The organism is Rhodanobacter sp. FW106-HT46G03, assembly GCF_058789895.1.
Map to the genome: position 1 here is coordinate 2,286,951 of NZ_JBYTCC010000001.1, position 113,314 is coordinate 2,400,264.

At 65.9% G+C, this 113,314-nt stretch carries 105 protein-coding genes, 5 tRNA genes and 3 pseudogenes (2 of these 113 only partly in view); 39 read left to right on the top strand and 74 right to left on the bottom strand.

The genetic code is table 11. From position 1 onward, the window contains the following. Positions 1-621: the start of an AsmA family protein gene (locus AC3WP6_RS09985; RefSeq protein ID WP_492627566.1), read on the bottom strand. It extends 1,401 nt beyond the left edge of the window; only the first 621 of its 2,022 coding nucleotides appear in the window; it begins with the start codon at positions 619-621; its stop codon lies off the left edge, out of view. Between the two features lie 45 nt (positions 622-666). Between AC3WP6_RS09985 and AC3WP6_RS09990 the strand changes: the two genes are divergently transcribed. Beyond that, a complete protein-coding gene (locus tag AC3WP6_RS09990; protein WP_492627567.1) occupies positions 667-1,401 on the top strand; it encodes a response regulator in 735 nt (244 codons plus the stop codon). A gap of 8 nt (positions 1,402-1,409) precedes the next feature. Here AC3WP6_RS09990 and recO read toward each other — a convergent pair whose 3' ends face one another. The 11 genes from recO to AC3WP6_RS10045 form a co-directional block, all read right to left on the bottom strand. Continuing rightward, complete coding sequence (gene recO, locus AC3WP6_RS09995; protein WP_492627568.1) at positions 1,410-2,135, bottom strand: DNA repair protein RecO; 726 nt, start codon at positions 2,133-2,135, stop codon at positions 1,410-1,412. 87 nt (positions 2,136-2,222) lie between these two features. After that, positions 2,223-3,158, bottom strand: a complete 936-nt coding sequence (gene era, locus AC3WP6_RS10000) for a GTPase Era (protein WP_492627569.1) — start codon at positions 3,156-3,158, stop codon at positions 2,223-2,225. A gap of 234 nt (positions 3,159-3,392) precedes the next feature. Further along, complete coding sequence (gene rnc, locus AC3WP6_RS10005; protein ID WP_492627570.1) at positions 3,393-4,046, bottom strand: ribonuclease III; 654 nt, start codon at positions 4,044-4,046, stop codon at positions 3,393-3,395. Positions 4,047-4,056: 10 nt separating this feature from the next. Continuing rightward, complete coding sequence (locus tag AC3WP6_RS10010) at positions 4,057-4,440, bottom strand: DUF4845 domain-containing protein (protein ID WP_492627571.1); 384 nt, start codon at positions 4,438-4,440, stop codon at positions 4,057-4,059. 89 nt (positions 4,441-4,529) lie between these two features. Further along, positions 4,530-5,444: a signal peptidase I gene (lepB, locus tag AC3WP6_RS10015; protein ID WP_492627572.1), complete on the bottom strand. Its 915-nt coding sequence runs from the start codon at positions 5,442-5,444 to the stop codon at positions 4,530-4,532. Positions 5,445-5,549: 105 nt separating this feature from the next. After that, positions 5,550-7,340 carry a translation elongation factor 4 gene (gene lepA / locus AC3WP6_RS10020; RefSeq protein ID WP_492627573.1) on the bottom strand — a complete coding sequence of 597 codons (1,791 nt, stop codon included), beginning with the start codon at positions 7,338-7,340 and terminating at the stop codon, positions 5,550-5,552. 140 nt (positions 7,341-7,480) lie between these two features. Beyond that, entirely contained in the window at positions 7,481-8,971 is a 1,491-nt protein-coding gene (locus tag AC3WP6_RS10025; protein ID WP_492627574.1) for a DegQ family serine endoprotease, read from the bottom strand. Between the two features lie 127 nt (positions 8,972-9,098). Then, positions 9,099-9,776 (bottom strand): sigma-E factor negative regulatory protein, encoded by a 678-nt coding sequence (locus tag AC3WP6_RS10030; RefSeq protein ID WP_492627575.1) that lies wholly within the window; start codon positions 9,774-9,776, stop codon positions 9,099-9,101. Continuing rightward, on the bottom strand, positions 9,773-10,387 hold the full coding sequence (rpoE, locus tag AC3WP6_RS10035; RefSeq protein WP_492627576.1) for an RNA polymerase sigma factor RpoE: 615 nt from the start codon (positions 10,385-10,387) through the stop codon (positions 9,773-9,775). The genes AC3WP6_RS10030 and rpoE overlap by 4 nt, the downstream gene beginning before the upstream one ends. A 232-nt stretch (positions 10,388-10,619) precedes the next feature. Continuing rightward, positions 10,620-12,896 (bottom strand): putative bifunctional diguanylate cyclase/phosphodiesterase, encoded by a 2,277-nt coding sequence (locus tag AC3WP6_RS10040; protein ID WP_492627577.1) that lies wholly within the window; start codon positions 12,894-12,896, stop codon positions 10,620-10,622. After that, positions 12,893-13,390, bottom strand: coding sequence for a hypothetical protein (locus AC3WP6_RS10045; RefSeq protein ID WP_492627578.1), 498 nt, complete (start codon positions 13,388-13,390; stop codon positions 12,893-12,895). The genes AC3WP6_RS10040 and AC3WP6_RS10045 overlap by 4 nt, the downstream gene beginning before the upstream one ends. A gap of 240 nt (positions 13,391-13,630) precedes the next feature. Between AC3WP6_RS10045 and AC3WP6_RS10050 the strand changes: the two genes are divergently transcribed. Continuing rightward, positions 13,631-15,682, top strand: a complete 2,052-nt coding sequence (locus AC3WP6_RS10050; protein ID WP_492627579.1) for a 3-hydroxyacyl-CoA dehydrogenase NAD-binding domain-containing protein — start codon at positions 13,631-13,633, stop codon at positions 15,680-15,682. A 51-nt stretch (positions 15,683-15,733) separates the two neighbouring features. Here AC3WP6_RS10050 and AC3WP6_RS10055 read toward each other — a convergent pair whose 3' ends face one another. The 5 genes from AC3WP6_RS10055 to AC3WP6_RS10075 form a co-directional block, all read right to left on the bottom strand. Beyond that, the gene (locus AC3WP6_RS10055; protein WP_492627580.1) at positions 15,734-16,270 is read right to left on the bottom strand and encodes a DUF2058 domain-containing protein; all 537 of its coding nucleotides are present in this window, start codon (positions 16,268-16,270) and stop codon (positions 15,734-15,736) included. A gap of 13 nt (positions 16,271-16,283) precedes the next feature. Further along, on the bottom strand, positions 16,284-16,496 hold the full coding sequence (locus AC3WP6_RS10060; protein WP_492627581.1) for a SlyX family protein: 213 nt from the start codon (positions 16,494-16,496) through the stop codon (positions 16,284-16,286). Beyond that, entirely contained in the window at positions 16,496-17,839 is a 1,344-nt protein-coding gene (locus AC3WP6_RS10065; protein WP_492627582.1) for a UDP-glucose dehydrogenase family protein, read from the bottom strand. Before AC3WP6_RS10065 ends, AC3WP6_RS10060 begins: the two co-directional genes overlap by 1 nt. A 120-nt stretch (positions 17,840-17,959) precedes the next feature. Further along, complete coding sequence (locus AC3WP6_RS10070; protein ID WP_492627583.1) at positions 17,960-18,715, bottom strand: FKBP-type peptidyl-prolyl cis-trans isomerase; 756 nt, start codon at positions 18,713-18,715, stop codon at positions 17,960-17,962. A 134-nt stretch (positions 18,716-18,849) separates the two neighbouring features. After that, a complete protein-coding gene (locus AC3WP6_RS10075; protein WP_492627584.1) occupies positions 18,850-20,622 on the bottom strand; it encodes a cation:proton antiporter in 1,773 nt (590 codons plus the stop codon). A gap of 143 nt (positions 20,623-20,765) precedes the next feature. On the opposite strand from AC3WP6_RS10075, the gene AC3WP6_RS10080 reads away from it, so the two are divergent. The 3 genes from AC3WP6_RS10080 (at position 20,766) to AC3WP6_RS10090 (ending at position 21,033) form a co-directional block, all read left to right on the top strand. Continuing rightward, positions 20,766-20,841, top strand: a tRNA-Ala gene (locus tag AC3WP6_RS10080). A 9-nt stretch (positions 20,842-20,850) separates the two neighbouring features. Beyond that, a tRNA-Glu gene (locus AC3WP6_RS10085) sits at positions 20,851-20,926 on the top strand. A 30-nt stretch (positions 20,927-20,956) separates the two neighbouring features. After that, positions 20,957-21,033 (top strand) — tRNA-Asp (locus tag AC3WP6_RS10090). Between the two features lie 54 nt (positions 21,034-21,087). Here AC3WP6_RS10090 and AC3WP6_RS10095 read toward each other — a convergent pair. Together AC3WP6_RS10095 and ppsR are read right to left on the bottom strand one after the other, a co-directional pair. Further along, positions 21,088-21,555, bottom strand: a complete 468-nt coding sequence (locus AC3WP6_RS10095) for a DUF1249 domain-containing protein (protein WP_492627585.1) — start codon at positions 21,553-21,555, stop codon at positions 21,088-21,090. A 9-nt stretch (positions 21,556-21,564) separates the two neighbouring features. Further along, positions 21,565-22,380, bottom strand: a complete 816-nt coding sequence (gene ppsR, locus AC3WP6_RS10100; RefSeq protein ID WP_492627586.1) for a posphoenolpyruvate synthetase regulatory kinase/phosphorylase PpsR — start codon at positions 22,378-22,380, stop codon at positions 21,565-21,567. Between the two features lie 246 nt (positions 22,381-22,626). Between ppsR and ppsA the strand changes: the two genes are divergently transcribed. Both ppsA and AC3WP6_RS10110 read left to right on the top strand, forming a co-directional pair. Beyond that, positions 22,627-25,002, top strand: a complete 2,376-nt coding sequence (gene ppsA, locus AC3WP6_RS10105; RefSeq protein WP_492627587.1) for a phosphoenolpyruvate synthase — start codon at positions 22,627-22,629, stop codon at positions 25,000-25,002. A gap of 75 nt (positions 25,003-25,077) precedes the next feature. After that, positions 25,078-25,167 (top strand) — tRNA-Ser (locus AC3WP6_RS10110). A 181-nt stretch (positions 25,168-25,348) separates the two neighbouring features. Here the strand turns inward: AC3WP6_RS10110 and AC3WP6_RS10115 are convergent. Genes AC3WP6_RS10115 through AC3WP6_RS10125 form a run of 3 tightly spaced genes read right to left on the bottom strand, consistent with a single transcriptional unit; the run spans position 25,349 to position 28,307 of the window. Further along, positions 25,349-26,173 carry an amidohydrolase gene (locus AC3WP6_RS10115; RefSeq protein ID WP_492627588.1) on the bottom strand — a complete coding sequence of 275 codons (825 nt, stop codon included), beginning with the start codon at positions 26,171-26,173 and terminating at the stop codon, positions 25,349-25,351. Continuing rightward, the gene (locus AC3WP6_RS10120) at positions 26,161-27,306 is read right to left on the bottom strand and encodes a pyridoxal phosphate-dependent aminotransferase (RefSeq protein WP_492627589.1); all 1,146 of its coding nucleotides are present in this window, start codon (positions 27,304-27,306) and stop codon (positions 26,161-26,163) included. Before AC3WP6_RS10120 ends, AC3WP6_RS10115 begins: the two co-directional genes overlap by 13 nt. Before the next feature lie 41 nt (positions 27,307-27,347). Then, a complete protein-coding gene (locus AC3WP6_RS10125) occupies positions 27,348-28,307 on the bottom strand; it encodes a LysR substrate-binding domain-containing protein (protein WP_492627590.1) in 960 nt (319 codons plus the stop codon). A 140-nt stretch (positions 28,308-28,447) separates the two neighbouring features. Between AC3WP6_RS10125 and wrbA the strand changes: the two genes are divergently transcribed. The 6 genes from wrbA (at position 28,448) to AC3WP6_RS10155 (ending at position 32,490) form a co-directional block, all read left to right on the top strand. Continuing rightward, the gene (wrbA, locus tag AC3WP6_RS10130; protein ID WP_492627591.1) at positions 28,448-29,041 is read left to right on the top strand and encodes an NAD(P)H:quinone oxidoreductase; all 594 of its coding nucleotides are present in this window, start codon (positions 28,448-28,450) and stop codon (positions 29,039-29,041) included. Between the two features lie 178 nt (positions 29,042-29,219). Further along, positions 29,220-29,582, top strand: coding sequence for a hypothetical protein (locus AC3WP6_RS10135; protein ID WP_492627592.1), 363 nt, complete (start codon positions 29,220-29,222; stop codon positions 29,580-29,582). 3 nt (positions 29,583-29,585) lie between these two features. Then, entirely contained in the window at positions 29,586-29,960 is a 375-nt protein-coding gene (locus AC3WP6_RS10140; protein WP_492627593.1) for a GntR family transcriptional regulator, read from the top strand. Then, positions 29,957-30,814, top strand: coding sequence for an ABC transporter ATP-binding protein (locus AC3WP6_RS10145; protein ID WP_492627594.1), 858 nt, complete (start codon positions 29,957-29,959; stop codon positions 30,812-30,814). Before AC3WP6_RS10140 ends, AC3WP6_RS10145 begins: the two co-directional genes overlap by 4 nt. Then, entirely contained in the window at positions 30,811-31,776 is a 966-nt protein-coding gene (locus AC3WP6_RS10150; RefSeq protein WP_492627595.1) for a hypothetical protein, read from the top strand. Before AC3WP6_RS10145 ends, AC3WP6_RS10150 begins: the two co-directional genes overlap by 4 nt. A 36-nt stretch (positions 31,777-31,812) precedes the next feature. After that, positions 31,813-32,490 carry a YggN family protein gene (locus AC3WP6_RS10155; protein ID WP_492627596.1) on the top strand — a complete coding sequence of 226 codons (678 nt, stop codon included), beginning with the start codon at positions 31,813-31,815 and terminating at the stop codon, positions 32,488-32,490. 69 nt (positions 32,491-32,559) lie between these two features. Here AC3WP6_RS10155 and AC3WP6_RS10160 read toward each other — a convergent pair whose 3' ends face one another. Beyond that, positions 32,560-33,942: a class II fumarate hydratase gene (locus tag AC3WP6_RS10160; protein WP_492627597.1), complete on the bottom strand. Its 1,383-nt coding sequence runs from the start codon at positions 33,940-33,942 to the stop codon at positions 32,560-32,562. Positions 33,943-34,049: 107 nt separating this feature from the next. Here AC3WP6_RS10160 and purB point away from each other — a divergent pair, with 107 nt between their 5' ends. Beyond that, positions 34,050-35,417 carry an adenylosuccinate lyase gene (gene purB / locus AC3WP6_RS10165; RefSeq protein WP_492627598.1) on the top strand — a complete coding sequence of 456 codons (1,368 nt, stop codon included), beginning with the start codon at positions 34,050-34,052 and terminating at the stop codon, positions 35,415-35,417. Positions 35,418-35,441: 24 nt separating this feature from the next. Here the strand turns inward: purB and cysK are convergent, their stop codons facing one another. Together cysK and cysG are read right to left on the bottom strand one after the other, a co-directional pair. Continuing rightward, a complete protein-coding gene (gene cysK, locus AC3WP6_RS10170) occupies positions 35,442-36,383 on the bottom strand; it encodes a cysteine synthase A (protein WP_492627599.1) in 942 nt (313 codons plus the stop codon). A 64-nt stretch (positions 36,384-36,447) separates the two neighbouring features. Further along, positions 36,448-37,905: a siroheme synthase CysG gene (cysG, locus tag AC3WP6_RS10175; RefSeq protein WP_492627600.1), complete on the bottom strand. Its 1,458-nt coding sequence runs from the start codon at positions 37,903-37,905 to the stop codon at positions 36,448-36,450. Between the two features lie 310 nt (positions 37,906-38,215). On the opposite strand from cysG, the gene AC3WP6_RS10180 reads away from it, so the two are divergent. The 10 genes from AC3WP6_RS10180 to pilH all read left to right on the top strand — a co-directional run bounded on the left by AC3WP6_RS10180 (position 38,216) and on the right by pilH (position 50,119). After that, entirely contained in the window at positions 38,216-39,262 is a 1,047-nt protein-coding gene (locus AC3WP6_RS10180; protein WP_492627601.1) for a LysR substrate-binding domain-containing protein, read from the top strand. A gap of 174 nt (positions 39,263-39,436) precedes the next feature. Next, a complete protein-coding gene (locus AC3WP6_RS10185; protein ID WP_492627602.1) occupies positions 39,437-40,186 on the top strand; it encodes a sulfite exporter TauE/SafE family protein in 750 nt (249 codons plus the stop codon). A 38-nt stretch (positions 40,187-40,224) separates the two neighbouring features. Continuing rightward, the gene (locus AC3WP6_RS10190; RefSeq protein WP_492628680.1) at positions 40,225-41,436 is read left to right on the top strand and encodes a JmjC domain-containing protein; all 1,212 of its coding nucleotides are present in this window, start codon (positions 40,225-40,227) and stop codon (positions 41,434-41,436) included. After that, positions 41,433-41,936, top strand: coding sequence for a DUF7931 domain-containing protein (locus AC3WP6_RS10195; RefSeq protein WP_492627603.1), 504 nt, complete (start codon positions 41,433-41,435; stop codon positions 41,934-41,936). The genes AC3WP6_RS10190 and AC3WP6_RS10195 overlap by 4 nt, the downstream gene beginning before the upstream one ends. Positions 41,937-42,176: 240 nt before the next feature. Beyond that, entirely contained in the window at positions 42,177-45,011 is a 2,835-nt protein-coding gene (locus AC3WP6_RS10200) for a 2-oxoglutarate dehydrogenase E1 component (protein ID WP_492627604.1), read from the top strand. An 83-nt stretch (positions 45,012-45,094) separates the two neighbouring features. Next, positions 45,095-46,300, top strand: coding sequence for a 2-oxoglutarate dehydrogenase complex dihydrolipoyllysine-residue succinyltransferase (odhB, locus tag AC3WP6_RS10205; protein WP_492627605.1), 1,206 nt, complete (start codon positions 45,095-45,097; stop codon positions 46,298-46,300). Between the two features lie 182 nt (positions 46,301-46,482). Continuing rightward, positions 46,483-47,907, top strand: a complete 1,425-nt coding sequence (gene lpdA / locus AC3WP6_RS10210; RefSeq protein WP_492627606.1) for a dihydrolipoyl dehydrogenase — start codon at positions 46,483-46,485, stop codon at positions 47,905-47,907. Between the two features lie 156 nt (positions 47,908-48,063). Then, a complete protein-coding gene (locus AC3WP6_RS10215; RefSeq protein ID WP_492627607.1) occupies positions 48,064-48,660 on the top strand; it encodes an LOG family protein in 597 nt (198 codons plus the stop codon). 27 nt (positions 48,661-48,687) lie between these two features. Beyond that, positions 48,688-49,686 carry a YhdH/YhfP family quinone oxidoreductase gene (locus AC3WP6_RS10220; protein ID WP_492627608.1) on the top strand — a complete coding sequence of 333 codons (999 nt, stop codon included), beginning with the start codon at positions 48,688-48,690 and terminating at the stop codon, positions 49,684-49,686. Between the two features lie 67 nt (positions 49,687-49,753). Beyond that, positions 49,754-50,119 (top strand): twitching motility response regulator PilH, encoded by a 366-nt coding sequence (pilH, locus tag AC3WP6_RS10225; protein ID WP_492627609.1) that lies wholly within the window; start codon positions 49,754-49,756, stop codon positions 50,117-50,119. A gap of 70 nt (positions 50,120-50,189) precedes the next feature. On the opposite strand, the gene AC3WP6_RS10230 is transcribed toward pilH, so the two are convergent. Beyond that, a complete protein-coding gene (locus tag AC3WP6_RS10230; protein WP_492627610.1) occupies positions 50,190-51,086 on the bottom strand; it encodes a DnaJ C-terminal domain-containing protein in 897 nt (298 codons plus the stop codon). Positions 51,087-51,241: 155 nt separating this feature from the next. Next, positions 51,242-51,685, bottom strand: a complete 444-nt coding sequence (locus AC3WP6_RS10235) for an Hsp20/alpha crystallin family protein (RefSeq protein WP_492627611.1) — start codon at positions 51,683-51,685, stop codon at positions 51,242-51,244. Between the two features lie 120 nt (positions 51,686-51,805). Between AC3WP6_RS10235 and AC3WP6_RS10240 the strand changes: the two genes are divergently transcribed. Further along, entirely contained in the window at positions 51,806-52,294 is a 489-nt protein-coding gene (locus tag AC3WP6_RS10240; RefSeq protein WP_492627612.1) for a peroxiredoxin, read from the top strand. Positions 52,295-52,596: 302 nt separating this feature from the next. Here AC3WP6_RS10240 and AC3WP6_RS10245 read toward each other — a convergent pair. The 17 genes and pseudogenes from AC3WP6_RS10245 to AC3WP6_RS10325 all read right to left on the bottom strand — a co-directional run. After that, positions 52,597-52,887: pseudogene (locus AC3WP6_RS10245) on the bottom strand (arsenate reductase ArsC); the annotation flags it as partial. After that, positions 52,884-53,357, bottom strand: a complete 474-nt coding sequence (locus AC3WP6_RS10250; protein ID WP_492627613.1) for an ArsI/CadI family heavy metal resistance metalloenzyme — start codon at positions 53,355-53,357, stop codon at positions 52,884-52,886. The pseudogene AC3WP6_RS10245 and the gene AC3WP6_RS10250, both read right to left, overlap by 4 nt. After that, entirely contained in the window at positions 53,354-53,695 is a 342-nt protein-coding gene (locus tag AC3WP6_RS10255) for an ArsR/SmtB family transcription factor (protein ID WP_492627614.1), read from the bottom strand. The genes AC3WP6_RS10250 and AC3WP6_RS10255 overlap by 4 nt, the downstream gene beginning before the upstream one ends. Positions 53,696-53,997: 302 nt before the next feature. Continuing rightward, positions 53,998-56,628 carry a DNA gyrase subunit A gene (gene gyrA / locus AC3WP6_RS10260; RefSeq protein WP_492627615.1) on the bottom strand — a complete coding sequence of 877 codons (2,631 nt, stop codon included), beginning with the start codon at positions 56,626-56,628 and terminating at the stop codon, positions 53,998-54,000. A gap of 222 nt (positions 56,629-56,850) precedes the next feature. Further along, positions 56,851-57,864, bottom strand: coding sequence for an S-methyl-5-thioribose-1-phosphate isomerase (gene mtnA, locus AC3WP6_RS10265; protein ID WP_492627616.1), 1,014 nt, complete (start codon positions 57,862-57,864; stop codon positions 56,851-56,853). An 18-nt stretch (positions 57,865-57,882) separates the two neighbouring features. Then, positions 57,883-58,068 carry a PspC domain-containing protein gene (locus AC3WP6_RS10270; protein WP_492627617.1) on the bottom strand — a complete coding sequence of 62 codons (186 nt, stop codon included), beginning with the start codon at positions 58,066-58,068 and terminating at the stop codon, positions 57,883-57,885. 18 nt (positions 58,069-58,086) lie between these two features. After that, complete coding sequence (locus tag AC3WP6_RS10275) at positions 58,087-59,154, bottom strand: class III poly(R)-hydroxyalkanoic acid synthase subunit PhaC (protein ID WP_492627618.1); 1,068 nt, start codon at positions 59,152-59,154, stop codon at positions 58,087-58,089. Positions 59,155-59,166: 12 nt separating this feature from the next. Next, the gene (locus tag AC3WP6_RS10280) at positions 59,167-60,153 is read right to left on the bottom strand and encodes a poly(R)-hydroxyalkanoic acid synthase subunit PhaE (protein ID WP_492627619.1); all 987 of its coding nucleotides are present in this window, start codon (positions 60,151-60,153) and stop codon (positions 59,167-59,169) included. Between the two features lie 112 nt (positions 60,154-60,265). Continuing rightward, positions 60,266-62,371, bottom strand: coding sequence for a polyribonucleotide nucleotidyltransferase (gene pnp / locus AC3WP6_RS10285; RefSeq protein WP_492627620.1), 2,106 nt, complete (start codon positions 62,369-62,371; stop codon positions 60,266-60,268). A 124-nt stretch (positions 62,372-62,495) separates the two neighbouring features. After that, complete coding sequence (rpsO, locus tag AC3WP6_RS10290) at positions 62,496-62,765, bottom strand: 30S ribosomal protein S15 (protein WP_492627621.1); 270 nt, start codon at positions 62,763-62,765, stop codon at positions 62,496-62,498. A gap of 161 nt (positions 62,766-62,926) precedes the next feature. Then, positions 62,927-63,856, bottom strand: a complete 930-nt coding sequence (truB, locus tag AC3WP6_RS10295; protein ID WP_492627622.1) for a tRNA pseudouridine(55) synthase TruB — start codon at positions 63,854-63,856, stop codon at positions 62,927-62,929. An 8-nt stretch (positions 63,857-63,864) separates the two neighbouring features. Further along, entirely contained in the window at positions 63,865-64,230 is a 366-nt protein-coding gene (rbfA, locus tag AC3WP6_RS10300) for a 30S ribosome-binding factor RbfA (protein ID WP_492628681.1), read from the bottom strand. Positions 64,231-64,429: 199 nt separating this feature from the next. Further along, positions 64,430-66,511, bottom strand: a pseudogene (gene infB / locus AC3WP6_RS10305) (translation initiation factor IF-2); the annotation flags it as partial. A 528-nt stretch (positions 66,512-67,039) separates the two neighbouring features. Continuing rightward, positions 67,040-67,369: pseudogene (locus AC3WP6_RS10310) on the bottom strand (translation initiation factor IF-2 associated domain-containing protein); the annotation flags it as partial. A 124-nt stretch (positions 67,370-67,493) separates the two neighbouring features. Further along, the gene (gene nusA, locus AC3WP6_RS10315; RefSeq protein WP_492627623.1) at positions 67,494-68,999 is read right to left on the bottom strand and encodes a transcription termination factor NusA; all 1,506 of its coding nucleotides are present in this window, start codon (positions 68,997-68,999) and stop codon (positions 67,494-67,496) included. A 113-nt stretch (positions 69,000-69,112) separates the two neighbouring features. After that, positions 69,113-69,652, bottom strand: a complete 540-nt coding sequence (gene rimP, locus AC3WP6_RS10320) for a ribosome maturation factor RimP (RefSeq protein ID WP_492627624.1) — start codon at positions 69,650-69,652, stop codon at positions 69,113-69,115. Positions 69,653-69,859: 207 nt separating this feature from the next. Continuing rightward, positions 69,860-69,936: transfer RNA gene (locus tag AC3WP6_RS10325), tRNA-Met, on the bottom strand. A gap of 272 nt (positions 69,937-70,208) precedes the next feature. On the opposite strand from AC3WP6_RS10325, the gene AC3WP6_RS10330 reads away from it, so the two are divergent. The 3 genes from AC3WP6_RS10330 to AC3WP6_RS10340 all read left to right on the top strand — a co-directional run bounded on the left by AC3WP6_RS10330 (position 70,209) and on the right by AC3WP6_RS10340 (position 75,160). Further along, the gene (locus tag AC3WP6_RS10330) at positions 70,209-72,320 is read left to right on the top strand and encodes an FUSC family protein (RefSeq protein WP_492627625.1); all 2,112 of its coding nucleotides are present in this window, start codon (positions 70,209-70,211) and stop codon (positions 72,318-72,320) included. Between the two features lie 286 nt (positions 72,321-72,606). Further along, positions 72,607-74,007, top strand: a complete 1,401-nt coding sequence (locus tag AC3WP6_RS10335; protein ID WP_492627626.1) for a sugar porter family MFS transporter — start codon at positions 72,607-72,609, stop codon at positions 74,005-74,007. A 151-nt stretch (positions 74,008-74,158) separates the two neighbouring features. Then, positions 74,159-75,160, top strand: coding sequence for a beta-propeller fold lactonase family protein (locus tag AC3WP6_RS10340; RefSeq protein ID WP_492627627.1), 1,002 nt, complete (start codon positions 74,159-74,161; stop codon positions 75,158-75,160). 27 nt (positions 75,161-75,187) lie between these two features. Here AC3WP6_RS10340 and nuoN read toward each other — a convergent pair whose 3' ends face one another. From nuoN to AC3WP6_RS10480, 28 genes are all read right to left on the bottom strand, one after another. After that, on the bottom strand, positions 75,188-76,630 hold the full coding sequence (gene nuoN / locus AC3WP6_RS10345) for an NADH-quinone oxidoreductase subunit NuoN (RefSeq protein ID WP_492627628.1): 1,443 nt from the start codon (positions 76,628-76,630) through the stop codon (positions 75,188-75,190). 12 nt (positions 76,631-76,642) lie between these two features. After that, positions 76,643-78,151, bottom strand: coding sequence for a complex I subunit 4 family protein (locus AC3WP6_RS10350; protein WP_492627629.1), 1,509 nt, complete (start codon positions 78,149-78,151; stop codon positions 76,643-76,645). Positions 78,152-78,166: 15 nt separating this feature from the next. Next, a complete protein-coding gene (gene nuoL / locus AC3WP6_RS10355) occupies positions 78,167-80,203 on the bottom strand; it encodes an NADH-quinone oxidoreductase subunit L (RefSeq protein WP_492627630.1) in 2,037 nt (678 codons plus the stop codon). Positions 80,204-80,207: 4 nt separating this feature from the next. Then, positions 80,208-80,513 carry an NADH-quinone oxidoreductase subunit NuoK gene (gene nuoK, locus AC3WP6_RS10360; protein ID WP_492627631.1) on the bottom strand — a complete coding sequence of 102 codons (306 nt, stop codon included), beginning with the start codon at positions 80,511-80,513 and terminating at the stop codon, positions 80,208-80,210. Next, a complete protein-coding gene (locus AC3WP6_RS10365) occupies positions 80,510-81,166 on the bottom strand; it encodes an NADH-quinone oxidoreductase subunit J (protein ID WP_492627632.1) in 657 nt (218 codons plus the stop codon). The genes nuoK and AC3WP6_RS10365 overlap by 4 nt, the downstream gene beginning before the upstream one ends. A gap of 9 nt (positions 81,167-81,175) precedes the next feature. Beyond that, the gene (nuoI, locus tag AC3WP6_RS10370) at positions 81,176-81,667 is read right to left on the bottom strand and encodes an NADH-quinone oxidoreductase subunit NuoI (RefSeq protein ID WP_492627633.1); all 492 of its coding nucleotides are present in this window, start codon (positions 81,665-81,667) and stop codon (positions 81,176-81,178) included. Positions 81,668-81,673: 6 nt separating this feature from the next. Further along, entirely contained in the window at positions 81,674-82,690 is a 1,017-nt protein-coding gene (nuoH, locus tag AC3WP6_RS10375; protein WP_492627634.1) for an NADH-quinone oxidoreductase subunit NuoH, read from the bottom strand. A 3-nt stretch (positions 82,691-82,693) separates the two neighbouring features. Beyond that, complete coding sequence (gene nuoG, locus AC3WP6_RS10380) at positions 82,694-85,018, bottom strand: NADH-quinone oxidoreductase subunit NuoG (protein ID WP_492627635.1); 2,325 nt, start codon at positions 85,016-85,018, stop codon at positions 82,694-82,696. After that, a complete protein-coding gene (nuoF, locus tag AC3WP6_RS10385) occupies positions 85,015-86,325 on the bottom strand; it encodes an NADH-quinone oxidoreductase subunit NuoF (RefSeq protein WP_492627636.1) in 1,311 nt (436 codons plus the stop codon). Before nuoF ends, nuoG begins: the two co-directional genes overlap by 4 nt. Positions 86,326-86,329: 4 nt before the next feature. After that, on the bottom strand, positions 86,330-86,857 hold the full coding sequence (gene nuoE, locus AC3WP6_RS10390) for an NADH-quinone oxidoreductase subunit NuoE (RefSeq protein WP_492627637.1): 528 nt from the start codon (positions 86,855-86,857) through the stop codon (positions 86,330-86,332). Between the two features lie 112 nt (positions 86,858-86,969). Beyond that, positions 86,970-88,226, bottom strand: coding sequence for an NADH-quinone oxidoreductase subunit D (locus AC3WP6_RS10395; protein WP_492627638.1), 1,257 nt, complete (start codon positions 88,224-88,226; stop codon positions 86,970-86,972). A 1-nt stretch (position 88,227) separates the two neighbouring features. Further along, a complete protein-coding gene (locus AC3WP6_RS10400) occupies positions 88,228-88,959 on the bottom strand; it encodes an NADH-quinone oxidoreductase subunit C (protein ID WP_492627639.1) in 732 nt (243 codons plus the stop codon). 9 nt (positions 88,960-88,968) lie between these two features. After that, a complete protein-coding gene (locus AC3WP6_RS10405) occupies positions 88,969-89,532 on the bottom strand; it encodes a NuoB/complex I 20 kDa subunit family protein (protein WP_492627640.1) in 564 nt (187 codons plus the stop codon). Then, positions 89,523-89,879: an NADH-quinone oxidoreductase subunit A gene (locus tag AC3WP6_RS10410; RefSeq protein WP_492628682.1), complete on the bottom strand. Its 357-nt coding sequence runs from the start codon at positions 89,877-89,879 to the stop codon at positions 89,523-89,525. Before AC3WP6_RS10410 ends, AC3WP6_RS10405 begins: the two co-directional genes overlap by 10 nt. A gap of 249 nt (positions 89,880-90,128) precedes the next feature. After that, a complete protein-coding gene (locus tag AC3WP6_RS10415) occupies positions 90,129-90,482 on the bottom strand; it encodes a PilZ domain-containing protein (RefSeq protein WP_492627641.1) in 354 nt (117 codons plus the stop codon). A gap of 144 nt (positions 90,483-90,626) precedes the next feature. Continuing rightward, a complete protein-coding gene (locus AC3WP6_RS10420) occupies positions 90,627-91,610 on the bottom strand; it encodes a PIG-L deacetylase family protein (protein WP_492627642.1) in 984 nt (327 codons plus the stop codon). Further along, entirely contained in the window at positions 91,601-92,533 is a 933-nt protein-coding gene (holB, locus tag AC3WP6_RS10425; protein ID WP_492627643.1) for a DNA polymerase III subunit delta', read from the bottom strand. The genes AC3WP6_RS10420 and holB overlap by 10 nt, the downstream gene beginning before the upstream one ends. Continuing rightward, positions 92,530-93,165, bottom strand: a complete 636-nt coding sequence (tmk, locus tag AC3WP6_RS10430; RefSeq protein WP_492627644.1) for a dTMP kinase — start codon at positions 93,163-93,165, stop codon at positions 92,530-92,532. The genes holB and tmk overlap by 4 nt, the downstream gene beginning before the upstream one ends. Further along, positions 93,158-94,198: an endolytic transglycosylase MltG gene (gene mltG / locus AC3WP6_RS10435; RefSeq protein WP_492628683.1), complete on the bottom strand. Its 1,041-nt coding sequence runs from the start codon at positions 94,196-94,198 to the stop codon at positions 93,158-93,160. The genes tmk and mltG overlap by 8 nt, the downstream gene beginning before the upstream one ends. Beyond that, on the bottom strand, positions 94,198-95,013 hold the full coding sequence (pabC, locus tag AC3WP6_RS10440; RefSeq protein ID WP_492627645.1) for an aminodeoxychorismate lyase: 816 nt from the start codon (positions 95,011-95,013) through the stop codon (positions 94,198-94,200). The genes mltG and pabC overlap by 1 nt, the downstream gene beginning before the upstream one ends. Further along, positions 95,013-96,365, bottom strand: a complete 1,353-nt coding sequence (locus AC3WP6_RS10445) for an aminodeoxychorismate synthase component I (RefSeq protein ID WP_492627646.1) — start codon at positions 96,363-96,365, stop codon at positions 95,013-95,015. Before AC3WP6_RS10445 ends, pabC begins: the two co-directional genes overlap by 1 nt. A 1-nt stretch (position 96,366) precedes the next feature. Next, complete coding sequence (gene fabF, locus AC3WP6_RS10450; RefSeq protein ID WP_492627647.1) at positions 96,367-97,608, bottom strand: beta-ketoacyl-ACP synthase II; 1,242 nt, start codon at positions 97,606-97,608, stop codon at positions 96,367-96,369. Between the two features lie 181 nt (positions 97,609-97,789). After that, positions 97,790-98,029, bottom strand: a complete 240-nt coding sequence (acpP, locus tag AC3WP6_RS10455; RefSeq protein ID WP_077483687.1) for an acyl carrier protein — start codon at positions 98,027-98,029, stop codon at positions 97,790-97,792. 229 nt (positions 98,030-98,258) lie between these two features. Beyond that, complete coding sequence (fabG, locus tag AC3WP6_RS10460) at positions 98,259-99,002, bottom strand: 3-oxoacyl-ACP reductase FabG (protein ID WP_492627648.1); 744 nt, start codon at positions 99,000-99,002, stop codon at positions 98,259-98,261. 37 nt (positions 99,003-99,039) lie between these two features. Next, positions 99,040-99,987: an ACP S-malonyltransferase gene (gene fabD, locus AC3WP6_RS10465; RefSeq protein WP_492627649.1), complete on the bottom strand. Its 948-nt coding sequence runs from the start codon at positions 99,985-99,987 to the stop codon at positions 99,040-99,042. A gap of 124 nt (positions 99,988-100,111) precedes the next feature. Next, positions 100,112-101,086 (bottom strand): beta-ketoacyl-ACP synthase III, encoded by a 975-nt coding sequence (locus tag AC3WP6_RS10470; protein ID WP_492627650.1) that lies wholly within the window; start codon positions 101,084-101,086, stop codon positions 100,112-100,114. Between the two features lie 168 nt (positions 101,087-101,254). Continuing rightward, positions 101,255-101,449: a 50S ribosomal protein L32 gene (gene rpmF, locus AC3WP6_RS10475; RefSeq protein WP_492627651.1), complete on the bottom strand. Its 195-nt coding sequence runs from the start codon at positions 101,447-101,449 to the stop codon at positions 101,255-101,257. A 65-nt stretch (positions 101,450-101,514) separates the two neighbouring features. Next, positions 101,515-102,030, bottom strand: coding sequence for a YceD family protein (locus tag AC3WP6_RS10480; protein WP_492627652.1), 516 nt, complete (start codon positions 102,028-102,030; stop codon positions 101,515-101,517). A gap of 146 nt (positions 102,031-102,176) precedes the next feature. On the opposite strand from AC3WP6_RS10480, the gene AC3WP6_RS10485 reads away from it, so the two are divergent. From AC3WP6_RS10485 to AC3WP6_RS10510, 6 genes are all read left to right on the top strand, one after another. Beyond that, positions 102,177-102,626 (top strand): hypothetical protein, encoded by a 450-nt coding sequence (locus AC3WP6_RS10485; protein WP_492627653.1) that lies wholly within the window; start codon positions 102,177-102,179, stop codon positions 102,624-102,626. Further along, on the top strand, positions 102,623-103,216 hold the full coding sequence (locus AC3WP6_RS10490) for a Maf family protein (RefSeq protein ID WP_492627654.1): 594 nt from the start codon (positions 102,623-102,625) through the stop codon (positions 103,214-103,216). Before AC3WP6_RS10485 ends, AC3WP6_RS10490 begins: the two co-directional genes overlap by 4 nt. 94 nt (positions 103,217-103,310) lie before the next feature. Beyond that, positions 103,311-104,258, top strand: coding sequence for an AAA family ATPase (locus AC3WP6_RS10495; protein WP_492627655.1), 948 nt, complete (start codon positions 103,311-103,313; stop codon positions 104,256-104,258). Continuing rightward, positions 104,258-105,205 carry a DUF58 domain-containing protein gene (locus AC3WP6_RS10500; RefSeq protein WP_492627656.1) on the top strand — a complete coding sequence of 316 codons (948 nt, stop codon included), beginning with the start codon at positions 104,258-104,260 and terminating at the stop codon, positions 105,203-105,205. The genes AC3WP6_RS10495 and AC3WP6_RS10500 overlap by 1 nt, the downstream gene beginning before the upstream one ends. Next, positions 105,202-107,154: a transglutaminase TgpA family protein gene (locus AC3WP6_RS10505; RefSeq protein ID WP_492627657.1), complete on the top strand. Its 1,953-nt coding sequence runs from the start codon at positions 105,202-105,204 to the stop codon at positions 107,152-107,154. Before AC3WP6_RS10500 ends, AC3WP6_RS10505 begins: the two co-directional genes overlap by 4 nt. Before the next feature lie 52 nt (positions 107,155-107,206). Next, positions 107,207-107,815, top strand: a complete 609-nt coding sequence (locus tag AC3WP6_RS10510) for a Slp family lipoprotein (protein ID WP_492627658.1) — start codon at positions 107,207-107,209, stop codon at positions 107,813-107,815. A gap of 67 nt (positions 107,816-107,882) precedes the next feature. Here AC3WP6_RS10510 and AC3WP6_RS10515 read toward each other — a convergent pair whose 3' ends face one another. Both AC3WP6_RS10515 and recR read right to left on the bottom strand, forming a co-directional pair. Further along, entirely contained in the window at positions 107,883-108,227 is a 345-nt protein-coding gene (locus tag AC3WP6_RS10515; RefSeq protein ID WP_492627659.1) for a histidine triad nucleotide-binding protein, read from the bottom strand. Between the two features lie 12 nt (positions 108,228-108,239). Continuing rightward, complete coding sequence (gene recR, locus AC3WP6_RS10520) at positions 108,240-108,836, bottom strand: recombination mediator RecR (protein ID WP_492627660.1); 597 nt, start codon at positions 108,834-108,836, stop codon at positions 108,240-108,242. A 699-nt stretch (positions 108,837-109,535) separates the two neighbouring features. Between recR and AC3WP6_RS10525 the strand changes: the two genes are divergently transcribed. The 5 genes from AC3WP6_RS10525 to AC3WP6_RS10545 form a co-directional block, all read left to right on the top strand. After that, the gene (locus AC3WP6_RS10525; RefSeq protein ID WP_492627661.1) at positions 109,536-110,744 is read left to right on the top strand and encodes a tyrosine-type recombinase/integrase; all 1,209 of its coding nucleotides are present in this window, start codon (positions 109,536-109,538) and stop codon (positions 110,742-110,744) included. Beyond that, a complete protein-coding gene (locus AC3WP6_RS10530; RefSeq protein ID WP_492627662.1) occupies positions 110,741-111,235 on the top strand; it encodes a hypothetical protein in 495 nt (164 codons plus the stop codon). Before AC3WP6_RS10525 ends, AC3WP6_RS10530 begins: the two co-directional genes overlap by 4 nt. A 20-nt stretch (positions 111,236-111,255) precedes the next feature. Then, positions 111,256-111,789 carry a hypothetical protein gene (locus AC3WP6_RS10535; RefSeq protein WP_492627663.1) on the top strand — a complete coding sequence of 178 codons (534 nt, stop codon included), beginning with the start codon at positions 111,256-111,258 and terminating at the stop codon, positions 111,787-111,789. Between the two features lie 137 nt (positions 111,790-111,926). Next, entirely contained in the window at positions 111,927-112,133 is a 207-nt protein-coding gene (locus AC3WP6_RS10540) for a helix-turn-helix domain-containing protein (RefSeq protein ID WP_492627664.1), read from the top strand. Further along, positions 112,130-113,314, top strand: partial view of a phage/plasmid primase, P4 family gene (locus tag AC3WP6_RS10545; RefSeq protein ID WP_492627665.1) — the 5' portion only. The gene runs 345 nt beyond the window's last position; 1,185 of the gene's 1,530 nt are visible here — the first part of the coding sequence; it begins with the start codon at positions 112,130-112,132; the stop codon falls past the right edge of the window. The genes AC3WP6_RS10540 and AC3WP6_RS10545 overlap by 4 nt, the downstream gene beginning before the upstream one ends.

A 113,314-nucleotide genomic window follows, 5' to 3' on the forward strand; every position in this document is an offset into this window, starting at 1 on the left:
GCCGTTCGGGGTGTCAAAACCGACCCCATCCAGCGCAAACTGGCCGGAGGATTGCACCCGCTTGTCACGCACGTCGATTGCAAGATCGGCGGTAACCTGCCCTGCACCCAGCCGCCCGCCCCACACCTTGGCCACCAGCCCTTGCAACCATGCCACCGGCCAGTGGCGCAGGCTGATCTGTGCGTGGCTCGGCTGGTCGAGCGGCAGCCAGGCACTGCCGCTGGCCTTGCCCTGTTGCAACGTCACCTGCACGGTGTCCGCGCTGGCACTGACCAGCCCGTTCACCTGCGCGTCGGTGAGTGCACCGCCGGGAGCGTCGGCCAACCGTGCGCGGCCGTCAAACACCCAGCGCGCCCGGGCATCGCGATACAGGCGACCATCGAGTCGCACCCCCACGCGCTGCCAGCCAAGCGCCGCCACCTCGGCCTGCGCCGCCTGCAACTGCACCAGCACACCGCCGTCCGGCGCCGCACTCAACCGGGCCGCCACCGTCTGCAGGCGCACCCCCGGCGCGCTGAACTGACGCATCGCCACGGTCACGTCGGCATGCCCCGGCATGGCCCAGCCCAAACCGAGCAGCAACAGAAGGCCAAGCAGCAGGTGGCTTGATGTACGGCGCATGAGCGGCCATTCTGCCAAAGCCAGCTGAACGACAAGGACCCGGCCATGGCCGTCGACATCGTCACGCCACCGTCCACGGCACCGTGGCAACCCGCTTTGCGCGTATTGATTGCCGACGACGATGCTGCCAGTTGCCGTTTTCTCGGCGATGCCATGGCCGCGCTCGGGGCAGCCGTCACGACCTGCGCCGACGGTGCCGGCGCCGTGCACTGGGCGCAAACCGAACGTTTTGACCTGTTGCTGCTCGACTGCCGCATGCCCGTGGCCGGCGCACTGGACGTTTTGGCGAGGTTGCAGGCCGACCCGCACGCGCGTTCCGGCCACGCGGTGGCAGTTGCCAGCACCGCCGAGCCCGAAGCCGCCACCCGCACCCGCCTGCTGGCAGCCGGATTTCACGCGGTGCTGCCCAAGCCATGCGGCATGGCGCAATTGCGCAACCTGATGCTGCTGGTGCCCGGCGCGTCTCCGCTGCTGGACAATGCCGCCGCCGTACGCGCAACCGGCAATGCCGCCACCATGCAGGCGCTGCGCACGTTGTTGCGCCATGAGCTGCAGGCGCTGCAACGCGACCTCGCCGCTCTCGCCACGCAACGCAATGCGTTTGGCGAACGGCTGCACCGGCTGCGCTCCTCGTGCGGGTTCTGCGGCACGCCAGCGCTGGCCGCCGCCGTTGCGCGCCTGCAGCAACGCGTGCAGGCATCGGCCACGATCAACCCGGCAACGCTGGATGCTTTCGACGCCGCGGTGACCGCCACGCTGGACGCGCTGCAGCCCGAATGATTCGCTGGTCAGGGCGTGCGCGCAGGCGGTCCGCCACGCAGCGGTGCCAGCACCCGCCACGCACGCAGCTCGCTGCCCCCCAGGTGGTAGCGGATGACTTCGCGCATCAATCGCCGCAAGGCCGCCAGCCCCGCGGCATCGGGCGGAGTGTCGGTCGCCAGTGCCAGCAAATCCGCACCACGCACCGCTTGTGGTGTCAAGGCCGGCACCCGGCTTGCACCTTGGCCAACGTCGTAGCGATACCACTGGGCAGGCTGCAGCGGCGTCTCGCCATCGGTTTCGGTTTGCAGTGGCAAGGCATAGCCGATGAGGGTCAGCAGATCGCGCTCGAACCGGCGCAAGGTCCACGCCGTGGCCGCGCCGGACGCCAGCCGCACCAGGGTTGCCGCGTAGGCGTCGAACAACGCAGGCTGTGCGTCCTGCCGCGCGGTGAGGCGCACCACCAACTCGTTGAGATACAGCCCTGCCAGGCTGCTGTTCCCGCTCAGGACCGGCCCGGTATCGACCACCTCGCTGCCCGCCAGCGTTGCCAGCTCGCCGCGCTGCGTAAAATCGACCGCCAGCCGCTGGAACGGTTCCAGCTGCGCCCGACGACGCCGCCCGCGCTCCCCACGCACCCCACGCGCCACCATCCCCAACCGCCCGTAATCGCGCGTCAGACACTCCAGCAGCAGCGAGGTCTCACGGTACGGCCGCGCGTGGAGAATGTAGGCGGGTTGTTGGGTTATACGCATGGGATTCGGGATCGGGGGATTCGGGATTCGTCAAAGCCGGGGCACGCGATGCTCTTGCCAATCTCGAATCCCCCATCCCGAATCTCGTTAATCGGTATACCCGAATTTCTTGAGCATCGCCTCGTCGTCCACCCAGCCTTCGCGCACCTTGACCCACAGGCGCAGGTAGACCTTGCGGTCGAACAGTTGCTCCATGCGGCGGCGGGCGGCAGTGCCGATGGCCTTGAGCTGGGCACCGCCCTGGCCGATCACGATCGCCTTTTGGCCATCGCGCTCGACCCACACCACGGCATGCACCTCGGTGATGCCATCCGTGCGGTCACGGAATTCCTCGATCTCGACGGTGGTGGCGTAGGGCAGTTCCTGGTCGAGCCGCAGCATGAGTTGCTCGCGCACCATCTCGGCAGCCAGGAAACGTTCGCTGCGGTCGGTGACTTCCTCCGTGCCATAGATCGGCGCGCGCACCGGCAAGCGGGCGCGAATGGCCTGCTCCAGCTCGGCCAGCCCCTGCTTTTTCAGCGCGCTGACGTAGTGGATTTCGGCAAACGCGTGCTGCTCGCCGAGGCCGGCAACAAACGGCAGCAAGGCGGATTTGTCCTTGTTCAGATCCACCTTGTTGATGACCAGCATGCGTGGCGCCGTGTGCTCGACCAGCGTCGCGTACAGCGCCTCGTCCTCGTCGGTCCAGCGTCCGGCCTCGATCACCTGCACCACCAGGTCGACGTCGCTCATCGCCGCGCGCGCGGCCCGGTTCAAGCTGCGGTTCATCGCCCGCTTCGCGCCGCGATGCAGCCCCGGCGTATCGACGTACAGCACTTGTCCCGCGTCGCTGTTGGCGATGCCGAGAATGCGGTGCCGCGTGGTTTGCGGACGCGGGCTGACGATCGACAGCCGAAAGCCGATCAAGGCATTGAGCAGGGTCGATTTGCCGACGTTGGGGCGGCCGGTGAGCGCCACCAGGCCGCAGCGGAAATCGGCATGCGGCAGTGCCGCGTCGGCGCCGGGGTCGGACGGATGGGACATGGCAGAAGAAACCGTTCGGGAGATATGTGGATATTAGGCGCTTGCGTGGCCAACGCGGCGCGGCCGGCCGGTGGCCAGAATTTGGAGCTGGTGAAAAACGTCACCCTGCGTGTGCGGCAACACGCGTCACGGGAAAACACAGGGCTTGGAACCCAATGACCGCCGTTTTCGCGTGGCACCCCGCCAGAGGCATCGCGGTGGAGCGCCCCGAACCGGCGGCCTTCCCACCGGCCCTCAGTGGGCCAGCGCGACGAGCTGCGCCAACACCTGCTCGGCGGCATCCTGCTCGGCATGCCGCCGGCTCGGCGCGCTCGCCTCGGCACTGGCAGCGGCCGGCTCGGTCACCGTGCAGCGCACGTCGAAGGTCTTGGCGTGATCTTCGCCATGCGTGGCAACCAACTCGTAGTGCGGCAAGCCACACCCCTTGCCCTGCAGCCACTCCTGCAGCCGCGTCTTGGCATCCTTGGACGACCGGTGCAACGTGGCGATGCGCTCCGCGAACAGCTCGCGCACCACCTTGCGGCAAGCATCAAGCCCGCCGTCGAGAAACACCGCGGCAAGCGTCGCCTCGAACGCATCGGCAAGGATGGAATCACGGCGAAAACCGCCGCTCTTGAGTTCGCCGGGGCCGAGTTTCAGGCCATCGCCAAGCTCCAGCTCGCGCGCAATCACCGCCAGCGCATCGCCATTGACGAGCTGCGCACGCAGCCGCGAGAGCTCGCCCTCGCTGGCCTTTGGATGCGCCGCATACAGCATTTCGGCCACAAACGCGCCGAGCAGCGCATCGCCGAGAAACTCCAGGCGCTCGTTGTTCGGCTTGCCCACGCTGCGGTGGGTCAGCGCCAGCGCTGCCAACGCGTCATCTTTAAAACGGTACGGAAAACTCAAGGTATTCGACTCACTGCGCCACGTTGCCCTGTAGCGGCACGCTCTTCTCGAAGCTCAGGAGAAAGTCGACGTTGTACAGGAAGGGAATGTCTTTTTGGTAGCTCACCTTGAGCGTGCTGGCGCCGCCGCTGCTGCGGTCGATGGTGATGTCGGTCGGCTTCACCGTAGCGTCGTCGACGTACTGGAAGTCCATTCGGCGCAGCAGGTCGCGCCGGATCTCGTCGAGCGAGCGGCCGGAGGTGCCGGAGCTGGCAACGCCGTTCATCGCCTTCACCACCCCCATGTACTCGGTGTAGGCCGGAATCAGTTTCATGCCCATGTAGCCGAAAAAGCCCACGACCATGATGATGATCAGCATGCCGATCAGGGTCACGCCCGACTGTCTGGTTTTCATCGTCCCCTCGCTTGGTGTGAGTGCCGGCCACCGGCAACTGCTGGGCGCCGATTATGCCAGCGCCACCACAGCCCCAACCGCGTCAACCATCAATGAATGAGCGTGCCGATCCGGTGGAAATCGATGCCGCCGGTGCCCCAGCCCTTCCAGCTCATCCAGATCATGAATGCCTTGCCGGCAAGATCGCGCTCCGGCAGGCAGCCCCACCAGCGGCTGTCGGTGCTGTTGTTGCGGTTGTCGCCCATCACGAGGTAGCAATTGGGCGGCACCCTGGAAGGCACGTTCGCGTTCGGGATCGGGTACGGCGTGGTGTACGCCGGCATGCGCGCAATCAAATGGTTGACCACCTGCCCGTCCGGCCGTGACAGGTGCTCGTTCCACACCGTGGCGCCCATGTCGAGCATCAGGCGCTCTTCGCTGCGCAAGGGATTGCCCACGTACGGTCCGATCTCATCGGCGGCAACCGGTTTGCCGTTGATCAGGAGATCGCTGCCGTGCACCTGGATGCTGTCGCCCGGCAGGCCGATCACGCGCTTGATCCAGTTCTGGCTGGGCACCGGCGCATGCGGGTCGGCGCAACTGATGTCGCCGCTGCGCACCAGCTTGCCGTCGGCATCGCGGCACAGGAAACCGGGAAAGCGGAACACCACCACATCGCCGCGCTGGGGCTCGCCCAGCGACACGAACTTGTCGTTGAACGCCGGCATGCGCAGCCCGTAGGCAAACTTGTTGACCAGGATGAAATCGCCGACGTCGAGCGTCGGCATCATCGACCCCGACGGGATGCGGAACGGCTCGGCCACGAACGAGCGCAGCACCAGCACCACCAACACCACCGGAAACAGCGAGCGCGACCAATCCACCGGCGCCGGATCGCGGTACTCGCTGCCAGCCGCGTCGAGCCGCGCCTTGCGCTTCTTGTAGAGCAACAGCCGATCCAGCCCCCACACCACGCCAAACAGCACGGTGAGGGCCAGCAACGCCGCAGAAAAATCGAATTCCATGGGGGCTCCTTCGGAGCCGGGATGGGAGATTGGGGATTGGGGATTCGGCAGAGCTGCAAGCTCGTTGCTTTTTCGAATCCCCAAGCTCCAATCCCGAATCCCGGCCTATTTGTCAGTCCGCAACACGGCCAGAAACGCTTCCTGCGGGATCTCCACCCGGCCGACCTGTTTCATGCGTTTCTTGCCTTCTTTTTGTTTCTCCAGCAGCTTGCGCTTGCGGCTGACGTCGCCGCCATAGCACTTGGCGAGCACGTTCTTGCGCAAGGCCTTGACCGTGGAGCGCGCAATGATCTGCGCGCCGACCGCGGCCTGGATCGCCACGTCGAACTGCTGGCGCGGAATCAGATCCTTCATGCGTTCCACCAATTCGCGGCCGCGGCGATCGGCGTGCATGCGGTGCACGATGAGGCTCAAGGCATCCACGCGGTCGCCGTTGATCAGCACGTCCACGCGCACGAACGGGCCGGCCTCGAAGCGGTCGAAGTGGTAATCCATCGACGCATAGCCGCGGCTCACCGATTTCAGGCGGTCGAAAAAGTCGAGCACCACCTCGGCCAGCGGCAACTCGTAGGTGATCTGCACCTGCGTCGCCAGATACTGGATAGAGCGCTGCACGCCGCGCTTTTCCTCGCACAGCGTGATGATGTTGCCGATGTAGTCGGGCGGCGTGAGGATGCTGGCCACGATCACCGGCTCGCGCACTTCGGCGATCTGCGGCACCGGCGGCAGTTTCGCCGGATTGTCCAGATCGAGCACGCTGCCGTCGGTTTTCAGCACCTCGTACACCACGGTTGGCGCGGTGGTGATGAGGTTCAGGTCGTACTCGCGTTCGAGCCGCTCCTGCACGATCTCCATGTGCAGCATGCCGAGAAAGCCACAACGGAACCCGAAGCCCATCGCCTCGGAGGACTCCGGCTCGAAAAACAGCGCCGCGTCGTTCAAACGCAGCTTGTCGAGCGCTTCGCGCATCGCCGGAAAATCCTCGGCGGCCACCGGAAACAACCCGGCAAACACGCGCGGCTGCATGGTCTGGAAACCGGGCAGCGCGTGCTCGGCCGGACGCGCGGCCGAGGTCAGGGTGTCGCCCACCGGCGCGCCGTGCACGTTCTTGATCGAGGCGTTGATCCAGCCCACTTCGCCGGCTTCGAGCTGGTCGAGCTTCTTGCGTTTGGGCGTAAAGACGCCGACCTCGTCCACCTCGTGCGTGCGCCCGGTGGACATCACCAAAAGCTTGTCGCCGGGCCGGATCTCGCCCTGCATCACGCGCACCAGCGACACCACGCCGAGGTAGTTGTCGAACCACGAGTCGATGATGAGCGCCTGCAGCCGGTCGGTGTCGCGCGGCTTCGGCGGCGGGATGCGCGCGACGATGGCTTCGAGCACCTCGACCACGTTCTGCCCGGTCTTGGCGCTGATCGGTACGGCGTCGGTGGCGTCGATGCCGATCACCGCCTCGATCTCGCCTTTCACCTTGTCGATGTCGGCGGTGGGCAGGTCGATCTTGTTCAGCACCGGCACCACTTCCAAGCACATTTCCACCGCGGTGTAGCAGTTGGCCACCGACTGCGCCTCGACGCCCTGTGCGGCGTCGACCACCAGCAGCGCGCCTTCACAGGCAGCCAGCGAACGGCTCACCTCGTAGCTGAAATCCACGTGGCCGGGGGTGTCGATGAAGTTGAGCTGGTAGGTCTTGCCGTCGCGTGCGGTGTACGGCAGCGAGACCGAGCGCGCCTTGATGGTGATGCCGCGCTCGCGCTCGATCGGGTTGTCGTCGAGCACCTGCGCTTCCATCTCGCGCTGGGCGAGGCCGCCGCAGATTTCGATGATGCGGTCGGCCAGCGTCGATTTGCCGTGGTCGATATGGGCAATGATGGAAAAATTGCGGATGAGTTCCATGGAGCGCGGTTCGGCACCGATACGTTTGGGCCCACCACGAAAAGCGCAGCGGGAACCCCGTATTGTCGCATGGAACCGCGACCCATCGCGTCGCCTTGGTGCCGGTACCGCGGCAGCGCGTGCCGCGGTACCGGTCATCGTCAGCCCTTCGGCACGGTGAGGCCGAAGAAGCGGTTCTGCTCGCCGCGGCGCACCAGCAGCAGCACGGTGGTCCCGGCCTTGACGCCCTTCGTGGCATGCTCGAACGCGGCCACGCTGCCAACCGGTTGCTGGTTCACCATCAGCACCACATCGCCGGGCTGCAGCCCGGCCTGTGCCGCGACCTCACCGGTGACATCGCCGATCGCCACGCCCTGCCCGGCCTTGAGCCCCATCTGCTTGCGCGTGGCCTCGTCGAGCGGACGCACGGTGAGGCCCAGCGCGGTGCCGCCAGTACTGGCACTCGGTGCGGCCGGCCCTCCATTGCTTACCGCGTTCTCGTCGCGCGGCATCGCACCCACGGTCACCTGCAGCGTCTGTTTCTTGCCGTTGCGCAAAATCTCCACCGGCACCCGCGTGCCCGGTTTGGTCAGACCGACCAAGGGCGGCAGATCGGATGCCGTGCGGATCGCCTGCCCGTCGTAAGCCATGATGATGTCGCCCGGTTGGATACCGGCCTTCTCCGCACCGCTGCCTGGCGATACCTGTGCCACGAGACCGCCTTCGCTGTCTTCCAGATGCAGCGCCTTCACCGCGCTGTCTTCAACCGGCCCCACCACCACCCCAAGCTGCCCGCGCGTGACATAGCCCTTGGTTTTGAGCTGTTCCACCGCATTCATCGCCACGTCGATCGGGATCGAGAACGCCACGCCCTGGTAGCCGCCGGTGCCGGAATAGATCTGCGAATTGATGCCGACCACCTGGCCCTGCAGGTTAAACAGCGGCCCGCCGGAGTTGCCCTTGTTGATCGGCACATCGGTCTGGATGAATGAGGTATAGGGCTGATCCTGGCTGCCGAGGTTGCGGCCCACCGCGCTGACGATGCCCTGCGTCACGGTGTAGTCGAAGCCGAACGGCGAGCCGATCGCCAGCACCCACTGGCCTGGCCTGAGCGTGCGCGAATCGCCAATGCTCACCGTGGGCAAGTTGCCGCCGGCGCTGACCTTGAGCAGCGCGATGTCGTAGGTGGGATCGGTGCCGACCACCTTGGCGTCGAGAATGCGCCGATCCTGCATGCGCACGGTGACCTTGTCGGCATCGGCCACCACGTGGTTGTTGGTGAGGATGTAGCCGTCGGCGGAAATGATGAAGCCCGAGCCCAGCGAGGTGTGCGCCTGCTCCGCCGGCGACGGCATCATCGGCATGCCAAAAAAGCGCCGGAACAACTCGGCCTGGGGATCATTCGGCATGTTGCCCCGTGCCGAACGCCCCCGTGCTGCCGGCCGGCGGTTGCCGTCGTATTTGGCCTCCACCTGCACCACCGCCGGGGCGTTCTTCTGCACGATGCCGGTGAAATCCGGCAACGCCGACTGCACGGGCGCCGCCTCGGCCGCAGCGGCGGAAACCGGCAGCGCAAACGCGGCACCGGCGGCAAGCAGACAACTGGCGAGCAGGCGCACATGCGGCTTGCTGCGCTGGACGGACGGGGTCATGAGGTCTCCTTGGGTTTGCTGCAAAAAACGCGGGACATACGTTACCCGCCGCTGCATGCCGGTGGGCAACGGACAGAACAACATGGAGGGAAAGGGCCGGAGCGCAGCGCGTACGCGCAGCAACGCGTCACTGGGCGCTTGCCGCCTGGCGTTGCGCACCCGGCGCAGGCTGCTGGGCCGGATCGAGCAGGATCAGGTAACTGCCGTCATGGTTGTCCAGCGCGCGATAACCGCGCGCCGAAATCGGCGAGTTGACTGCCGCGTGGCCAGACAGGTTGCCGTCGAAGGACACGTCCAGCGGCGCGCCAAGCGTGGCGGACGCGCGCTGGCTGAGCAGCCCCGGCGCCTTGCCGCTGAGCCAGGTCGGCACCACGGCAACCTCGGAGGAGGCCGCCGACGGCAAGTCGGGCACCGCCATGCCGGGCTCGACTGCCGCCGTTGCCGGTGCCTGGGCACCGGCAAAATCGCCGCCGGAAGGCTGCGCAATCATCAATGCGGCCACCGCGACGCCAGCGGCAATAGCGCCGCCGGCCGACCAACGCAACCAGCGATGGCGCGGTGCCACGGCGGCCGTTTCGGCATCCAGTGCGCCCATCACGCGCTGTGCAAAACCGTCGCCAGCCAGCAGCGGCAACTGCCGATGCAGGCTGGCACGCACCACGTGGTAGCGCATGAAGGTCGCGCGCAGCTCATCGTCGTGATCGAGTCGGCGCAGCAGGAAGCGCAGCTCTTCGCGCGACAACTCGCCGTCGATGCCGGCCGAGAGGTGTTCGCGCACGTGCTGAGGTTGATCTGGCTGATTCATGGGTGTTCCTCACGATCCGACAACAAGGGCCGCAACTTCTCGTCGATGGCCTCGCGCGCACGGAAAATGCGCGAACGCACGGTTCCGATCGGGCAAGCCATTTTTTCGGCGATCTCCTCGTAGCTCAGACCGTCCATCTCGCGCAGCGTGATGGCCACCCTGAGCTCCTCGGGCAGCGCTTGGACAGTGGAAAACACCGATTGTTCAATTTCCTGGCGCATCAGCTCGTGTTCCGGCGTCGCCATGTCCTGCAGGCGCTCGGAGCCGGTGAGGAACACCGCGTCGTCGGCGTCGATGTCGTCGGTCGGCGGTCGCCGGCCCATCGCCACCAGATGATTCTTCGCGGTATTCACCGCGATCTTGTACAGCCAGGTGTAAAACGCGCTTTCGCCGCGAAACGAGCCGATCGCACGCCAGGCACGAATGAACGACTCCTGCGCCACGTCCTCGCACTCGGCGTAACTCTTGAGGTAGCGCGAAACCAGGCCGATGACCTTGTGCTGGTACTTGCGCACGAGCAGGTCGAACGCGCGCTTGTCGCCGCGCTGCACGCGTTCCACCAGGGCCCGGTCGAGTTCGTTGTCGCCCGTCCGGGCCGTTTCCGTCGTCAATCGTTTGCTTCCACTACGGGGCCGCTGTCGGGGAGCGCGGGCGGTCGCAATGCAAGTCGCTGCGGTTTCACCGCAGCCTGCTTGGTTGCCGCCGCCATCGTTCCCAGTCGAACGCGCAGCTCAGACCGAGCCGCAGCGCGCAAGTTCAACACGGGGTGCCAGTGTATCGACCGTCAGGTTCGCCGCAACGTGACGGAGCCAGTGCAAACGATGGGGCTTGCGCCGGCATGACTCAAGCGCTTGCCCCCATGGTCGAGTCCTTGACCGCTCCGGCGTGGGCCATGACTGCCGCTGGCTGCGCGCGTGGCCGCTGCTCGCCAAGGGCCTGCTGGCGCTCGGCGAGCAGTCGCTCAAACGCGGCCACCGCCAGCGGTCGGCTGAACAAATACCCCTGCAACTCATCGCAGCCCTGTTCGCGCAGAAACGCCAGATGCTGCTCGGTCTCCACGCCCTCGGCCACGACCGCACGATTGAGGCGATGCGCCATCTCGATCGTGGCGCGCACGATGGCCTCGTCGTCCGGATCGACGCCGATGTTGCGCACGAAGCTCTGGTCGACCTTGATGCGGTCGGCCGGCAATTTGCGCAGATAGTCGAGCGAAGCGGCACCGGTGCCGAAATCGTCGATCGCGATCCGGCACCCCAGCCGGTGCAGTGCCTGCAGGTTTTCCACCAGGTTGGGCGCGGCCTTGATGCTGATGCTCTCGGTCACCTCCAGCTCCAGCAAGGTGGGGTCGAGGCCGGTTTCCTGCAGTGCGCGAAACACGGTCGCCGGGAGCTTCGGCTCCATCAGCTGCACCGCCGACAGGTTCACGCCGATGCGCAAGCGCAGCGCGTAGCGCGCTTCCCACTCCTGCGCCTGCCGGCATGCGGTGCGCAGCACCCATTCGCCGATCGGCACGATGAGGCCGGTTTCCTCGGCCAATGGCACGAACACCGCCGGACTGATCAGGCCGAGCTCCGGGTGCTCCCAGCGCACCAGCGCCTCCATGCCCATGATGTCTTCGCTCTGGGTCTCCACCTGCGGCTGGTACACCACGCGCAACTCGCCGTTGCCCAGCGCGTGGCGCAACCGCGAGCGCAGCGCCATGCCATGCTCGCGCGCATATTCGGGGCTGACCTCATACACGCGAAACGTGTTGCGCCCCTGATGCTTGGCCGCATACATCGCCTCGTCGGCATGCTTGATCAGGGTATCGGCATCCGGCGCATCGTCGGGGAAGAAGCTCACGCCGATCGACACTCCGGTCGCCACCCGCACGCCGCTGTCGAGCTGCAACGGCTCGCCAACCGCCTGCAGGATCTTCTCCACGACCCGCTGCACGTCGTCGTTCTTGACGATGTGGCGCAGCACGACGGTGAACTCGTCGCCGGCATAACGGGCAACCGTGTCGGAGGCGCGCACGCTGCCGCGCAGGCGGCGGGTCACTTCCTGCAGCACCTGGTCGCCGGCAGCGTGGCCGTGGTTGTCGTTGACCGCCTTGAAGTGGTCGAGATCGACGAACAGCACGGCAAAACACTCGCCGTTGCGCACCGCCTCGCGCAGGATGGTTTCCAGCCGGTCGGCAAACAGCAGGCGGTTGGGCAGGCCGGTCAGGGCATCGAGCAGGCCCTCGGCGCGCCCCTGCTCGCGTGTGCGTGCCAGCTCCAGGCCATGCGCAAAACGCAAGGCCGCGCAACGCAAGAGCGGCTCGGCAATGGCCATGTCGTCAAACCCGCGACGCGCGCCGGCAAGCACGGCGCCAAGCACCTCACGCCGCTCGTCGAGCAACGGCAAACCAACCAAACCGGCAAGCTCCAATTGCGGCAGCAGCGGGTCATCCGGCGCCCGCTGCCGGGCCTGGTTGCGCCACAGGATGGTTTCGCCCGCGAGCACGCGGTGCAACAGCACGAAGTCGTCGACCGCCGGCCACGCCGGTTCCACGCCGTTCCACAGCCGCAGGAGCGGCGTCTGGAAATCCACGCCGTCGCCGCGCTTGGGCCACACGGCAAGGTAATCCAGCCCCATTTCATCGAACACGCGGCGCGCGGTCACGTCGCGGGTGGCATCGCTGCCGTGACTGTTCACGATATGCAGCAAAGTGCGCAGCGCCTTGTCGGCGGCGCCGGGGCTCGGTGCCGGGGCCGCCGGCATCGACGCCGGCAGGCGGCGCCAGCGGTCGAGCAAGTCGCTTTCGATGTGCTGCGCCGGCAACCATGCATCCACCCCGTCGGGCAATTGCGAAACGTCGAGTGGCGTCTCGTCGTCGACGATCACGATCAACGGTACGCCGGCGCCTGCAGGCAAGGCACGCAACTTCGCGCAGCATTCGCGGGCCGCATCCGGGTCGGCATCGAGCAGCGCCACGATCAACTTCAGCGGCGGCCGCCCCTCGAGCAGGATCGCCGCGTGCTGGGTGTCGCGCGCACTGTGGATCGGTCGGCATGCGGCACTATCCAGTACGTCGAACACGCGCCGGCGCACTTCGCGCCGGCTGGCCAGCACCAGAATGCCTTCGGGCGCGCTCATGTGGTCAACCAACGGCCGTTGCGCAAGCGCAAACGTGGCGGCGACTCAGGTTCCCCGTCAATGGTAACGATGGCGTCGCTCAGCTGCTCGATCAACGCCGCCGGCGCGTTCAGCAACACCACGCGCCGCAGGTGCGGGGTAGGCGTGCGCGCCAGGCGTCGCAACAAGGTCAAGTCGGCGACCGCCATGGGCAACTCAAGTTGTTGCACCACGTAAACCCCGAAATGCATGCTTTGCAGCATGTAGCGCAAGGCTTGGCCGAGTCGTTGCGCATCGGGCACCCGGGCATGCGCATCACGCAGACTCGACAGGCCGATGTCCGGCTGCCACTGGTAAACCGCCTGCCCGGTATGCCGGGCAATATCGCGGAAATGCTCGACAAAGGCTGCGGCATCCGCGCTGTGCACGGCGACCACGCCTACGGCCGCGGCCAGGACCCGGTCGAATGTGTCGTGCCCCGCCATCGGCACCGGCATGTCCACCATTGATGTCATCGCATCTCCCCGAGTTGCGCCGTGCCGGTACGACCGCACGGAAAGCCCGTGATCGACAACGCCCAAGCGCCCAACACTGCGAACACCGACGCATCGTACCCCCGGACGCTTGCGCCGCGCTTTGTCTCGGAGCATGCCACAAGCACGCGCGCCTGCATGAACCTTTGCGCAAGGACGTCTCGCATTTGGCCATCCCTGACGGTATGGTTTGCCGATCCATCGCTACCGCCGCGGCCGCCCATGTTTGCAGGATTGCGCTTCGATCACTGGAAAACCGCCGTGGACGAGCACGGCGTCGTCACCTTGACGCTCGACCGCGCCGGCAGCAGCGTGAATGCGCTGAGCCGGGCCGTGGTGGATGAGCTGGGCCAGATCGTCGAGCGCCTCACGATCGAGCACCCCGCCGGCGTGATCGTGCACTCGGCCAAACCATCGGGTTTTGCGGTCGGTGCCGACGTCAAGGAATTCGTGGAATTCGCCAAACACGGCAGTGTGCTGGACAGCATCGAGAACGCCCAGCGCGTGTACGAAGCGCTCGCGCAACTGCCCTGCCCGACGGTGGCGGCCATCCACGGCGCCTGCCTCGGCGGCGGTACCGAGCTGGCGCTGGCCTGCCGGCAGCGCATCGCGGCAGACGACGACAAGACCCGCATCGGGTTGCCCGAAGTCATGCTTGGCATCCACCCGGGCTGGGGCGGCACGGCGCGGCTGCCGCGCCTGATCGGTGCGCCTGATGCGCTGCCCATGATCCTGACCGGCAAAGCGCTTTCCGCACGCCGCGCGTTGGCGCTGGGCGTGGTCGACCGCGTCGCCCCCGCCAGCGAATTGCTGGCCGAAGCGCGCGTCTTGCTGCGCCATCCGCATGCGCGTCCGTTTGCACGGCGGGCCAAGGCATGGCTCACCAACACTTGGCTGGCGCGCCAGATCCTGGCGCCCACCGTGCGCAAGCAGACCGCCGCCAAGGTGCGCAAGGAACATTACCCGGCGCCGTTTGCACTGATCGACGTATGGCAGCGCGGCGGCAGCGACATCCGCCAACGGCTCCGGCTCGAGGCGCAATCGGTGGCACGGCTGGCCGATACGCCGACTGCACGCAACCTCATCCGCGTGTTTTTCCTGCAGGAGCGATTGAAGGCGCAAGGCAGCGGCAGCCAGCACGGCATTCGCCACGTGCACGTGGTGGGCGCCGGCGTCATGGGCGGCGACATCGCGGCGTGGGCCGCACTCAAGGGCTTCGAGGTGACGCTGCAGGATCGCGAGCTGAAATTCGTGCAGCCGGCGCTGGACCGTGCGCATGCGCTGTTCGACAAGAAGCTCAAGCAACCGGCGCAGCGCGCCGAAGCTACCCACCGCTTGCGTGCCGACATCGACGGTGCCGGCGTGTCCGACGCCCAGCTCGCGATCGAGGCCATCTACGAGAACGCGCCCGCCAAAGAAGCGCTGTACGCCACGCTTGAAGCCGCCCTGCCGCCGGATGGACTGCTTGCCAGCAACACCTCGAGCATTCCACTCGACGAATTGCGCAAGGGCCTGCAGGCACCGCAGCGTTTTCTCGGGTTGCATTTTTTCAACCCCGTTGCGCAAATGCCGTTGGTGGAAGTGGTGTGCCACGACGCACTCGACGCCGCCATCCAGCAGCGCGCCTTGGCGTTCTGCAAGGCACTGGGCAAGCTGCCCGTAGCGGTCAAGGGCACCCCGGGATTTCTCGTCAACCGCATCCTCATGCCGTACTTGCTCGAAGCGCTGCGGCTACATGCGGAGGGCGTGCCTGATCCCATCATCGACCGCGCCGCCAAACATTTCGGCATGCCGATGGGGCCGATCGAACTGGCCGACACGGTCGGCCTCGACGTGTGCGCCTCGGTCGGCGACGAGCTTGCGCCGTTCCTTGGCCTCGAACTGCCGCCGGGGCTGGCGGAAACGTTGGCCGCCGGCAAGCGTGGCAAGAAGGATGGCCAGGGCATCTACACTTGGCGGGACGGCAAGCCGGTGAAGCCGGAGGTCGACCCCGACTACACGGCGGCGCCCGACCTCGCCGACCGCATGATCCTGGCGCTGGTGAATGAAGCCGTGGCCTGCCTTGCCGATGGCGTGGTGGGCGATGCCGACCTGCTCGACGCCGGCGTGATCTTCGGCACTGGTTTCGCCCCGTTCCGCGGCGGTCCGATCCAGTACGTACGCAGCGAAGGCGCGGCAGCAGTGAAGGTGCGGCTGGAGCAGCTCGCCGAACGCCACGGCGCGCGCTTCACGCCCAAGAATGGCTGGGACAACCCGGCACTGGCGCCCGCCTGACCCTCGGCGCGCGCGGGAGAAAGTCGGGCTTTCCCCGTCGTTCTCCCCGGGTCACCACACCAGATCGTCCGGCACGCCGTCATCGGCGTCGCCGGCGGCATCCGGATCGACCAGCAGCGCGAGTTGGTGCGCGTCGATCGCGCGGACCTGCTCCGCTACTTCGCGGGCGACCAGCAGATAGCGGCCGGCAAACTGCACGATGCCCAGCTCGCCTGCGTTCAACGCCGCGAGTTGCGCGGCGTCCACGTGCATGCGGCGGATCTTGCCGCCGTACTCGAAGTTGCGCACCAGCTCGGTATCCGGCCGGTTGAGCGCCTTGCCGTCGAGCAGCGTGCCCAGCTTCTGCTTGCGCTCGCGGCGCAGCCGCGCCAGCTCCTCGGCCTCACGCTGCGCCGCCTTGCGCTCGCGCGCCTCGGTCTGTGCACGCAGCGCATAGGCCTTGGCCAGATCCATCTCGGACATCGGCTTGGTCGATGCCAGCGGCGGTGCCGGCTTTGCCCCACCGTGCCGACCGTGCGGGCACGGCTTCGCAGTCGCCGGTTTGGCGAGCCCGCTTTTCAGCAACTGGTCGCGCAAGGATTCACTCATGGCGAGGTCGGCATCAGTAGTGCGGCGGCGGCGGTTCGAGGTGCGGATCGGGGGCTTCGTTGGTGCGCACGGCCTGCAACTCCTGGCGCAGCTGATGCACCAGACGTTCGAGTTCGACCATGCGCAACGCTTGCTCGGCATCGGCTGAGGACAGCGCCTGCACCGTATTGTCGATGAACGTCAACCGCACTTCGAGATCGGCGATCCGTTCGTCGATGCCGGCCATCAGCGCGCCACCTGCAGGCTGCGCCCGCGCCCGATGCCGTAGTACGCGAGCCCCGCCTCTTCAACCAGCACCGGGTCGTACAAATTGCGCCCGTCGAAGATCGCCGGAACCCTCAACGCCGTGCGGATGCGCGCAAAATCGGGACTGCGGAACGCCTTCCACTCGGTGACAATGGCCAGCACGTCGGCGCCTTCCAGCGCCTGGTACGCGTGCTCGCACAACACCAGATCGGGGCGCTCACCGTAGAGGCGCCGTGCCTCGTTGCGTGCCTCGGGGTCATACGCGCGCACCCGTGCGCCGGCCTGCCACAAGGCTTCCATCAGGCGCCGACTGGGCGCCTCGCGCATGTCGTCGGTATTGGGCTTGAACGCCAGCCCCCACAGCGCGATCGTCTTGCCGCCCAGCGCGCCGCCGAAGTGCCGCTGCATCAACTCGAACAGCTTGAGCTTCTGGTCGTGGTTGACCGCCTCGACCGCGCCCAGCAAGCGCGCGTCGTAGCCGACGTCCCCGGCCGTGCGCGCCAGCGCCTGCACGTCCTTGGGAAAACACGAGCCGCCGTAACCGGTGCCGGGATAGATGAAGTGGTAGCCGATGCGCGGGTCGGCGCCGATGCCCTGGCGCACCAGCTCCACGTCCGCGCCGACACGCTCGGCGATATTGGCGATCTCGTTCATGAAACTGATTTTCGTCGCCAGCATCGCATTGGCGGCGTACTTGGTCAGCTCGGCCGAGCGCTCGTCCATCACCACGCTGCGATCGTGATTGCGGTTGAACGGCGCGTACAACTTGCGCAGTACCTCGACCGCATGCGGGCTGGAGCTGCCGATGATGATCCGATCCGGACGCAGGCAATCCTCGACCGCATCGCCTTCCTTGAGGAATTCCGGATTCGACGCAACCTGGAACTCGAGCTGCGCGCCGCGCGCTGCCAGCTCGGCGGCAATCGTCGCCCGTACCCGGTCGGCGGTGCCGACCGGCACGGTGGATTTGTTCACCACCACGGCATCGTGATCGAGCAGGCGGCCAATCGTGCGCGCGACTTCGAGCACGTAGCGCAGATCCGCGCTGCCGTCCTCATCGGGCGGCGTGCCGACCGCAATGAAGATCACCTCGGCCGGCGCAATCGCGCTCGCCGCGTCGGTGGTGAAATCCAGCTTGCCCTCGGCGTGGTTGCGCGTCACCAGCGGCGTCAGGCCGGGCTCGAAGATTGGTACCTCGCCGCGCTTCAGGCGCTCGACCTTGGCCGTGTCGATGTCGACACACGCCACGTGGTTGCCCATCTCGGCCAGGCAGGTGCCGGTAACCAGTCCCACGTACCCTGTGCCAAAAATGGCGACTTTCATGCGCTTGCCGATCACTTGCGAATCCAGTTGCGCATTCTAACCGGTGCCCGGCGGATACCGAACAACGCGAAGGGGCGCGAATCGCTTCGCGCCCCTTCGTTCGGTGCGTGCGGGTGCGGCTTACTTGCCGGCCGGTGCCGCCGGCGTCGCTGCCGTGCTGACCAGCGTCACGTCGAAGATCAGCGTGGCATTGGGCTGCATCGGCGGCTGCACTTCGGTGCCGTACGCCAGATTGGCCGGGATGAACAGCTTGTAGTGGCCGCCCACCTGCATCAGTTCCAACCCTTCACGGAAACCGGGGATCACGCCGGCCAGCGGAATCGAAGCCGCGCCCGGCGGGTTGTGCTTGGACGAGGCATCGAACACCTGGCCGTCAATGAACGAGCCGGTGTAGTCGATCTTCACTGTATCGTTCGGGCCCGGACGCGCGCCGGTGCCCTGCTTGATCACCTGGTACTGCAGGCCCGAAGCCGTGGTCTTGACGCCCGGCTGCGTCTTGTTCTTGGCCAGGAAGGCATCGCCGGCAGCCTTGTTCTTGGCCGCTTCCTGCGCAATGGCAGCCTGCTCCTTGGCCTGCATCTTCTTCATGAAGGGCTCCATGACCGCCTTCGCCTCGGCATCCGTCATGGTCGGCTTCTGCCCCGAAAGCGCTGCCTTCACCGCATTGGCGACCGCGCTCGGATCCAGCTCTTGACGCATGATCGGCGGGATCTGGCCGGCGATCTGCCAGCCCACTACGTAGCTCACCTTTGCCTTGTCGGTGGCGCTGCTGGCAGCCGCCTTGGATGCGGGCTGAGCGGCGAACACGCCGGTCGACATGCCCAACGCCACGGTCATCACGGCCGCCGTCAGCACGGGGCGCAGGAAATGCTTCATTCGGAACTTCCTCGTAGTGGATATGCCGGTGCCGCCGGCCGGGCCCCCACCGCGGGGGCATGGCCGCTCATTCTGAGGCGCGACAGCCGGGCATGCAATCGGGTTTTGCTGCGACAGTCAAGCGGCAGAAAGGTTCAAGCCGAGCGCTGCGGCCCTGGCGGGGGTTCCGGTTTTTCCAGCGTCTCCTTGAGTGCCGCCTGCAGCCTTGCGTGCAATTTGACCAGCGAACGCCACAGCACCACTGCCAGCGCCACCAGTGCGACCACCAGGCTGACTGCCACCCCGCGCGGCGGCAGGATGGCCGAACCCAGGGCGCCCACCAGCAGCGCCAGCGCCAACAGCATCGCCAGCGGAATCAGGCGCGCCAGCACGCCGCGGATCGCCTGGGTGTAACTGCCGGCAAAAGTTTCGCGGATGCCCAGCTCGGCCAGCAACATGCCCAGCGCCTCGGCCTTGCGATAAACCGCAATCAGCATCGGCAGCGACAGGAACAGCGCCAACGCCCAGATCAGGGTGTGGCGCAGCTCGCGATGGATGCCCCACTGCGAAAACCAGCCCCAGCTGTGCGCGTTCACATAGGCGCCGATCATGAACAAGGTCACGATCAGCAGCACGTTCACGCTGATGTGCCACAGGAGTCGGCGGAACATCGCGGCAATCGCGGCGTTTTCCTCAACCGGCGCAAGGTTGGCAAGCCAGCCGCTATATGTATGCGCCAGGAGATGCAACGGCCGCGGCACGTGCCGGGCAATGCTGTCGGCGATGCGGTTGCCGGAACGGTTGAGGTACGGCGAGGCCGCCATGCACACCACCGACACCGCCACCGCGATCGGGTAGATGAAATCGCTGATCGCATGCAGCGAGGCGCCAAGCGCGGCAATCACGAAGGAGAACTCGCCGATCTGCCCCATGCTGAGGCCGGAGCGCAGCGCCGTGCGCGCATCGTTGCCCACCACAAAAATGCCAAAACTGCAGGCCAGCGTCTTGCCGACAATGACCACCGCAGCAATCAGCAGCGCCGGCAACGCGTATTGCCAAAGCATCACCGGGTCGATCTTGAGCCCGATGGCCACGAAGAACAGCGCGGCAAACATGTCGCGCAATGGTTCCACCAGGTGCAGCACGCGCCCGACGCTGCGCGCCTCGGCCACCACCGCGCCGGCGAGAAACGCGCCCAGGGCCACGCTGAACCCCATCCAGGCGGCGAGCAGGCTGGCGCCGAAACACACGCCGAGCGCCGCCACCAGCAGGGTTTCATCGCGCCCAAAACCAGCCACGTAGTCGATCAGGCGCGGCAACAGCAGCAGCCCCAGGATCATGCCGACAATCACGAACAGGCCCAGGTGCCCGATCAGCGTGAGCGCCGCGCCCGCCTGCACGGTGCCGCCAATCGCGATTGCGGTCAGCAGGGTCAGCATCACGATCGCCAGCACGTCTTCGGCCACCAGCAGGCCCACCACCATGCGCGCGAACGGCAAGTGCTGCTGGCCGCCTTCTTTCAACATGCGCGTGGCGACCATGGTCGAGGACAACGCGATGATTGCGCCGAGGAACACGGCGTCGATGCCGGTCCAGCCGAACAGGCGGCCGAGGCCGATGCCGATCCACAGCATCAGCCCGACCTCGAGCACGGTCACCGCAATCACGCCGACGCCGACCTCGCGCAGCTTGCGCACGCTGAATTCCAGCCCCAGCGTGAACATCAGCAGCACCACGCCGAGGTCGGCGATGTCGTCGATCGTGCGTGCGTCCGCGACCAGCATGCCCGGCGTGTGCGGGCCGATCAGCACGCCGGCGAGGATGTAGCCGAGCAGCACCGGCTGACGCAGGCGCTGGAACAGGATGGTGGTGGCGCCGGCCACCAGCATCACCAGCGCAAGGTCGCGAATGAAACCGATGTCGTGCATGCGATCCCCGATGGCGTGTATCCGGAGAGCTTAAACGATGCCTCGCGCACGCCGCGTACGTGCCCGCCAGGCGATGCCATCCGGCCGGAAAAAAAGCTTGACGGAGCTACGGCTCGCACCTATTCTTTGCGGCTTCCAGTGGCGGGGCCATAGCTCAGCTGGGAGAGCGCCTGCATGGCATGCAGGAGGTCGGCGGTTCGATCCCGCCTGGCTCCACCAATTCAATTCGTCCCCATCGTCTAGAGGCCTAGGACATCACCCTTTCACGGTGACGACCGGGGTTCGAATCCCCGTGGGGACGCCATGATTGGTACGCAACACTGGTTGTCAACGTGGAGCGGTAGTTCAGCTGGTTAGAATGCTGGCCTGTCACGCCGGAGGTCGCGGGTTCAAGTCCCGTCCGCTCCGCCATCTATTGCGAGAAACCCGCCGCCGGCGGGTTTTTTGTTGCCTGCACGAACGCGATCAGTCCGGATGCGTCGGCTCCAGCGTCCCCAGCGAATGGCCCTGCTCGGCAAGGTATTCCAGCCAGCGGGTGAGAAACCCGTTCATGCGCAGGCGATGCTGGAACACGGTATGCGCCGGAGCAAACGGTCCGAGCACCTGCCACAAGTGCTGCCCCGGATGGCAATGCAGCGCCTCGGCCACATGCGCGTCGGTGTACATGCGCAGTTGCGCCGACGGCGCGCGCTGGCCGGTGTGGCTGTCGACAAAGCCATAGGTCAGTTCCAGCTCCAGCGTATACGGGTGCCGTTCCTGCACCGCCAAATGCACGTTGAGGCCGTCGTCCACATCGGAAACATAGCGGCCGGGCGCCAGCTCCTGCGGCGCAAACAGGCGGGTCAGCCGGTGGTAGTTCTCGGCGTACAAACCCATCAGGAACTCGAAACGTCCCGGCAGAAGGCTCAAACGGTTGTCGAGTACAGCGCTCATCGGCGGGGCTCAAAACATCGTGCGCTCGATGCCGAAGCGCGCGAGGATTTTGCTGGCGATCTCCTCGATCGATACATGGGTGGTATTGAGGCTGGCGATACCGGCCTGGCGCATCAAGCGTTCGGCCTGTTCCAGCTCCCAGCGGCACTGCTTGAGCGTGGCGTAACGGCTGCCGGCGCGACGCTCCTCGCGAATCTGCACCAGCCGCTCGGGTTCGATCGTCAACCCGAACAGACGTTGCTTGAACGGCCGCAGGCGTTCGGGCAACTCCAGCTTTTCCAGATCCTCCTCGGTCAGCGGGTAATTGGCGGCGCACACCCCGTAATGCAAGGCCATGTACAGGCACGTCGGCGTCTTGCCCGAGCGCGACACGCCCACCAGGATCAAATCGGCATCGGCATAGTTCACGTCGATGCCGTCGTCGTGCGAGAGCGCATAGTTGGTGGCGTTGATGCGCGACTCGTACTTCTTCCAGTCGACCAACCCATGCGAACGATTCACCGCACCGGAACGCTTGATGCCAAGCTCGATTTCGAGCGGGCCGATGAACGGCGCGAACACGTCAAGCATCAGCGCGCCGCTGCTGGCGACGATCTCGCACAGCGCGCGATCGGCCAGCGTGTTCACCACGATCGGGCGCTCACCGGTTTTTGCGTAGTGGGTCTTGATGCGCAGCGCCGCCGCTTCCGCCTTGTGGGCGTCGTCCACGAACGGCAACCGGTGCTTGTCGAAACGCAGCCCTTCGAACTGCGCCAGGATGCTGTTGCCGATCGTCTCGGCGGTAATGCCGGTGGAGTCGGAGATGAAAAAAACCGTGCGTTGCATCGCGTGTCCCGTGGCGTGAACCAACGTTGCGCGGCACCTTAACGCATGCCCGCAGAACTGTCGCCGCCTCGGTCGATGCCAACCGCTGCCTGACTGGTATGCAGTTGGCGCGGTGTCGGGCGGCACTGGTCTTCTTGTGCTGCACGGCATCAACGGCGGACAATACCAGTCCTTCGCAGGCCGCATCGGGCCTGCGTATTGCGTCCATTCCACTTTTCGCTCGATTCCCCCGCTCAGGAGACTGTCTTGAACCACCTCGTGCTTTGGTTGGACCAGCTGCGCATGACCGATCTGGGCAAGGTCGGCGGCAAAAACGCGTCGTTGGGGGAAATGATCGGCAACCTCGCAAAACTCGGCGTATCGGTACCCGGCGGCTTCGCCACCACGGCGCAGGCGTTCGAGGAATACCTGGACAAGAGTGGGGTGGCCAAGCGCATCCAGGCACGGTTGGCCAATCTCAATGTGGATGACGTCGATGCCCTCGTCCGCGCCGGCAAGGAAATCCGCAGCTGGGTGGCGGAGACCCCACTGCCCGCCGACCTCGACCAGGCCATTCGCGACGCCTACGCCAAGATGTGCCAGGACGCCGGGGCGGAAAACATCGCCGTGGCCGTGCGCTCCTCCGCCACCGCCGAGGACCTGCCCGACGCCAGCTTCGCCGGCCAGCAGGAAACCTATTTGAACGTGGTCGGCATCGAAGACGTGCTGCGCAAAGTGAAGGAGGTCTTTGCCTCGCTGTACAACGACCGCGCCATCGCCTACCGCGTGCACCAGGGCTATGCGCACGAAAACGTGTTCCTCTCGGCTGGCGTGCAGCTCATGGTGCGCTCGGACATCGGCGCCGCCGGCGTGATGTTCACGCTCGACACCGAGTCGGGTTTCCGTGATGTGGTGTTCGTCACCGGCAGCTACGGCCTGGGCGAAATGGTGGTGCAAGGTGCGGTGAACCCCGACGAGTTCTACGTGTTCAAGCCCACCCTGAAAGCCGGCAAGCCGGCGGTGCTGCGGCGCAATCTCGGCTCCAAGCAACTGCGCATGGTGTACTCGAACGCCCCCGGCGAACGCGTGCGCACCGAAGACACACCGGCGGCATGGCGGCGCAAGTTCTGCCTGACCGATACCGAGGTCGAAGCCCTGGCCAAGCAGGCACTGACGATCGAGCAGCATTACGGCCGTCCGATGGACATCGAATGGGCGAAGGATGGCGGCACCGGCAAGCTCTACATCGTGCAGGCGCGGCCGGAAACCGTGAAATCACGCGCCAAGACCACCCAGCTCGAACGCTTCCAGCTCAACGAAAAGGGCAAGGTGCTGGTCGAAGGCCGTTCGATCGGCCAGAAAATCGGCGCCGGCACCGCCCGCGTCGTGCGCTCGCTCGCCGACATGAACAAGGTGCAGCCCGGCGATGTGCTGGTGGCCGACATGACCGACCCCGACTGGGAGCCGGTGATGAAGCGCGCCAGCGCCATCGTCACCAACCGTGGCGGCCGCACCTGCCATGCCGCGATCATTGCGCGCGAGCTTGGCGTGCCGGCGGTGGTCGGCACCGGTGACGGCATGACCCGCATTCCCGATGGCGCACCGGTCACCGTATCCTGCGCCGCCGGCGATACCGGCACGATCTACGCGGGCACGCTCGCCTTCGAGCGCATCACGGCGGACCTCGACGCCATGCCCGAGGCGCCGCTGAAAATCATGATGAACGTCGCCAACCCCGAGCGCGCGTTTGATTTCGGCCAGTTGCCGAACGCCGGCATTGGCCTCGCGCGGTTGGAAATGATCATCGCCAGCCACATCGGCGTGCATCCCAAGGCCCTGCTCGAATACGCCAAGCAGGATGCCGAAACCAAGGCCAAGATCGACGAGCGCATCGCCGGTTATGCCGGCCCGGTGGAGTTCTACATCGAGCGCCTGGCCGAGGGCATCGCCACCATCGCTGCCTCGGTGTACCCCAAGCCGGTCATCGTGCGCATGAGCGACTTCAAGTCCAACGAATACGCCAACCTGCTCGGCGGCGCCAACTACGAACCGCACGAGGAAAACCCGATGCTCGGCTTCCGCGGCGCCAGCCGCTACGTCGACCCGAGCTTCAGCGAAGCCTTCGGACTGGAGTGCAAGGCGGTCAAGAAGGTGCGTGAAACGATGGGCCTCGAAAACGTCGAGGTGATGATCCCGTTCGTGCGCACGCTGGAAGAAGCCCGGCAGGTGATCGATGTGCTGGCCCACAACGGCCTCAAGCGCGGCGAGCACGGGCTGAAAGTCATCATGATGTGCGAAGTGCCGTCCAACGCGCTGATGGCCGACGAGTTTCTCGACATCTTCGACGGCTTCTCGATCGGCTCCAACGACCTCACCCAGCTCACGCTGGGCCTGGATCGCGATTCCTCGATCGTTGCCAACCGCTTCGACGAGCGCAACCCGGCGGTGAAGAAACTGCTCGGGATGGCAATCAAGACCGCCCGCGCCAAAGGCAAATACATCGGCATCTGCGGCCAAGGCCCGAGCGACCACGCCGACCTCGCGGAGTGGCTCATGGAGCAAGGCATCGAATCGTTGTCGCTGAACCCGGACACCGTGGTCGATACCTGGCTGCGCCTCGCCAAGAAGAAAGCCTCCGCCTGACGCCCCGCACCATGCTTGTCACACCGCGAGCCAGCACGTAAACTTTCCGGCTCGCGTCGACCACGCGACCGTTTTGGAGAGGTGGCAGAGTGGTCGAATGTACCTGACTCGAAATCAGGCGTACGTGTAAGCGTACCGTGGGTTCGAATCCCACCCTCTCCGCCAAAAATCAGGGACTTGCAGCGATGCAAGTCCCTTTTGTTTTGGACGGCTTTTGCTCACCGGTAAAACTATTGCGAGGACGGCAGCGCGCCAGGCCGGTAGTCCAAGACTAAGCCGGCCTGCACGGCTTGCAGGCGATCCAGCGGCGCAGCCTGCACCCACCCTCCAGTCGAACGCGGCCGCCTCACCGCAACTCGAACGCATCCGCATCCATCCAGGCGGGAAACCGTTCGCGATGGGCCAGCAACGGCGCGGGGTCGATGGTGAGGGTGGCGATCTGTTCGAGGGCACCGCATTCGACGAGGGTTTCGCCGACCGGGTCGATGACGGCGCTGTCGCCGGCATACGGCAAGTCATTGCCATCGGTGCCGACGCGATTCACGCCGATCACGTAGGCGAGGTTTTCGATCGCGCGGGCGCGCAGCAGCGTGCGCCACGGGTGACGGCGTGCGGTCGGCCAGTTGGCGACGAAGATCGCGAGATCGTAATCCATCCCGCCAGCAGCGCTTTCCAGCCGGCGGTTGCGCAGCCACACCGGGAAGCGCAGGTCGTAGCAGACCTCGGGCAGGATGCGCCAGCCCTTGAGTTCCACCACCAGGCGTTCACTGCCCTCGCCATAACGCGTGTGTTCGCCGGCCATGCGGAACAGGTGGCGCTTGTCGTATTGCACGAAGCTGCCGTCCGGCCGCATCCAGATCAGGCGGTTGAACACGGTGCCGTTTTCGCGGATAGCAAGGCTGCCGCATACCACGGCGCCGACTTCGCCGGCGAGTGCGCGCAGCCAGGCCAGGCTCTCGCCGTCCATGGTGTCGGCGCTGATGACAGTGTCGTTGCTGAAGCCGGAAAGATAGGTCTCCGGCAGCACGACGAGATCACTGCCGCGCGCGCGACGCACCAGCTCGCCGTAGTACGCGCGATTGCCGGCGGCGTCGTGCCAGCGGGTATTGCCCTGCACCAGCGAGACGGTGAGCGGAGCGAGCCCCACGCCCTGCCCGCTCACAGCCGGCACAGCCGCTCGGCGGCCGCCTCCATCGTCGCGTCGCTCTTGGCGAAGCACAGGCGCAACAGACGCGTACCCGGCGCATTGGCGTAAAACGGCGTCAGCGGAATCGCCGCCACGCCACCCTCGGTGACCAGCCAGCGGCTGAAGGCCAGATCGTCCTCGTCGCGGATCGCCGCGTAGTCGACCAGCTGGAAGAACCCGCCGGCCACATCGAGCAGCTTGAACCGCGATGGCGCCAGCAGCGCGCGGAAACGGTCGCGCTTGGCCTGATAGAACGCCGGCAACTCCTGGTAATGCTGCGGATCGCTGACCAGGAAATCGGCAAACGCGACCTGCTCGGGGTGGAAGCTGCAGAACGTAAGGTATTGGTGCACCTTGCGAAACTCGGCGCTGAGCGCCTTGGGCGCAATCGCATAACCGAGCTTCCAGCCGGTGCAGTGGTAGGTCTTGCCGAACGAGGAAATCACGATGCTGCGCGCAGCGAGTTCGGGATGACGCAGCACGCTCTCATGGCGCCGGCCGTCGTACACGATGTGCTCGTAGACCTCGTCGGCGAGCACCACGATGTCGGTGTTGCGCACGATATCCGCAAGGGCCGCGAGGTCGTCCGCGCCCAGCACGGCACCAGACGGATTGTGCGGGCTGTTGATGATGATCATGCGCGTCTTCGGCGTGATCGCGTCGCGCACGCGCTGCCAGTCGATGCTGAAGCTTGGCGTGCGCAGCGGAATGTGCACGGCGCGCGCCCCCTGCAGTTCGATCGCCGGCTCGTAACTGTCGTAGGCGGGGTCGAACACGATCACTTCCTCGCCCGTGCGCACCACAGCGGCAATGGCGGAAAACAGCGCCTCGGTGGCGCCGGAAGTGACGGTGATCTCGGCCTCCATGTCCGGCCGGTGGCCGTACAGTTTCTCGGTCTTGCCCGCGATCGCCTCGCGCAGCGCGGCCACGCCGTGCATCGGCGCGTACTGGTTCTTGCCGCTGTTCATCGCGCGTGTCAGCGCATCGCGCAAACCCTGCGGCGGCTCGAAATCCGGAAAGCCCTGCCCAAGGTTCACTGCGCGGTGCTCCGCCGCCAGTCGGCTCATTACCGTGAAGATGGTGGTGCCGACCTTGGGCAGCTTGGTATCGATCTTCATTGCCTTGCCGTATGGATGTCCAAACGAAAGCGTAGCACGCGTCATTCGGCCGCCAATGGCCCACACTCGCGGCGCAGGTGTTCGCTCGCCGCCGGCAAGCGCTCGGCGAGGAAATCCACCAGCGCGCGTACACCGGGCAGCATGCCGCGCCGGCTCGGGTAGATGAAATGCATGGTGCCTTCGGGGGCGCTCCAGGCCGGCAGCAATACTTCCAGCTCACCCCGGTCGACCAGCTGCGCACACACCGATTCGGGCAACATCGCCACGCCCACGCCGCGCCGCGCCGCTTCGAGCAGCACGGCAAAATCGCCGCATACCAGCCGTGCGTTGACCTCGACCGTCACCGGCTTGCCGCTGGCGTCGAGCAGTTCCCACGTTTGCGGGCCTTCGTGTTCCTGCATCGACAACGCCGGAAAGCGTGCCAACTCGTCGGGATGTTGCGGGCGTCCCAGCGTATCGAGCAGGCTCGGGGCCGCGACCGGCAACACGCGCGCAAGACCGAAACTGCGCAGCACCATGTTGGCGTCGGTATCGAGTTTGCTGCGCACGCGGATGGCCAGGTCGTAGCCCTCGCCCAGCAGATCCACCCGCCGGTTGCTGGCCAGCACGCGCACCTGCAGCTTCGGATACTTCGCCAGGAAATCCGGCAGCACCTGCGCCAGGATGGTTTGTGCCAGCGACACCGGACAGCTCAGACGCACCACTCCGCGCGGCTCGGCACGCAGCTCGTCCACGGCTTCCTGCGCCGCCCGCGCCTCCTCGAGCACGGCGCGGCAATGCGCATAAAAGCGCTCGCCCACCTCGGTCACCACGAAGCGCCGCGTCGTGCGCTGCAGCAGCCGCACGCCCAGGCGTTCTTCCAGTTGCGCCACGCGCTTGCTCAGGCGGGACTTGGGCACGCCGAGGGCACGACCGGCAGCGGAAAAGCCGCCGTGTTCGACCACGGCGGCAAAGAAATACAGGTCGTTGAGGTCTTCCAACACGGCACTGGATGGCGGCATGGTCGTTTCCCGGCGCGAACGATAAGTTCAAAGATACCCGACTTATCGCGCCATTGTTCCCACCTGATAATGACGGCCGTCGCGACAACCCGAGTCCTTGAGTGGGTTGCCCGCCTTTCCCGCATTCACAGGAGACCCGCATGAGCGTCAAGCTTGCCGTCGTTTACTACTCGACCTATGGCACCAACCACCAGATGGCCAGCATCGCCGCTGAGGCCGCCAAGGCCGCGGGTGCCGAAGTGCGCCTGCGCAAGGTGCCGGAGACGGCGCCGGCTGCCGTGGTCGCCGGCCAGGAGGCCTGGCGGACGCATGCCGAAGCCACTGCCCAGGTTCCCGTGGCGACGGCAGAAGACATGGAGTGGGCGAACGCCTACCTGTTCTCCGCCCCGACCCGGTTTGGCGTGCAAGCAAGCCAGATGCGCGCCTTCATCGATACCCTCGGCCAGTTGTGGTTCAACGGCAAGTTGGCAAACAAACCGGTTTCGGCCATGACTTCGGCGCAAAACGCACACGGCGGCCAGGAAGCCACGCTGCTGTCGTTCTACGCGACGATCATGCATTGGGGCGGGATCATCGTCGCGCCGGGCTTCACCGACCCCTCGATCTACAAGGTTGGCGGCAACCCGTACGGCTACAGCCACACCCAGGGCGCCCCGTTCAACGACGACGTGAAAGCGGCAATCAGTCATCAGGCACGACGCCTGGTGGATGTAGCGGCGAAGCTCGCCCAGTAACCGGCAAACGGCGCAACCGCGCCGTCACCGTCCCCACAAAGCAAGGCCGGCATGACGTCGGCCTTGCTTTTTTTCATGCCCCTGCCATCAGTCATGGTCACCAATGGTTGACTGGTTTCCGCATGGTGTTATAGTTCACTACAACACCGGTCAACGAGACCACCAGAGGAGCACTACCATGAACGCTCGCCACATCTCCAGCCTGAACCCCGCCGCCGATTTTGTCGCCGATATCGTCGTTCCCGCTCGCCGCTGGATCGCTTCCGGCATCGCCGTGTTGATGACCTCGGCCACTCTGGCCATCGTCGGATTGCCAGTCACTCCAGCCGCACCGACGCTCATCAGCGGCCTGACCGTCACCGACTTCGCGCCGCTCGTGGTCACGCCCACCGTCGCCGAACAAAAGGCCGCCGCCGCCCTGGGCAGCCTCTCCGCCAAGGCCTTGCAGGCCACCGACAGCGCGCGCGCCGCGCAGCTCGGGGCGCAGTTGGCCATGCCCTACTATTCGTTCGACAGCGCCGCCAAGGGCAGCAAGGAATGATTCATGACCATCACCTGGAACGACCGCATCCCGATCTATCGCCAGCTGCGCGCACGTGTGGTGGCCATGATTCTGGACGGCGCCCTGAACGAGGGTGACCCGCTGCCGTCGGTACGCCAGGTGGCGGCGGATTTCCAGATCAATCCGCTGACCGTTTCCAAGGCGTACCAGGAGCTGGTCGATGAACAACTGGTCGAAAAACGCAGGGGGCTAGGCATGTTTATCGTCGAAGGTGCCCGCGAGACGCTGTTGAAATCCGAGCGCGAGCGCTTCCTGCGCGAAGAGTGGCCGGCGCTGTACGCCCGCCTGCAGCGCCTCGGGCTGGATCTGCAAACCCTGCTGCGCGAGGCCAAGCGCGAACCGGAGCAACCCGCATGACCGCCGTCGTCACCGCTACCCACCTGTCCAAGCGCTACCGCCACAGCGTTGCGCTGGACGACGTCAGCTTCACCATTGAACCGGGACGCATCGTCGGCCTGATCGGCCCCAACGGTGCCGGCAAGACCACGGCACTCAAGGCGATCCTCGGCTTGACCACGTTCGACGGCGAGCTGTCGGTGCTCGGGCTCGACCCGCGGCGCCAGCGCGGCAAGTTGATGGAGCAGGTGTGCTTCATTGCCGACGTCGCGGTGCTGCCACGCTGGATCCGCGTGCGCGAAGCGGTCGATTTCGTCGCCCACGTGCACCCACGCTTCGACCGCAAAAAGTGCGAGGCCTTCCTTGCCCGCACCAAGCTCAAGCCCGAGCAACGCGTCAAACAGATGTCCAAGGGCATGATCGTGCAGCTGCACCTGGCGCTGGTGATGGCGATCGACGCCCGCCTGCTGGTGCTGGACGAACCCACGCTCGGGCTCGACATCCTCTATCGCAAGCAGTTCTACCAGAACCTGCTGGAGGACTACTTCGACGAGAACAAGACCATCATCGTCACCACCCATCAGGTGGAAGAGGTGGAGCACATCCTCACCGACCTGATGTTCATCCGCGACGGCAAGATCGTGCTCGACGCCGACATGGATGCCGTCGGCGAACGATTTGCCGAGGTGCTGGTCGATGCGCCGCAAGCCGATGCGGCGCGCGCGCTCAAACCGCTCGACGAGCGCACGGTATTTGGCAAGTCGATTTTCCTGTTCGACGGCATCGACCACGCGCAGCTCGAAGCGCTCGGCGAAGTGCGCCGGCCTTCAGTCAGCGATCTGTTCGTTGCCACCATGAAAGGAACCTACGCATGAAGACCTTCTATTGGCTGGTCAAGCGCGAGTTATGGGAGCACCGCGGCGGGTTCTTCTGGACCCCGGTCATCATCGGCGGCATCTTCCTGCTGCTGAACCTGATGGGCATCATCACCGGCGAAGTGCTGGGCGGAAGCACCCGCTTCAACATCGCGTTCGGCGGCGAAGGCAACAACATGCGTCTGCTGACCCGCAACCTGGACCAGCAGTCGATGACTGCTGTCGGCGCGGGGCTGGACATGGCGATGTACTCGCCCACCATCATCATCGGCATGGTGCTGGGCTTCGTGGTGTTCTTCTATTGCCTCGGCGCACTGTACGACGACCGTCGCGACCGCAGCCTGCTGTTCTGGAAATCGCTGCCGGTCTCCGACACCGCGACGGTGCTGTCCAAGGTAGTCGCCGCAACCGTGGTCGCCCCGGCCATCGCAGTGGTGGTGGGCACCCTCACCGGCATCGCGATGCTGCTGATGTTCGCCCTCGCGCTGTCGTTCCATGGCGTCAGCGTCTGGCACCTGCTGACCCTGTCGCATCCGCTGCAGGTGATCGCCAACCTGATCGGTTCGATCCCGCTGTACCTGCTATGGGCGCTGCCGTCGATCGGCTGGCTGATGCTGTGCTCGGCGTGGGCCCGCAGCAAGCCGTTCCTGTGGGCCGTGGCGCTGCCGGTGGCGGTCGGCATCGTGCTCGGCTGGTTCAACCTGCTCGGCACCATCACCCTGCAGAACAGCTGGTATTGGCGCGAGGTGCTGCTCCGCATCCTGTTCAGCGTGTTCCCCGGCGGCTGGTACGCCAAAATCCCGCACGTCGGCGGCAACAACCCCGCCGAGCTGTTGTCCAGCGTGGGCGTAATGCATTCCTACGCAGTCCTGGGCTCGGTGAACCTCTGGGTCGGCGTCGCCACCGCCATCGCCATGCTTGCCGGCGCCATCTGGTTCCGCCGCTGGCGCGACGACACCTGACATCCGACCACCGCTTGCGATCGGGGAGAACCGACCATGAAAACCAATGCCCTCACGAGCCACCTGTTTGCCTTCGCCCTGCTGCTGCCGCTGGCCGCCTGCAGCCAGTCCGAACCGGCCGACCCCGGCACGACATCGGGAAGTTCCGCCGCTGCGCCGGAACCCTACCTGGCCCAGAAGATCCACGAAGGCATGAACAAGGCCCGGCAAGAGTTGGCCACCCGGGACATCGACATCAACAACGTGCATGTCGGCCATGATGACGACCGCCGCGACAAGCTGCCCAAGGCGGTCATCACCCCGCAGGGCGATCTGCTGATCGCCGGCAGGAAAGTGGATGCCACGCCGGCGCAGCGCGCCCTGCTGCTGGACTACCGCCAGCAGATCATCGGCATCGCCGAAGCCGGCATGGACATCGGCGAACGCGGTGCCAGTCTCGGCATGGGTGCCGCGAAGCAGGCGATCGTCGGTGCGCTCTCCGGCAAGGACGACAAGCAGATCGAGGCCGCCATCCACCCGCAGGCCGAACAGATCAAGGCCGCCGCCATGGCATTGTGCAAGCGGCTGCCGCGGCTGCGGGCTTCGCAGCAGCAACTTGCCACCGACCTGCCTGCCTTCAGGCCCTACGCCACCATGACGCAGAAGGATGTCGACGATTGCGGCAAGGACGTCGACAAGGACGGCAAGAAGGGGTTTGCGGTGTTCTCCGACTGAGCCGCCCCTCTCGGCAAACGAAACAGCCCGCCATTGGCGGGCTGTTTCTTGTTGCGGCCACGCAGCGCATCACTTGCCGTGGATGCCGCCCTTGGTCAGCGCCAGCGGATCGAGCAGCTTGGACAACTCGGCCTTCGACAGGCCGGTGGTTTCCAGCGCCACGTCCATGATCGGGCGGTGTTCCTTGTACGCCTTCTTTGCCGTGGCCGCGCCCTTCTCGTAGCCGATCACCGGGTTCAGCGCAGTGACCAGGATCGGGTTCATTGCCAGCGCCTGGTTCACGCGTTCCTTGTTCACCGTGAAGCCGGCAATCGATTTGTCGGCCAGGAGGCGCGAAACGTTGGCGAGGATGCGGATGGATTCGAGCAGGTTGTGCGCGATCAGCGGCAGCATCACGTTGAGCTGGAAGTTGCCGGCCTGACCAGCCACCGTGATCGCGGTGTCGTTGCCGATCACCTGCGCGGCCACCATGGTCACCGCTTCGGGAATCACCGGGTTGACCTTGCCCGGCATGATGGACGAACCGGGCTGCAGCGCCGGCAGCGCGATCTCGCCGAGGCCGGCGAGCGGGCCGGAGTTCATCCAGCGCAGGTCGTTGGCGATCTTCATCATTGCCACCGCGAGCGTCTTCAGCGCGCCGGAAAGCTCCACCGCATCGTCCTGTGCAGCCATGCCCTCGAACGGCACCGCCATCGCCTCGAAACGCACGCCGGTCAGCTTCTTGAGCTGCGCCGCCACCGCCGCACCGAACTTGGGATCGGCGTTGATGCCGGTGCCGACCGCGGTGCCACCCTGCGGCAGGCGCCGCAGGCGCACCAGCGCATCCTCGATGCGCGCGCTGGCCGAGCCGATCTGCGCCGACCAGCCGGAAAGCTCCTGGCCGAAGGTGATCGGCATCGCGTCCATCAGGTGCGTGCGACCGGTCTTCGCGGTGTTACGCAACTGGTGTGCGCGGCGGTCGATCGCCTTTTTCAATTGCTTCAGCGCCGGCAGCAACTGCTCGTGCGCGCTGAGCGCGGCACTGACGCGGATGGTGGTGGGGATCACGTCGTTCGAGCTTTGCCCGTAGTTGACGTGGTCGTTCGGGTGCACCTTGGTGCCCGCGGCCGCGGCAAGGTGCGCAATCACCTCGTTTGCGTTCATGTTGGTGCTGGTGCCCGAGCCGGTCTGGTAGATGTCGATCGGGAACTGCGCGTCGTATTCGCCACTGGCCACCGCCAGCGCGGCCTTGCGGATCGCCGCCACCTGGCCCTTCTTCAGGTGGCCGAGCGTCAGGTTCGCTTCGGCGGCGGCGACCTTGACCAGGCCGAGCGCGCGGATGAATTCGCGCGGCAGGTGCTGGCCGGAGATCGGAAAGTTGTCGATTGCGCGCTGGGTCTGCGCGCCATACAAGGCATCGGCAGGTACCTGCAGCTCGCCCATGCTGTCGTGTTCAATGCGGAAACCGCTCATGCTCCAAACCCTTGCTCTGAGTGAAGGAAAACCTGCGGACTATAAGGCAAGCTGCACCAAACCGCCGTCACGCTAAAATGCGCGTTCCCTTGCGCCGGAACGCCGCCATGTCCAACCATGCACTCACTGCCCTGTCGCCGCTGGATGGCCGCTACGCCGGCAAGGTCGAAGCGCTGCGCCCGATCTTCAGCGAGCTGGGGCTGATGCACCGGCGCGTGCACGTGGAAATCGAATGGTTGCTTGCCCTCGGCAACGAGTCGACGATCGGTGAGCTGCCGGCGTTTACCCCGACGCAGGTGAAGCACCTGCACACCATCGCGGACAGTTTCGGGATCGAGGAAGGCGCGCGGATCAAGGCGATCGAGGCCACCACCAACCACGACGTCAAGGCGGTGGAATATTTCATCAAGGAGCGCATCGGTGCCGACCCGGCATTGGCGCAGGCGCGCGAGTTCGTGCATTTCGCCTGCACCAGCGAGGACATCAACAACCTTTCCTATGCGCTGATGCTGCGCGACGCGCGCAGCGAGGTGCTGCTGCCGGCCATGGAGCGCGTCACTGCGAAACTGCGCGAGCTGGCGCATGCCAACGCGGCGCTGCCGATGCTGGCGCGCACGCACGGCCAAACGGCTTCGCCGACCACGCTGGGCAAGGAACTCGCCAACGTCGTGGCGCGCCTCGCGCGCCAGCGCGAACAGCTCGCCGCGGTGGCCATCCCCGGCAAGATCAACGGCGCGGTCGGCAACTACAACGCGCACACCATCGCCTACCCGGAAGTCGACTGGCGCGCGTTCTCGCAACGCTTCGTCGAAAGCCTGGGCCTGACGTGGAACCCGTACACCACGCAGATCGAGCCGCACGACGGCATCGCCGAATACTGCGACGCCGTGCGCCGCGCCAACACCATCCTGATCGACCTGGCGCGCGACACCTGGGGTTACATCTCGCTCGGCTACTTCCGGCAAAAGCTCAAGGACGGCGAGGTCGGCTCCTCGACCATGCCGCACAAGGTCAACCCGATCGACTTCGAAAACGCGGAAGGCAATTTCGGGTTGGCCAACGCGATGCTTGACCACTTCGCAACCAAGCTGCCGATCAGCCGCTGGCAGCGCGACCTGACCGACTCCACCGTGCTGCGCGCGCTCGGCGTCGCCTTCGGCCACACCCTGGTGGGCTACGAATCGCTGCTCAAGGGCCTGGGCAAGCTCACGGTGAATGCCGACCGCATCGAAAGCGATCTTGGCGCGAGCTGGGAAGTGCTGGCCGAAGCCGTGCAGACCGTGATGCGCCGCTACGGCCTGCCGCAGCCCTACGAGCAACTCAAGGCGCTGACCCGCGGCCACGGCATGACCGCGCAAACCATGCACGATTTCATCCAGCAACTGGATCTGCCGGCTGATGCCAAACAGCGCCTGCTGGCGTTGACGCCGGGGACGTACACCGGGCTTGCGGCCGATCTCGCGCAAGCGATCTGAACGCGCGAGCTCGACCGCGGCCCTTCACTCGATCTCGTCCGAGCCTTCGTTCACGCCTTCAAACAGGAAGGTGGAGAGATAACGCTCGCCGGTATCCGGCAGCATCGCGAGGATCGCGCCGCCCGCCGGTGCGGTTTGCGCCACCTGCAACGCCGCCGCCAGCGTGCCGCCGGAGGACAGCCCGGTGAAAATGCCTTCCCGCTGCGCCAACGCGCGCGAGGTGTCGCGCGCCAGCACGTCGTCGACGGTGACGATGCGGTCGACGACCTTGCTGTTCAGCACCTGCGGCAGGAAATCCGGCGTCCAGCCCTGGATCTTGTGCGACGCCCACGGCTTGCCGCCCAGCAGCGAGGCCCCGGCCGGCTCGGCGCCGATCACCGTGGTTTCCGGGCGCGCCACCTTGAGCACCTCGCCCACGCCAGTCAGCGTACCGCCCGTGCCCCAGCCGCTGACGAAGTAATCCAATCGGCGACCGGCGAAATCGCCGAGGATTTCCGCCGCCGTCGTCTGCCGGTGATACGCCGGGTTCGCCGGATTCTCGAACTGGCTGGCGAGAAACCAGCCGTGCTTGCGCGCCAGCTCGCGCGCCTTCTCCACCATGCCGGTGCCGCGGATTGCCGCCGGCGTCAACACCACCCGGCCGCCATAGGCGCGGATCAGCTTGCGCCGTTCCACCGAAAACGTTTCGGTCATCACCGCCACGAACGGATAGCCACGCGCCGCGCACACGGCGGCGAGCGCCACCCCGGTGTTGCCGGAAGTGGCTTCCACCACGGTCTGACCGGGCTGAAGTGCCCCGCGCTGCTCGGCGTCGAGAATGATCGCCAGCGCCAGGCGATCCTTGACCGAACCGGCGGGATTGAAGGCTTCCACCTTCACGTAGAGTTCGACGTGCTTCGGCGCCAGCCGATGCAGGCGAATGATCGGCGTGCGGCCGATGGTGTCGAGAATGCTGTCGTAGATCATGGTCGGTCCTGGGTGACGTGGCGGAAATGTCGCGGGGATCGGAGATGACACGGGTAAAACGGCATCAAGCCGGACAATGGGCAAGCTCGTGGCCGGTCTGCAGGCGGCGCGCCGGCGGCACCGTGGCGGATTCGGCCAGAGGTGCGGCGCCAAACCACGCCAACTCGGTAGCCAGCCCGGCCACCGTACCAAGTATCAGCAGGGCCGGTGAATGCACTGCATGCGCCACGGCGCGCTCCGGCAGGTTGTCCAGCGTGCCGACGACCACGCGCTGGTCGGCCCGGGCACCGTTTTCAATCAACGCAAACGGTGTATCGGGCCGCCGCCCGCCGGCGAGCAGATGCGCGCGCAACGCGGGCAAGCCGGATACGCCCATGTACACCGCCAGCGTCTGCCGCTCCTGCGCCAACGCGCGCCAATCGAGCGTGTCCAGCGAATCGCGGCAATGTGCCGTCACGAAACGCACCGACTGCGCGTGGTCGCGATGGGTCAGTGGCACACCGGCGTGCGCGGCGCACGCCAGGGCGGCGGTCACCCCCGGTACCACCTCATAAGGAATGCCGTGCGCACGCAAAAACTGCAGTTCCTCGCCGCCACGGCCAAACACGAACGGGTCGCCGCCCTTGAGCCGCACCACCCGCCTCCCGGCGCGTGCATGCCTGAGCAGCAGCGCGTGGATGTCGTCCTGGCTGACCGAGCGGCCGCCTGCACGTTTGCCGACCTCAATGCGTTCGGCGTCGCGCCGCGCGAGATCCAGCACCTCGGGCGTAACCAAGTGGTCGTGCAGGATCACGTCGGCCTCGTTCAGCGCACGCAAGGCGCGCAGCGTCAGCAGGCCGGGATCACCCGGCCCCGCGCCGACCAGCACCACCAAGCCCGCATATGCGGGAGTAGCACCTTGCAGTGCCTGCGCCACCGCGGCTTGCACCTGCTCAAACCGTCCGCTGCGCACCAGCTGCGCGACCGGGCCACGGAACAGCCACTCATAGAAGTGTCGGCGCACGGCAAGATCGGGGTACCTGCGGCGGATGCGCTTGCGCCATTGCGTTGCCAGCGTCGCGAGTGCACCGAGCGAATGATCCAGCAGCGACTCCAGCCGCTCACGCACCAGCCGCGCCAGCATCGGCGCGCTACCGCCACTGGAGATCGCGATCACCAACGGTGAGCGATCGACCACCGCCGGCACCTGAAAGCTCGACAGCGCAGCATCATCCACCACGTTCACGAACAGCCGCCGCAACGCCGCCAGATCCGCCACCCGCGCGTTCAACGCGCGGTCGGCAGTGGCGGCGATCACCAGCCACGCATGATCCAGCCAGTCGGGCGCGAACGCTGCCGCGCGATGGGCGATGCGGCCGCGCCGGGCCAGCCGCGCCAGCTCAGGGGTAAGCTCGGGTGCGCCCACCGTCACCTGCGCCCCGACCGCCAGCAGCGCCAGCGCCTTGCGTTCGGCCACCGCGCCGCCGCCAATCACCAGTACGGCGCGGTGGGACAGGTCGGCAAACAGCGGGTAGAGCTTCATGGCAGGCTTCGCGCAACAGAATGATCACACGCTACGGGCAAGGTTCCCGCCGCCGGAAATGACTTTGCGCACGGTGATATGCCGCGCTGGCATGTCGGCCAGGCGCGCACAATTGAACAGATTTCGAACGTCTATACGTCTAGACGTCCGAACAAAATGGCATATACACTTTGCCGCATGGTCTCCGTCAGCCACCCGCCACGCCTTGCCACTGGACGCACCGCGCCACGCCGGATGATGCGATGTATCGGTTTGTGTTCATCGCCTGGTACTTCCCGCCTTCCCCGCCGCTCGCATCCCACGGACTGACATGACTCTCACCCAATTGCGTTACCTGGTCGCCATTGCCGATTGCCGGCTGAACATCACCGCCGCCGCAGAGCACGTGCACGCCACCCAGCCCGGCGTGAGCAAACAGCTCAAGCAGCTGGAAGAGGAACTGGGCCTGCAATTGTTCGTGCGCAAGGGCAAAAGCCTGGATGCGATGACCGAGGCCGGCGCGCGGGTGATCGAACGCGCGCGCATCATCCTCGCCGAAGCGCTGAACATCCGCGCGATTGCCGCCAATCTGCGCAAGGAAACCCAGGGCGAGCTGCGCATCGCCACCACCCATACCCAGGCGCGCTTTGCCTTGCCCCCCTCGATTGCCGCGCTCAACCGGCACTACCCCGAAGTCAGCGTGCACCTGCAGCCGTGCGGCGACGCCGAAGTGCTGCCGCTGCTGGACAGCGGACGAGTCGACCTCGCCGTCATCAGTACCTCCGGCGGCGCCCCGAGCGGCGGCATCGCCTTGCCGGCATACCGTTGGAGCCGCGTGGTGCTGGTGCCGCAGGGGCACCCGTTGGCAACGCTCGGGCGCACCCCGACCCTGGCCGAGCTGGCCGCGCAGCCGCTGGTCAGCTACGACTCCTCGAAACGCCCGGAATCCTCGCTGCGGCGCGCGTTTGCCGCCGCCGGACTGACCCCGCAAATCGCGGTGACGGCAGCCGATGCCGACCTCATCAAGACCTACGTGCGCGCTGGTCTCGGGGTGGGCGTGCTGGCGGAAATGGCTTTGCAGCCAGAGGCCGACACCGATCTCGCCGTGGTGCGCGCGGATGCACTGCTGCCGCTGTGCACGACCTGGATCGTGCTGCGCCGGGACAGCGTGCTGCGCGATTACATGCTGGAGTGGATCGTGCAATTTGCGCCGCACCTCGACCGCAACGACGTGCGCCGCCTGTTGACCCTGGGCATCGTGCCGGAGACGCCGCCAAGCGTGCCCGATTGGCGCCACCGCCAGCTCGCCGAAGCGACCGCGCAAGTCGCCGCGCACCGACGCACCAGCGGCGCCCACGGCAACCGCGCACACGCCTGAAGCACGACACTTCGCTCCCCGCCAACGCGCACCGGTACGCCGGTGCGCATTTCTTCGCACGCAAGCATTGCGGCATGATGACGCGCTTGCCGCCCATGTCGATATACAGGCGGCTTATTTCCCGCCCGCATGCGCTCGTGCTGACATGCCTGCGCCCCATGTCGGCGAGTCGCGATGAGTCCATTGCCCGAATTCCTGGTTTTCACGCTGGTTGGCGCTGCCGCGCAGCTCGTCGACGGCGCGCTCGGCATGGCCTATGGCGTCACCTCGGCCGGGTTGCTGCTTGGCCTCGGCATGCCGCCGGTGATGGCCAGCGCCAGTGTGCATTACGCCGAAACCTTCACCTGCGGTGCCTCGGGCATCAGCCACCTGCTCGCCGGCAACGTGCGCAAGCGGCTATGCCTGACGCTGGCCATCCCGGGCGTCATCGCTGCGCTGCTTGGCGTCTGGCTGGCGGTGCACCTGCCGTCGGCATGGATGCGCGCCATCCTTGCGCCATACCTGCTTGGCATGGGGGTGTTCCTGCTGGCTCGCAGCTCGCGGCCGGCCGGCCTCCTCACCGAGCCGCCGCGCGGCACCTCCGTCCTCGGCGGCTTCGCCGGATTCCTGGATGCGATTGGTGGCGGCGGCTGGAGCGCAATCACCGCCACCACGCTCATGGCGCGCGGGCTTCAGCCGCGCGTGGTGATCGGCAGCGTGCACCTGGCCAAGAGCATGGTGAGCATCGCCGCCAGCATCGGGTTTCTCTACAGCATCGGCACGGGCCACGTGGTCGCCGTGCTCGGCCTGATCCTCGGCGGCGTGCTGACCGCGCCGTTTGGCGCGTATTTCATCAAGCGCATCCCGGCACGCGCCGCCACTTGGCTGGCCGGGCTCGCCGTACTTGCGCTGGGCGTCAACAATGTCGTGCGAATCTTGATCTGAGCCCCATGCGCGGCGATCCGCGCCACTACACTGCGCGGATGAAAAACGCACGCTCTCGCCGCCCAGCCACCACGCCGCCGATCGAGGTGCGCGGCAACCCGCGCCAGCCGCTCGGCATGTCGCCCGCGCAATTCCTGCGCGTCTACTGGCAAAAGCGCCCGCTGCTGATCCGCAATGCGTTTCCCGGCCTGGTGCCACCGATCAAGCCGAATGATCTCGCCGGGCTGGCCTGCGAAGAAGGCGTACTGGCACGGCTGGTGCGCCATGACGAAGCGCGCGAACACTGGCAGCTCAAAACCGGCCCGCTGGCCGAGGCCGACTTTGCGAAAACCGGCGACCGCAACTGGACACTGCTGGTGCAGGACGTCGACAAGTGGGATGCCGACGTGGCAAAGCTGCTGGAGCCCTTCGCGTTTCTGCCCAGCTGGCGGCTCGACGACATCATGATTTCGTACGCCGAACCGGGCGGTGGCGTGGGTGCACATGTCGACCAGTACGACGTGTTTTTGATCCAGGGCCTGGGCCAGCGGCACTGGGCGATCAGCACCGACCCCGCCGCACCCAAGGGTTTCCGGCCGGACATCGAGCTGAAACAGCTGGTGCGCTTCGAACCCACCCACGAGTGGCTGCTCGAACCCGGCGACATCCTGTACCTGCCGCCCGACGTGCCGCACGACGGCGTCGCCGTTGGCGGCCCGTGCATGACGATCTCGGTCGGCATGCGGGCGCCATCGCGGGCCGAGCTCACCGGCGACCTGGCCGACTATCTTGCCGAGCGCCTGCCCGATGAGCTGCGCTATGCCGATCCCGACCTGGCGCCGGTCAAGGCCATCGGCAAAATCGACGCCGCGGCCTTGACCCGCCTGCGCACCGCCCTGCCGTTTGCCGCAGCCCTGGACGACGACGCGCTGCGTGACTGGTTTGGCCGCTTCATCACCCGCTACCGCAACGCGCAGACCCCCATGCCGCCGGCGCGGGGCGTGCCCGCTGCAACTTTGCACAAGCAGCTGACCGTCGGCGCACGCCTGTTACGCCACCCGTGGTCGCGTCTGGCCTGGGCGCGCGGCAGCGCCGGTGCCACCCTGTTTGCGAACGGTGAGGCTTGGCCAGCCCCGGCCGCATGGGCAAAAGCCCTGTGTGCCCAACGCGAAGTCACCCTGTCCGCCGCACCATCGGCGGCCGCAGAAGTGCTGCTGCTGGCACTGGTCAACGCCGGCCATTTCGTCGTGCGCAAGGCGCGCCGTCAATGAACGCACCAGGCGCCGAGGATGGCCGGCTGCGTGTACTCAACGGCAATCTGGAGATCGCCGCTGTGCGGTTGCAACTGCTGGTGGCGGCGCAACACTGTTTCGCCCTGCATCTGCCACGGTTGGCGCCGCAGGATTACGCCAGCGATGCCGAGCTCGCGGAAATCCGGCGCGTCGCCACCTCCGGCCGGCGCGCCGACATTCGCATCCTGCTGCACGACCCCGGCGCCGCCGTGCGCGACGATCATCGTCTGCTTGCCTTGTTCCAACGGCTGTCCAGCTCGATCCACATCCGCATGCCGGTGGATGACGTTGACCGCCAACGCACCAGTGCCTGGCTCACGAACGACGCTGGTGGCTACCTGCTGCTGCCCGACGCCACCAAGCCAACCGGGCGCAGCGCCTTGCGCGACCGCCCGGCACAGGTACCGCTGGTACGTCTGTTCGATGAAATCTGGGAACGCTCGTCACGCGCCAGTGAACTCGAATCGCTCAACCTGTGACGCCGCTGAATGACCGATCAGGCACCACCTGTGCAACGCGCTTCGCAACAAACTGCGCCCCCATGCGGTTTGCGACGAAAGTCGTGCCCGGAAGTGCCGGGAAGGCCTTGTGGCAGGCGGGTTCCGGGCACTCCTGCAGCTTTCTTCACCTGCTCGCACAAGGCTATAATTCACCGGATTTATCGCGCGCAAACCCCTGGTCGATGAATCAACGCAACCTCTTCCCCTTTCGGTGGTGACGTGACTACGAATCTGATCCGCGAGTTTTCCACTTCTTCCCAACTCGCTGGCGGCAATGCCGATTACGTCGAATCCCTCTACGACAGCTGGCTGACCGACCCCGCGTCGGTGCCGGCCGAGTGGAGCCAGTACTTCGAAACCTTCAAGGGCCGCGAGGCCGGCGACGTGTCGCACATCGGTGCGATCGCGCGCATCGAGGCCGCACAGAAGCGCCGCTTCGCCGCGGCGGCACCGGTCGATGACGCGCACGCACGCAAGCAGGCCGGCGTGCTGCGCCTGCTCACCGCCTACCGCTCGCGCGGCCACCTGGGTGCCGACCTCGACCCGCTTGGCCTCGCCCGCAAGATGGAAGCGCCGGATCTCGGCCTCGCCTTCCACGGCCTTACCGAAGCCGATCTCGATACTGAATTCGATTGCGGCACGTATGCCGGCGGTGGCCAGCGACTCAAGCTGCGCGAACTGTGGGCCCGCCTCAAGAAGGTCTATACCGGTTCGATCGGTGCCGAGTTCATGCACATCTCCGACCATGTGCAGCGCAACTGGATCTACACGCGGCTGGAAAAGGCCAACGGCAGCGCCGGGCTGGACAAGGCCGGCAAGCTGCACATCCTGGATGAGCTCACTGCCGCCGACGGCCTCGAACGCTACCTGCACACCAAGTACGTCGGCCAGAAGCGCTTCTCGCTCGAAGGCGGCGACAGCCTGATCCCGCTGCTCGACGACGTGGTGCGCACCGCGGGCGACAGTGGCGTCAAGGAGGTGGTGATCGGCATGGCCCACCGCGGCCGCCTGAACGTGCTGGTCAACATCCTCGGCAAGTCACCGCGTTCGCTGTTCGATGAGTTCGAGGGCCACTTCGAAAGCCCCGACGACCCGGCGCATTCCGGCGACGTGAAGTACCACATGGGCTTCTCCGCCGACGTCAAGACGCCGAACGGCGGCACCCACGTGGCGCTGGCGTTCAACCCCTCGCATCTGGAAATCGTCAACCCGGTGGTGTCCGGCTCGGTGCGTGCGCGCCAGGTGCGCCGCGGCGATACCGAACGCACGCGCTCGATGGCGGTGCTGGTGCACGGCGACTCCGCGCTCGCCGGCCAGGGCGTGAACATGGAACTGTTCAACATGTCGCAGCTGCGCGGCTTCAAGATCGGCGGCAGCCTGCACGTGGTGGTCAACAACCAGGTGGGCTTTACCACCTCCAGCACGCAGGACACGCGCTCCACGCTGTACTGCACCGACCTGGCGAAAATGGTCAACGCGCCGGTGCTGCACGTCAACGGCGACGATCCGGAAGCGGTGATCGAAGCGGTGCGGCTGGCCTACGATTTCCGCGTGCAATTCCGCAAGGACGTGGTGATCGAGGTGGTGTGCTTCCGCCGCCACGGCCACAACGAAGCCGACGAGCCGATGGCGACCCAGCCGGTGATGTACGCCCTCATCAAGAAGCGGCCGCCAACGCGCGAAATCTACGGCAAGCAGCTGCTCGCCGAAGGCGTGATCGCGGCCACCGAGGTGCAGCAGCGCTTCGACACCTACCGCGCCGAGCTGGAAGCCGGCAACCCGGTGACCGATCTCGACCCGCACCCGCAGCGCGACATCCAGATCGACTGGGCGCAGCACCTCGAAGGCAAGCTTTCCGATCCGGTCGCCACCACGGTACCCAAGGCCGAGCTGCTCAAGCTTGCCAACCAGCTGCTGGTCATCCCCAAAGACATCACGCTGCAGTCGCGCGTGGCGAAGATCTACGACGACCGCCGCAAGATGGCAAGCGGCGAGCATGCCGCCGATTGGGGCTTTGCCGAAAACCTTGCCTACGCGACGATCATCGCCGACGGCCACGACTTGCGCCTGGTTGGCCAGGACACCAGCCGCGGCACGTTCTTCCATCGCCACGCGGTGCTGCATGACCAGAAGGACGGCCGCACCTACATGCCGCTGTCGACGATCCGCGCCGGCGCCAACGTGGAAGTGATCGACTCGCTGCTCTCCGAGCTCGCGGTGATGGCCTACGAGTACGGCTACTCCACCACCGACCCGGACACGCTCAGCATCTGGGAAGCCCAGTTCGGCGACTTCGCCAACGGCTCGCAAGTGGTCATCGACCAGTTCATCAGCTCGGGCGAAGCCAAGTGGAACCGCTCGTCCGGCCTCGTGTTGTACCTGCCGCACGGCTATGAAGGCCAGGGGCCGGAGCACTCCTCCGCGCGCCTTGAGCGCTATCTGCAGCTGTGCGCCATGGACAACATGCAGGTGTGCGTGCCCACCACCCCGGCGCAGGATTTCCACATGCTGCGCCGGCAGATGCTGCGCAAGGTGCGCAAGCCGCTGATCGTGATGACGCCAAAGTCCCTGCTGCGCCACAAGCTCGCGGTCTCCACCCTGGACGAATTGGCCAACGGCAGCTTCCAGCTGGTGATCGGCGAGCACCGCAAGCTGGCGGCAAAGAAGGTCAAGCGGGTGGTGCTGTGCGCCGGCAAGGTCTACTACGACCTGCTCGAACGGGCGGAAAAGGATGGGCTGGACCAGGTTGCCATCGTGCGCGTCGAACAGCTGTATCCGTTCCCGCGTTCCGAGGTCGTTGCCGAACTGGCCAAGTACCCGGCCGCGAAGGAAGTCGTGTGGTGTCAGGAGGAGCCGATGAACCAGGGTGCCTGGTTCCAGATCCGCCATCACCTGCAGGCCTGCGCGGACGGCAACCACAGCCTGTCCTACGCCGGCCGCGCACGCTCGCCGGCGCCGGCCGCCGGCCATCTCAATACGCATATCGCCGAACAGGCAGCGCTGGTCGAACAAGCGCTGGTCGCGCCAATCGGCACCGACTACCTCGCCGACTGAAGTTTCCCCGAATTGCGCGGCCACGGATGGCCGCTTTTGTTCTCCGCGCTCGCGGGACGAGCGCACCAACCCAAGGGCCCGTCATGTCCATCGAAGTCAAAGTCCCCGTCCTGCCCGAGTCGGTCTCCGACGCCACCATTGCCACCTGGTACAAAAAGGTGGGCGAAGCGGTGAAGCGCGACGAGAACCTGGTCGATCTCGAGACCGACAAGGTCGTACTGGAAGTGCCCTCGCCGGTCGACGGTGTGCTGAAGGAAATCAAACAGGACACCGGCGCCACCGTGAACGGGCAGCAGGTGATCGCGGTGATCGAGGAAGGCGCGGTTGCCGCTACGCCGGCACCGACTGCAGCCGCTCCCGCTCCCGCCGCCGCGGCACCCGCTCCGGCCCCGGTCGCCGCCCCGGCAGGCGGTGCCGCACTGTCGCCCGCCGCCCAGCGGGTCGCCACTGAAAACCACGTCGATCCTTCCGGCATTGCGGGCACCGGCCGCGACGGCCGCATCATCAAGGAAGACGTGCTCAACGCCGGTGCCCCCAAGCCGGCAGCCGCCGCTGCGCCGGCACCGGTCGTCGCCGCCACCCCGGGTGCCCGTCCGGAAGAGCGCGTGCCGATGACCCGCATCCGCCAGCGCATCGCCGAGCGCCTGATGCAGTCGAAGAACTCGATCGCGATGCTGACCTCGTTCAACGAGGTGAACCTCGCCGAGGTCGCCAAGATGCGCAAGGCGCTGGGCGAGCAGTTCCTGAAAGAACAAGGCATCAAGCTCGGCTATATGAGCTTCTTCGTCAAGGCTGCGGTGGAGGCGCTCAAGCACCACCCGACCGTAAATGCCTCGGTCGACGGCACCGACATCATCTACCACGGCTACCAGGACATCTCGATCGCGGTGTCCACCGACCGCGGCCTGGTCACCCCGGTGCTGCGCAACGCCGAGAACATGAGCTTTGCCGACATCGAGAAGGGCATCGCCGACTACGCGCAGAAAGCGCGCGCCGGCAAGCTCTCGCTGGATGACCTCCAGGGCGGCACCTTCACCATCACCAACGGCGGCACGTTCGGTTCGCTGCTCTCCACCCCGATCGTGAACCCGCCGCAGAGCGCCATCCTCGGCATGCACACCATCAAGGAGCGCGCCATCGTCGAGAACGGCCAGGTCATCGCCGCGCCGATGATGTACATCGCGATCAGCTACGACCACCGCATCATCGACGGCAAGGACGCGGTGCTGTTCCTGGTCGACATCAAGAACCAGTTGGAGAACCCGCACAAGATGTTGCTCGGCCTGTAAGGCCGGGCAACATCCGGGATTCGGGATTTGGGATTTGGGATTCGAAAAAGCGCGCACCAGATGCCCTTTCGAATTCCCGTCCCACCCGGGCCCCGCGCGACATTCGGGACTCGCCTCGACGCCACGCGCCCTTGCCCTTGCGAATCCCGAATCCCAAATCCCGAATCCCGTGAGTGAATGAAATGAGCGAACAATTCGATGTCATCGTCATCGGCGCCGGTCCGGCCGGCTATGTGGCCGCAATCCGCGCCGCGCAACTGGGCCTGAAGACCGCCTGCATCGACGCGTTCACCGGCAAGGACGGCAAACAGGCGCTGGGTGGCACCTGCCTGAACGTGGGCTGCATTCCGTCCAAGGCCCTGCTGGATTCCTCGCGCCAGTTCTGGAACCTCGCGCACAATCTGCCGGCGCACGGCATCAGCGTGAAGGACGCCAAGGTCGACATGGCCGCGTTCATCGCCCGCAAGGACAAGATCGTCAAGCAGTTCACCGGCGGCATCGGCCAGTTGTTCAAGGCCAACAAGGTCACGCCGTACTACGGCACCGGCAAGCTGCTCAAGGGCAACCAGGTGGAGATCACCGCCGCCGACGGCAGCAAGCAGACGATCAGCGCCACCAACGTGGTGCTCGCTTCCGGCTCGATTCCGATCGAGCTGCCGTTCGCCAAGTTCGACGGCAAGCACATCGTGGACAACGCCGGCGCGCTCGATTTCACCGAGGTTCCGAAGCGCCTCGGCGTGATTGGCGCCGGCGTGATCGGGCTGGAGCTGGGCAGCGTGTGGCGCCGCATGGGCAGCGAAGTCACCATCATCGAGGCGTTGCCCACCTTCCTTGCCGCCACCGATGCCGACGTCGCCAAGATCGCCGCCAAGGAGTTCGCCAAGCAGGGGCTGGACATCAAGCTCGATGCCAAGCTCAACAAGGCCGAGGTCAAGAAGGACGGCGTGCACCTCACCTACACCGACAAGGCCGGCGAGCAGACCCTGGTGGTCGACAAACTGCTGGTGGCCGTCGGCCGCCGCGCGTACACCAAGGAGCTTCTGGCCGAGGACACCGGCGTCAAGCTCGACGAGCGCGGCCGGATCGTGATCGACGAGCACAACCACACCGGCGTCGATGGCGTGTGGGCGGTGGGCGATGCGGTGCGCGGCCCGATGCTGGCCCACAAGGGCTCCGAGGAAGGCGTGGCGGTGGCCGAGTGGATCGCCGGCAAGGCCGGCCACGTCAACCTCGACACCATTCCGTTCGTGATCTACACCGAGCCGGAAGTGGCCTGGGTCGGCAAGAGCGAGCAGCAGCTCAAGGCCGAAGGCGTGCCATACAAGACCGGCAACTTCCCGTTCGCCGCGATCGGCCGCGCCGTCGCCATGAACGAGGGCGTCGGCATGGTGAAGATGCTCGCCCATGCCGAGACCGACCGCATCCTTGGCGTGCACATGGTCGGCCCGGGCGTCTCCGAGCTGGTCGCCGAGTGCGTGGTGGCGATGGAGTTCAAGGGCTCCTCCGAGGACCTCGCGCGCATCGTCCACGCCCACCCGACGCTGTCGGAAGCCGTGCACGAAGCCGCGCTGTCGGTCGACAAGCGGGCGATCCACAAGGGCAACTGATTCCCTGCTGCTCGCCTGCGGCCCGCCCGTGGCAACATGGGCGGGCCGTTTCGTTTCCACCCCCGGCGGCAGGAGTCCGCTTACGGGCGGTGCCTTTTCGATCAGGCCACCGCCGGCAAGCGGGATCCCGCACCACCTGCACGACTTGAGCACCCCATGCCCCAACCCACTGCCCTTTGCGTCTATTGCGGTTCCAACCGCGGCAGGCACCCCGAATACGCCGAACAGGCGCACGCCTTCGGTACCGAAATGGCCAGGCGCGGGATCCGCCTGGTCTACGGCGGCGGCAACGTGGGGCTGATGGGCGTGATGGCCGATGCGGTGCTGGCCGGCGGCGGCCAGGCCATCGGCGTGATCCCGCGCCAGCTGGTGGAGCGCGAGGTGGCGCACAAGGGGCTCACCGAGCTGGTGGTGGTGGATACCATGCACCAGCGCAAGACGCGCATGTTCGAGCTGGCCGAGGCATTCGTGGCCCTGCCCGGCGGCTTCGGCACCATGGACGAGATGTTCGAGATGCTGACCTGGGCGCAACTCGGTCTGCACCGTTGCCCGTGCGCCTTCCTCGACGTGCGCGGCTACTACCGCGACCTGCGCGCGATGGTGGACCACATGGTTGCCGAGCGCTTCGTGCGCCAGGCGCAGCGCGACAGCGTGTGGTTCGGCGAGGAGATCGACGCCCTGTTCGACTGGATGCAGGATTATCAGGGCGGCTACCAACCCAAATGGATCGACCGCGACAGCGTGCACGCTTGAACCGCCATCCCATCCGAGGAGCTCGTCATGCCCAGCTTTCGTGCCTTCCGCATCCACCACGACGACGCCGGCCACCGTGCCGGCATTGAGCCGATGGACACCGACGCGCTGACGCCGGGCGAGGTGCTGGTCAAGGTCGCGTACTCCTCGGTCAACTACAAAGATGCGTTGGCGGGCACTGGCAAGGGCAAGATCCTCCGCCGTTATCCGCTCAACGGCGGCATCGACCTCGCCGGCCACGTCGCCGCCTCCACCGACCCGGCGTTCAAGGAGGGCGACGCCGTGCTGTGCACCGGCAGCGGGTTGTCGGAAAACCGCGACGGCGGCTATGCCGAATACGCGCAGCTCGACGCGCGCTGGGCGATCCCGTTGCCCGGCGGTCTCAGCCTGCACGAAAGCATGATCCTCGGCACCGCCGGTTTCACCGCCGCACTCGCCCTGGTGCACATGCGGGACAACCGGCAGACCCCGGCACTCGGCCCGATTGCGATCACCGGCGCCACCGGCGGTGTCGGCCAGCTTGCGGTCGACATCTTCAGCCGCGCCGGCTACACGGTGCAGGCGATCAGCGGCAAGCCCGAACATTTCGATCATCTCAAGACGCTTGGCGCCGCCGAGTGCATCGACCGGCGCACGCTCGCCTTCAGCGGCAAGCCGTTGGATTCCGCCCGCTTCGGCGGCGTGTTCGATACCGTCGGCGGCAAGCTGCTGGCCGGCTTGCTGCCGCTGGTGTCGGCTTACGGCAACGTGGCCATCTGCGGCAATGCCGGCGGCTTTGCATTCGACACCACGGTGATGCCGTTCATCATCCGCGGCGTGAACCTGCTTGGCGTGGCCTCGGCCGGCACTGCGCGGGTGCTGCGCGACCGCGTATGGCAGCATCTGGCCGACGACTGGAAACCGCAGCACCTCGACCGCATCCTCACCCATACGGCCACGCTGGAAACACTGCCCGAGGTATTCGCGCGGATGCTGGCCGGTGCCTCGTTCGGGCGCACCGTGGTGCGCGTCGGCGCGGCCGCCTGAGCCGCGCTTGGACGCACTGCAGCAACAGGCTTAAAATCCCCGCATACCACCGGGAATCCGCTCGTCCATGGCACGCATCCTGATCGTCGACGACTCGCCGTCGCAATTGCTCGGCCTGAAGCGCATCGTCGAAAAACTCGGGCACGAGGCATTGACTGATGAAGACGGCGCCGCCGGCGTCGAAGTGGCCAAGCGCGAGATCCCCGACCTCATCCTGATGGACGTCGTCATGCCCAACCTCAACGGTTTCCAGGCCACGCGCACCATCAGCAAGGACCCGACCACCGCGCACATCCCGGTCGTGCTGGTCACCACCAAGGATCAGGAAACCGACAAGGTGTGGGGCATGCGCCAAGGTGCCAAGGCCTACGTCACCAAACCGGTGCGGGAAGAGGAGCTGGCGGCGACCCTGAAGGCGCTGTTGCCGGCCTGATCGCGGTTCCTGCCCCATGCAAAAAACGGCGCCTTGGAGCGCCGTTTTTTGTTGCCGCGCCAAAACCCGCTCAGGCGCGCGGATCGAAATCCGCAAACTGCTTGTGCAAGGCCTCGTAAGCGGCGCGCTGCTTGTCGGTGGTTGCCTCGGGCGCGCGAATCGACAGCTCCACCAACTGATCGCCCGGCGGAGTGCCCGGCATGCCCCGGCCTTTCAAGCGCAGCTTGCGTCCCGATTGCGAACCGGCGGGGATGCGCAGCTCGACCGGTCCGGCCAGCGTCGGTACCGGAATCACTGCACCCAGCGCGGCTTCCCAGGGTGCAATTGCGAGCACGTGCACCACGTTACGGCCGTCCAACTGGAACTGGGCATCCGCCCGGATGCCGACTTCGAGCAGCAGATCGCCGCTGGACGCCCCGGTGCTTCCCGGCCGCCCTTGCCCCGCCAGACGGATTACCTGGCCGGGCTGGATACCTGCCGGAATCTTCACTTCGAGCACGCGCTCGCCCTTGCCATCCTGCAAGCTGAGCCGCGTGCGGCCACCGGCAAACGCGGTGTGCAAGTCGATCTCCACGTGCGCCTGCACATCACTGCCACGCCGCGAACGCGGCTGGCCGCGCGCGCCGCCACGGTTGAACAGGCTCTCGAAAAAGTCGCTGAACTCGCCGTCGCCGCCACCACCGCCGAAATCAAAACCCTGGCCTTGCTGGCCCCAGCCCGGTGGCGGCCGAAACTGCTCGCCGCCGCGGTAGCCGCCGGCACGCACTTGGTCGTAGGCCCGACGCTTTTCCGCGTCGTGCAACACCTCATGCGCCTCGTTGACCGCCTTGAATTTCTCCTCGGCGCCAGCCTGCTTGTTGCGATCCGGGTGATATTGCCGCGCCAGCTTGCGATACGCGGTCTTGATCTCCGCCGCGCTCGCGTCCGGCTTGACACCGAGGATCTGGTAATAGTCTTTGAATTCCACCGTCGCTCCCGACTGGTCGCCCTGTCCACCCACAAGAAACGCGCGCGACGTGCGCCGCGCGCGCTCCACGCTGGTCACTACGGATCATCGTCCGCCCGTGGGCAGCGCCGCAACCACTGGGGGACGCGAGCGTGGCGCCCGCGCCCCCGACTGCGTTACTGGGCCGTGCTGATGCTGATCCGCCGCGGCGTGGTCTCCGCCTTCTTCGGAATCGCGATTTCCAGCACCCCGAACTTGCCGCTGGCGGTGATGCCTTCGGCGTCGGCGCTGTCAGGCAGGCTGAAGCGGCGATGGAAGGTACCGCGCACGCGCTCCTGGCGGGTGAACCGGCTGAGGTCGCCGTCGGCGGGGCGTTCGCCCTTTATGGTAAGAATGCCCTTGTCCATGCTCACTTCGATCTGCGCAGGATCCACGCCGGGGACGTCGGCCAGAATCACGAACCGCTTTTCCTCTTCCTTGATGTCCACCTGCGGCGCCCACTGGCTGGTCACCACGTTGGACTGGTCGCCGTCCTCCGGGCCAAGGAAGCGCTCGACCGCCTGACGGAACGATTGCATGTCGTTGGGAATGCCCCAAGCCACGTGCCGGGTAATGCTCATGGGATAACCTCGAATGGATTGCGGCGCCACCGCCGCCTGCACCAAGAAATAGGTGCGAGCGCGGCGGATTCAAGCGGCGCCGTACATGCCAAACTCACCTTGCATATCGGAGACCTGCCCATGTCCATCGCCATTGGCCAACACCTGCCCGACGCCGAGGTTCGCCTGGTCGACGACGGCATCCGCACCGCCCGCACCGGCGACCTGTTCGCGCGCGGCAAGACCCTCCTGTTCGGCGTCCCCGGCGCATTCACGCCGACGTGTTCGGAGAAACACCTGCCCGGCTACGTCGACGCGTTCGACGCGTTTCGCCAGCGGGGCATCGCGGTGTACTGCCTGGCCGTCAACGACGCCTACGTGATGCAGGCCTGGGCGGCCAGTCGGCGCGTGCCGCCAGGGCTCGGGATGCTGGCCGACGGCAACGGCGATTTCACCCGCGCACTCGGCCTGGAGCTGGACCGCCGGGCCTACGGCATGGGCCTGCGCACTCGCCGCTCCGCGCTGTACGCCGAGGACGGTGTAGTGAAACTGTTGCAGGTGGAAGCGCCGGGCGAGCTGCGGGTGTCCACCGCTGAGGCCATGCTCGACGTCATCGTTGCACGCGGCTGAACAACGCTGCCCGCCTCGGCGGGGTGGCGAATGACGCCTCGCCACCGCGCGGTGTCGCCACCCCGAACCACCGGCGGTGTCGTTACCCGCGTGGCGCTGCACGGTCGAGCGCGATCTCCTGCAAATCCGGGTTCGCAAGCCGCTCGGCCGGAAGCGCCAGCAACCGTTCGATGCGCTTGCGCAGGAGCGACCACGCCTGCCGATACGCCGTACGCCGTACGCCGTGCGACGTCGTCGCCCGCCACCTGCGCCGGATCGGGAACACCCCAATGCGCGGTGACGGGCGAGCCGAGCCACGCCGGGCAAGTTTCACCCGCGGCGTTGTCGCAGACCGTGATCACGAAGTCCATCGGCGGCGCACCATCCCCGGCAAACTCGTCCCAGGATTTGCTCCACAGGCGCTCGGCCGGATAGCCGATGCCGACGGCAAGTTCCGCCGCCAGCGGTTGGACACGCCCCGTGGGGTGGCTGCCGGCGCTGAACGCCTCGAAACGTCCCTCGCCGAGGATGTTCAACAACGCCTCGGCCATGATGCTGCGCGCCGAATTGCCCGTGCAGAGGAACAGCACGCGATACGGCGCCGCAACGGTCATGCGTCCGCCTTCGCCGCGGATGCCTTCGGCCTGCAGCAGGAGGACTGCGGGCCGCAACACGCCGCGGATCCTGCGGCATCCGCCGCTGCCGCGGGGACCGAGTAAGTCGTCGCCTCACCGTGGGTGTGGAAAGTCTCCCAACGCACGCCCTGCGGGTCTTCCGCCCAGTACTTGTCCGAATGCGCGTAGCAGCACGTGGTGTCCGGCTCGGCCAGGGAAACGGCATCGGCCGCCATCAACCGCGCGCCGATGGCTTCCAGCTCGGCGCCATCCTCCGCCTGCATGCCGAGGTGATCCACGCCAGCCGCGCGGCCGCGCTGCGAGATCGCGAAGTTGACGCGCGGATCCTCCAGCATCCACTTGGCATAGTCCGGCTTGTGCACGGTCGGCGCGCTGCCGAACAGGGTGGAATAGAAGCGGATGCTGGCGTCCAGGTCATTGACGTTGACGTGCACGTGAAAGCGTTTCATGGGGATGATCTCCGTTTGGGTCGGGGTGTGCATGCGGGAGCACAGGCAGCGACGTCGCCGTCGCAGCAGTTCTCGGTCAGGAATCCAAGCAACGCGTTCATGCGCGCGTAATCGGCACGGCACCGGATCGAACGGCCTTCGCGCGTATCGCGCACCAGGTTGGCGCGCCGAAGCACGTTGAGATGGCTGGTCAAGGTCGGAGATGGAAGGTTCAGGCGACCTGCCACCTCTCCCACCGCGAGGCCTTCCGGGCCAGCCTGCACCAGCAGGCGATAGATCGCGAGCCGCGTGTCCTGGGCCAATGCCTTGAGCACTTCGACTGCCGTCTTCTGTTTCATGGTTTTAAATATATCAAACTGTTTTCCGGAAGCAAGGTGGCTCGCCTGCAGCAGCGACGAGAGGCTGGGAGCGAGCTTCTCCGATACAGTCTGGGCCGGATGGCCGCGCTTCTGGTCGCAACTGCCGGACCAAGCGACCTGCCGGGTTCCCGACTGGGCCCCCGTTTCGTACGGTCCAGCCGGGCAGATGCCCGGGGGCCCGTGCGGGGGAAACGCGACCGCCTGCCGCTCGCGGCGCCGACGGCGCGAAACGAAAAGCCCCGGTGGAACCGGGGCTTTTCGTCGTGCTCGCGAGCTGCCGATCAGGCGTCGGCGGGCGGCTCGCCGGCATCGCTTGCAGGCGTTTCACCCGCCTCGCCGGTCGGGGCATCACCAGCGTCGCCCGCGGGGGTCTCGTCGTTGCCGTCGTCCTCCTCGGCTTCCAGCCGCACGACGCTGACCAGCGACTCGTCGGCCGGCAGGCGCATCAGGGTGACGCCCTGGGTGTTGCGGCCAAGCTGCGAGATTTCACCGACGCGGGTCCGCACCAGCGTGCCCTGGTTGGAAATCAGCATCAGCTCGTGCGCCTCGGTGACCTGCACCGCAGCCACCAGCATGCCGTTGCGATCGGAGCACTGGATGCCGATCACACCCTGGGTGCCGCGGCCCTTCTTCGGGAAGTCGGCGAGCGACGTGCGCTTGCCGTAACCGCGCTCGGTGGCAGTAAGGATGTCGCCTTCGGTGGCAACGATCAGCGACACCACCTCGACGCCTTCAGCCAGCCGCATGCCGCGCACGCCGGTGGCGGTGCGGCCCATCGAACGTACAGTGTTCTCATCGAAACGGTTGACCTTGCCGTTGGCGGCAAACAGCAGGATGTCGCTGTTGCCATCGGTCAACTCGACATCGACCAGCGCGTCGCCCTCGGCAAGCTTGATCGCCTGCTTGCCCTTTTGCAGTTGGAACGCGAACTCGGTGAGCGGGGTTTTCTTGACCGTGCCCCGTTTCGTCGCAAAGAACACGAAGTGGTTCTCGTCGTACTCGCGCACGGTGAGCACCGCCTGTACCTTCTCGCCCTCGCCGAGCGACAGGAGATTGATGATCGGCTTGCCGCGCGCGCCCGGACCGGCCTCGGGGATTTCGTACACGTTGAGCCAGTACACGCGCCCGGTACTGGTGAAAGTGAGCAGCGTGTCGTGGGTGTTGACCACCCACAACTGCTCGACCACATCCTCGTCCTTCAGCGCCGAGGCGGAGCGGCCCTTGCCGCCGCGCTTCTGTGCGCGGTAGGTACTGGCCGGCTGGCGCTTGACGTAACCGGTGTGCGAGAGCGTCACCACCATGTCTTCGGGCGCGATCAGGTCGAGGACGTTCAGGTCCTCCTTGGAATGCTGGATCTCGGTGCGCCGCGCATCGCCGAACTCGGTGCGGATCGCTTCCAGCTCGCCGCGAATGACGGCCAGCAGGCGATCCGGATCCTCGAGGATCTCGATCAGGCCGCGGATGGTTTCGAGGATCGCCTTGTATTCGTCGGAAAGTTTCTCCTGCTCCAGGCCGGTCAGGCGATGCAGGCGCATTGCAAGGATTTCCTGCGCCTGCACGTCGGACAGCTGGTAGCCATCCGGCTTGAGGCCCTCGCGCGGATCGAGATCCTCGGGGCGCGAAGCTTCAGCGCCAGCTGCGGCAAGCAGCGCTCCCACCACGCCGGGTTGCCACTTGCGCGCCAGCATGCGCTCACGCGCTTCCTGTGGCGACGACGAGGTCTTGATGAGCTCGATCATCTCGTCGATGTTGGCCAGCGCCACCGTGAGGCCTTCGAGGATGTGTGCGCGCGCGCGCGCTTTGCGCAGGTCGAAGATGGTGCGTCGCGTAACCACTTCGCGGCGGTGGCGGATAAAGGCTTCGAGAATTTCCTTGAGCCCCAGCGTGCGCGGCTGGCCATCGACCAGCGCCACCATGTTGATGCCGAAGGTGACCTGCAGCTGGGTCTGCTGGAACAGGTTGTTCAGCACCACGTCCGCCATTGCGTCGCGGCGCACTTCGATCACGATGCGCATGCCGTCCTTGTCGGACTCGTCGCGCAGCTCGCTGATGCCTTCGACCTTCTTTTCCTTCACCAGCTCGGCGATCTTCTCGATCAGCCGCGCCTTGTTCACCTGGTACGGAATCTCGTGGACGAGGATCGTCTCGCGGCCGTTGGAGGCCGTTTCGATCTCGGCTCTGGCGCGCACCAGGATGCGGCCGCGACCGGTACGGTAGGCCTCGACGATGCCGCCGGCGCCGTTGATGATGCCAGCGGTGGGGAAATCCGGGCCGGGGATGTAATGCATCAGCGCATCGACGCCGAGCGACGGGTCGTCGATCAGCGCAATCGTGGCCGCGATCACTTCGCTCAGGTTGTGCGGCGGCACGTTGGTCGCCATGCCCACCGCAATGCCGGCCGAGCCGTTCACCAGAAGGTTCGGTACCTTGGTGGGCAGCACCAGCGGCTCGTGCTCGCTCTCGTCGTAGTTGGGTCCGAAGTCGACGGTTTCCTTGTCGATGTCCGCCAGAAGCTCATGGGCGAGCTTGGACATGCGCACTTCGGTGTAACGCATGGCGGCGGGGCTGTCGCCGTCGACCGAACCGAAGTTGCCCTGGCCGTCCACCAGCATGTAGCGCAGCGAGAACGGCTGCGCCAGACGCACGATGGCGTCGTACACCGAGGAATCGCCGTGCGGGTGGTATTTGCCGATGACGTCGCCCACCACGCGTGCGGATTTTTTGTACGGCTTGTTCCACGCATTACCCAGTTCGTTCATCGCAAACAACACGCGGCGGTGCACCGGTTTCAACCCGTCGCGCACATCCGGCAACGCACGCCCCACGATCACGCTCATGGCGTAATCGAGGTAACTCTGGCGCATTTCGTCTTCGATGTTGACGCGGATGATTTCTTTGGCGAGTTCTGCCATCAATCGGCTTCCCTGGTGAGCGCAGTGGACGCGTTGCACGTTGCGTGCAAACGCAGAAAATCAACCCTTCAACTATAGCACAGACAACCTGTTTTTGCCTGTAAAGCCGGGGCAAATAGGCTTTTCAGATCAACAGGTTGGGCTTTCCGGACGCAATCGCGGAAAGCCCGTGCCGCAACCCGCGAAAAGGCTCGTCGTCAAGGTGCGCAATCACGCGGCCGATCACGCCCGGAAAGCCGCCTGCATGGCCTGCGCCGTGGGGCGTTCGATCACGCCGCGCTCGGTGACGATGGCGTCGATCAATGCCGCCGGCGTCACGTCGAACACCGGGTTCCAGGCTTGCGCGCCCGCCACCACCACGCGTTTGCCTGCGATGGAAAAAAGCTCTTCGGGATCGCGCATCTCGATCGCGATGGCATCACCGCTCGCAGTAGCCATGTCCACCGTGGAGGACGGCGCCACCACCATGAACTTCACGCCGTGGTATTTCGCGGCAATCGCAAGTTGGTAGGTGCCGATCTTGTTCGCGGTATCACCGTTGGCGGCAATGCGATCCGCACCCACGATCACCCATTGCACCGCGCCGGTTTTCATCAAGTGGGCGGCCGCGGAATCGGCAATGAGCCGGGCCGCGATGCCATCGCGCACCAGCTCGTACATGGTGAGCCGCGCGCCCTGCTGCCACGGTCGCGTCTCGCCGGCGTACACCTGTGCAATGCGCCCCTGCGCGACGCCGGCACGAATGACCCCCAGCGCGGTGCCGAAACCAGCGGTGGCCAGCGACCCGGTGTTGCAATGGGTGAGCACGCCGGAACCAGACGCGATCAACGCCGCGCCCAGCTCGCCCATGTGGCGGTTCGCGGCAAGGTCTTCGTCCTGGATGGCTTGCGCCTCGGCAGCCAACGCGGCGGCATCGGCGCCGGCCGCGTGGCGCGCGCGCATCCGGTCCAGCGCCCACATCAGGTTGACGGCGGTGGGTCGCGCGGCGCGCAGATCGGCCAGCGCGGTATCCATGTCGGTACCGCTGCGCCCGGCCAGTACCACACCCCACGCGGCGGCGATGCCGATCGCCGGCGCACCGCGCACGGCAAGCTCGCGGATGGCCTGCACCACGTCGGCCGCCTGCCGGCAGTCGAGCCAGCATTCCTCCTGCGGTAGACGACGCTGGTCGAGCAAATGCAGGTGGTCGCCGCGCCATTGCACGGCGCGGATGTGGTCGTAGCGGTCGTAATCCATGAAAAACCCGGTTGCAGGTCAGGATTCCTGCGGCATCACCAGCCACAGGATGAGGTAAAGCAGAACGCCGGAACCGCCGAGCATCGTGAGCACGATCCACACGATGCGTACCACGGAGGGATCCCAGCCGAGGAAATCGGCCACGCCGCCGCACACACCCGCCAGCATGCGGTCGTGGGTGGAACGCGTCAGGCGTTTTTGCATGGGCTCGATCCGCCGCCGTCAATCACGCGCGTGCAGCCATTGGTGGATGGCCGGCGGCACCTCGCGCTGCGCGCGGCCGGACACGTAGATGCCGATGTGCCCGCCCTTGAACGCCAGCTCGGTGTAGTCCGTGCTGTTGACCCGCCGGCCCAGCGCGCGCGAGGCGTCCGGCGGCACGAGGTGATCCTGCTCGGCATAGATGTTGAGGATCGGCAACGTCAAACGCCGCAGATCGACTTCGTTGTCGCCGATCACCAGCCCGCCCTTCACCAGTTTGTTGCCTTGGTAGAAATCCTTGATGAACTGGCGAAAGGTTTCGCCGGCCTGATCGGGCGAGTCGAAAATCCAGCGCTCCATGCGCAAAAAGTTTTCCAGCTCGACTGGCTTGTCGAGGATATCCACCAGACCAACGTATTTTTGCTGGTTCAAGCGCACCGGCTTGAGCGTCAGGTACACCCAGTTCATCAGCTCCGCCGGAATGTTGCCCATGGCGTCGACAAAACGGTCGACGTCAAGGTTGCGGCACCAGTGCGAGAGCATGTTGTCCGGCGTCTGGAAATCCACCGGCGTCACCATGGTGATGAGGTTCTTGACCTTGTCCGGATGCATCGCGCTGTAGCACAGCGAAAACGCGCCGCCCTGGCAGATACCAATGAGGTTGATCGCCTCCAGCCCACAGCGTTGGCGCACCGCTTCGACGCAGCGGTCGAGATACCCGTTCAGGTAATCGTCCAGCGTCAGCCAGCGATCGGCGCCGCCGGGGTAGCCCCAGTCGATCAGATAGACGTCTTCACCCTGCGCCAGGAGGTTGCGCACCAGCGAGCGATCGGACTGCAGGTCGGTCATCCACACTGTGTTGACCAGCGCGTAGACGATCAGCGTCGGAGTTTTTGCGGTCGGAGCGCGGTCGCCCAGCATGTGGTAAAGCTTGAGCTTGTCCTCGGCGTAAACCAGCTCGCGCGGCGTATTGGCGTAGCTCGGCTCGCGCATGTGGCGCAACTGGCCAAGGCCGGCGCTCAGCTTGCGCTGGAAAGTGCTGATTTCCTGCATCAGGCGGGTGGGGTCAAGCTGCAATGGCGTATCCATGGGTATCCCCGATCAACGCTTGCGCGCAGTGGTGGCGGACGGACGCCGGGCGGGCGCCGCAACGCGGCGCACCGACGGTTTCGGCTTTGGTGCGGGACTGGCCTTGCCTGCCGGCGACGCGCCGAGCTCGGCCAGTTCGCGGCGCAAGGCGCTCACCTCGCGCCGCAGCGCCAGCACCTCCGCGCCCATGTCGCCGCTTGCCTGTTTGCGGATTTCGCGGCGCACCTGCTGCAGGCGCTCGCCCAGCGCCGATACCTCCTCGCGCGTCGGCAACCCCAGCTCGCGGCACCACGCGGCCGTCTGCTTCTGCTGCAGCTGGCGCACCTGCATCTGGCTGTTGACCATGTCGCCATACGCGGTGCGGAACTCGTCGGTCAGCGCAATTTCCGCATAGGCTTCTTCCGCCGCGTCCACCCAGACGTCGTACAGGGCCTTCAGCGAATCAATCGGCCGGCTTGCGGCATCGCGGTCGACCAGCCGGCGCTGCAACAGCTCCAGCCCTTTCGCGTTGGCGCGCTGAATCAGCGCCTGGTAGCGCGCGTTGGCCTCCACCGCCGCTTGCACTGCAGCCACCAGATCCTGCTGCTGCATCAAATCTTCGCGCTGCGGGCCAAAGGCCGGCACCGGCCCGGTCGCGCCCATTCCCGGAAAACCGCCCGCATGGGCGAAGCGCAGCCACGCCTGCCACTGCTCGATGAAGCCCTGCGCCGCGTTGCTGTCGATCCCGGCAAACGCCTGGGTGAACGGTTGATTGCCGGCACCGGCCCAGGCGCGCAACAGGCTTTGCCAGTCCGCGCCGGGCTGGCTGGCACCGGCCGCCGCCATGCCCTGCATCCAGTCGAAACAACCCTTGAGGCCAGCCAGCGTGCGGTCGAGCACTTCGTTGCCGACCGGCTGCGGGGTTGCCGGTGGATGCTGCAACTGGCGCAGCCACGCATCCCACGATTGCTGCGCCAGCACTTGCCAGTCCTTGACGAAATCGCCCGTCTGTCCGCTCATCGCGTTTCCTCGTGGCTGTTGCACGCATCCTAGCAAAGTGCCCGGCCGTAAACGTGCGAAGCCCGGCTGGTTGGGCCGGGCTTCGCTACAGGCATCGGTGGTGCAGAACCAATCAGACGCTCTTGGCGTCTTCCTCGGTCACCGCCTTCATGGACAGGCGAATGCGACCCTGCTTGTCCACTTCCAGCACCTTGACCTTGACCACCTGGCCTTCCTTGAGCTTGTCGGAGACTTTCTCCACGCGCTCATTGGAAATCTGCGAGATGTGCACCAGGCCGTCCTTGCCCGGCATGATCGTCACGAACGCGCCGAAATCCATCAGCTTGACGACCTTGCCTTCGTACACCTTGCCCGGCTCCACGTCGGAGACGATCTGCTCGATGCGCTTCTTCGCCGCTTCGCCAGCGCTGCGGTTGACCGAGGCGATGATGACAGTGCCGTCGTCATTGATGTCGATCGTGGCGCCGGTCTCTTCGGTGATCGAGCGGATAGTGGCGCCGCCCTTGCCGATGACCTCGCGGATCTTGTCCGGGTGGATCTTGACGGTGAGCAGGCGCGGGGCGTACTCGCTCATCTCGGTACGCGGCGTGGAGATGGCCTTGGCCATTTCACCCAGGATGTGCAACCGGCCGCGCTTGGCCTGCGCCAGCGCGATCTGCATGATCTCTTCGGTGATGCCGTCGATCTTGATGTCCATCTGCAGTGCAGACACGCCCTCGGAGCTGCCGGCCACCTTGAAATCCATGTCGCCGAGGTGATCCTCGTCGCCAAGGATGTCGGTCAGCACGACGAAGTCGCTGCCTTCCTTGATGAGGCCCATCGCGATGCCGGCCACCGGCGCCTTGAGCGGCACGCCGGCATCCATCATCGCCAACGAGGAGCCGCACACCGAGGCCATCGACGAGGAACCGTTCGACTCGGTGATTTCCGACACCACGCGCAGCACATACGGGAACGACTCGAGCGACGGCTTGACCGCCTGCACGCCGCGCTTGGCAAGGCGGCCGTGGCCGATCTCGCGGCGCTTGGGCGAGCCGAAGCGGCCGGTTTCGCCCACCGAAAACGGCGGAAAGTTGTAGTGGAACAGGAACGGATCCTTCGACTCGCCGGCCGGTGCATCGATGATCTGCGCATCGCGCGTGGTGCCCAGCGTCACGGTGACCAGCGCCTGCGTCTCGCCGCGGGTGAACAGCGCCGAACCGTGGGTGCGCGGCAGCACGCCGACGCGCGCGGTGATCGGGCGCACCTGATCGAGCGCGCGGCCGTCGATGCGGTTCTTGGTCTTGAGCACGCCGTCGCGCAGCGTGTGGTATTCGATCTCTTCGAACGCGTCGCTGATCGCGCCGGCGGTCCAGCCGGCGGCCTCGGCCTGCCCGGCAATCGCGGTCTTGACCTCGCTCTGCAGCGCGGCAATCGCGTCGCGGCGCTCGAGCTTGTCCTTGATGTGGAACGCCTCGCCCAGACGGGTGCCAAGCGCGGCCTTGATCGCGCCGAACAACGCCTCGTTGCGCGCGGGCTCTTCCCACTTGAACGCCTTGCGGCCGGCCTCGGCCACGAACGCATTGATCGCGCTGATCGCCGCCTGCATCTCACGGTGGCCGAACATTACCGCGCCGAGCATCACTTCCTCGGACAGGAGTTGCGCCTCGGACTCCACCATCAGCACCGCGCCAACCGTGCCGGCCACGACGAGGTCGAGCTTGGAGTTCGGCAACTCCGCGGTTTCCGGGTTCAGCACGTACTGGTCGTTGACATAGCCGACGCGTGCGGCGGCGATCGGACCCTTGAACGGGATGCCCGAGAGCGACAGCGCAGCCGAAGCGCCGAGCATCGCCGGGATGTCGCTTTCCACTTCCGGGTTGAGCGAGACGACCTGGGCGATCACCTGCACTTCGTTCTTGAAGCTGTCGGGAAACAGCGGACGGATCGGGCGGTCGATCAGGCGCGAGGTGAGGGTTTCCTTCTCGGTCGGGCGGCCTTCACGCTTGAAGAAGCCGCCAGGGATGCGGCCGGCGGAGTAGAACTTTTCGACGTAGTCGACGGTGAGCGGGAAGAAATCCTGTCCTTCCTTTGCCTTGGCCGCGGCCACCACGGTGACCAGCACCACGGTGCCACCCATGCTGACCATCACTGCGCCAGATGCCTGGCGGGCAATTTCGCCCGTCTCCAGCGTGACTTCGTGTTTACCGTACTGGAAGGACTTGGTTACTTTCGCCATGTTGATTTCCCGATTCTGAAAAAGGCGGCGCCGACGCCGGTGCCTGATGTGCGTTCGCGCTTGAACGCCCCGACAAAACTCATGCGGCCGGCAAGCCGGCCGCGTGTTGCGTTGCGAGCGTCGATCAGCGACGCAGGCCGAGGCGCTCGATCAGGCTCTGATAGCGAGCCAGATCACGGCCCTTCAGATAGCCGAGCAGGCTCTTGCGGCGGTTGACCAGCTTGAGCAGGCCGCGACGCGAGTGGTGATCCTGCTTGTGCGTCTTGAAGTGCTCGGTGAGGTGATCGATCCGGGCCGAGAGCAGCGCAACCTGGACCTCGGTCGAGCCGGTGTCATTCGGCTTGCGGCCAAAGTCGGTGATGATCTTGCCGGTCTGTTCTACGGTAAGAGACATGAGTGATACCTGTTTCCTTGAAAAGGCGATGCGAAGCTTGCGTTTGCGCAGTCGGGGACGACGCAAGCGCAAGCTTCGCCTTGGTGGATGAAAGTGCAGGAATAACTTGCTTATTGTACCGTTGGCGTTGGCGCCGCAACAAGGGCAAGGCGCGGCATCGATCAGCCACTCGGCAGGTTGAAACCGCGCACGATGCGGCTGCAGCCGACCGCATCGAAATCCAGCAGCGCACGCAGCACGCCGCGCTCGTCCAGCGCCGCATGCAGGCCATGCCGCCCCGCAACGATGATGCTGCCGCCACTGCCGATCACCTCGCATTGCATCGCATCCAGTACGAGACGCGGGCAAGCCCCCAGCCCGACCTCGGTCGGCAACAGCCACGCCAGCAGTTCCGCATCGTCCGTCGCGGCGGCCGCTTCCAGCGCGGGCAGCGTGACCATGGTCGGCGTCACGAACGGCTCCACCCACAGCCGCCGCAGAGCGATGAGATGCGCGCCGCAGCCCAGGTTCTCGCCCAGATCGGCAGCCAGCGAGCGCACGTAGGTACCCGAACCGCACTCGACCTCGAAGCTCAGCGTGTCGCCAACGCATTCCAACAGCTCCAGCCGGAAGACCTCCACCTCGCGCGGCGGCACGTCGACCAGCTCGCCGCGGCGCGCCTTGAGATACAAGCGCTCGCCCCCCTGCTTGAGCGCCGAATGCGCCGGTGGCACCTGGTTGATCGCGCCGCGCAACGGCGCCAGCGCGGCTTCGATCGTGGCGACATCCAGTGCGGGCACCGGGCGCGTGCGCAGCACATTCCCTTCGGAATCGGCGGTGGTGGTGGTCACCCCGAGCCGGCAGGTGGCGCGATAGGCCTTGCGCCCGCCGAGCAGGCTACCGGCGAGCTTCGTCGCCTCGCCAAAGCACAACGGCAACAGGCCGGTGGCGATCGGATCGAGGGCGCCTGCGTGCCCCCCCTTCGCCGCGCGCAACAGCTGGCGCACCTGCTGCAACGCCTGATTGGAACTGAGGCCCGCGGGCTTGTCGAGCAACACGATGCCGTGCAGCGCACGCCAGTGAAAGCGCGTCCGATGGCGTCGCCGAGTCATGCGGGCACCTACGATTCGGGCGTCGGCGGGGTCTGCGTGGCGCGCAGCAGGGCATCGATGCGCTCGCCCTTGTCCACCGAGTCGTCGTACTTGAACTTGAGCTCCGGCACCCGTCGCAAGCGCATGCTGCGCGACAGCGCACGGCGGAACTCCGGCGCCAGCACGTTGAGGGCCTTGACCGCTTCCACCGCCTGCGCCGGCAGCAGAGCGGTCACCCACACCGCCGCATAATCCAGATCCCGCGTCACTTCCACATCCGACACGCTGCACGACGGCAAACCGTGATCGCGGACGGCCGCATGTACCAGCAGGCCCAGCTCGCGGCGGAGCTCGGCGCCTACACGGTCGGTACGTTTGAAGTCGCGGGAGGGCATGGGGTGAGCGGAATCCGTGTGGAAGCTGGAAAGCAAAAGCCGAAGAGCAAGAGCTGCGTTACCGATGCCTTTTGGCGAGCAGTCCTGCACGCCGAAAGGCTCGGCGAGCCCAGCATGCGCCAGGCTCGCCTCCGTCAGGTCATGGCCTGACGAGCGGCCATCCATGGCCGCGCTCGCACCCTGTAACGCCCTTCGGGCGTTACAGGGTGCGAGCTACTTCGATTCGCTCGAAGCATTCGATCTGGTCGCCGACCTTGACATCGTTGTATTGCTTGACGGCGATACCGCATTCCATGCCACTGCGCACTTCGTCCACCAGATCCTTGAAGCGGCGCAGGGACTCCAGCTCGCCTTCGAACACCACGGTGTGGTCGCGCAGCACGCGGATCGGCTTGCTGCGGGTGACGTGGCCCTCGGTGACCATGCAGCCGGCAACGGCGCCGAACTTGGAGCTGCGGAACACCCCGCGCACCTCGGCGATGCCGATGATTTCCTCGCGGATCTCGACCCCGAGCAAGCCGGAAGCCGCCTGTTTCACCTGGTCGATCACGTCGTAGATGATCGAGAAATAGCGCACGTCCAGACCGGAGGTTTCGATCACCTTGCGCGCCGAGGCATCGGCACGCACGTTGAAGCCGATCAACAGCGCCTTGGACGCCGCCGCCAGCGTGGCGTCGGATTCGGTGATGCCGCCGACGCCGGAGGCGATCACGTTGACCTTGACGTTCTCGTTGCCGATCGCACTGAGCGACGTGCGCAGCGCTTCGACCGAACCCTGCACATCGGCCTTGACCAGGATGTTGAGCGTCTGCTGCTCGTTGCCCTGGCCCATCTGCGCAATGATGTCCTCGAGCCGGTTGGCCTTCGAAACCATGCGCGTCTCGCGGCGTTTCTGGTGCCGCTCCTCAGCCACCTGCTTGGCGAGCTTCTCGTCGGCCACGGCAACGAAATCGTCACCGGCTTCCGGCACGCCGGAAAGGCCAAGCACCTGCACCGGGATCGAGGGGCCGGCCGACTGCACGCGCTTGCCGGTCTCGTCCACCAGGGCGCGCATGCGGCCGTATTCAATGCCGCACACCACGAAGTCGCCGCGCTTGAGCGTGCCTTGCTGCACCAGCACCGTCGCCACCGGGCCGCGGCCCTTGTCGAGGCTGGATTCGATCACCACGCCCGAAGCCGGGCCGTCGACCACCGCCGCCAGCTCCATCACCTCGGCCTGCACCGAGATCGCTTCGAGCAGCTCTTCCACCCCCATGCCGGTCTTTGCCGACACGGGGATGAACTGGGTGTCGCCGCCCCAGTCCTCGGGGATCACCTGGATGTTCGCCAGCTCCTGCTTGACGTGGTCCGGGTTGGCGGTGGGCTTGTCCATCTTGTTCATCGCCACGATCAGCGGCACCTTCGCCGCGCGGGCGTGTTCCACCGCCTCGACCGTCTGCGGCATCACGCCGTCGTCGGCCGCTACCACCAGCACCACGATGTCGGTGGATTGCGCGCCGCGCGCACGCATCGCGGTAAACGCCGCGTGCCCCGGGGTATCCAGGAAAGTAATGACGCCGCGCGAGGTCTTCACGTGATAGGCGCCGATGTGCTGGGTGATGCCACCGGCCTCGCCGGAAGCCACCTTGGTACGCCGCACGAAGTCGAGCAGCGAGGTCTTGCCGTGATCGACGTGGCCCATGATGGTGACCACCGGTGGGCGCGGCTCCTTCTCGCCCTCGAGCTCGGCCGTCTGGGTATGTGCTGCCAGCACCGCCTCGGCATCGTTCGCATTGGCCTCGACCACCTTGTGGCCAAGCTCTTCGACCACCAGCACCGCGGTGTCGTGGTCGATGGTCTGGTTGATGGTGGCCATCACGCCCATCTTGAACAGCGCCTTCACCACCTCGGCGCCCTTCACTGCCATCTTCTGCGCGAGATCGGCTACGGCGTTGACGTCGCCCACCGCCACCTCGTGCACCACGGCCGCGGTGGGCCGGGTGAACCCGTGCGCACCAGCCGCGGCACCGTGGCTGGCTTCGCGGGTGGCGCTGCGCCCGGTACGGCCGCGCTTGCCACTGGAACGACGCGCACGATCGGCCGCGCTCAGGTGCAGCTGGCCGGCACCAAAGCGCTTGCCTTCGCCGCCTTCACCGCGTTCGCGATTGTGCCGCGCCTTGCCGCGCGCATCACCCGCGCCGGCTGCCGGAGCTGCCGGCGCAGGGGCCGGAGCTGGCGCAGGCGCCGGCTTGACCACTTTCTCGCGCTTGCGCGGCTCGTAAACGTGCGGAACGATCATGCCCAATTCGCGCGGATCCAGGCGTTCGATGGTGGCCGCAGCGTCGCCGCCAGCGTGCTCGCCAGCATGCGCGGCATGGGTGACGTGTTCGATCTCCGGCTCGACTGCGGGCTCCGGCTTGCTTGCCGCTGCGGCGGGCGCCTTGGCCGTTGCGCCCTTGCCGGCATGTTTGTCTGCGGTCTTGCCAGTGGACCTGGTTGCCGGCTTCGATTCGGCTTCCGGCACCACTTCGGCATGTTCCGCTGGTGCGGCGACGGCCGGAGCCTCCGCCTGCGGCGGCTCCGCCGGTGCCTCTGGTGCCACTTCGGTCGCCGCCGGCTGCGCAGTTGCAGCAGCCTGCTCGTGTTGTTGCTGGTCTTCGCGCAGCTGGGCCTCACGCGCTTGCGCCTGTTGCTGACGACGCTGCTCGGCCTGTTCGCGCTCCAGCGCCTCCTGCTTGCGCTGCTCGCGGGATTCGGCCAGCTTGCGCACGGCCTCCTCGCGCTCCGGCTCGGCGTTCGCCTCTTCGGCAATCACGCTGCGCTTGACGTAGGTGCGCTTGGAGCGCACCTCAACGTTGACGGTTTTTGCGCTGTTGGCCGTACCGCGGCCACCCGGCGTGGAGACTTTGAGCTCGCCGACGGTGCGCCGCCGCAAGGTGATCTGGCGGGGTGCGTTTTCCGTGGCCGCCGCCGCGGCTGCCGGAGTGGCGCCACGACCGTGCGTCCGCCGCAAAAAGCCCAGCAGTTTCACCTTGTCGGTGCTGCTGATGACTTGATCCGGGCCGGAGAATTTCATGCCCGCCTCGCCAAGCTGAGTGAGCAGCTTGTCGACCGGCATGCCCACCGCATCGGCGAGCTTGTTGATCGTCATATCCGCCATCGTGTTCGTTCTCCGCCATTCCCGCGATTGTCGTCCGTGCCGTCATTGCGCACGCACACCGCCATCCGTGGTGGAAGGTCCAAGCCTTCCTTGACGCGCTCATCCAGAGCGCTGCCCTTCGCGGTCAGCCGCCTTTTTCCAACTGTTCGATCATTGGCTTGCGCGCGGTCATGATCAGCGCCGCCGCATGCTCTTCGGTCATGCCCTCGATGTCGATCAGGTCGTCCACTGCCTGATCGGCAAGATCTTCCACGCTCACCACACCGCGCTCGGCCAGCGTTTGCGCCGTGGCCTCGTCCATGCCTTCCAGCGCCAGCAGCTCCTCGCTTGGCTGGTGCTCGTCGGCGGTTTCTTCCACCGCCAGGGCCTCGGTCAGCAGCGCATCGCGGGCGCGCGCGCGCAACTCCTCGACGATGTCTTCGTCGAAGCCTTCCACCGCCAGCAGCTCGGCACTCGGCACATAGGCGATTTCCTCGACGCTGGAGAAGCCCTCCTGCACCAGGATGTTCGCGATCTCCTGGTCCACCTCGAGCTTTTCCATGAACAGCGCACGCGCCGCTTCCTGCTCGGCTTCGCTCTTGGCGGTGACCTGGTCCTGGGTCATCACGTTGAGCTGCCAGCCGGTGAGCTTCGAGGCAAGGCGCACGTTCTGGCCGCCGCGGCCGATCGCCTGCGACAGCTTGTCCTCGGCCACTGCAATGTCCATCGAGTGCTTGTCCTCATCCATGATGATGGACTGCACTTCCGCCGGCGCCATCGCGTTGATGACGTACTGTGCCTGGTTTTCGTGCCACAGGATGATGTCGACGCGCTCGCCGTTGAGGTCGTTGGACACCGCCTGCACGCGCGAACCGCGCATGCCGATGCAGGCGCCGATCGGGTCGGTGCGGCTGTCGTGCGCCAGCACCGCGATCTTGGCGCGGTCGCCCGGATCGCGCGCGCAGCCCTTGATCTCCACCAAACCCTGGCCAACCTCCGGCACTTCGAGCTTGAACAACTCGATCATGAACTCCGGCGCCGCGCGCGACACGAACAGCTGTGGCCCGCGCACTTCGGATTTCACTTCATACAGATAGCCGCGCAGGCGGTCGCCGACGCGCACCGATTCGCGCGGAATCGTCTTGTCGCGCGCAATGAAGGCTTCGGCATTGCCGCCGAGATCCAGATAGATGTTGCCGCGCTCCACGCGCTTGACGATGCCGGTGATGAGCTCGCCGACGCGATCCTTGTAGGCATCCACCACCTGCTGGCGCTCGGCCTCACGCACGCGCTGCACGATCACCTGCTTGGCGGCCTGCGCGGCAATGCGCCCGAATTCGGCATTTTCAACCTGATGCTCGATGTATTCGCCCACCTGCGCATCGGCGCGCTCGTCGAGCGCGTCCATCAGGCGCAACTGGAAATACGGCGACTCCATCTCGCCATCGTCGGCAATCACTTCCCACCGGCGAAAAGTCTCGTAATCGCCGGTGTCGTGGTCGATGGCAACCCGGATGTCCGGGTCTTCCTCCGGGTAACGCTTCTTCGCGGCGGAGGCCAGTGCGGCTTCCATCGCTTCGAAGATCACGTCGCGCGGCACGCCCTTCTCGTTGGCAACCGCGTCGACCACCAGCAAAAGCTCTTTGCTCATTGCAGCAACTCCAAGGGCGCCACGCGGCGTCCAACTGTCGATTCTTGCAGCCATCCCTGCGTGCGGGGTTCCGGCAGCGATCTGTCCATGATCGCACGGTTGATCGAATTCAATCAGGCTTTCTTCTTGCGCGGCACCTTGCCGGGCTTGGGCTTGGGCGCATAGCCCAGGGCCACCCAATCGGGCACCACCCTTGCGCTTTCCACCTCGGCATGGGCAACGGTGAGCATCTGGCCGTCCACCTCGAGCAACAACTGCTCGCCGGCCACGGCCACCAGCTTCCCTCGCAACCGGCGCCGGCCATCCAGCGGCACTCGCAGCAACACTTTCACGTCTTGCCCGACCACCCGGGCAAACTGCGCCGCGGTGAACAGCGGGCGGTCAAGCCCGGGCGAAGACACCTCGAGCACGTACTGCCCGGGGATCGGGTCCTCGACATCCAGCAGCGCCGACAACTCGCGGCTCGCCGCCTCGCAATCGTCGATGCCGACTTCGCGGCGCGTGCCGTCGGCCGCCACCGTTTCGTCCAGCACATCCAGATACACGCGCAACGTGCCCTGATGCGGCCCGGAAACGAGTTCCACGCCAAGGCAGCACAAGCCGAGATCGGCAAGTACCGGGTCAAAACGTTGTGCGAGCGAGTGTGTATCCATCAAGGCGTTCCCAGGTCGCAAAAACAAAAAATGGGCACCAACGGCCCATTCCCTGCCCCGTGCCGGAGCGTCATCGTCAATGTTCCGACTCGCGGCCGCTTTCCGTGCACCCGCCCCAAACGGCCACGCCGATCGAAGGCAAATGCAGTGCACTCCATGCACCCAACAAAAAAGCCTCACGAGGAGGCTTTCTTGTCCAAGAAAGTCTGGTAGCGGGGGCAGGATTCGAACCTGCGACCTTCGGGTTATGAGCCCGACGAGCTGCCAGACTGCTCCACCCCGCATCAGAGTCGGCAACTATACAGGGCGTCGTCACGCCTGCGCAAGGCGTGGGTGCCAAAAACGCCGCAGCCAGCCGCCGTGCAGTGCTTCCGATCGTCGCCTCACGGATCAAGGCGATTGGTGCCGATGACCGGCTGCGCACGAATCAACCGCAGGCACAAATACAAGTGGCGGAAGCCGGCATCGCCCCATGCCGAAACATTGCACTTCTCGCGCGAATCCGTTGCACTGCAGCCCTTGCGGCAATTCGCGCGCGCCATCGACCTTGCCACCCATGCCCGCCTGGCGCCCTTCCGCTGCCATCCGCCTGCGCCACGCCACCTTGCTGCGTCCTTTGCTGAGCGTGGGCAAGGTGGATGTGCCGTGGCAGGTGGGGTTGCGCAATACCGCAGCGGTGGTGGTGCCATTGGCCCTTGGCGCGGCGACCGACCAGTTGCCAGTCGGGCTTGCGGTGGCAGTCGGCGCGCTGAACACCATGTTTGTCGATCAAGCCGGGCCGTATCGGCTGCGCATGCAGGCGATGGCGCTGACGGCCGTAGCGGCGGGCATGGCGGCGTTTGCCGGCGCCACCCTGGGCGAAGTGCCTGCTGTGCTGCCGATCGTGGCGCTGGTATGGGCGTTCCTTGCAGCCTTGCTGGTGGCGGTGGGTCCGAGTGCAAGTCGCGCCGGGATGACCAGCATGGTGTTGCTGGCGGTGATGAGTGCCGACCCGCAGCCGGTGCCGCAGGCGCTGGCTGCCGCGCTGCTGATCGCGGCCGGCGGCGCCTTGCAGATGCTGTTTGCGATTGCGGCGTGGCCCCTGCAGCGCTATCGCCCGGAACGCCATGCGCTGGCGGGCGCGTTCCGGGCGCTGGCCACGGTGGCCCGACAACCGGTGGCCAGCGGCAGCGAAAGTGCCCTGCCGCCGTCGCTGAATGCCTTGCAGGCGACCCTGTTTGGCGCCGGCCATGCGCGCGGCCGCGCGGTGGAGGCGCTGCGGGTGCTGGCACAACTCGGCGAACGGATCCGGCTGGAACTCTCCGCCCTGGCCGACCTGCAAACGCGCGACGCTTCCACCCTGGCGGCAAGCCCGTTGCAGGCAGTACGCCAGGCGGCCGCCGAGGTGCTCGAAGCCCTGGCCAGCGCGCTGGAACAGGCGGCTGCGCCACGCGCCGACGCCGCGCTGGCGGCGTTTGCCACGGCGGTAGCACCGCTCACGACCATGGGCTCCGCGGATACCGGCGCCACCTCCTGGGTCGCCATGGCCGGTGCCCGCGCAACGGCACTCGGCGGACAACTGCGGGCCGCCGTGCGCAACGCGGACGCGGCCGGCAGCCGCGGCGAAATTCGCGCGCAAACCGCCGAGTTTCGACTGCCGCGCACGCTGCGTCCGGCCAATCCGCTGGAAACGCTGCGCGCCAACCTGCACCTGCACTCGCCGGCATGCCGACATGCGATCCGCGCCGCCATCTGTTTTTCCATCGCGATCGCGTGGGCGCACACGCCGGCGCTGACGCGCGGCTATTGGCTGCCGATGACGATGGCCATCGTGCTGCGGCCGGACTTCGGCGCCACCTGGCGCATCGGCCTGCTGCGGGTGCTGGGCACCCTCGTCGGGCTGGTGCTGTTCACCGGCTTGCTGCATTTCATCGGCATCGACAACGTCTGGGTGGCGCTGGCGCTGCTCGCGGTGTCGTGTTTCGGTTTCCGCGAACTGGCCGCGGTGCATTACGGCGTGGCCGTGACGTGCCTGACCGGTCTGGTGGTCATCCTGCTGACACTCTATGGCGTGCCACCGGAAGCCTCGCTGCCGGCGCGGCTGATCGACACCGCGGCAGGCAGTGCGCTGGCGCTGTTCGCCTATTTTGCCTGGCCCACCTGGGAGCGTGGACGCGAGCAAGGCGTGCTGGCCGAGCTGCTGGATGCGTACCGCGAATACCTCCTGGCCGTGACGGGCGGCAACCGACGTGCCTGCCACGAAACGCGCATCGCCGCACGTGCCGCACGCAGCGCGGCCGAGGCTTCGCTCGATCGCATGCGGCATGAACCCGCCAGCCGTGCCAGCGTGCCGCGTGCGCAAGCGCTGATGGCGCAGGCCAACCGCGTGGTGCGCGCCACGATGACGCTGGAATCCGCACGCGGCACGCGCGACGCCGTACCGGAGCCGCCGAACGCCCACCTGGTCGATGGCTTTGTCGATGCCCTCGCTCATGCCTTGGCGGAGTGCGCGGCGGCGCTGCGCGAGGCGCGGGCGCCAGTGGACGACTGGCAACTGCGCCAGCGCCAACGCGCGTTTGCGGCCACGCTGGCCGCTGATGGACACGTGGAATGGACGGCCGCCCTGCTCGACGCCAGCGACCGCATCGTCGATGCGATTGACTCGGTGGCGCATGTGCTGCAGCGGTGAACCGTCGCGGTCGCGGCAAGCGCCGGCACGCACCGCGCCAATCATGTCAGGGCAGTGGCGTGGCAACCCATCTGGACGGCCGAACCAGCACGCAAAACCGGAGGAATCCTGCCGCGTCCTTCGGCGAATCCGGCATGCGCGCCGTATCCAGCCGCACACACCACTTGCCCGAACCACGATTTGCCGGTAAACCGCCAACGGTTGATCTGCCGCCGGCGCCGTAGCCCGGCATGCGGATCGCACGACCCTCGCCACCACCACGCAGCCATTCCACGGGGAGACACCTATGGGCAACACCCTCACCGCGTCCGCGGCACCCACCGTGCCACAAGGCAAGGCCACCGCGATCTTCGTCTGCATCCTTGCCTCGCTCGCGGGGTTGATGTTCGGCCTCGACATCGGCGTGATCTCCGGCGCGCAGCAATTCCTGCAGAAGGACTTCGGCATCAGCGACGACACGCTGGGCTGGATCGTCAGCGTGATGATGATCGGCGCCGCCTTCGGCGCCCTGGTGGCCGGCTGGCTGTCCAGCCAGCTGGGCCGCAAGCGCACGCTGATCCTGGGCGCGGTGCTGTTCGTCGCCGGCTCGGTGCTGTGCGGCATGGCATGGTCGCCGGAGGCCCTGATCGGCGGCCGCCTCGTGCTCGGCGTCGCCATTGGCCTGGCGAGCTTCACCGCCCCGCTGTACCTGGCCGAGATCGCGCCCGAGTCGATCCGCGGCGCGATGATCTCGCTCTACCAGCTGATGATCACCATCGGCATCCTGGTCGCCTTTCTCTCCGACACCGCCTTCAGCTACTCGGGCAACTGGCGCTGGATGCTCGGCGTGATCGCGATCCCCGGCGCGCTGTTCCTGCTTGGCGTCGCCTTCCTGCCGGAGAGCCCGCGCTGGCTGATGATGAAGGACCGCCGCGGCGAGGCCGAACACGTGCTGCACCGGCTGGGCCTCCTGCCGGAGTCGATCGCCCGCGAGCTGGGCGCGATCACCGAGCAGCTCAAGATCCCGCAGCGCGGCTTTGCGATGTTCCGCCAGAACCGCAACTTCCGCCGCTCGGTGGGGCTCGGCATGCTGCTGCAGGTGATGCAGCAGCTCACCGGCATGAACGTGGTGATGTACTACGCCCCGCGCATCTTCCAGGACATGGGCTACGACACCGAGTCGCAGATGTGGTTTACCGCCATCGTCGGCCTGGTCAACGTGCTGGCCACCTTCATCGCCATCGGCCTGGTCGACAAGCTCGGCCGCAAGCCCATCCTCTACACCGGCTTCGTGGTAATGGCGCTGGGCCTGGGCGTGGTCGGCACCATGATGCACCTGGGCATCCACACCCACGGCCAGCAATTCTTCACCGTCGGCATGCTGCTGCTCTTCATCGTCGGCTTCGCGATGTCCGCCGGTCCGCTGATCTGGACCCTGTGCTCGGAGATCCAGCCGCTCAAGGGTCGCGACTTCGGCATCGGCTGCTCCACCTTCACCAACTGGGTGGCGAACTGGCTGGTCGGCTTCTCCTTCCTGCCGCTGCTCAACGGCATCGGCCAGGCACAGACCTTCTGGCTGTACGCCGCGTTCAACGCCGTGTTCCTCTTCCTCACCCTCTGGCTGGTGCCGGAGACCAAGGGCGTCACCCTGGAGCAGATCGAACGCAAGCTCATGGCGGGGGAACCGCTGCGGCGGATCGGGCAATGAGGCGGAATACGGCGATGATGACTCCTGCCGCCCGCGCGAAGGTTTCCCGGCGATCCGCATTGGCGACCCTGGTGATCGCGATGCTGGCAATGACACCCCGGCGAGACTTTCGGGAATCCTCTGCCACCCCTTTCTTCCACAGGAGCCTCCCATGCGCCACGTTACCTCCGCTGCTGCGGCCACGCGATCGCCACGCCACCGGCCGCTGTTCATCACCGTCGTCCTGCTGGCGCTGGTGGTTGGAAGCAGCCAGGCTGCAACGCCAAACCCGCAGCTTCCCGGCGCGACCTACATTGCGTTGCAGGCCAGCAGCGCGGTCGAAAACCTGCAAACCGGCCAGGTCTTCGACGCGCTCCCCGGTGCGCATTACCTCGCGCTGGGGCCGCATGGCAACCATCTCCTGGTGAGCAGTGCGACGCTGCCGAAGGCCTGGCTGATCGACGCGCATGACGGCAAGCGCCTCGCGACCTTCTCCGTCGGCGCCACGCCGCAGGGCGTCGCGATCAGCCCGGACGGCCGCACCGGTCTGGCGATCGGCGCCGGTGCCGGCGCGGTCACCTTGCTTGATCTGGTCGCGCGCAAGCCGCTCACCACTATCGCGGTAGGCAACAACCCGCACAACGCGCTGTTCAACGCCGACGGCAAGCTGGCCTACGTCACGCTGCAGGGCGAAGGCAAGGTCGCCGTGATCGATCTGCGCAAGAAGACCGTGACTGCCACGTTCCCGGTGCCCGGCCTCGACCACCCGCACAACCTCGCGCTCTCGGCGGACGGCAAGACGCTGTGGATTCGCGGCTTCGTCGGCAAGGTGGCCGCGGTCGACCTTGCCACCCGCAAGGTGCTCGCGGTGATCCCCGTCGGTCTCGGACACGCCGGCATCGACGTCGTCCCCGGCAGTGGCCTCGTTGTCACCGGCGCCGTAGCCGACCACTTCGTCGACGTGATCAACCCGAAGACGTACAAGGTGATCCGGCGCATCAATGTCGGCCAGGGTCCGCATGGCGTGCGGGCGAGCCGGGACGGGCACTGGATCTACGCCGGGGTGACTGCCACCGACCGGGTCGCCGTGATCGACGCCCGCACGCTGCAGGTCGTTGCCCAGTTGCCAACCCGCGGCAAGCTGCCGTTCTGGCTGGCCGTTGGCCGGCGCTGATCCTGCCGCGCCGGCCTTCGCGCTACCTCAGCTCAAGCCGAGCGAGCGCCGGCACCAGCCCAGCAGCGGACCCCAGTACACGCCGAGCGCCAGCAGCGCGAGGCCGTTGAGCGAGAGTACGACGCGCAACGAACTGTCGGAGGCGGAAACCGTGGCACCGCCTTCTTCCGGCTGGTCGAAGTACATCACCTTGATGACGTGCAGGTAGTACCACAGACCGATGATGGCCATCACAATGCCGCAAATCGCCAGCCACAAGTAACCGGCGTTGATCGCTGCCTGCAGCACCAGGTACTTCGCGTAGAAGCCGAACAGCGGCGGCACGCCGGCCAGCGAGAACATCGAGATCGCCATCATGCCAGCAAACCACGGCGAACGCTCGTTGAGGCCCTTGAGGTCGGAGATTTCCTCGCACTCGAAGCCCGCACGCGCCATCGCCAGCACCACGCCGAAAGCGACGGTGCTCATCAGCGCATAGCAGATCGCGTAGAACATCGCGCTGGCGTAACCGCCCGGCGTTGCGTTGGTGATGCCCATCAGCAGGAAGCCCATGTGCGCGATGGTCGAGTACGCGAGCATGCGCTTGATGTTGGTCTGCACGAGCGCGACCAGGTTGCCGATACCCATCGACAGCACCGAGATCACCGCCAGCATCGGCTGCCAGTAGTTGGACAACCCGGCCAGGCCGGTGTCCAGCAGCCGCCACGCCAGGCCGAACGCTGCCAGCTTGGACACCGATGCGATGAACGTGGTCACCGGCGTCGAGGCGCCCTGGTAGACATCCGGGATCCACATGTGGAACGGCGCCGCGCCCAGCTCGAAGGCAATGCCGACCAGCATGAAGATCAGGCCGAACACCATCAGCCGCGACACCGTGCCCTGCGCGATCGCCTCGTGCAATTGCGCGAGGTCGAGCGTGCCGGCCGCGCCGTACACCATCGACATGCCGTACAGCAGCATGCCCGAGGTGAGCGCACCGAGCACGAAGTACTTGATCGCGGCTTCGGACGACAGCGGCGAGTCGCGGTTGAGCGCGACCAGCGCGTAGGACGACAGCGTCAGCATCTCCAGCCCGAGGTAGATCATCACCAGGTTGCCGGCCGACACCATCAACATCACGCCGATCACGGCAAAGATCATCAGCGTGTAGAACTCGCCGACGAAACGCTTGCGGTCGATGAGATACGGACGCGAAAAGATGAACACCAGCACCGTGCACAACAGCACGAACACCTTGATGATTTCGGACGCCGGGTCGCGGATGAACATGTTGCCGAACGCGGTGACGGTGACGTCCGGCTGGCCGGCAATCACGAGATAGATCGCCACCAGCAGCACCACGATCGAGCACCAGTGCAAGGTGCCGCGCTGCTCCGGCTTGATGAAGGCATCCATCAGCAGCAGCAGGCAGGCGGCCGCCACCAGATAAAACTCCGGCAACAGGACCAGGATGTCATTGATAGTTGGCATGTTCTATCCCGATCAAAGCTTGTGAATGGCGAGCTGCTGCACGAGCTGCGCCACCGAACTGTCCGTGAGGTGCACCAGCGGTTGCGGCCAGATGCCGATGAACAGGATCATCAGCGCAAACACGGTCAGCACGAACGCCTCGCGCTTGTTGATGTCGCGCATCTGGGCCACGTGCGGGTTGTGGATGCGGCCCCACATCACGCGCTTGACCAGCCACAGGGTGTAGCCCGCACCGATCACCAGGGTGAAGGCCGCGAAGAAAGCCACCCACGCACTCATGTGGAAGCTGGCGAGGATCACCATGAACTCGCCGACGAAACCGCTGGTGCCCGGCAGACCGGTGTTGGAAAACGCGAACAGCACGTAGAACACCGCAAACCACGGCATCACGTTCACCAGGCCGCCGTACTCCTTGATGATGCGGGTGTGCAACTGGTCGTACATGATGCCGATGCAGGTGAACATCGCGCCGGAGACGAAGCCGTGCGAAATCATCTGGATCACCGCACCCTGCATGCCCAGGCGGGCGGTCTCGACGCTACCCAGGTCACGCACCAGCACGAAGGCGATGAACATGCCGAGGGTGACGAAACCCATGTGCGCGATCGAGGAATACGCGACCAGCTTCTTCATGTCCTCCTGGGTCAGCGCCACGTAGCCGATGTAGATGATCGCGACGAGGCTCAGCACCACGATCAGCCACATGTAGTGCATGCCCGCGTCCGGCGTGATCGGCAGGATGAAACGCAGCATGCCGTAGGTGCCGACCTTCAGCATCACCGCCGCCAGGTACACCGAGCCGCCGGTCGGCGCCTCCACGTGTGCGTCCGGCAGCCAGGTGTGCACCGGCACCATCGGCACCTTGATCGCGAACGCGAGCACGAACGCGCCGAACAACCAGCTTTGCTCGGTCATCGACAGCGGCAGCGCGGCGAGCGTGTGCAGGTCGAAGGTGCCGGCCTTGCTGTACAGGTACAGGATGCCGATCAAAAAGCAGATCGAGCCGAGGAAGGTGTAGATGAAAAACTTCAGCGTCGCGTACACGCGCCGCGGGCCGCCCCAGACGCCAATCAGGATGAACATCGGGATCAGCATCGCTTCGAAGAACACGTAGAACAGCAAGGCGTCGGTCGCGCAGAACACGCCGATCAGCATGCTTTCCAGTGCCAGCATCGCCGCCATGTACTGGTGCGTGTTGGTCTTGATGATCTCCCACGCACCGGCCACGACGAGCACGCCGATGATGGTGGTGAGGATGATCAGCGCGATCGAGATGCCGTCCACCGCGAGGTTGTAGTGCACATTGATCGTGCTCGCCCACGCGTGGTGCTCGACCAGCTGCATGCCGCCCAGATCCGCGTTGTACTGCGGCAGCAGGAACAGGCTGGCGACGAAGGTCAGCACCATGAACAGCAGTGCCAGCCAACGGGCGAGGTTCGGTCGGCTCGATCCGGCCATGAGCACCGGCACGGTGCCGGCGAGCGGCAGCCAGATGAGCAGGCTGAGCAAGTGATTGAACATGTTTGCTTGCTTCCCTTATTGCGCTGCCAGCATCGGGCCAAACAGCAGATACGCCCCGAGCAGCAGAATCAGGCCGACGATCATCGCGAACGCGTACTGGTAGAGGTAACCGGTCTGCAGCCGCCGCATGCCACGGGCAATGTCGTGCGTGCGATGCACGGTACCGTTCACCATCGCGCCATCGATGATCATGCCCTCGCTGACGCGCCGGAACACGTGGCTCAGCCAGCGACCACCCGAGGCGAACAACCCGTACTGGATGTCGTCCATCCAGTATTTGCGATCGAGCACCACCCACAACGGCTTGAGCAGGCGCTTGATGCGATCCGCCACCACCGGGTTGAACAGGTAGATATAGGTCTGGATGACGAACGCCAGCACCACCAGGCCAAACGGCCCGAGGAGCGAAATACCGTGCAGCCCCATCGCGGCCGCATTGGTGAAGTGCTCGGCGATTTCCGCCATCGGATTGTTTGCCGGGTCGACGTAGATCGAATTGCCAAACCAGTTGCCGAACAGCAATGGCTTGACCGTGAAGTAGCCGATCACGATCGACGGAATCGCCAAGAGGATCAGCGGGATCGTCACCACCAGCGGCGACTCTTTCGGCGCGTGCGGCAGCACTTCCGGGTGATGGTGCGCGGCATGCTCGTCATGCGGGTCGAGATGATGATCGACGCTGAAGCGCTCCTTGCCGTGGAACGTCAGGTACATCATGCGGAAGGTGTACAGCGAGGTGACGAACACGCCGAGATACACGCAGAAATACGCGTAGTTCGCGCCCCAGCGATGCGACTCGCCGACGGTCTCGATGATGAGATCCTTCGAGTAGAAGCCCGAGGTGAACGGGAACGCCACCAGCGCCAGCGAGCCAGCCCACATCGTCAGCCAGGTGATCGGCATGTACTTGCGCAGGCCGCCCATGTAGCGCATGTCCTGGTTGTGGTGCATGGCCATGATGACCGAGCCCGAACCGAGGAACAGCAGCGCCTTGAAGAACGCATGCGTCATCAGATGGAACACCGCGCCGGCATACATCGACACGCCGAGCGCCACCGTCATGTAGCCCAGCTGCGACAGCGTGGAATACGCGATCACGCGCTTGATGTCGTTGTGCACCACGCCGATCAAACCGGTGAACAAGGCGCCGGTCGCGCCGATCACCATCACGAAGCTCAGTGCCGTGGACGACAGCTCGAACAGCGGCGACATGCGCGCCACCATGAAGATGCCGGCGGTGACCATCGTGGCCGCGTGGATCAGCGCCGAGATCGGGGTCGGACCTTCCATCGAATCGGGCAGCCACACGTGCAACGGCACCTGCGCGCTCTTGCCCATCGCGCCGACGAACAACAGGATGCAGATCACCGTCGCCGCATCCCAGTGCGTGTTGGCGGTGATCGCCAGGGTCTTGCCGGGCAGCGTGGAGGCACCGGCAAACGCGGTGGCGTAATCCAGCGTGCCGAGGAAGTACAGCACCGCGGCAATCCCGAGGATGAAGCCCCAGTCGCCGACGCGGTTGACCAGGAACGCCTTGAGGTTGGCGAAGATCGCGGTCGGTTTCTTGAACCAGAAGCCGATCAGCAGATACGACACCAGGCCCACCAGCTCCCAGCCGACGAACAACTGGAAGAAGTTGTTCGCCATCACCAGGATCAGCATCGAGAAGGTGAACAACGAGATGTAGCTGAAGAAGCGCTGGTAGCCGGGGTCCTCGGCCATGTAGCCGATGGTGTAGATGTGCACCAGGAGCGAAACGAAGCTCACCACCGCCATCATCAGCGCGGACAGGCGGTCGATCATGAAGCCGAAGCTGGCGTTGATGTGCCCGACCTGGAACCAGGTGTAGATGTTTTCGTCGTACGCCTGGGCGCCCCCCCACACCAGCTGGTAGAGCACGTAGAACGACAGCGCGGTCGACAGCGCCAGGCCGGCGATGGTCACCGTGTGCGAGCCCACGCGCCCGACCTGATGGCGCAGCAGGCCGGCAATCAGGCAGCCAGCGAGTGGTGCCAGCGCGATGATCAACAGGATGGAGGTGGAAAGCACCATGTGTTCAGCCCTTCATGCTGTCGATTTCGGCGACATTGACCGTGCTGCGGTTGCGGAACAGCAGCACCAGGATCGCCAGGCCGATCGCGGACTCCGCCGCGGCGACGGTGAGGATGAAAAACACGAACACCTGCCCGGCCACGTCGTGGCCGAAGCGGGAGAACGCGACAAAATTGATGTTGACCGCGAGCAGCAGCAGCTCGATCGACATCAGCAGCACGATGACGTTCTTGCGGTTGATGAACAGCCCGGCGACCGCGATGCAGAACAGGATCGCGCCGAGCACGATGAAATGGGCCAGGGTAATCATGCTTTGGGCTCCTCGGATGCCGCCGGCGGCTCCGCCACGGGCGGGCGCACCGCATCCATCTTCACCAGCCGCACGCGGGCGCGCGGATCGACCGCCACCTGCTCAGCCGCCATTTGCCGCTTCGAACCGCTGCGTTGGCGCAAGGTCAGCGCCACTGCCGCCACCACGCCGACGGTCAGGATCAATGCCGCCACTTCAAACGGCAACAGGTAATGGGTGTAAAGCGCAGTGCCGAGCCAGGCGGTGTTCGATTGCCCGGCGACCGTTGCCGGATTCACCCCCAGCGTCTGCGCGTGCATCGCACGCACGCCGATCAGCGCCAGCATCTCCACCAACATCACCACCGCCACGACCAGGCCCACCGGCAGGAACCGCACAAAGCCTTCGCGGATCTTGACCTGGTCGATGTCGAGCATCATCACCACGAACAGGAACAGCACCATCACCGCGCCGACGTAGACCACGATCAGCGCCACGGCGAGAAACTCGGCCTCGGCCAGCATCCAGATGCACGCCGTGCTGAAAAACGTCAGCACCAGCGACAACACCGCATGCACGGTATTGCGCAGGCTGATGACCGCGATCGCGGCGCCTACGGTGATCGCGCCAAACGCGTAGAAACAAATGAGTTGAAAAAAATTGGGATCAATCATCGGTGGGTCTCAACGATACGGCGCGTCTTGCGCACGGGCCGCGGCGATGTCCTTTTCAAACCGGTCACCGATCGCGAGCAGTTGCGGCTTGGTCACCACGTTCTCGCCACGATGCTCGAAGTGGTACTCGTGGATATGGGTCTCGACGATCGAATCCACCGGGCAGCTCTCTTCACAAAAGCCGCAGAAGATGCACTTGAACAAGTCGATGTCGTAACGCGTGGTGCGTCGCTGGCCGTCGCTCTCGCGCGGTGCCGAATCGATCGTGATTGCCAGCGCCGGGCATACCGCCTCGCACAGCTTGCAGGCGATGCAGCGCTCCTCGCCATTCTCGTAACGGCGCAACGCGTGCAGCCCGCGGAACCGATTGGACTTGGGGATGTGCTCCATCGGATAGCGCATCGTGTACTTCGGTCCAAGCATGTAACGCCAAGTCACCGCCATGCCCTGCAACAACTCGATCAGCAGCAGGCTCTTGAAAAAGCGGATTGCACTTTTCATGGTTTGTCAGACCCCCGCGACGCCGTAAAACTTCATGAAGCCGGCCACCACCACCCAGACCAGTCCGATCGGGATGAACACCTTCCAGCCCAACCGCATGATCTGGTCATAGCGGTAGCGCGGGAACGTGGCACGGAACCACAGGAACAGGAAGGCAAACGCGAACGCCTTCGCAAACAGCCACCAGAAGCTCGCCTGCCCGAGCCAACCCCAACTCGTCGGGAACGGGCTGAACCAGCCGCCCATGAACATGATCGAGGCGAGGAAGCTGACCAGGATCATGTTGGCGTATTCGGCGAGGAAGAAAATGGCAAAGGCGGAACCCGAATACTCGACGTGGAAACCCGCCACGATTTCGGATTCGCCCTCGGCCATGTCGAACGGCAGGCGGTTGGTTTCCGCCACGCCGGACACGAAATACACCACCATGATCGGCAGCAGCGGCCACATGAACCAGTCGAAGATGCCTTTCGTGCCGCCCTGCGCATTCACGATGTCGGTGAAATTGAGCGAGCCGGCCAGCACCAGCACGCTCACCATGCACAGGCCGATCGAGAGCTCGTACGAAATCACCTGTGCCGCCGAGCGCATCGCGCCGAGCAGTGCATACCGCGAGTTGGAAGCCCAGCCCGCGAGGATGATGCCGTACACGCCCAGCGAGGTCATGCCGAGGAGGTACAGCACGCCGGCGTTGGCATTGGAGACCACCATCTTGGCCCCGAACGGCACCACTGCCCACGCCGCCAGTGCCGGCACCAGCGCCAGCATCGGCGCCAGGTAGTACAACGCGCGGCTGGCGCGCGTCGGCAGGATCACTTCCTTGATCAGCAGCTTGGCGACGTCGGCAAACGCCTGGAACAACCCCAATGGGCCGACCTGGTTTGGCCCCAGGCGCACGTGCATCCAGCCGACGACCTTGCGCTCCCAGTACACGTACATGGCCACCGCAATGATCAGCGGCACCACGATGCACAGGATGTAGACGACCGGCATCAGGAGGTGGTCGAACAATTGCTCGCCCATGGATCAGACCTTGCTCAAGGTGAGGGGTGCGCCATACGGCGGCAGGGTTGCAGTGAGTTCCTGCGCGGCCTCGATCCATGCCGTGCCGTCAGGCACATTGGCATCGACGACCACCGGCAGCGTCACGTCGCCAACACGCACGCTGGCGCCTTCCGCCACGCCTTGGCGCGCCGCCTCGGCCACACTCAGGCGCACAGCCGGCGCACGGTTGAGCGAGTGCGCATTGAGCGGCTTGGAACGGCGCACCACGGCGTCGATGCGATAGATCGGCCAGGTGGCCAGCCGGGTCAGCGCGCCCATCGGCTGGCGCGTGGCAAGTGCCGTGTCCGGCTGCGCGCCGCGCTGCACGATGCCTTCGCGCAGGCCGGCGATGTCGTCGAACTCGAAGCCGGCAAACTGCATCTGCCCGCCCAGGGCGCGCAGCACCTTCCAGCCCGGCCGCGCGTCGCCCGGTGCGCCAGCGCCGGTGACCACGCGCTGCGCGTTGCCATCGACATTCACCAGCGTGCCGTCGGTTTCCGGCAGCAGCGCGATCGGCAACAGCACGTTGGCGGTTTCGCGCAGCGCTGCGCTGGCGTAGGCGGTGAACGCCACCACCTGCTGTGCACCGCGCAGTGCGGACAGCACCTGCGTACCGTCGGCAAAGTCGTGCGGTGGCTCAACGCCGTACAAAAGGTAGGCCTTGCGCGGCTGTGCCAGCATCGAGCGCGCGTTCAGGCCGCCCTTGCCCGGCACCACGCCGATGTCGCCCAGGCCGATCGCGTTGGCCCCGGTCGGCAGCTCGTCGTAGCCGGCGCCGGTTGCTTCGGCAATGAAGCGTGCCAGTGCGCGCAGCCACGACGCCTCGGGGTGGTTCACCGCGGCCTCGCCGACGATCACCACCCCCTTGCCGGCCTTGAGTGCGGCGACGATGGCGTGATCGCCTTCTTCGCTGGCGGCGGCCTGGATGGCAGCGGCCAAGGTGGCCGGCGCGACGGCGCCTTCGGCCACCGCGGCGCGGGCAACGGCCAGCAGTGCTGCCACCAACGCCTGCGGCGGCACCACCTTGGAGACGGCAAGCTCGTAATTGAAGTTGAAGCTGGCCGGATTGACCGCAAACACCTTGGCGCCCTGCTTGGTCGCCTGGCGCACACGGTGACTCAAGAGCGGCAGCTCATAGCGCAAATCGGAGCCGACCAGCAGCACCGCCTTGGCCTCCTGCACCTGCTCGACCAGCGTGCCAAACCGGCGCGCCACCGCATTGTCGGCGAAATCCAGCTGGCGCAGGCGATGATCGACGTGCGGCGTGCCAAGGCCCTGCGTCAGACGCATGAGGAGGTCGCCCTCTTCATTCGTCGTGGCCGGATGCACGAGTACGCCAAGGTCGTCACCCGCGACGCTCTTCAACGCCTCGGCAGCTACCGCCAGCGCGTCTTCCCAGGTGGTGACCTGCCATTTGCCATCCCGCTTCACTTCCGGCCGTTGCAACCGGTCTTCGACATACAGGCCTTCACAACTGTAGCGGTCGCGATCGGACAGCCAGCACTCGTTGATCGCCTCGTTGTCGCGCGGCACGGTACGCAGCACCTGTCCGCGGCGGGTGTGCAGCCACAGGTTGGAGCCGAGCGCATCGTGGTAGGCAATGGAAGCGCGCGCGAGCAGCTCCCACGCACGGGCGCGGAACTGGAACGGCTTGTTGGTGAGCGCGCCGACCGGGCACAGGTCGATGATGTTGCCCGACAGCTCGCTGTCCACGTTGCGGCCGATGTAGGTGCCGATGACGTGGCGGTCGCCGCGATCCATGCTGCCAAACTCGTAGCCACCGCCGATGTCGGCCAGGAACCGCACGCAACGCGTGCAGTGGATGCAGCGCGTCATCTCGGTCGCAACCAGCGGCCCGATGTTCTCGTCGGCGATGGTGCGCTTGCGCTCGGTGAAGCGCGATACGCTGCGACCGAAACCGAGCGCCATGTCCTGCAACTCGCACTCGCCGCCCTGATCGCAGATCGGGCAATCCATCGGGTGGTTGATGAGCAGGAATTCCAGCGTGTTGCGCTGCGCATGCAAGGCAAGGTCGGAGCGCGTCTTGACCTTCATGCCGTCGGCCACCGGGGTGGCGCAGGCCGGCTGCGGCTTGGGCATCGGCCGGCCGCCCATTTCCACCTCGACCAGGCACTGGCGGCAGCTCGCCGCGATCGGCAGCTTGCGGTGATAGCAGAAACGCGGAATCGGGATGCCGGCCTTGTCCGTGGCCTGGATGATCATCGAGCCTTTCGGCACCTGCAGCGATTTGCCGTCGACCTCGATGGTGACGAGGTTTGGCGCAGCTTGGGTCGGCTGTGCACTCATGCCGTCACTCCCACCTGGTCGTCCACGATGGAATGACCATGTTCAATGTAGTACTCGAACTCGTCCCAGAAATTGCGCAGGAATGCCTGCACCGGCCACGCCGCAGCCTCGCCGAAGGCGCAGATGGTATGGCCTTCGATCTGGCCGGCAACGGCCTTCAGGCGATGCAAATCGTCCATCACGCCCTGGCCCGCGACGATCCGGCCGAGGGTGCGACGCATCCAGCCGGTGCCTTCGCGGCACGGCGTGCATTGGCCGCAGGATTCCATGTGGTAGAACCGGCTGATGCGCTCGCAGGCGCGCACCATGCACACGGTTTCGTCCATCACGATCACCGCACCGGAGCCGAGGCCGGACCCGGCCGCGCGGATCGCGTCGTAATCCATCGTGATCGACATCATCTTGTCGGCTTTGAGCACCGGCATCGACGAGCCGCCGGGGATGACGGCCTTGAGCTTGTGGCCCTTGCGTACGCCACCGGCCATTTCCAGGAGTTCTGCAAACGGCGTGCCGAGCGGAATCTCGTAGTTGCCGGGGCGATTGACGTGGCCGGACACCGAAAACACTTTCGGGCCGCCGTTGTTCGGCTTGCCGATGTTCAGGAACCAATCGGCGCCATGCCGCAGGATCGCCGGCACCGAGGCATAGGTTTCGGTGTTGTTGATCGTGGTCGGCTTGCCGTACAGGCCATGGTTGGCCGGGAATGGCGGCTTGAACCGCGGCCAGCCCTTCTTGCCTTCGAGCGACTCCATCAGCGCGGTTTCTTCGCCGCAGATGTAGGCGCCGGCGCCCAGCGCGGCGTAGACGTCGGCGGTGATGCCGCTGCCCTGGATGTTCTTGCCCAGCAGCCCTGCGGCGTACGCCTCTTTCAGCGCCGCCTCGAAGTGTTCGTACGGCTCGTGATGGAACTCGCCGCGCAGGTAGTTGTAGGCCACCGTGGAACCAGTGCAATAGCAGGCAATGGCCAGGCCTTCGATCACCGCATGCGGGTTGTAGCGCAGGATGTCGCGATCCTTGCAGGTGCCCGGCTCGGACTCGTCCGAGTTGCACAGGATGTACTTCTGCATGTCGCCCTTGGGCATGAAGGACCACTTCAGGCCGGTCGGGAAGCCGGCGCCGCCGCGGCCGCGCAGGCTGGATTTTTTCAGCTCTTCGATCAGCGTCGCCGGGTCGGGCTTTTCGGCGAGGATCTTGCGCCATGCCTCGTAGCCACCGACTTGCTCGTAGCTTGCCATCGCCCACGGCGTATCGAAGTGCAGCGTGGTGTAGACAACCTGGAATTCTTTGGGAGCGGGTCCGACTGCCATGAGATCACTCCAACCCGTCGAGGATTTCGTCGAGCTTCTCGGTGGTGAGGTGCTCGTGGTAATGGCCGTTGACCGTCATCACCGGGCCGTAGACGCAGGCGGCAATGCATTCCTCTTCGTTCTTGAGGTAGATGCGTCCGTCCGCCGTGCTTTCGCCAACCTTGATGCCGAGCTTCTTCTCGCAATGCTTGACGAGATCCTCGGCGCCGTTGAGCCAGCACGAGATGTTGGTGCAGATCGCCACGTTGTTGCGCCCGACCGGCTTGGTCTCCAGCATCGAATAGAACGTGGCCACCTCGTACGCCCACACCGGCGGCAGGTCGAGATACTTCGCCACGCTGGCGATCAGCTCGTCGGTCAAGTAACCGCCGTTCTGCTCCTGCGCTGCATACAGGCCCTGGATCACCGCTGAGCGCTTGCGATCCGGTGGAAACTTCGTCAACCAGTAGTCGATGTGCTTGCGCGTCTCGTCCGTCAGCACCACCAACGGGTCGACGTTCTTGACTTGCTCGTAATGTCCGGTGGCTTTCATGGTTTCTGGCTCGGGATTCGGGATTGGGGATACGGGACGCGCGAATGCCGTGGATATCGGGACACTTCGGCGCGACCGAATCCCGAATTCCACATCGCGAACCCCGACGCCTTCATCGATCCACCTCGCCGAACACGAGGTCGTAGGTACCGATCATGGCGACCACGTCGGCGAGCATGTGGCCCTTGACGATGGTGTCGATCGACGACAGATGAGCGAAGCCCGGTGCGCGCAGGTGCACGCGGAAGGGCTTGTTGGCACCGTCGGAAACCAGATAACAGCCGAACTCGCCCTTGGGCGCCTCGACTGCACAATAGGTTTCGCCTTCGGGTACGCCGTAGCCCTCGGAAAACAGCTTGAAGTGGTGGATGAGCTCTTCCATCCCTTCCTTCATGCGCGCGCGCGGCGGCGGCGCCACCTTGTAATTCTGCACGATGACCGGGCCGGGGTTGGCACGCAGCCAAGTCACGCACTGGCGAATGATGCGCGCCGACTGGCGCATCTCGGCCACGCGCACGAGGTAGCGGTCGTAGCAGTCGCCGTTGACGCCCACCGGAATGTCGAAATCGACATCCGCATAGCGCGCGTAGGGTTGCTTCTTGCGCAAATCCCACGCCACCCCGGAGCCGCGCATCATCGGGCCAGTCATGCCCCACTCCTGCGCCTGCTCGGGCGTGACCACGCCGATGCCGACGGTGCGCTGCTTCCAGATGCGGTTGGTGGTCAGCAGCTCTTCGTATTCGTCGACGCGGCGCGGGAAATCCTCGGCGAACTGGTCGATGAAATCGAGCAGCGAGCCTTCGCGCCAGCGGTTCAGGCGTTTGAGATCCTTGCCCTTGTGCCACGGCGATTCGTGATACTTCGGCATTACTGCCGGCAAGTCGCGATAGACACCGCCAGGCCGGTAGTAGGTGGCATGCAGGCGCGCCCCCGACACTGCCTCGTAGCAGTCCATCAGCTCTTCGCGTTCGCGGAAGGCGTACAGGAACACCGCCATGGCGCCGAGATCGAGTGCGTTGGAGCCGATCCACATCAGGTGATTCAGGATGCGCGTGATCTCGTCGAACATCGTGCGGATCCAATGCGCGCGATCCGGCGGGTCGATGCCCATCAACGTTTCGATGGCGCGCACGTAGGCGTGCTCGCTGCACATCATCGAGACGTAATCCAGGCGGTCCATATAGCCGATCGACTGGTTGAACGGCTTGGATTCGGCGAGTTTCTCGGTACCGCGATGCAAGAGGCCGATGTGCGGATCGACCCGCACGATGGTCTCGCCGTCCATCTCCAGCACCAGGCGCAACACGCCGTGCGCAGCCGGATGCTGCGGGCCGAAGTTCATCGTGTAGTTACGGATTTCCTGCGCCATGTCAGTTCCTGCGCCAGTCGTCGGCGGCTTCGGCTTCGGCCTGTTCAAGATCGACGTCGTTGCGGATCACGCGCGGCACCAGCACGCGCGGCACCACGGACGTCACCGGCTCGTACACCACGCGCTTCTGTTCGGGGTCGTAGCGCACCTCGACGTTGCCGATCAGCGGGAAATCCTTGCGGAACGGATGGCCGACGAAGCCGTAATCGGTGAGCAGGCGGCGCAGATCCGGGTGGCCCTCAAAGACGATGCCGAACAGGTCGAACGCCTCGCGCTCGTACCAGCTCGCGACCGGCCACACGCCGGTGATCGATGGCACCAGCGGCAGCACGTCGTCGGGACAGAACACGCGTAGCGCCACGCGCTGGTTCAGCGTGGTCGACAGCAGGTGCACCATCACGGCAAAGCGGTTGGGCAAGCGCACGTTGCGCGGGCGGTTTTCCCACGCGAAACGGCCCATCGCCTCCCCTTCGACGCCACGCGAGAAACCCGTCGCCGTGGCGTCGGTCGTGTTCCACTCCGCCTGGCCGTAGCCCAGAAAATCGACGCCGCACAGATCGATCAGCTCGGCAAACTTGAAACCCGCCTCGTCGCGCAGCGCGGTGGCGACGGAAACCAGATCCCCCGGCGCCAGCTCGGCCATGACCTCGGTGCGCTGGGTGGTGACCTTGAGCGTGTCGCCAAAGCGCGCAACAAGGCGTTCCGCCAGCGAGGTCGGTTGCGTGTCAGTCATGATCGAGCCTCAACCGCGGGCAATGGTGGTGGGGCTGCTGTGGCGGATCTTGCGCTGCAACTGCAGGATGCCGTGCACCAGCGCCTCGGCCGTCGGCGGGCAGCCCGGCACATAGATGTCCACCGGCACGATGCGGTCGCAACCGCGCACCACCGAATACGAATAGTGGTAGTAGCCGCCGCCATTGGCGCAGCTGCCCATCGAGATCACCCACTTGGGCTCGGGCATCTGGTCGTAGACCTTGCGCAACGCCGGCGCCATCTTGTTGACCAGGGTGCCGGCGACGATCATCACGTCCGACTGGCGCGGGCTGGGGCGGAAAATCACGCCGTAGCGGTCGAGATCCAGACGCGAGGCACCGGCGTGCATCATTTCCACCGCGCAGCACGCGAGACCAAACGTCATCGGCCACATCGAGCCGGTACGCGCCCAGTTCATCAACGCATCGAGGCTGGTGGTGGCAAACCCGCGCTGCACCACCGGGTTGTCGCCCGCCGGCCGCAGGATGTCGTCAACCAGGTTCAGGGGCTCCGGGTTGTTCATCACCCGGCTGATGGAATTGATTATTCCCATTCGAGCGCCCCCTTCTTCCAGACATAGGCGAAACCGACCACGAGCAACGCGAGGAACAGCACCATCTCGATCAGGGCGATGATGCCGATCTGCTTGAACACCACGGCCCACGGAAACAGGAACGCGACTTCGAGATCGAAAATGATGAACAGGATCGCGAGCAGGTAGTAGCGCACGTCAAACCGGGCGCGGGCGTCCTCGAAGGCGACGAAGCCGCACTCGTACGCCGAGAGCTTTTCGGTTTCGGGGCGCCGGGGGCCGGCCAGCAGGCCGATCACGAGCAGGGCGATGCCGAGGCCGATCGCCACGGCAATGAAAAGAAGCACAGGCCAGTATTCGGCAATCACGATGCAACGTACCTCCGCGCCGTCGTGGCGCATCAGTGACCGTGGGCGGACGGTCCGGCAACTCGATTCGGCATGGCCTGGCGGCCATGCATTCCGCAGGGGGCGACGGTTGCCGAAGCAGCCGGCACATGACTATTCACATCGCGTGGGGTCGCGAGCCGCAGCATTGTATCAGCGCATGCCAGCACCACAACAGCTTGACGGCACCCGATCACACGCAAGAACGCGCTGTGCGCGCTCACGGGAGCCTCACATCGTGAGCGTCGGACGCTCGGAGTTGAGTACCCCGGCCAAGGCGTTTTCGATCTTCTGGCGCGCCACTTCCGCATCCGGGGAATCGTTGAAGTGCACCCCGATGCCGGCAGTGCGCGCCCCCTGCGCACCGGCCGGGCAAATCCACGCCACCTTGCCCACCAACGAAATGCGCTCGCTCTCGTCGGCCAGACTCACCAGCACCACCACTTCGTCACCCAGCGCATAGTTTTGCGTGGTCGGATAAAACAGCCCGCCGTTGCGCAGAAACGGCATGTACGCGTTGTACAGCGAAGCCGCATCCCTGAGCTTCAGCGAGATGATGCCCTGACGGGCGGCGACCGGGTTCATGCGGGTTCCTTGGTGGCAGGCGGCGAGCGCCGCCCATGCTAAGAGCTCGGGCCACGGAAAGCATCCGCCACGGGCGGCGCCATGTCGCGGCATTGCCGCAACCCGGTTGGGATGAAGCCCGACCCACACCGTGTGTGTCGGACTTCAGTCCGACCACATGCGCGATGCGAGCTGCGTGCTGGCGCCCCGAATCTCGCGCCAGCCCCAGCGATCGAAGATCCACGGCGATGGCCAGTCGAGCGACAGACGCACGAAGCAGGTGTCGGCGGCAGCCGCGTGCGGCCACGCCAGACGCCAGTCCGTGCCCGTCCACACCAAGGGCGCCTCGCGCCAACGCCAGCGGCCAACGTCGCCCCTCACGGTGACCGCCGTGAGGCACGCCTTCGCGCGCACCACAGCCGATGGATGCCACGGCAACAGCCCATCCACCCGCGGCGGCACAGCATGCACGGCGTGCTGCTCCGTCCGCTCGCCCCAGCGCCGCAGGCGGCGCCGGCTCAGCACCAGCTGGCTGTGATGTGCCGCCACGGCACGTTGTTTCGCGGCGCGCTGTGCGGGGGTCGCGTCCGCGGCCACGGCCCGGGCATCCGCGTCAACGCCGTGGATGAGATATTCCAGCAGCGTCGGCGTGTCGCCCCAGGCGGCGATCGCCATGCGCGTCAGCACATGCGCTGCGCCATGGTCGGGATGGCGGTCGGCGAGCGCCGGCAATGCAATGACATCCGGAGCGAAGCGTGCCAGCACGGCACGCAACTGGGCGACAGCACCCAGCTCCGGGCGCAGCACGCGGTCGAGCACGCCAAGGTCAGGCCAGGCGAGACATTCGAGCGTGTCGGTCGGCACCGCCAACTCACGTAGCGCCGCATCCAGCTCATGGCGCCGTCGCTGTGCCCAGCGCGCCTGCGCGGCCGGGTCGATCCGCCAGCGCCGTTCAAGCCAGCGCTGCGGCCACGGATTGTTTTCGCCAGCCGTGAGCAACAACACCCCTACCGTGCCACCGGCGGCCAGCACTTGCTGCAGCAGCACGCCGTTCGCGAGCGTCTCGTCATCCGGGTGCGGGGCCACCACCAACAGACGCGTGCGTGGCGAGAAGATCGGTCGCGTCGCACCGTTGGCGTTCAACGCCATTGCACGAGAAGTTCCAGCAGCATCAGGTCGGCGCGCAGCGTGGTGCGCAGGCGATCGCGCGTGCGGTTGGCGGCCGCGTACCACTGTGCCAACGCCTCGTCCGCCAGCACACTGCCCAGCGCGGGGCGCGCCTGCGCTGCGCGCGCGCGGCGCTCGTCGGCGGCGGCCTGCGCCGCAAACCACAGCCGCTGCGCCGGCTCGTCCGCCAGCCAGGCTGCGGCCACGCCGGCCACCTCTCCGCGCCCGCTGGCCAACGCAGCCAGGTCGCGCCGCACGCCGGTACGCCGTTCCAGCGCACCCGATTGCGACCAGGCTTGCGCCAGGCCGGGGTTGCCCAAGGCCGCATCGAGCGCGGCGGCAGCGCCGGTCACGCCTTGCGCCTCAAGCCACGCCAGCGCCTGCGCGCGCGGCGGCAGGGCAAACTCGACCCGCTGGCAACGGCTGCGGATGGTTTGCGGCAAGCGCCACGGCGCATCCGCCAACAGCATCAGCAAGGTTTGTGCGGCCGGCTCTTCGAGCGTCTTCAGCAACGCATTGGCCGCCGCGGTATTCATTGCATCGGCGGGGTCGATCACGGTGACCTTCCAGCCGCCAAACTGGCTGCTCATCGCCAGCCGCGCGGAGAGCTCGCGGATCTGGTCGACAATGATCTCGGTGCGCGGCGTGCCGTCCTTGCGCAGGGCAAAGCCGATCTCGATCAGGTCGGGGTGCGTGCCGGCATCCAGCAAGCGGCAGGTGCGGCAGCTGCCGCAGGCCGCGCCGTCCACCGGGCGCTCGCACAACAGGCCGCGCGCAAACCGGCGCACGAACCCGCGCTTGCCGAGGCCGGCCGGACCGCAAAACAACAGGGCATGCGGCAGCGCGCCGCGCGTGTGGCGCGCCTGCAGACGCGCCCATGGATCGGCATGCCACGGCGGGCTCATGGCACCGCCCCGAATAACGGCGCCACCGCGGCGAGCGCGGCGCGCAACACGACGTCGATCGACTGGCCGGCATCGATCACCCGGAAGCGCTGCGGTTCGGCGGCGGCCCGGGCGCGATAGGCAGCCCGTACGCGCTCGAAGAAGCCGTCGGCCTCGACCTCGATACGATCCACGGCGCCGCGGTTTTGCGCGCGCGCACGGCCGGCGGCAATCGGCAAGTCGAGCAACAAGGTGAGATCGGGCTGGATGCCGGCGCACGCCCAGCGCTCCAGCTCGGCGATGCGCGCCGCCGGTTGCCCGCGACCGCCGCCCTGGTAGGCATAGCTGGCGTCGACGTAGCGGTCGCCGAGCACCCAGCGCCCGGCGGCCAGCGCCGGCGCGATGACTTCGCGCACCAGCTGCGCGCGCGCGGCAAACATCAAGAGCAGTTCGGTTTCCGCGCACAACCCGCGCTGCGCGGGATCGAGCACGATGCCGCGCACCGCCTCGCCCAGCGGCGTACCGCCCGGTTCGCGGGTCAGCACCAGGTCGATGCCGCGGCGCTCGAAATCCGCCTTGAGGCCGGCGATCAAGGTGCTCTTGCCGGCGCCCTCGCCGCCTTCCAGCGTGATGAAACGGCCGCGCTCAGTCATGGCTGCAGCGCTTGAGCTGGTAGCAGGCGACGTTGCGGTTCTGCTCGGCCAGCGTGTCGGCGAACACGTGAGTGCCGTCGCCGCGTGCGACGAAATACAGCGCAGTGCCGGATTGCGGATGCAGGGCGGCCTCCAAGGCCGGCTTGCCGGGCAGCGCGATCGGCGTGGGCGGCAGGCCGGCGCGGGTGTAGGTGTTGTACGGGGTGTCGGTGGTGAGGTCGACCTTGCGGATCTTGCCCTGATAACGCTCACCCATGCCGTAAATCACCGACGGGTCGGTCTGCAGCAACATGTGATCCTCGAGTCGGCGGACGAACACGCCGGCGATTTTCGCACGCTCGTCGGCGCGGCCGGTTTCCTTTTCCACGATGGAGGCGAAAATCAGCGCATCGTATGGCGTGGCCAGCGGCAGCCCTTGCGCGCGCGCCGGCCACATCTGCGCGAGCAGCTTCACCATCGCCCCATGGGCGCGGCGCAGGATGTCCAGATCGCTGTCGCCCTTCACGTAGGCGTAGGTCTCGGGCAAAAACCAGCCTTCCGGCGCGTCGCCGGACGCGCCAATGGCGCGCATGATCGCGGCGGCGTCCATCGTGGTCGTGGCGTGTTGCAACTTGTCGGCACGCCCGAGCGCAGCCAGCAATTCGCGGAACGTCCAGCCATCGACAATGGTGAAGTTGCGTTGCAGCACCTTGCCGGATGCCATGTTCGCCAGCAGCTCGCGGGGCGTGATGCCTGGCGGCGCGGCGTATTCACCCGCATGCAGCTTGCCGACCACGCCGAGCCGTAACGCCAGCGCGCGCCAGTACCACGCGGGCGCGCTTGTCAGGTGCTGGCGATGCAGCTGGCCGACGATATCCTTGAAACCAGTGCCGCGCGCGATGTCCACGGTTTCGCCGGCCGTCGCGACTTGCAGCGGCGCCCGTACAAAACGCGTGAAGTCGTGCCATAACCAACCGGCGCCAGCGAGCACGGCCACGCCGATTGCCAGCAGCAGGCCGAGACGAAACCGCTTGCTACGCCATGCCACGCGCATCATGCCTGCCCCATCGAAAAGCCGAGTTCGCACCAGTGTTGCAGCATGGCGCGCGCGACCGTGCCGGGTGCGGCAAACCGGGCATCGCCCACGGCACGAACGGGCAGAATGCCGCGAACACTGGAGGAGAGAAAGACCTCGTCGGCGGCCAGGCACTCGGCCAGCGGCAGGTTGCGTGCTGCCACGCCGGGCAACGCCGCCAGCACTTCCGCCCGCATCACCCCGGCCACTCCGCAGCGCTCGACGCCAGGCGTGACGACGTTGCCATCGATCACCGCAAAGAGGTTGGCGGCGGTCGCCGAAATCGCGTTGCCGTGGGTGTCGCAGACCAGCCCTTCGGCCATGGCCGGATCGTCCCATTCGGCGCGTGCCAGCACCTGTTCGAGCCGGTTCAGATGCTTGATGCCCGCCAGCTGCGGCTGATCGCCCAGGCGGGTCTGGCACCGGTACAGGCGAATGCCGTCGCGGTACATCGCGGGCTCCAGCCGTGGCAACGGCGAAGCGGCGACGATGCGTGTCGCCTGCACCGCTGCCGGCTGCGCATAACCGCGCGTGCCGACGCCACGCGTGAGCGTGATGCGCACCACCGCCTGCTCGCGATCGCCAATTTCGGCCAGTGCTTCGCGCTGCAGCAGCGCCGTGTCCGGCACCGGCAATTTCAGCCGTTCGCACCCGTGCGCGAGGCGCGCCATGTGGCGCGGCCACAGCGGGGCGTTGCCGCGCTCGAAGCGGATCGTTTCGAACAGGCCGTCGCCATACATCACCCCGCGGTCATTGGCAGCGATCAGCGCCGCCGGCTCACCATTCACCCGCATCAGGCATTCTCCACGCCAAGCGCACGCAACAGGCCGCGCGCCTTGGCGCGAGTTTCCTCCAGCTCGCGCGTGGCCACCGAATCGACCACGATGCCGGCACCGGCACGCAAGCTCACGCCGGCACCTTCAAGCGCCAAGGTGCGGATCAGGATGTTGAGGTCGAGCTCGCCGCTGCGGTCGAGGTAGCCGAGCGCACCGGTGTACGCGCCGCGCGGCTCGCCTTCGAGCGCGGCAATGATCTGCATGCAGCGCACCTTGGGGCAGCCGGTGATGGTGCCGCCGGGAAACACCGCGGCAATCGCCTGGCCCGGCGTCACGCCGTTGCGCACGCGGCCACGCACGTTGGACACGATGTGATGCACGTGGGTGTAGCTCTCCACCGTCATCAGCTCATTGACCGCGACCGAACCGGGCACGCACACGCGGCCGAGATCATTGCGCTCGAGGTCGATCAGCATCACGTGCTCGGCGCGCTCCTTGACGTTGCCCACCAGCTCGCGGATGCGCGCCGGGTCGTCGTCGCCCGGCACCCGGGGGCGGGTACCGGCGATCGGACGGGTCTGCGCCTCGCCATGGCGCAGTTCGAGCAGGCGTTCCGGCGAGGAGCTGGCGACCGCCCAGCCCGGTTGCTGCAGGAGGCCCGCAAACGGCGCGGGATTGGCACGGCGCAACGCCGCGTACAGGGCCGCTGGCGGCGGTGCTTCGGCGTAAGTTGCCCGCCATGCGCGCGACAGGTTCACCTGAAAGATGTCGCCGGCGCGCAGGTGCTGGTGGATGCGCGCAACGCCGTCGAGAAACCGCGCGGGTTCGTCCTCGGTCACGCCGAGGGGAGCCGGCAATGGCGGCAGCCCGTCCGCTGATGCAAGGTCGGCTTCGAGCTGGTCCAGCTCAGCTGCATGCCCCGGCTCGGCAACGAGGGAAGTGCACCCGCGTACATGGTCGACGATGGCGGCCACCGGACAGCGCAGCGCCATGGCCACTGGCATGCGGTTACTCGTCGGCAGCGCCAGTGTCGGTTCGATTTCGCGCGCCAGTTCATAGGTCAGCAGCAACACCCAGCCGCCGTGGAACGGCAAGCCGTCGTCGGCTTCGGGTGTGCGCTCGGCCTGCCACGCCGCATCCAGCGCTTCCAGAAAGCGCGTTCCCTTGACGGCGCCGTGCACGTCGCGCACGCGGCCATCGGCCCCCAGCTCAAGCCGGTCTTGCGGGAAACCGAACAGGATGTCGTAGCGCGCCTGGGGCGTGCCGTGCAGCACGCTTTCGAGCAGCGCGGGATAACGCACGGGAAACGCGGCAGCCGGCGCGAGCAGATCGCGCCGGCCGGCGAGCGTGCGGCACAGGCCAGCCGTCACGTCAAACGCGACGGAACGCCAGCGTGCCGTTGGTGCCGCCAAAACCGAACGAATTGGACATCACCACGTTCAGGTCTTTCACCTGGCGCGCAGTGTTGGGTACGAAATCGAGATCGCAACCTTCGCCCGGCACATCGAGATTCATCGTCGGCGGCAACACCTGATCGCGCAGCGCGAGAATGGAGAAGATCGCCTCGACGCCACCGGCGGCACCGAGCAAATGGCCGGTGACCGATTTGGTCGAGCTCATGGCGAGTTTGTAGGCGTGATCGCCAAACACGCGCTTGGCGGCCATCACCTCACCTAGGTCGCCGAGCGGCGTCGAGGTGCCGTGCGCGTTGATGTACTGCACCTCGGTCGGATTCAGGCCGGCATCGCGCAAGGTGTTTTCCATGCAGCGCGCCGCCCCTTCGCCGCCTTCGCTTGGCGCGGTGATGTGGTGGGCGTCGCCGCTCATGCCGAAACCGATCAGCTCGGCATAGATGCGCGCGCCGCGCGCCTTCGCCGCTTCGTATTCCTCCAGCACCAGTACACCGGCGCCATCGGACAGCACGAAACCGTCGCGATCCTTGTCCCACGGGCGACTCGCGTGGGTCGGATCGTCGTTGCGGGTGGACATTGCCTTGGCCGAGCAGAACCCGGCCATCGCGGTGCCAGTGGTGGCGAACTCGGCGCCGCCAGCCAGCATGGCGTCGGCGTCGCCGTACTGGATCATGCGCGCGGCCAGGCCGATGTTATGGGTAGCCGTGGCGCAGGCGGTGACGCAGGCGATGTTGGGCCCTTTCAGGCCGAACATGATCGACAGATAGCCGGACACCATGTTGACGATGGAGCTGGGCACGAAGAACGGCGACACCCGGCGCGGGCCTTTTTCATGCAGCTCGATCGAGGTGTCCTCGATGGTGTTGAGGCCGCCGATACCGGCGCCCACTGCCACGCCAATGCGCGGTGCATTGGCCTCGCTCACCTCCAGCCCGGCGTCGCGCATCGCCTGGGTCCCGGCGGCAATGCCGTACTGGATGAAGTGGTCCATCTTCTTGACGTCTTTCGGCGATACCCAGTCGGTGGGATTGAAATCCTTCACCTGCCCGGCGATGCGCGTCGCGTAGCCGCTGGCGTCGAAATGGGTGACCGGACCGATGCCACTCACGCCTGCGAGCAGGTTGTTCCAGGCGCTGGACAGATCATTGCCAACCGGCGAAATGATGCCCATGCCGGTAACTACCACGCGTCGCTTGCTCATGCTGCTTTTCCTTCGTGTCTCGGGAATCGCCCACGCGCGACACCGCGTTGGCGGCGCACGCCGTTCGTCCACCATACGGGGTCGGACGTGGCGGGTTGCACAAACGAAAACTGCGCCCTCGCGGCGCAGCTTCCGGTGTTGTCGTGCGGCTTGCGGAACACGCCGCCGGCCAACCGACAGGTCATTCCTTGGTGTGGGCCTTGATGTAGTCCACGGCCTGCTGCACGGTGGTGATCTTCTCGGCGTCCTCGTCCGGGATCTCGGTCTCGAATTCTTCCTCGAGGGCCATCACCAGCTCGACGGTGTCGAGCGAGTCGGCGCCGAGATCGTCCACAAACGAGGCATTCGCCGTGACTTCGTCTTCCTTCACGCCCAATTGCTCGACGACGATCTTCTTGACGCGCTCTTCGATGGTGCTCATGTTGCCAAACCTCCCACGGAGAAAGTGTTGTAAGCCGGCTCGCGGCCGACAAAGACCGGCGGATTGTAGTGGCCGGGAAACCCGCGCGCCACGTGTCCACCGTGGATGCTGCGAAGCCGACTTGCCATCGGCGCGAACGCGCAATTGTCGCCGAAAACGCGCGACGGTGCGAATGGTTTGATATGCGTGTGCGTATGGAGTGTCATCGTTTCAAACGCCGGCACGCCGCTCACGCCATGTACATGCCGCCGTTGACGTGCAACGTTTCGCCGGTGATATAGGCCGCCGCCGGCGAAGCAAGAAACGCCACGGCATGCGCAATGTCGGCCGCGGCGCCCAGCCGGCCGAGCGCGATCTGCCCGAGCAGCCCCTGTTTGGCCGACTCCGGCAACGCGCGTGTCATGTCGGTGTCGATGAAGCCCGGCGCGACCACGTTCACGGTGATGCCGCGCGAGCCGATCTCGCGCGCAAGGCTCTTGGAAAACGCGATGATGCCGGCCTTCGCCGCCGCGTAGTTCGACTGCCCGGGGTTGCCGGTCAGCCCGATCACCGAAGCGATCGAGATGATGCGGCCCTTGCGCGCCTTCATCATCCCGCGCAGCACGGCTTTCGAAGTGCGGTAGACCGAAGTGAGGTTGGTGTCGAGGATCGCCTGCCAGTCCGCCTCCGGCATGCGCAGCAGGAGCTGGTCGCGGGTGATGCCGGCATTGTTGACCAGGATCGATACCGCGCCGAATTCCTTCGCAATGGCTTCGATCAGGGCTTCGACCGCCGCCGAGTCGGTGACATTCAGCACGCGCCCGTGTCCGCCCTGCGGCGCCAGGCGTGCGCCGATCGCCGTGGCGCCGGCATCGCTGGTGGCGGTGCCGACCACAGTGGCGCCGAGGGCCGCCAGTTCGTCGGCAATGGCCGCGCCAATGCCACGGCTGGCGCCGGTGACCAGCGCAATTTCGCCCTGCAGGGGGTGGCTCATCGTTCGGACTCCGTAAAGATGAAAACGGTGCGATGGATCATGCCCACGCAGCGAGCGTCGCGTCGAACTCTTCGGGTGTGCCCAGCGCGTGGGCTTCGAGCGACTTGTCGATGCGCCGCATCAGCCCGGACAGCACTTTGCCGGGGCCGCATTCGGCCACGCGCGTGGCGCCGCCGACCACCAGCGCCTCGACGCACTGTGTCCAGCGCACTGGCATGTAAAGCTGCTGCGCAAGCGCGCCACGGATCTCGTCGAGCGTGGCGTAATGCTTGCCCTGGACGTTCTGGATCACCGGCAGCGACGGCTGCCGCCAGTCGAGCTTCGCCATGCGCCCAGCCAGCTGGTCGGCCGCTTCGCGCATCAGCGCGCAATGCGAGGGCACCGACACCGCCAGCTTGATCGCGCGCTTCACGCCGAGCCCGGTGAGCGCCGCCAGCACGCGATCAACCGCCTCGGCATGCCCGGAAATCACCAGCTGCCCCGGCGAGTTGTAGTTGGCCGGCGCCACCACTTGCCCGTGCGCCTGTTCGGCGCACACCTGCGCAATCTGCGCATCGTCGCCGCCGATGATGGCCGCCATTGCGCCCACGCCGGCCGGCACGGCGGCCTGCATCAGTCGCCCACGCTCGGCCACCAGCGCCGCCGCGGCGTGCAGCGACAGGGCGCCGGCACACACCAGCGCGCTGTATTCGCCAAGACTGTGGCCGGCGAGCTGCGCCGGCTGTGCGCCGCCCTGCTTCTGCCATACGCGCCACACCGCCACGCTCGCGGCGAGCAACGCCGGCTGGGTGTGTTCGGTGCGCCCGAGTTCTTCCTCCGGCCCTTGCTGGCTCAGCGCCCACAGGTCGATGCCGGCCCCCTGCGAGGCCTCATCGAAGGTCGCTTTCACCTCCGGATGCGCCGCCGCCAGTTCGGCCAGCATGCCGACCGATTGCGAGCCCTGCCCCGGAAACACGAACGCCAGATTGGCCGCCACGTCACTCATGAATCCACCCTCGAATGGTTGTCGTCGGAGGTCCGCATTCATGCGCCCGGCGCGCGAATGCAAGGGAACAAGCCGCCGCGCACTCGCCGCGAAGCCCGCTCCTTCGAATTCCCAATCCCGGCTCTCAAAACCTCAACAACGCCGAAGCCCAGGTAAACCCGCCGCCGAAGGCTTCGAGCAGCAGATTCTGCCCGCGCTGCACCTTGCCCGATTGCACCGCGTAATCCAGTGCCAGCGGCACCGAACCGGACGAGGTGTTCGCATGCTGGTCGACGGTCACGATCACGCGCTCCATCGGCAGCTTCAGCCGCTTGGCAGTGGCCTCGATGATGCGCAGGTTGGCCTGATGCGGAATCAGCCAATCCACCTGCGACTCCTCCATGCCGGCCGCTTGCAGGGTTTCCTCCACCAGCGAGTCGAGGGTTTTCACCGCCACCTTGAACACTTCGCGCCCGGACATGCAGATGCGCACGCCATGGTTCTTCTCGTCGGTGAAGCCGACCGAAACGCCGACCGGGTTGTACAACAACTCCTTGTAGCCACCGTCGGCATGCAGGCACGTGGCGTAGATGCCCGGCTCGCTCGCGGCTTCGAGCACCACCGCGCCAGCGCCATCGCCGAACAGCACGCAGGTGCTGCGGTCGTTCCAGTCGACCATGCGGGTGAGCGTCTCGGCGCCAACCACCAACGCCTTTTTCACCTGCCCGGTCTTGATGAATTTGTCGACGATGCCGAGCGCGTACATGAAGCCCGAGCAGGCGGCGTTGACGTCGAACGCCGCGCAGCCGTTGGCACCCAGTCGGTGCTGGATGAGGCAGGCAGTAGAGGGAAACACGATGTCCGGCGTGGTCGTGCCGAGCACGATCATGTCCAGCTCGTCAGCCTTGACGCCGGCGCGCTCGAGCGCCTGCTTGGCCGCGGCAAACGCGAGATCGCCGGTGGTTTGGCCGTCGGCCGCAATATGCCGTTGGCGGATACCGGTGCGGCTACGGATCCATTCGTCGCTGGTCTCGACCATCTTTTCGAGATCCGCGTTAGTGACCACGCGCTCAGGCAGCGCACTGCCGGTGGCGATGATGCGGGAGTAGATCGGAGCCATTGCGCTTTCCGTCAGACGTGAGCTGTGCATTGAACGCTGCGGCCGGCGCATGCGCAACCGTCCGGAGCCGGCGGCCTGCGCCGTTGTTTCCTGCCCGTAACGCAAAACGGCGCGTCGCCGCGCCGTTTTGCGTTGATGATGCGGGGCCCGGTGGCACCGGGCCCAACGTCAATCGTCGACGCTCACCGCGCCCTTGGTCTCGATGACCTTCTTGCCGCGGTAGTAACCGTCGGCAGTGACGTGGTGCCGCAGGTGCACTTCGCCGGTGGTCGGGTCGGTGGACAGCTGCACGGTCTTCAGCTTGTCGTGGGCGCGACGCATGCCGCGGGTGGACGGGGTACGGCGACTCTTGGCAACGGCCATGATGGTTCTCCAACTGAACTCGGTGTTCGATAGCTACATGATCGCGGCTGTCACGCCCGACCGCTTTATTGCTTCAGTCCGCGCAACACCGCGAACGGATTGTCCTGCTGTTCGTCGGCCGCCGCATCGGCCACATCATCGGCGAGTACGGCATCCGGCAAGCTGCTGTCCGGGTTGATCGGCACCAGCGGCACCGCCAGCAGCAGTTCGTCCTCGATCACATCAGCCGGATGCAACTGGCCGTCTTCGGCCACCAGCAACGGCTCGCACTCCGGCGGCAATCCGGCTTCATCCTGCTCGCGACGGATCAGGCCGAGGCGAATGGCCACGGTGACCGGCAACACGAACGGCTCCAGCGTGCGCTGACACAGCAAGGTAAGCGGTGCCTGCACATGCACGTCCACACCGTCGATGCCGAGCGCGTCCGTGCCGAAATCCAGCCGGTATTCCAGCTCGCCCGCGGTGCTGGCCAATACCTCGCACAACCGCTTGAGCATGGCGATGGGCAAGGTACCCGCAAACGAACGCCGCGCCGCTGCCGCACGCCATGCATCGACCGAGTCTGGCAACATCACGGACATAACCAGCGAATGTTAGATACGCGCCGCGGTCAAGTCAACGTCACGGCTTGCGCCCGGCGCCCGGTTCGCGCCCGTGTGGCGCAGGATTTTGCCTGATTCGCCCCCCTTGCGGCAGACTGCAGCTCTCTTTTCGCAAAGCAATTCGCGTGGATCCTTCCCTGACGTACGGCGTGGCGGCTCTGCTCGCGCTGGTGGCGCTTGCCGCCTGGGCAATCGTGCAACGGCGACGCCAGGGCCGGCGCATGCGGACCATGCAGCAGCTCATCGACCTCGCCGACCGGCTCGAAGCCGACCTGCGCAACTGTCGCAGCAGGCTGGAACAAGCGCACGCAGTCATGGCCGCCAACCCGGATTTGCCCGGCAGCAGCGAACAGGACGCCCGGCACGCCGTGGATGCCGGCTTGCAGGCGCTGCTGCGCCAACGCATCTGGATCCGCGACCACGCCGCGCGCGCCAACCAGCAAGAACTGGAAACCGCGGCCACCGCCATGCGCACCAGCCGCGATCGCCTGCAACCCTTGCTGCGCGCCCTCAGCGCAGCCCAGCACGATCTGGACAGCGCGATGCGCGAACACATCCACCGGGATGCCGAATGAACACCCCCACCCCGCCGCGCGTGCTGCTGGCGTCCACCTCGCGCTACCGCGCCGAATCGTTGCGTCGCCTGCTGGCCGACTTCGAGCAGGCCAAGCCGGACGTCGATGAAATCCCGCTGGAAGGCGAAAGCCCGGCCGCGCGCGCCGAACGCCTTGCCATCGCCAAGGCCGTGGCCGGCGCCGTCGGCCAGGCAAACACGCTGGTGATCGGCTCCGACCAGGTCGCGGCGCTCGACGGCAACCTGCTGCACAAACCCGGCAGCGTGGCCCGTGCCTGCGCACAACTGGCAGCATGCAGCGGGCGCGTGGTGGTGTTCCACACCGCCGTGTGCCTGGTGGATACCCACAGCGGGCACCAGGCCGCGGCGGTCGATCACACGCAGGTGCGGTTCCGCACGCTCTCCGCCGTGGAAATCGAGCGCTATGTGGCCCGCGAACAACCACTCGACTGCGCCGGCAGCTTCAAGTGCGAAGGGCTGGGCATCAGCCTGTTCGAGCGCGTCGACAGCAGCGATCCCACCGCCCTGATCGGCCTGCCGTTGATCGCCCTGGCGCAGCTGCTGCGCGCGGCGGGCGTGCCCTTGCCCTGATTCCGGGCGTGCTTCATGGCGCGTCGGCGCGCCGATGGCTACCCTCACAGGCGCCCCGGCAATGGCCGGGAATGCCATGTATCGGGTGCCATCCATGAACCAAGCTCTGTCTGCGGTGCCTGCCGTCGCCGATTTGCGCCAGCGTCTGGCCACCGCCGAAGCCCAGTTGAACCAAGTGCTGCTCGGCAAGCCGCGGCAGATCAAGCTCGCGCTGGCCTGCCTCATCGCCGGCGGGCATCTGTTGCTGGAGGACGTGCCCGGCGTCGGCAAGACCACGCTGGCGCACGCGCTGGCGGCCACCTTTGCGCTGGATTTCCAGCGCGTGCAATTCACCAGCGATCTTCTGCCATCGGACATCGTCGGGGTCAGCGTGTACGAACGCGAAACCGGCAACTTCCGTTTCCATCCGGGGCCGATTTTCGGCGGCCTCCTGCTGGCCGACGAGATCAACCGCGCCACGCCCAAGACCCAAAGTGCGCTGCTCGAAGCCATGGCTGAAGGCCAAGTCACGGTCGATGGCCAGACCCACGCGCTGCCGCAGCCGTTTTTTGTCGTCGCCACCCAGAACCCGCTCGACCTCGCCGGCACGTTTCCCCTGCCGGATTCCCAGCTCGACCGCTTCATGCTGCGCTTGTCGCTGGACTACCCGGATGCCACGGCCGAACGCGAACTCCTGACCGGCAACAACCGCAGTGACCTCCTGGCCCGCATGCACCCCGCGCTGGATGGCGCCGGCCTGCTTGCCTTGCGGGCCCAGGCGCAGGCGATCACCGCAAGTCCCGCCCTGCTCGATTATCTGCAAGCCCTGCTCGCGGCCAGCCGCCGCCACGACGGCATCCGCACCGGCTTGTCGCCGCGCGCCGGGCTGGCGTTGCTGCTGGCCGCGCGTGCCTGGGCGTTGCTCCACCAACGCAGCTACGTGCTGCCGGAAGATGTGCAGGCGCTGTTCGTGCCGCTCGCCGCGCACCGCTTCGTCGCCGCGCGCGGCGCCAGCGGCGAGGCGTTGGCCCGCCAGTTGCTGGCCGAGGTGGCGGTGGATTGATGCCAACCGTGTGGCGTCGCGTGATCCAGCTCGCCGAGCGCCGCCTGCCTGCGCTGACCCGGCTGCGCGAGCGCGAGCCATTGCCGATCGAGCTGACCCGGCGCCGTGTCTATATCCTGCCTACCGCGTTCGGCGTCGGCTTTGCTGCGCTGCTGCTGGTGATGCTGACCGGCGCGCTGAATTACGCCAACAACGCGGCGTTGTTGCTCACCTGCCTGCTCGGCGCCGGCAGCGCGGCCAGCATGCTGGTGGCGTTCCGCACGCTGGATGGCCTTACGCTGCGCGGAATCCGTGCGGGCAACGCCGTGGCCGGCGAGCCGATCGAGCTCACGCTGGAATTCAGCGCACGGCGCAAACACGAATCGGTGCGCGTGGACCTTGCCGGCATCCACGCCGCGTGTGCGGTGCACGGCACCAGCGAGCTGCGCGTGCACCTGCCGACCACGCGCCGCGGCTGGCTGGCGCTGCCGCGCCTGCGGGTGTGGAGCACCTGGCCATGGGGCCTGTTTCGTGCGTGGAGCTGGCTGCACCCGGCGCAGTCCGTACTGGTGTGGCCGCGCGCCGAGGCTGCCGGCCCGTCGCCGCATCAGCCCGATGCCAGCCAGGCCCAACTTGTTGCGCGCCCGGGCGAGGAACTCGCCGCGCTGCGCGACTATCGCCCGGGCGACGCGCTGCGGCACATCGCGTGGAAGGCCAGCGCGCACCACCTCGACCTGATGGTGAAGGAATTCGACCACCCGCAACCGCGCGAAACCTGGCGGCTGGACTGGGACGCGTTGCGCACGCTGGATCGCGAATCACGTATCGCCCGGCTTGCGCGCTGGGTCGGCGAAGCCGAAGCGCAAGGCCACCGCTACAGCTTGCGCCTGCCGAACGATGACATTGCGGTCGGTAGCGGCGCCGCCCATTACGCGCGTTGCATGAGCGCGCTGGCGGTGTTGCCGTGAAAGCCGCGAGCGCGCCGGTTGCCACCCGCAGCTTCGACCTGATGGCGCTGGCGCTTGCCGCGGTGCTGGCCTTGCATGCGCCGCATCTGCCGTGGTGGCTTACCGCCAGCCTGGCGCCACTGCTCGCGCTGCGCTGGTGGTTGCGGCGCCGCCATCAGGGTCGCGTACCGGCATGGCTCAAGCTGCCGCTGCTGGCCGCGCTGCTGCTGGCCATCGTCATCTGGTACGGCAATATCTTCGGGCAGGCCCCCGGCGCAGCGCTGGCGGTCGGGCTCCTGGTGCTCAAACTGCTGGAAACCGAATCGGCACGCGACGCGCGCGTCGGCATGAGTTTCGCCTGCTTCACGCTGATGGCGGCGCTGTTGTTCGACCAAAGCATGGTAACCACCGCTGCCGTCGCCCTCGGCCTGTTGCCGCCGCTCGCGGCCCTGCGCTCGCTGGAACCGGGACGCCGCGTGCCGGCCCGGTTTTGGCGTGAACTGCTGCCTGGCGCCGGCCTGCTGGTGGCGGCTTTGCCGCTGGCGCTCGCGGCCTTCCTGCTGGTGCCGCGCCTGGATTCCCCGTTGTGGGGCGGCGCCAGCAACACCGACCAGCGCACCGGCCTCAGCGATCGCATGACGCCCGCCGACTACACGCACCTGCTGGTGGACGACAGCCCGGCAATGCGGGTCAGTTTCGATGGCGCCCCGCCAGCGCGTGGCCTGCGCTACTTCCGCGCCTACGTGATGGGTTACTACGACGGCTACAGCTGGACGCGCTATCGCCGAAGCCCTCGCCCGCCCGCCCCGCTGGAAGCCGCCGCCGGCATCCGCTACCACATTAGCCTCGAACCCACCTCGCAACATATGCTGCCGACGCTCGACGTGCCGCTGGCCGCGCCGGCGGATGCAACGCTGCTGCACGACCGCGTGCTGCTGGCGGCCAAGCCGGTCAACCGGCTGACCGACTACACGCTGGCGTCGGCCACGCACTACACGCTCGAACCGCAACTGGCCGACAGCCCGGCTCGCTGGCTGCAACTGCCAGCCGGGTTCAACCCGCGGGCGCTGGCGCTGGGGCAGCAATGGCACGAGCGCTACGGCAACCACCCGATGGCGATCGTGCGCGCAGCGCTCGACCTGTTCCACGACGGCGGCTTCCGCTACACCTTGTCGCCAGCGCCACTTGGCCGCAACGCCATGGACGATTTCCTGTTCGACACCCATGACGGGTTTTGCGAACACTATTCGTCCGCGTTCACCGTGCTGATGCGCGCCGCCGGCATTCCGGCCCGCGTCGTCACCGGCTACCAGGGCGGCTACTGGAACGCGATGGGGCGTTACCTTCTCGTGCGCAACTCCGATGCCCACGCCTGGAGCGAGGTGTGGATCGCCGGCCGTGGCTGGGTGCGCGTCGACCCCACCGCCGCGGTGCGCCCGCAGCGCATCAACGAAGGCGCGGCTGCCGCCGTGCCCGGCCAGCTGCCGTGGTACCAGGCTGGCTGGCTGCAGTCCGTGCGCAACCACTGGGACATCGTCAACCGCTGGTGGAACCAGAGCGTTAATGGCTTCAATGCACTTCGTCAGCGAGGTCTGCTGCAACCCTTCGGCATCCGCAAGATCGACACTGCCACGCTGACGACACTGCTCGCGGCGGCATGCGTGCTCAGCATGCTGGCCGGGCTGGCCTGGGTGTGGCGGCGGCGGGCGGGCGATGATCCGGTGCGCGCTGCACTACGCGTGATCGAGCGCAAACTCGCCCACGTCGGAGTGGTTCGCGCCAAGGGCGAAGGCCCGCGCGATTTCCTGCAACGCGCGGCAGACGCTTTGCCAACGCAACACGAGACACTGGTGAAACTGATGCACCTTTACCTTGAACTGCGTTACGCCAACACTGAGCCAGCAGCTGAATCGTTGCGGGCGTTGCGCCGGGCCACGCGCGAATTTCGCGGGCGGCGCATGATCAAATAGACACCTGTCCGGCGGCGTTGGCCGCCCCTGCCATTTTCATGGAGAAACCGCCATGTCCCTGTATCGTCCCCTCGCGTTGATTGCCGCCGCCGCGCTCCTCGGCGGCTGCGCAACGATGCCGAAACCGCTGCAAGGCACCTATACCGACGTCACCAACTCGGCCGCACAACAAGGCGGTGCCAGCGGGGCCGAAGTGCGCTGGGGCGGCGAAATCATCAAGACCGAACCGGGTCCGCAGGAAACCTGCTTCTACCTGCTTGCGCGTCCGCTGGACAAGCAGGCACGCCCCATCACCGGCCAATCCGGCAGCGATCAAGGTCGTTTCGTGGCGTGCCACAGCGGCTTCTACGATCCCGAGGTGTTCGCCCGCGGCCGCGAGCTGACGGTGACCGGCAGGATCGACGGCACGGTGACCAAGAAGGTGGGCGAATACGACTACCCGTACCCGCGCGTGGCGGCCAATGTCGTGTACCTGTGGCCGAAGCGCCCGGTGTACGTCAACACCCCGTATCCGGCGGGCTTCTACGACCCGTTCTGGGGTCCGTGGGGGCCGTGGGGTTACGGCGGCTACGGCTACCCGTACTGGCGCGCGCCGCGGGTAATCGTGGTGCGTCCCGCGCCAACACCCGCACCCGCACCAGCGCCGGCGCCCCGCAAGTAACGCCTGTCGCAACCCTGGATGACAACGCCAGCCTTGCGCTGGCGTTGTTGTTTCCAGCCGGTGCCGATCAGCCCGGCGGCCAGGTGAAACGGCGACCGGCAAGCAGGTGCAGATGCAGGTGGAACACCGTCTGCCCGCCGTCCTCATTGCAATTGATGACGGTGCGGTAGCCCTTCCCCGCCAAGCCTTCCTGCCGTGCATAAGCGGCCGCCGCCAGCTGCAGCTTGCCGAGCAGCACCGCGTCGTCGAGCTCCGCGTCGTCCAGCGTCGCAATTGGCTTCTTCGGAATGAACAGCACGTGCACCGGCGCCTGCGGGTTCACATCGCGAAAGCCGAGTATTTCGTCGTCTTCGTAAACGATATCAGCCGGGATTTCATGCCGGATGATCTTGCCGAAGATGGTGTCGCCCATGGTTTCCTTCCTTCAATCCAGCAATTGCCGCCCGCCGAAGGCGTGCGCCAGCGTACCGCGATCGACAAATTCGAGTTCGCCGCCGAGCGGCACGCCATGCGCGAGCCGCGTGGGCTTGATGCCACCGGCCCGCGCCAGCTGCGCGAGGTAATGCGCGGTGGCCTCGCCCTCCACCGTGGGATTGGTGGCGATGATGACTTCCTCGATTTCGCCTTCGCCCAGGCGCTGCGCGAGCAGCGGCAAGCCAAGCTCGTCGGGGCCCAGACCATCCAGCGGCGAGAGCCGCCCGTGCAGCACGAAATAGCGCCCGCGATACCCGGTCGCCTGCTCGATTGCCACCAGGTCGATCGGCGACTCGACCACGCACAACAAATGCGCGTCCCGTGTGCCGTCGGCACAGATGGTGCACAGCGCACTCTCGCTGAAATCACGACAGCGCGAACACTGCCCGATCTTTTCCATCGCCTCGCGCAACGCATCCGCCAACCGCAACCCGCGCTCGCGATCACGTTCCAGCAGGTGAAACGCCATCCGCTGCGCACTCTTGCCGCCTACGCCCGGCAGGCAGCGCAGCGATTCGATCAAGGTGGCAAGCAGGGGGGAGGACATGATGAAGCCGGAATTCGGGATCGGAGAGGAGAGATTCGGTGGATTCAACTGCGAAATACAGCGCGTTTGAACGACTGTTCGACGACGCTGCGCGGTGCGAAAGCCTAACCGCTTTTGCGGCTGGTCGTTGAGCTGGCCTTCGCTGTGCCGGATGAAACCGTCGTCGAAGACGCTCAGGTCGCAGTCCTCGGAGTGGTGCTGCCGGATGCCTCTGCAGGCGCTGAATCCAGCAACATCCGCGCTGGTTCAGGACGTGTATGCGCGTCCCGCCTGAAACGCATCCCCTTGGCAGGCCCTTGACCTGGACGGTGCGCAGTGCGGTCATCGGCCGGGGATCCTGGGAATCGCGTACCCGTGTCGCGATCGACAATACGGCACACGGCGGGGTCCTGCGACCCGGCTCCCCATCAACGTCATGGCATCGAGCCGCATCGGATGCGGCCGCCATACGCAGGGCAACAAAAAACGCCATGCAAAACATGGCGTCGTTTGATGCATCTGGCGGAGAGAGAGTCCCTTAACTACCAATTTGCCCGCGTTCGCGCTCGTCCGATAATCAAGCCTCAAGTCCTTATGCTACAAGGCTTTTCTGTATAACCTCGTCCGAGGCCGTCCGCTATAATTCGCCTACAGCGGGTGCGATAAAGCGGGACGGAAGTCGGGACGGTAAGGTTTGGCGGACGCTAGGCGGAGGCATGTATGGACAACAAACTCACAGCGATTGGTGTCAAGAACACGACGAAGCCGGGAAGGTACTCTGATGGAGGCGGGTTGTACTTGTACGTACCCCCCGACAAAGCGCGCGGCGGCAAACGGTGGGTCTTTCGATGGCGAGACCGTAACACCGGCAAGACCCGTGACAAGGGACTCGGCCCCGTTCGCGACGTCCCGCTAGTCAAGGCTCGCCGCGATGCGCTGGAGTGTCGGCAGCAACTCCGCGAAGGTATCGACCCCATCCATGCGTCCAAGGTGGAAGGTGTTCGACGTACTACCTTCGGCCAGTGTGCGCAGATGTACATGGACGCGCACCGCGACGGCTGGCGCAACGAAAAGCACGCTGCCCAGTGGTCATCGACGCTCGACACCTATGCAGCGATCCTCCAACCGCTGCCCGTGGGGGCGATCGACACCGACCTTATCATCAAGGTGCTGTCGCCGATCTGGACGACGAAAACCGAAACCGCCACGCGCGTCCGGCAGCGGATCGAAGCGGTGTTGAATTGGGCGACAGCTCGCAAGTTCCGCAGCGGGGAGAATCCGGCGCGCTGGCGCGGGCATCTTGAGAATCTTCTACCCAAGCCGACGAAGCTAAAGAAGGTTGAACACCGCGCCGCCCTACCCTACAGCGAAGCCGGGACGTTCATGACCGAACTTCGCCAGCAAGTTGGACTCGGGGCACTGGCGTTGGAGCTTCAAATATTGACCGCTTGCCGCCCTGGCGAAGTTGCGAACGCGCGATGGGCCGAGTTCGACCTAGACGGCGCGACGTGGACGATTCCGGGCGAGCGCATGAAAGCGGGCAAGGAGCATCGCGTGCCGTTATCGCCTCCCGCCGTCGAACTACTGCGCAAACTGCCCCGCGTCAATGCCTACGTGTTCCCCAGCTCCAAGAAAAATCAGCCCATCACGACCGCCGCCATGCTCAAGGCGCTGCGCACCATTCGCCCCGGCTTCGACGCCCACGGCTTCCGCAGCACTTTCCGCGATTGGGCCGCTGACCAGACCGCCTATCCGCGCGACGTGGCCGAGGCCGCACTGGCGCACGCGGTGCAAGGCGTAGAGGCTGTTTATCGCCGTACCGATCTACTGAACAAGCGCGCTCGCCTCATGGCGGACTGGGCGAAGTACTGCGCAAAGCCAGCGCCGGCCGGCAACGTGCGCGGCATTCGCGAAGGGGCGAAGGCATGAGCGCCAAGCGGGTTCGGACTCCACCAAGCTTCGACGCAATAGTGCGCTCGTTGAAGTCGAAGGCCCCGGCGGCGCGCATTGCGCAACTTCGCCGACACGAAGAATTGCAACTGACCGCCGACCTTCTTGACGAAGGCTACAAGGCCGCAACCACCGATGTTGGGCGCATGGCTGTGTTGAATGACATATCGGGTGCCGAGCAAGAAGCGCTGAAACTCGATGCCTTGCCGCATGTCGAGCGCGATAGAAAATCTCAGACACAACGCAAGAATGCTTCCGATTCCGCCGCTCAACAAAGAAAACAGGAGGCAATGAAGCGCAGGAATCTTGCACAGGCTTTCGCGGAGCAAGTATCCATCCAAATCCGCGAACGTAGCCAGTTGGAAACCGCGCGTAAAGTGAAGGAGTTAGCCTTGCGTTCCACCGCACCCGAAGCCGAGCATTTAGCAAAAATGTCTCTTCGTCGCCTCGCGACATTGATATTCCATTGAACCAGTAGGGGCGTCTATCCATGAATATGACAGATGACGGTTATGGGGATAAGGATGACCCGCCCTTCAAAAGGTTGTGTGCAAGATATGGCCTAGCCATGTATTTTGTTCAAGTTCTCGAACACGGAATTGTGAATGCCCTTGTGTGGCTTGATCTGTATAAAAAAACTAGCGGCCGGTGGACTCCTGAAGAACATGATCGTTATTACGACAGTCGTTTTGCCGAAACGTTGAAAGAGCTTTCCAACCGCCTCGCAAAGCACAGCTCAATTCCGTCGAACTTACAAGACCGACTCGTGGAGGCAAATAAGAGACGTCGCGTGCTCGCACACCATTTTTTCCGCGAATCGGCAGATGCGGTCGCACTCGACCAGGTCGAGCCTCTTATCAAGCAGCTTGAGGATGATCGTTCCTTCTTTCAGGAAACGGATGCCCTTCTTCAAGAATTCATGGAACCCTTGCTGCAACGAGTAGGCTTCACAGAAGAAGTTCGCGAGCAGGCAATGCGCTCCTATCGTGAGGAAATCAGCAAGCACGGCAGCCAAATTAAGTGAGATGAACAAATTCGCCGGAAATCACCGTCGATAATTTCCTAAGGTGTGGTATCTAATTCGTGTCCGTAGCCAGTTACCTAAGCGGCTACGGACGCGAACACTTCCGTCTCGCGTCTGACCTTTCTGGAGGACGCAGCATGAAAGACGACAAGCCCCCCGCGCCGCTGGCGTACTCCCCGCTGGACGCTGCGCGCCGTCTCGGTGTGGGCCGCTCCACGATCTACGAACTCATCAAGTCCGGCGACCTCGAAGTTAGCAAGCTTGGTCAGCGCACCCTCATCCATGCCGACTCCTGCGACCGCGTGCTTGAGAAGTTCCGCGTCAAGTCGGGTAGCCATGCGTGAGCACAACGAAGAAAGGACGCCGTGCTGGCGCTACGGGCGCGACACAAGAACCTTCACACCCGCTAGATGATGAAGCGATACGCGAGGAAGCGCAGCGGCTACTTGCTGCGGAAGAAGAAGCCATTGCGCAGGCAGATGAGCGCAACCCGGTGCTGCCGTCGCTGCGTACCAATCCGTTCGGCGCGGCGCAGATCGTGCTGGATCGCTACTTCACCAGGAAGAGCGTTCGGTTGCTGGTCTACTACCGGGAAGATTGGTACCAGTACAAGGGCCAGCGCTGGGTGCTGGTGACGAAGAAGGATGTGGAAAGCGCCTTGTTCAAGCGGCTGCTGCTCTGCCGGCAGGTCGATGCGGAAGGCGACATTCATGACTTCGTGACGTCGCAGCCGAACGTCAACACCATCTATTTCCAGATCGAAAGCAACGAAACGATCCCGTCAGACCTGGCAGTGCCTTGTGTGCGCGATTCGGACGGAAGCTGGCGCGAGGTCGATGGGCAAGGCTGCATGGTCTGTCGCGGCGAGATTGTGGACATGCTGTCCGGCAAGTCAAAGCCGACCTTGTACACGTTCGTGCCGAACGGTGCGGACTGGCGCTATGACCCGGATGCGCCGGAGCCTGAGCGCTGGCTTCAGTTTCTTGAAGAGTTGTTCGGCGACAAGGCCGACGAAATTGCCCTGCTGCAAGAGTGGTTCGGCTACGTGCTGTCTGGCGATATGTGGGCGCAGAAGGCGCTGCTCATCGTCGGGCCGAAGCGTGCTGGCAAAGGCACCATCGGCGGAGTGTTAAAGGGGCTGTTGGGCAAGTCGATGGTGTCCAGCCCGGCGATCAACGCCATTGGTGAACGGTTCGGGCTTCAGGAATCCATCAACAAGCGGCTGCTCCTTGTGAGCGATGCCAAGCTGTCGAGTAAGAAGGACACGATGGCGGTTGTCGAGAACCTGCTGCGCATTGTGGGCAATGATCCGGTCATGGTGGATCGAAAAGGCAAGGAGCCGATCACCGATCAGCTCGGCGTCCGGGTCATGATGTTGACGAATACGCTGCCGCAGTTCGCAGATAGTTCGGACGCCATCAGCTCGCGTTTCCTGATCCTCCAGTTGGGCCGGTCGTTTTTTGATCGGGAGGATCACCGGCTGCTGGACAAGCTGACCGACGAACTGCCGGGCATTGCGCTGTGG

Excerpts from the sequence above, each read along its gene's own strand:
- AC3WP6_RS09990 (WP_492627567.1), top strand. The coding sequence starts at position 667 with ATGGCCGTCGACATCGTCACGCCACCGTCCACGGCACCGTGGCAACCC.
- recO (WP_492627568.1), bottom strand. The coding sequence starts at position 2,135 with ATGCGTATAACCCAACAACCCGCCTACATTCTCCACGCGCGGCCGTAC.
- era (WP_492627569.1), bottom strand. The coding sequence starts at position 3,158 with ATGTCCCATCCGTCCGACCCCGGCGCCGACGCGGCACTGCCGCATGCC.
- AC3WP6_RS10010 (WP_492627571.1), bottom strand. The coding sequence starts at position 4,440 with ATGAAAACCAGACAGTCGGGCGTGACCCTGATCGGCATGCTGATCATC.
- lepB (WP_492627572.1), bottom strand. The coding sequence starts at position 5,444 with ATGGAATTCGATTTTTCTGCGGCGTTGCTGGCCCTCACCGTGCTGTTT.
- lepA (WP_492627573.1), bottom strand. The coding sequence starts at position 7,340 with ATGGAACTCATCCGCAATTTTTCCATCATTGCCCATATCGACCACGGC.
- AC3WP6_RS10025 (WP_492627574.1), bottom strand. The coding sequence starts at position 8,971 with ATGACCCCGTCCGTCCAGCGCAGCAAGCCGCATGTGCGCCTGCTCGCC.
- AC3WP6_RS10030 (WP_492627575.1), bottom strand. The coding sequence starts at position 9,776 with ATGAATCAGCCAGATCAACCTCAGCACGTGCGCGAACACCTCTCGGCC.
- AC3WP6_RS10040 (WP_492627577.1), bottom strand. The coding sequence starts at position 12,896 with ATGAGCGCGCCCGAAGGCATTCTGGTGCTGGCCAGCCGGCGCGAAGTG.
- AC3WP6_RS10045 (WP_492627578.1), bottom strand. The coding sequence starts at position 13,390 with ATGACATCAATGGTGGACATGCCGGTGCCGATGGCGGGGCACGACACA.
- AC3WP6_RS10050 (WP_492627579.1), top strand. The coding sequence starts at position 13,631 with ATGTTTGCAGGATTGCGCTTCGATCACTGGAAAACCGCCGTGGACGAG.
- AC3WP6_RS10055 (WP_492627580.1), bottom strand. The coding sequence starts at position 16,270 with ATGAGTGAATCCTTGCGCGACCAGTTGCTGAAAAGCGGGCTCGCCAAA.
- AC3WP6_RS10060 (WP_492627581.1), bottom strand. The coding sequence starts at position 16,496 with ATGGCCGGCATCGACGAACGGATCGCCGATCTCGAAGTGCGGTTGACG.
- AC3WP6_RS10065 (WP_492627582.1), bottom strand. The coding sequence starts at position 17,839 with ATGAAAGTCGCCATTTTTGGCACAGGGTACGTGGGACTGGTTACCGGC.
- AC3WP6_RS10070 (WP_492627583.1), bottom strand. The coding sequence starts at position 18,715 with ATGAAGCATTTCCTGCGCCCCGTGCTGACGGCGGCCGTGATGACCGTG.
- AC3WP6_RS10075 (WP_492627584.1), bottom strand. The coding sequence starts at position 20,622 with ATGCACGACATCGGTTTCATTCGCGACCTTGCGCTGGTGATGCTGGTG.
- AC3WP6_RS10095 (WP_492627585.1), bottom strand. The coding sequence starts at position 21,555 with ATGAGCGCTGTACTCGACAACCGTTTGAGCCTTCTGCCGGGACGTTTC.
- ppsR (WP_492627586.1), bottom strand. The coding sequence starts at position 22,380 with ATGCAACGCACGGTTTTTTTCATCTCCGACTCCACCGGCATTACCGCC.
- AC3WP6_RS10120 (WP_492627589.1), bottom strand. The coding sequence starts at position 27,306 with ATGAAGATCGATACCAAGCTGCCCAAGGTCGGCACCACCATCTTCACG.
- AC3WP6_RS10125 (WP_492627590.1), bottom strand. The coding sequence starts at position 28,307 with ATGCCGCCATCCAGTGCCGTGTTGGAAGACCTCAACGACCTGTATTTC.
- wrbA (WP_492627591.1), top strand. The coding sequence starts at position 28,448 with ATGAGCGTCAAGCTTGCCGTCGTTTACTACTCGACCTATGGCACCAAC.
- AC3WP6_RS10135 (WP_492627592.1), top strand. The coding sequence starts at position 29,220 with ATGAACGCTCGCCACATCTCCAGCCTGAACCCCGCCGCCGATTTTGTC.
- AC3WP6_RS10140 (WP_492627593.1), top strand. The coding sequence starts at position 29,586 with ATGACCATCACCTGGAACGACCGCATCCCGATCTATCGCCAGCTGCGC.
- AC3WP6_RS10145 (WP_492627594.1), top strand. The coding sequence starts at position 29,957 with ATGACCGCCGTCGTCACCGCTACCCACCTGTCCAAGCGCTACCGCCAC.
- AC3WP6_RS10150 (WP_492627595.1), top strand. The coding sequence starts at position 30,811 with ATGAAGACCTTCTATTGGCTGGTCAAGCGCGAGTTATGGGAGCACCGC.
- AC3WP6_RS10155 (WP_492627596.1), top strand. The coding sequence starts at position 31,813 with ATGAAAACCAATGCCCTCACGAGCCACCTGTTTGCCTTCGCCCTGCTG.
- AC3WP6_RS10160 (WP_492627597.1), bottom strand. The coding sequence starts at position 33,942 with ATGAGCGGTTTCCGCATTGAACACGACAGCATGGGCGAGCTGCAGGTA.
- purB (WP_492627598.1), top strand. The coding sequence starts at position 34,050 with ATGTCCAACCATGCACTCACTGCCCTGTCGCCGCTGGATGGCCGCTAC.
- cysK (WP_492627599.1), bottom strand. The coding sequence starts at position 36,383 with ATGATCTACGACAGCATTCTCGACACCATCGGCCGCACGCCGATCATT.
- cysG (WP_492627600.1), bottom strand. The coding sequence starts at position 37,905 with ATGAAGCTCTACCCGCTGTTTGCCGACCTGTCCCACCGCGCCGTACTG.
- AC3WP6_RS10180 (WP_492627601.1), top strand. The coding sequence starts at position 38,216 with ATGACTCTCACCCAATTGCGTTACCTGGTCGCCATTGCCGATTGCCGG.
- AC3WP6_RS10185 (WP_492627602.1), top strand. The coding sequence starts at position 39,437 with ATGAGTCCATTGCCCGAATTCCTGGTTTTCACGCTGGTTGGCGCTGCC.
- AC3WP6_RS10190 (WP_492628680.1), top strand. The coding sequence starts at position 40,225 with ATGAAAAACGCACGCTCTCGCCGCCCAGCCACCACGCCGCCGATCGAG.
- AC3WP6_RS10195 (WP_492627603.1), top strand. The coding sequence starts at position 41,433 with ATGAACGCACCAGGCGCCGAGGATGGCCGGCTGCGTGTACTCAACGGC.
- odhB (WP_492627605.1), top strand. The coding sequence starts at position 45,095 with ATGTCCATCGAAGTCAAAGTCCCCGTCCTGCCCGAGTCGGTCTCCGAC.
- lpdA (WP_492627606.1), top strand. The coding sequence starts at position 46,483 with ATGAGCGAACAATTCGATGTCATCGTCATCGGCGCCGGTCCGGCCGGC.
- AC3WP6_RS10215 (WP_492627607.1), top strand. The coding sequence starts at position 48,064 with ATGCCCCAACCCACTGCCCTTTGCGTCTATTGCGGTTCCAACCGCGGC.
- AC3WP6_RS10220 (WP_492627608.1), top strand. The coding sequence starts at position 48,688 with ATGCCCAGCTTTCGTGCCTTCCGCATCCACCACGACGACGCCGGCCAC.
- pilH (WP_492627609.1), top strand. The coding sequence starts at position 49,754 with ATGGCACGCATCCTGATCGTCGACGACTCGCCGTCGCAATTGCTCGGC.
- AC3WP6_RS10235 (WP_492627611.1), bottom strand. The coding sequence starts at position 51,685 with ATGAGCATTACCCGGCACGTGGCTTGGGGCATTCCCAACGACATGCAA.
- AC3WP6_RS10240 (WP_492627612.1), top strand. The coding sequence starts at position 51,806 with ATGTCCATCGCCATTGGCCAACACCTGCCCGACGCCGAGGTTCGCCTG.
- AC3WP6_RS10250 (WP_492627613.1), bottom strand. The coding sequence starts at position 53,357 with ATGAAACGCTTTCACGTGCACGTCAACGTCAATGACCTGGACGCCAGC.
- AC3WP6_RS10255 (WP_492627614.1), bottom strand. The coding sequence starts at position 53,695 with ATGAAACAGAAGACGGCAGTCGAAGTGCTCAAGGCATTGGCCCAGGAC.
- gyrA (WP_492627615.1), bottom strand. The coding sequence starts at position 56,628 with ATGGCAGAACTCGCCAAAGAAATCATCCGCGTCAACATCGAAGACGAA.
- mtnA (WP_492627616.1), bottom strand. The coding sequence starts at position 57,864 with ATGGATTACGACCGCTACGACCACATCCGCGCCGTGCAATGGCGCGGC.
- AC3WP6_RS10270 (WP_492627617.1), bottom strand. The coding sequence starts at position 58,068 with ATGCAAAAACGCCTGACGCGTTCCACCCACGACCGCATGCTGGCGGGT.
- AC3WP6_RS10275 (WP_492627618.1), bottom strand. The coding sequence starts at position 59,154 with ATGGATACGCCATTGCAGCTTGACCCCACCCGCCTGATGCAGGAAATC.
- AC3WP6_RS10280 (WP_492627619.1), bottom strand. The coding sequence starts at position 60,153 with ATGAGCGGACAGACGGGCGATTTCGTCAAGGACTGGCAAGTGCTGGCG.
- pnp (WP_492627620.1), bottom strand. The coding sequence starts at position 62,371 with ATGGCGAAAGTAACCAAGTCCTTCCAGTACGGTAAACACGAAGTCACG.
- rpsO (WP_492627621.1), bottom strand. The coding sequence starts at position 62,765 with ATGTCTCTTACCGTAGAACAGACCGGCAAGATCATCACCGACTTTGGC.
- truB (WP_492627622.1), bottom strand. The coding sequence starts at position 63,856 with ATGACTCGGCGACGCCATCGGACGCGCTTTCACTGGCGTGCGCTGCAC.
- rbfA (WP_492628681.1), bottom strand. The coding sequence starts at position 64,230 with ATGCCCTCCCGCGACTTCAAACGTACCGACCGTGTAGGCGCCGAGCTC.
- nusA (WP_492627623.1), bottom strand. The coding sequence starts at position 68,999 with ATGAGCAAAGAGCTTTTGCTGGTGGTCGACGCGGTTGCCAACGAGAAG.
- rimP (WP_492627624.1), bottom strand. The coding sequence starts at position 69,652 with ATGGATACACACTCGCTCGCACAACGTTTTGACCCGGTACTTGCCGAT.
- AC3WP6_RS10330 (WP_492627625.1), top strand. The coding sequence starts at position 70,209 with ATGCCCGCCTGGCGCCCTTCCGCTGCCATCCGCCTGCGCCACGCCACC.
- AC3WP6_RS10335 (WP_492627626.1), top strand. The coding sequence starts at position 72,607 with ATGGGCAACACCCTCACCGCGTCCGCGGCACCCACCGTGCCACAAGGC.
- AC3WP6_RS10340 (WP_492627627.1), top strand. The coding sequence starts at position 74,159 with ATGCGCCACGTTACCTCCGCTGCTGCGGCCACGCGATCGCCACGCCAC.
- nuoN (WP_492627628.1), bottom strand. The coding sequence starts at position 76,630 with ATGCCAACTATCAATGACATCCTGGTCCTGTTGCCGGAGTTTTATCTG.
- AC3WP6_RS10350 (WP_492627629.1), bottom strand. The coding sequence starts at position 78,151 with ATGTTCAATCACTTGCTCAGCCTGCTCATCTGGCTGCCGCTCGCCGGC.
- nuoL (WP_492627630.1), bottom strand. The coding sequence starts at position 80,203 with ATGGTGCTTTCCACCTCCATCCTGTTGATCATCGCGCTGGCACCACTC.
- nuoK (WP_492627631.1), bottom strand. The coding sequence starts at position 80,513 with ATGATTACCCTGGCCCATTTCATCGTGCTCGGCGCGATCCTGTTCTGC.
- AC3WP6_RS10365 (WP_492627632.1), bottom strand. The coding sequence starts at position 81,166 with ATGATTGATCCCAATTTTTTTCAACTCATTTGTTTCTACGCGTTTGGC.
- nuoI (WP_492627633.1), bottom strand. The coding sequence starts at position 81,667 with ATGAAAAGTGCAATCCGCTTTTTCAAGAGCCTGCTGCTGATCGAGTTG.
- nuoH (WP_492627634.1), bottom strand. The coding sequence starts at position 82,690 with ATGGGCGAGCAATTGTTCGACCACCTCCTGATGCCGGTCGTCTACATC.
- nuoG (WP_492627635.1), bottom strand. The coding sequence starts at position 85,018 with ATGAGTGCACAGCCGACCCAAGCTGCGCCAAACCTCGTCACCATCGAG.
- nuoF (WP_492627636.1), bottom strand. The coding sequence starts at position 86,325 with ATGGCAGTCGGACCCGCTCCCAAAGAATTCCAGGTTGTCTACACCACG.
- nuoE (WP_492627637.1), bottom strand. The coding sequence starts at position 86,857 with ATGAAAGCCACCGGACATTACGAGCAAGTCAAGAACGTCGACCCGTTG.
- AC3WP6_RS10395 (WP_492627638.1), bottom strand. The coding sequence starts at position 88,226 with ATGGCGCAGGAAATCCGTAACTACACGATGAACTTCGGCCCGCAGCAT.
- AC3WP6_RS10400 (WP_492627639.1), bottom strand. The coding sequence starts at position 88,959 with ATGACTGACACGCAACCGACCTCGCTGGCGGAACGCCTTGTTGCGCGC.
- AC3WP6_RS10405 (WP_492627640.1), bottom strand. The coding sequence starts at position 89,532 with ATGGGAATAATCAATTCCATCAGCCGGGTGATGAACAACCCGGAGCCC.
- AC3WP6_RS10415 (WP_492627641.1), bottom strand. The coding sequence starts at position 90,482 with ATGAACCCGGTCGCCGCCCGTCAGGGCATCATCTCGCTGAAGCTCAGG.
- AC3WP6_RS10420 (WP_492627642.1), bottom strand. The coding sequence starts at position 91,610 with ATGGCGTTGAACGCCAACGGTGCGACGCGACCGATCTTCTCGCCACGC.
- holB (WP_492627643.1), bottom strand. The coding sequence starts at position 92,533 with ATGAGCCCGCCGTGGCATGCCGATCCATGGGCGCGTCTGCAGGCGCGC.
- tmk (WP_492627644.1), bottom strand. The coding sequence starts at position 93,165 with ATGACTGAGCGCGGCCGTTTCATCACGCTGGAAGGCGGCGAGGGCGCC.
- mltG (WP_492628683.1), bottom strand. The coding sequence starts at position 94,198 with ATGCGCGTGGCATGGCGTAGCAAGCGGTTTCGTCTCGGCCTGCTGCTG.
- pabC (WP_492627645.1), bottom strand. The coding sequence starts at position 95,013 with ATGCGGGTGAATGGTGAGCCGGCGGCGCTGATCGCTGCCAATGACCGC.
- fabF (WP_492627647.1), bottom strand. The coding sequence starts at position 97,608 with ATGAGCAAGCGACGCGTGGTAGTTACCGGCATGGGCATCATTTCGCCG.
- acpP (WP_077483687.1), bottom strand. The coding sequence starts at position 98,029 with ATGAGCACCATCGAAGAGCGCGTCAAGAAGATCGTCGTCGAGCAATTG.
- fabG (WP_492627648.1), bottom strand. The coding sequence starts at position 99,002 with ATGAGCCACCCCCTGCAGGGCGAAATTGCGCTGGTCACCGGCGCCAGC.
- fabD (WP_492627649.1), bottom strand. The coding sequence starts at position 99,987 with ATGAGTGACGTGGCGGCCAATCTGGCGTTCGTGTTTCCGGGGCAGGGC.
- AC3WP6_RS10470 (WP_492627650.1), bottom strand. The coding sequence starts at position 101,086 with ATGGCTCCGATCTACTCCCGCATCATCGCCACCGGCAGTGCGCTGCCT.
- rpmF (WP_492627651.1), bottom strand. The coding sequence starts at position 101,449 with ATGGCCGTTGCCAAGAGTCGCCGTACCCCGTCCACCCGCGGCATGCGT.
- AC3WP6_RS10480 (WP_492627652.1), bottom strand. The coding sequence starts at position 102,030 with ATGTCCGTGATGTTGCCAGACTCGGTCGATGCATGGCGTGCGGCAGCG.
- AC3WP6_RS10490 (WP_492627654.1), top strand. The coding sequence starts at position 102,623 with ATGAACACCCCCACCCCGCCGCGCGTGCTGCTGGCGTCCACCTCGCGC.
- AC3WP6_RS10495 (WP_492627655.1), top strand. The coding sequence starts at position 103,311 with ATGAACCAAGCTCTGTCTGCGGTGCCTGCCGTCGCCGATTTGCGCCAG.
- AC3WP6_RS10500 (WP_492627656.1), top strand. The coding sequence starts at position 104,258 with ATGCCAACCGTGTGGCGTCGCGTGATCCAGCTCGCCGAGCGCCGCCTG.
- AC3WP6_RS10510 (WP_492627658.1), top strand. The coding sequence starts at position 107,207 with ATGTCCCTGTATCGTCCCCTCGCGTTGATTGCCGCCGCCGCGCTCCTC.
- AC3WP6_RS10515 (WP_492627659.1), bottom strand. The coding sequence starts at position 108,227 with ATGGGCGACACCATCTTCGGCAAGATCATCCGGCATGAAATCCCGGCT.
- recR (WP_492627660.1), bottom strand. The coding sequence starts at position 108,836 with ATGTCCTCCCCCCTGCTTGCCACCTTGATCGAATCGCTGCGCTGCCTG.
- AC3WP6_RS10525 (WP_492627661.1), top strand. The coding sequence starts at position 109,536 with ATGGACAACAAACTCACAGCGATTGGTGTCAAGAACACGACGAAGCCG.
- AC3WP6_RS10530 (WP_492627662.1), top strand. The coding sequence starts at position 110,741 with ATGAGCGCCAAGCGGGTTCGGACTCCACCAAGCTTCGACGCAATAGTG.
- AC3WP6_RS10535 (WP_492627663.1), top strand. The coding sequence starts at position 111,256 with ATGAATATGACAGATGACGGTTATGGGGATAAGGATGACCCGCCCTTC.
- AC3WP6_RS10540 (WP_492627664.1), top strand. The coding sequence starts at position 111,927 with ATGAAAGACGACAAGCCCCCCGCGCCGCTGGCGTACTCCCCGCTGGAC.